Origin of the sequence: Paraburkholderia diazotrophica, from assembly GCF_900108945.1 — a bacterium.
Taxonomy (GTDB): Bacteria; Pseudomonadota; Gammaproteobacteria; order Burkholderiales; family Burkholderiaceae; genus Paraburkholderia; species Paraburkholderia diazotrophica.
Genome location: NZ_FNYE01000002.1, coordinates 1 through 115,343, shown reverse-complemented (window position 1 = coordinate 115,343; position 115,343 = coordinate 1). Strand labels below are relative to the sequence as shown.

At 62.8% G+C, this 115,343-nt stretch carries 105 protein-coding genes, 2 tRNA genes and 1 pseudogene (1 of these 108 running past the window's edge); 56 read left to right on the top strand and 52 right to left on the bottom strand.

Annotated elements, in window-relative coordinates:
* From BMW76_RS03250 to BMW76_RS03185, 14 genes are all read left to right on the top strand, one after another.
* Window positions 1-483, top strand: partial view of a LysE family translocator gene (locus tag BMW76_RS03250; RefSeq protein WP_090863577.1) — the 3' portion only. 159 nt of this gene lie to the left of the window's left edge; only the last 483 of its 642 coding nucleotides appear in the window; its start codon lies off the left edge, out of view; the stop codon is at window positions 481-483.
* A gap of 515 nt (window positions 484-998) precedes the next feature.
* Window positions 999-1,769: a ferredoxin--NADP reductase gene (locus BMW76_RS03245; protein WP_090862826.1), complete on the top strand. Its 771-nt coding sequence runs from the start codon at window positions 999-1,001 to the stop codon at window positions 1,767-1,769.
* A 519-nt stretch (window positions 1,770-2,288) separates the two neighbouring features.
* The gene (locus BMW76_RS03240; RefSeq protein ID WP_090862823.1) at window positions 2,289-3,182 is read left to right on the top strand and encodes a sensor histidine kinase; all 894 of its coding nucleotides are present in this window, start codon (window positions 2,289-2,291) and stop codon (window positions 3,180-3,182) included.
* Window positions 3,183-3,198: 16 nt separating this feature from the next.
* Window positions 3,199-3,855 (top strand): response regulator transcription factor RqpR, encoded by a 657-nt coding sequence (rqpR, locus tag BMW76_RS03235; RefSeq protein ID WP_090862820.1) that lies wholly within the window; start codon window positions 3,199-3,201, stop codon window positions 3,853-3,855.
* A 171-nt stretch (window positions 3,856-4,026) separates the two neighbouring features.
* The gene (locus tag BMW76_RS03230; protein ID WP_090862817.1) at window positions 4,027-5,424 is read left to right on the top strand and encodes an amino acid permease; all 1,398 of its coding nucleotides are present in this window, start codon (window positions 4,027-4,029) and stop codon (window positions 5,422-5,424) included.
* A 390-nt stretch (window positions 5,425-5,814) separates the two neighbouring features.
* A complete protein-coding gene (locus tag BMW76_RS03225) occupies window positions 5,815-6,297 on the top strand; it encodes a (2Fe-2S)-binding protein (protein WP_090862814.1) in 483 nt (160 codons plus the stop codon).
* Between the two features lie 10 nt (window positions 6,298-6,307).
* Window positions 6,308-8,701, top strand: a complete 2,394-nt coding sequence (locus tag BMW76_RS03220; protein ID WP_090862811.1) for a xanthine dehydrogenase family protein molybdopterin-binding subunit — start codon at window positions 6,308-6,310, stop codon at window positions 8,699-8,701.
* Between the two features lie 21 nt (window positions 8,702-8,722).
* Window positions 8,723-9,526, top strand: a complete 804-nt coding sequence (locus BMW76_RS03215; RefSeq protein WP_090862809.1) for an FAD binding domain-containing protein — start codon at window positions 8,723-8,725, stop codon at window positions 9,524-9,526.
* A 115-nt stretch (window positions 9,527-9,641) separates the two neighbouring features.
* Window positions 9,642-10,529: an AAA family ATPase gene (locus BMW76_RS03210; protein WP_090862807.1), complete on the top strand. Its 888-nt coding sequence runs from the start codon at window positions 9,642-9,644 to the stop codon at window positions 10,527-10,529.
* Window positions 10,530-10,534: 5 nt separating this feature from the next.
* Complete coding sequence (locus BMW76_RS03205; RefSeq protein WP_090862804.1) at window positions 10,535-11,776, top strand: vWA domain-containing protein; 1,242 nt, start codon at window positions 10,535-10,537, stop codon at window positions 11,774-11,776.
* Complete coding sequence (locus tag BMW76_RS03200; protein ID WP_090862801.1) at window positions 11,767-12,354, top strand: CoxG family protein; 588 nt, start codon at window positions 11,767-11,769, stop codon at window positions 12,352-12,354. The genes BMW76_RS03205 and BMW76_RS03200 overlap by 10 nt, the downstream gene beginning before the upstream one ends.
* A complete protein-coding gene (locus BMW76_RS03195; RefSeq protein ID WP_090862797.1) occupies window positions 12,327-13,355 on the top strand; it encodes an XdhC family protein in 1,029 nt (342 codons plus the stop codon). The genes BMW76_RS03200 and BMW76_RS03195 overlap by 28 nt, the downstream gene beginning before the upstream one ends.
* Window positions 13,356-13,565: 210 nt before the next feature.
* Window positions 13,566-13,940: a type II toxin-antitoxin system RelE/ParE family toxin gene (locus tag BMW76_RS03190; RefSeq protein ID WP_090862794.1), complete on the top strand. Its 375-nt coding sequence runs from the start codon at window positions 13,566-13,568 to the stop codon at window positions 13,938-13,940.
* Window positions 13,924-14,265 carry an XRE family transcriptional regulator gene (locus BMW76_RS03185; RefSeq protein WP_090862791.1) on the top strand — a complete coding sequence of 114 codons (342 nt, stop codon included), beginning with the start codon at window positions 13,924-13,926 and terminating at the stop codon, window positions 14,263-14,265. Before BMW76_RS03190 ends, BMW76_RS03185 begins: the two co-directional genes overlap by 17 nt.
* A gap of 28 nt (window positions 14,266-14,293) precedes the next feature.
* On the opposite strand, the gene BMW76_RS03180 is transcribed toward BMW76_RS03185, so the two are convergent.
* The 3 genes from BMW76_RS03180 to BMW76_RS03170 all read right to left on the bottom strand — a co-directional run bounded on the left by BMW76_RS03180 (window position 14,294) and on the right by BMW76_RS03170 (window position 16,673).
* Window positions 14,294-15,016: a PepSY-associated TM helix domain-containing protein gene (locus BMW76_RS03180; RefSeq protein ID WP_090862788.1), complete on the bottom strand. Its 723-nt coding sequence runs from the start codon at window positions 15,014-15,016 to the stop codon at window positions 14,294-14,296.
* Between the two features lie 291 nt (window positions 15,017-15,307).
* Window positions 15,308-16,330 (bottom strand): serine/threonine protein kinase, encoded by a 1,023-nt coding sequence (locus BMW76_RS03175; RefSeq protein ID WP_090863574.1) that lies wholly within the window; start codon window positions 16,328-16,330, stop codon window positions 15,308-15,310.
* A gap of 130 nt (window positions 16,331-16,460) precedes the next feature.
* Window positions 16,461-16,673, bottom strand: coding sequence for a hypothetical protein (locus BMW76_RS03170; RefSeq protein WP_087732196.1), 213 nt, complete (start codon window positions 16,671-16,673; stop codon window positions 16,461-16,463).
* Between the two features lie 427 nt (window positions 16,674-17,100).
* Here BMW76_RS03170 and BMW76_RS03165 point away from each other — a divergent pair, with 427 nt between their 5' ends.
* The 5 genes from BMW76_RS03165 to BMW76_RS03145 all read left to right on the top strand — a co-directional run bounded on the left by BMW76_RS03165 (window position 17,101) and on the right by BMW76_RS03145 (window position 25,042).
* The gene (locus tag BMW76_RS03165; protein ID WP_090862785.1) at window positions 17,101-20,283 is read left to right on the top strand and encodes an efflux RND transporter permease subunit; all 3,183 of its coding nucleotides are present in this window, start codon (window positions 17,101-17,103) and stop codon (window positions 20,281-20,283) included.
* 50 nt (window positions 20,284-20,333) lie between these two features.
* Complete coding sequence (locus BMW76_RS03160; protein WP_090862782.1) at window positions 20,334-21,611, top strand: efflux RND transporter periplasmic adaptor subunit; 1,278 nt, start codon at window positions 20,334-20,336, stop codon at window positions 21,609-21,611.
* A 2-nt stretch (window positions 21,612-21,613) separates the two neighbouring features.
* The gene (locus BMW76_RS03155) at window positions 21,614-23,122 is read left to right on the top strand and encodes an efflux transporter outer membrane subunit (protein WP_090862779.1); all 1,509 of its coding nucleotides are present in this window, start codon (window positions 21,614-21,616) and stop codon (window positions 23,120-23,122) included.
* 142 nt (window positions 23,123-23,264) lie between these two features.
* Window positions 23,265-24,536, top strand: coding sequence for an MFS transporter (locus tag BMW76_RS03150; protein WP_090863573.1), 1,272 nt, complete (start codon window positions 23,265-23,267; stop codon window positions 24,534-24,536).
* A 323-nt stretch (window positions 24,537-24,859) separates the two neighbouring features.
* Window positions 24,860-25,042: a hypothetical protein gene (locus BMW76_RS03145; protein WP_007582094.1), complete on the top strand. Its 183-nt coding sequence runs from the start codon at window positions 24,860-24,862 to the stop codon at window positions 25,040-25,042.
* Between the two features lie 137 nt (window positions 25,043-25,179).
* Here BMW76_RS03145 and mgrA read toward each other — a convergent pair whose 3' ends face one another.
* Window positions 25,180-26,223, bottom strand: coding sequence for an L-glyceraldehyde 3-phosphate reductase (gene mgrA, locus BMW76_RS03140; RefSeq protein WP_090862777.1), 1,044 nt, complete (start codon window positions 26,221-26,223; stop codon window positions 25,180-25,182).
* 301 nt (window positions 26,224-26,524) lie between these two features.
* On the opposite strand from mgrA, the gene BMW76_RS03135 reads away from it, so the two are divergent.
* Window positions 26,525-26,725: a DUF3185 family protein gene (locus tag BMW76_RS03135; RefSeq protein ID WP_090862775.1), complete on the top strand. Its 201-nt coding sequence runs from the start codon at window positions 26,525-26,527 to the stop codon at window positions 26,723-26,725.
* 41 nt (window positions 26,726-26,766) lie between these two features.
* Here BMW76_RS03135 and BMW76_RS03130 read toward each other — a convergent pair whose 3' ends face one another.
* Entirely contained in the window at window positions 26,767-27,528 is a 762-nt protein-coding gene (locus BMW76_RS03130; protein ID WP_090862772.1) for a phytanoyl-CoA dioxygenase family protein, read from the bottom strand.
* 402 nt (window positions 27,529-27,930) lie between these two features.
* Here BMW76_RS03130 and BMW76_RS03125 point away from each other — a divergent pair, with 402 nt between their 5' ends.
* Window positions 27,931-28,320, top strand: coding sequence for a hypothetical protein (locus BMW76_RS03125; protein WP_090862769.1), 390 nt, complete (start codon window positions 27,931-27,933; stop codon window positions 28,318-28,320).
* A gap of 266 nt (window positions 28,321-28,586) precedes the next feature.
* Here BMW76_RS03125 and metK read toward each other — a convergent pair whose 3' ends face one another.
* On the bottom strand, window positions 28,587-29,774 hold the full coding sequence (gene metK / locus BMW76_RS03120) for a methionine adenosyltransferase (protein ID WP_090862766.1): 1,188 nt from the start codon (window positions 29,772-29,774) through the stop codon (window positions 28,587-28,589).
* A 273-nt stretch (window positions 29,775-30,047) separates the two neighbouring features.
* Here metK and BMW76_RS03115 point away from each other — a divergent pair, with 273 nt between their 5' ends.
* The 9 genes from BMW76_RS03115 to hslU all read left to right on the top strand — a co-directional run bounded on the left by BMW76_RS03115 (window position 30,048) and on the right by hslU (window position 39,530).
* On the top strand, window positions 30,048-30,932 hold the full coding sequence (locus BMW76_RS03115; RefSeq protein ID WP_090862762.1) for a lipid A biosynthesis lauroyl acyltransferase: 885 nt from the start codon (window positions 30,048-30,050) through the stop codon (window positions 30,930-30,932).
* A gap of 54 nt (window positions 30,933-30,986) precedes the next feature.
* Window positions 30,987-31,847, top strand: a complete 861-nt coding sequence (gene dapF, locus BMW76_RS03110; RefSeq protein ID WP_090862759.1) for a diaminopimelate epimerase — start codon at window positions 30,987-30,989, stop codon at window positions 31,845-31,847.
* A gap of 99 nt (window positions 31,848-31,946) precedes the next feature.
* Window positions 31,947-32,669, top strand: coding sequence for a DUF484 family protein (locus tag BMW76_RS03105; RefSeq protein WP_090862756.1), 723 nt, complete (start codon window positions 31,947-31,949; stop codon window positions 32,667-32,669).
* An 11-nt stretch (window positions 32,670-32,680) separates the two neighbouring features.
* A complete protein-coding gene (gene xerC / locus BMW76_RS03100) occupies window positions 32,681-33,604 on the top strand; it encodes a tyrosine recombinase XerC (RefSeq protein WP_090862753.1) in 924 nt (307 codons plus the stop codon).
* An 85-nt stretch (window positions 33,605-33,689) separates the two neighbouring features.
* On the top strand, window positions 33,690-34,919 hold the full coding sequence (locus tag BMW76_RS03095) for a class I SAM-dependent rRNA methyltransferase (RefSeq protein ID WP_090862750.1): 1,230 nt from the start codon (window positions 33,690-33,692) through the stop codon (window positions 34,917-34,919).
* A 169-nt stretch (window positions 34,920-35,088) separates the two neighbouring features.
* A complete protein-coding gene (locus BMW76_RS03090; protein ID WP_177200297.1) occupies window positions 35,089-36,162 on the top strand; it encodes a CobW family GTP-binding protein in 1,074 nt (357 codons plus the stop codon).
* Between the two features lie 612 nt (window positions 36,163-36,774).
* Complete coding sequence (dksA, locus tag BMW76_RS03085) at window positions 36,775-37,194, top strand: RNA polymerase-binding protein DksA (protein ID WP_085228454.1); 420 nt, start codon at window positions 36,775-36,777, stop codon at window positions 37,192-37,194.
* A gap of 449 nt (window positions 37,195-37,643) precedes the next feature.
* Entirely contained in the window at window positions 37,644-38,180 is a 537-nt protein-coding gene (gene hslV / locus BMW76_RS03080) for an ATP-dependent protease subunit HslV (protein WP_090862744.1), read from the top strand.
* A 9-nt stretch (window positions 38,181-38,189) separates the two neighbouring features.
* Window positions 38,190-39,530 carry an ATP-dependent protease ATPase subunit HslU gene (gene hslU, locus BMW76_RS03075; protein ID WP_090862741.1) on the top strand — a complete coding sequence of 447 codons (1,341 nt, stop codon included), beginning with the start codon at window positions 38,190-38,192 and terminating at the stop codon, window positions 39,528-39,530.
* 133 nt (window positions 39,531-39,663) lie between these two features.
* Here hslU and BMW76_RS03070 read toward each other — a convergent pair whose 3' ends face one another.
* The 3 genes from BMW76_RS03070 to BMW76_RS42745 all read right to left on the bottom strand — a co-directional run bounded on the left by BMW76_RS03070 (window position 39,664) and on the right by BMW76_RS42745 (window position 41,909).
* Entirely contained in the window at window positions 39,664-40,206 is a 543-nt protein-coding gene (locus tag BMW76_RS03070; RefSeq protein WP_090862738.1) for a response regulator transcription factor, read from the bottom strand.
* The gene (locus BMW76_RS03065; protein ID WP_090862735.1) at window positions 40,203-41,507 is read right to left on the bottom strand and encodes an ATP-binding protein; all 1,305 of its coding nucleotides are present in this window, start codon (window positions 41,505-41,507) and stop codon (window positions 40,203-40,205) included. Before BMW76_RS03065 ends, BMW76_RS03070 begins: the two co-directional genes overlap by 4 nt.
* A 93-nt stretch (window positions 41,508-41,600) precedes the next feature.
* Window positions 41,601-41,909 carry a hypothetical protein gene (locus BMW76_RS42745; RefSeq protein ID WP_407668882.1) on the bottom strand — a complete coding sequence of 103 codons (309 nt, stop codon included), beginning with the start codon at window positions 41,907-41,909 and terminating at the stop codon, window positions 41,601-41,603.
* Here BMW76_RS42745 and BMW76_RS03060 point away from each other — a divergent pair.
* Window positions 41,898-43,244, top strand: coding sequence for a tetratricopeptide repeat protein (locus BMW76_RS03060; RefSeq protein ID WP_407668881.1), 1,347 nt, complete (start codon window positions 41,898-41,900; stop codon window positions 43,242-43,244). The genes BMW76_RS42745 and BMW76_RS03060 overlap by 12 nt on opposite strands.
* A 5-nt stretch (window positions 43,245-43,249) precedes the next feature.
* Here the strand turns inward: BMW76_RS03060 and BMW76_RS03055 are convergent, their stop codons facing one another.
* Entirely contained in the window at window positions 43,250-43,495 is a 246-nt protein-coding gene (locus BMW76_RS03055; RefSeq protein WP_090862729.1) for a cysteine-rich CWC family protein, read from the bottom strand.
* Between the two features lie 342 nt (window positions 43,496-43,837).
* Here BMW76_RS03055 and argB point away from each other — a divergent pair, with 342 nt between their 5' ends.
* The 7 genes from argB (at window position 43,838) to BMW76_RS03020 (ending at window position 51,070) form a co-directional block, all read left to right on the top strand.
* Window positions 43,838-44,737 (top strand): acetylglutamate kinase, encoded by a 900-nt coding sequence (gene argB / locus BMW76_RS03050; RefSeq protein WP_090862726.1) that lies wholly within the window; start codon window positions 43,838-43,840, stop codon window positions 44,735-44,737.
* A gap of 222 nt (window positions 44,738-44,959) precedes the next feature.
* Window positions 44,960-45,763: a pyrimidine 5'-nucleotidase gene (locus BMW76_RS03045; protein ID WP_090862723.1), complete on the top strand. Its 804-nt coding sequence runs from the start codon at window positions 44,960-44,962 to the stop codon at window positions 45,761-45,763.
* Window positions 45,730-46,401 carry a nucleoid occlusion factor SlmA gene (gene slmA / locus BMW76_RS03040; protein WP_090862720.1) on the top strand — a complete coding sequence of 224 codons (672 nt, stop codon included), beginning with the start codon at window positions 45,730-45,732 and terminating at the stop codon, window positions 46,399-46,401. Before BMW76_RS03045 ends, slmA begins: the two co-directional genes overlap by 34 nt.
* Window positions 46,402-46,688: 287 nt before the next feature.
* A complete protein-coding gene (gene metX / locus BMW76_RS03035; protein ID WP_090862717.1) occupies window positions 46,689-47,834 on the top strand; it encodes a homoserine O-succinyltransferase MetX in 1,146 nt (381 codons plus the stop codon).
* A complete protein-coding gene (metW, locus tag BMW76_RS03030) occupies window positions 47,831-48,439 on the top strand; it encodes a methionine biosynthesis protein MetW (RefSeq protein ID WP_090862714.1) in 609 nt (202 codons plus the stop codon). The genes metX and metW overlap by 4 nt, the downstream gene beginning before the upstream one ends.
* A 13-nt stretch (window positions 48,440-48,452) precedes the next feature.
* A complete protein-coding gene (locus tag BMW76_RS03025; protein WP_090862711.1) occupies window positions 48,453-49,847 on the top strand; it encodes an AmpG family muropeptide MFS transporter in 1,395 nt (464 codons plus the stop codon).
* Window positions 49,847-51,070 (top strand): M48 family metallopeptidase, encoded by a 1,224-nt coding sequence (locus BMW76_RS03020; protein ID WP_090862708.1) that lies wholly within the window; start codon window positions 49,847-49,849, stop codon window positions 51,068-51,070. The genes BMW76_RS03025 and BMW76_RS03020 overlap by 1 nt, the downstream gene beginning before the upstream one ends.
* An 11-nt stretch (window positions 51,071-51,081) precedes the next feature.
* Here BMW76_RS03020 and BMW76_RS03015 read toward each other — a convergent pair whose 3' ends face one another.
* The 5 genes from BMW76_RS03015 to gatC all read right to left on the bottom strand — a co-directional run bounded on the left by BMW76_RS03015 (window position 51,082) and on the right by gatC (window position 56,344).
* Window positions 51,082-51,861 carry an exodeoxyribonuclease III gene (locus BMW76_RS03015; RefSeq protein WP_090862705.1) on the bottom strand — a complete coding sequence of 260 codons (780 nt, stop codon included), beginning with the start codon at window positions 51,859-51,861 and terminating at the stop codon, window positions 51,082-51,084.
* A 43-nt stretch (window positions 51,862-51,904) separates the two neighbouring features.
* Window positions 51,905-52,741 (bottom strand): polyphosphate kinase 2 family protein, encoded by an 837-nt coding sequence (locus BMW76_RS03010; protein ID WP_090862702.1) that lies wholly within the window; start codon window positions 52,739-52,741, stop codon window positions 51,905-51,907.
* Window positions 52,742-52,894: 153 nt separating this feature from the next.
* Window positions 52,895-54,382 (bottom strand): Asp-tRNA(Asn)/Glu-tRNA(Gln) amidotransferase subunit GatB, encoded by a 1,488-nt coding sequence (gene gatB / locus BMW76_RS03005; protein WP_090862699.1) that lies wholly within the window; start codon window positions 54,380-54,382, stop codon window positions 52,895-52,897.
* Between the two features lie 3 nt (window positions 54,383-54,385).
* Window positions 54,386-55,888, bottom strand: coding sequence for an Asp-tRNA(Asn)/Glu-tRNA(Gln) amidotransferase subunit GatA (gatA, locus tag BMW76_RS03000; protein WP_090862696.1), 1,503 nt, complete (start codon window positions 55,886-55,888; stop codon window positions 54,386-54,388).
* Window positions 55,889-56,044: 156 nt separating this feature from the next.
* Window positions 56,045-56,344 (bottom strand): Asp-tRNA(Asn)/Glu-tRNA(Gln) amidotransferase subunit GatC, encoded by a 300-nt coding sequence (gene gatC / locus BMW76_RS02995; RefSeq protein WP_090862694.1) that lies wholly within the window; start codon window positions 56,342-56,344, stop codon window positions 56,045-56,047.
* Window positions 56,345-56,722: 378 nt separating this feature from the next.
* On the opposite strand from gatC, the gene BMW76_RS02990 reads away from it, so the two are divergent.
* From BMW76_RS02990 to rodA, 5 genes are all read left to right on the top strand, one after another.
* On the top strand, window positions 56,723-57,766 hold the full coding sequence (locus BMW76_RS02990; RefSeq protein WP_004189550.1) for a rod shape-determining protein: 1,044 nt from the start codon (window positions 56,723-56,725) through the stop codon (window positions 57,764-57,766).
* Window positions 57,767-57,885: 119 nt separating this feature from the next.
* Window positions 57,886-58,983 (top strand): rod shape-determining protein MreC, encoded by a 1,098-nt coding sequence (gene mreC, locus BMW76_RS02985; RefSeq protein WP_090862691.1) that lies wholly within the window; start codon window positions 57,886-57,888, stop codon window positions 58,981-58,983.
* The gene (mreD, locus tag BMW76_RS02980) at window positions 58,980-59,492 is read left to right on the top strand and encodes a rod shape-determining protein MreD (RefSeq protein ID WP_090862689.1); all 513 of its coding nucleotides are present in this window, start codon (window positions 58,980-58,982) and stop codon (window positions 59,490-59,492) included. Before mreC ends, mreD begins: the two co-directional genes overlap by 4 nt.
* Window positions 59,493-59,702: 210 nt before the next feature.
* The gene (gene mrdA, locus BMW76_RS02975) at window positions 59,703-62,138 is read left to right on the top strand and encodes a penicillin-binding protein 2 (RefSeq protein WP_090862685.1); all 2,436 of its coding nucleotides are present in this window, start codon (window positions 59,703-59,705) and stop codon (window positions 62,136-62,138) included.
* 10 nt (window positions 62,139-62,148) lie between these two features.
* The gene (gene rodA, locus BMW76_RS02970; RefSeq protein WP_090862682.1) at window positions 62,149-63,297 is read left to right on the top strand and encodes a rod shape-determining protein RodA; all 1,149 of its coding nucleotides are present in this window, start codon (window positions 62,149-62,151) and stop codon (window positions 63,295-63,297) included.
* A gap of 63 nt (window positions 63,298-63,360) precedes the next feature.
* Here the strand turns inward: rodA and BMW76_RS02965 are convergent, their stop codons facing one another.
* The 14 genes from BMW76_RS02965 to def form a co-directional block, all read right to left on the bottom strand.
* Window positions 63,361-64,080 (bottom strand): tetratricopeptide repeat protein, encoded by a 720-nt coding sequence (locus BMW76_RS02965; RefSeq protein WP_090862679.1) that lies wholly within the window; start codon window positions 64,078-64,080, stop codon window positions 63,361-63,363.
* Entirely contained in the window at window positions 64,077-64,859 is a 783-nt protein-coding gene (locus tag BMW76_RS02960) for an HpcH/HpaI aldolase family protein (protein ID WP_090862676.1), read from the bottom strand. Before BMW76_RS02960 ends, BMW76_RS02965 begins: the two co-directional genes overlap by 4 nt.
* Before the next feature lie 184 nt (window positions 64,860-65,043).
* The gene (queD, locus tag BMW76_RS02955; protein WP_090863571.1) at window positions 65,044-65,487 is read right to left on the bottom strand and encodes a 6-carboxytetrahydropterin synthase QueD; all 444 of its coding nucleotides are present in this window, start codon (window positions 65,485-65,487) and stop codon (window positions 65,044-65,046) included.
* 8 nt (window positions 65,488-65,495) lie between these two features.
* A complete protein-coding gene (queE, locus tag BMW76_RS02950; protein ID WP_090862673.1) occupies window positions 65,496-66,128 on the bottom strand; it encodes a 7-carboxy-7-deazaguanine synthase in 633 nt (210 codons plus the stop codon).
* Window positions 66,129-66,176: 48 nt separating this feature from the next.
* On the bottom strand, window positions 66,177-66,908 hold the full coding sequence (queC, locus tag BMW76_RS02945) for a 7-cyano-7-deazaguanine synthase QueC (RefSeq protein ID WP_090863568.1): 732 nt from the start codon (window positions 66,906-66,908) through the stop codon (window positions 66,177-66,179).
* A 354-nt stretch (window positions 66,909-67,262) separates the two neighbouring features.
* Window positions 67,263-67,338: transfer RNA gene (locus BMW76_RS02940), tRNA-Phe, on the bottom strand.
* 83 nt (window positions 67,339-67,421) lie between these two features.
* Window positions 67,422-68,111 carry a response regulator transcription factor EsaR gene (esaR, locus tag BMW76_RS02935; protein ID WP_090862670.1) on the bottom strand — a complete coding sequence of 230 codons (690 nt, stop codon included), beginning with the start codon at window positions 68,109-68,111 and terminating at the stop codon, window positions 67,422-67,424.
* Window positions 68,112-70,526: a sensor histidine kinase gene (locus tag BMW76_RS02930; RefSeq protein WP_090862667.1), complete on the bottom strand. Its 2,415-nt coding sequence runs from the start codon at window positions 70,524-70,526 to the stop codon at window positions 68,112-68,114. It abuts the gene before it with no gap.
* Window positions 70,516-71,106 (bottom strand): DUF4390 domain-containing protein, encoded by a 591-nt coding sequence (locus BMW76_RS02925; RefSeq protein WP_087732236.1) that lies wholly within the window; start codon window positions 71,104-71,106, stop codon window positions 70,516-70,518. The genes BMW76_RS02930 and BMW76_RS02925 overlap by 11 nt, the downstream gene beginning before the upstream one ends.
* A complete protein-coding gene (rsmB, locus tag BMW76_RS02920; protein ID WP_090862664.1) occupies window positions 71,103-72,530 on the bottom strand; it encodes a 16S rRNA (cytosine(967)-C(5))-methyltransferase RsmB in 1,428 nt (475 codons plus the stop codon). Before rsmB ends, BMW76_RS02925 begins: the two co-directional genes overlap by 4 nt.
* 243 nt (window positions 72,531-72,773) lie before the next feature.
* Window positions 72,774-73,631 (bottom strand): zinc metalloprotease HtpX, encoded by an 858-nt coding sequence (htpX, locus tag BMW76_RS02915; RefSeq protein WP_090862662.1) that lies wholly within the window; start codon window positions 73,629-73,631, stop codon window positions 72,774-72,776.
* A 104-nt stretch (window positions 73,632-73,735) separates the two neighbouring features.
* Window positions 73,736-74,377: a LysE family translocator gene (locus BMW76_RS02910; protein WP_090862659.1), complete on the bottom strand. Its 642-nt coding sequence runs from the start codon at window positions 74,375-74,377 to the stop codon at window positions 73,736-73,738.
* Between the two features lie 101 nt (window positions 74,378-74,478).
* Window positions 74,479-75,462, bottom strand: a complete 984-nt coding sequence (gene fmt, locus BMW76_RS02905) for a methionyl-tRNA formyltransferase (protein WP_090862656.1) — start codon at window positions 75,460-75,462, stop codon at window positions 74,479-74,481.
* Between the two features lie 5 nt (window positions 75,463-75,467).
* The gene (def, locus tag BMW76_RS02900; RefSeq protein ID WP_090862653.1) at window positions 75,468-75,971 is read right to left on the bottom strand and encodes a peptide deformylase; all 504 of its coding nucleotides are present in this window, start codon (window positions 75,969-75,971) and stop codon (window positions 75,468-75,470) included.
* A gap of 243 nt (window positions 75,972-76,214) precedes the next feature.
* Between def and dprA the strand changes: the two genes are divergently transcribed.
* From dprA to BMW76_RS02885, 3 genes are all read left to right on the top strand, one after another.
* On the top strand, window positions 76,215-77,396 hold the full coding sequence (gene dprA, locus BMW76_RS02895) for a DNA-processing protein DprA (protein WP_090863565.1): 1,182 nt from the start codon (window positions 76,215-76,217) through the stop codon (window positions 77,394-77,396).
* A gap of 52 nt (window positions 77,397-77,448) precedes the next feature.
* A complete protein-coding gene (locus BMW76_RS02890; protein WP_090862650.1) occupies window positions 77,449-77,826 on the top strand; it encodes a thioredoxin family protein in 378 nt (125 codons plus the stop codon).
* Window positions 77,827-78,139: 313 nt separating this feature from the next.
* Window positions 78,140-80,800 (top strand): DNA topoisomerase III, encoded by a 2,661-nt coding sequence (locus BMW76_RS02885; protein WP_090862648.1) that lies wholly within the window; start codon window positions 78,140-78,142, stop codon window positions 80,798-80,800.
* A 154-nt stretch (window positions 80,801-80,954) separates the two neighbouring features.
* Here the strand turns inward: BMW76_RS02885 and BMW76_RS02880 are convergent, their stop codons facing one another.
* A complete protein-coding gene (locus tag BMW76_RS02880; RefSeq protein WP_090862645.1) occupies window positions 80,955-82,046 on the bottom strand; it encodes a LysR family transcriptional regulator in 1,092 nt (363 codons plus the stop codon).
* A 47-nt stretch (window positions 82,047-82,093) separates the two neighbouring features.
* Here BMW76_RS02880 and BMW76_RS40150 point away from each other — a divergent pair, with 47 nt between their 5' ends.
* The gene (locus BMW76_RS40150) at window positions 82,094-82,330 is read left to right on the top strand and encodes a hypothetical protein (RefSeq protein ID WP_143062199.1); all 237 of its coding nucleotides are present in this window, start codon (window positions 82,094-82,096) and stop codon (window positions 82,328-82,330) included.
* Window positions 82,331-82,381: 51 nt separating this feature from the next.
* Here the strand turns inward: BMW76_RS40150 and BMW76_RS02875 are convergent, their stop codons facing one another.
* Window positions 82,382-84,238: a phosphoenolpyruvate carboxykinase (GTP) gene (locus BMW76_RS02875; protein ID WP_090862642.1), complete on the bottom strand. Its 1,857-nt coding sequence runs from the start codon at window positions 84,236-84,238 to the stop codon at window positions 82,382-82,384.
* A 348-nt stretch (window positions 84,239-84,586) separates the two neighbouring features.
* On the opposite strand from BMW76_RS02875, the gene BMW76_RS02870 reads away from it, so the two are divergent.
* Window positions 84,587-85,600, top strand: coding sequence for a D-2-hydroxyacid dehydrogenase family protein (locus tag BMW76_RS02870; RefSeq protein ID WP_090862639.1), 1,014 nt, complete (start codon window positions 84,587-84,589; stop codon window positions 85,598-85,600).
* A 45-nt stretch (window positions 85,601-85,645) separates the two neighbouring features.
* On the opposite strand, the pseudogene BMW76_RS02865 reads toward BMW76_RS02870, so the two are convergent.
* Window positions 85,646-86,512, bottom strand: a pseudogene (locus tag BMW76_RS02865) (patatin-like phospholipase family protein).
* A gap of 70 nt (window positions 86,513-86,582) precedes the next feature.
* A complete protein-coding gene (locus BMW76_RS02860) occupies window positions 86,583-86,987 on the bottom strand; it encodes a PaaI family thioesterase (protein WP_087732290.1) in 405 nt (134 codons plus the stop codon).
* A gap of 203 nt (window positions 86,988-87,190) precedes the next feature.
* Here BMW76_RS02860 and BMW76_RS02855 point away from each other — a divergent pair.
* Window positions 87,191-87,266: transfer RNA gene (locus tag BMW76_RS02855), tRNA-Lys, on the top strand.
* A 159-nt stretch (window positions 87,267-87,425) separates the two neighbouring features.
* Here BMW76_RS02855 and BMW76_RS40145 read toward each other — a convergent pair.
* The 12 genes from BMW76_RS40145 to BMW76_RS02795 all read right to left on the bottom strand — a co-directional run bounded on the left by BMW76_RS40145 (window position 87,426) and on the right by BMW76_RS02795 (window position 99,827).
* On the bottom strand, window positions 87,426-87,797 hold the full coding sequence (locus BMW76_RS40145) for a hypothetical protein (RefSeq protein ID WP_143062198.1): 372 nt from the start codon (window positions 87,795-87,797) through the stop codon (window positions 87,426-87,428).
* 29 nt (window positions 87,798-87,826) lie between these two features.
* Window positions 87,827-88,312 (bottom strand): hypothetical protein, encoded by a 486-nt coding sequence (locus BMW76_RS40140; RefSeq protein ID WP_143062197.1) that lies wholly within the window; start codon window positions 88,310-88,312, stop codon window positions 87,827-87,829.
* Between the two features lie 3 nt (window positions 88,313-88,315).
* Entirely contained in the window at window positions 88,316-91,159 is a 2,844-nt protein-coding gene (locus BMW76_RS02840; RefSeq protein WP_218162524.1) for a glycoside hydrolase family 19 protein, read from the bottom strand.
* A 273-nt stretch (window positions 91,160-91,432) separates the two neighbouring features.
* The gene (locus BMW76_RS02835; RefSeq protein ID WP_090862633.1) at window positions 91,433-92,278 is read right to left on the bottom strand and encodes an anti-sigma factor family protein; all 846 of its coding nucleotides are present in this window, start codon (window positions 92,276-92,278) and stop codon (window positions 91,433-91,435) included.
* Window positions 92,275-92,793, bottom strand: coding sequence for an RNA polymerase sigma factor (locus BMW76_RS02830; RefSeq protein WP_090862630.1), 519 nt, complete (start codon window positions 92,791-92,793; stop codon window positions 92,275-92,277). Before BMW76_RS02830 ends, BMW76_RS02835 begins: the two co-directional genes overlap by 4 nt.
* 146 nt (window positions 92,794-92,939) lie before the next feature.
* Entirely contained in the window at window positions 92,940-93,677 is a 738-nt protein-coding gene (locus BMW76_RS02825; protein ID WP_090862627.1) for an anti-sigma factor family protein, read from the bottom strand.
* A 177-nt stretch (window positions 93,678-93,854) separates the two neighbouring features.
* Complete coding sequence (locus tag BMW76_RS02820; protein WP_090862623.1) at window positions 93,855-94,646, bottom strand: ABC transporter substrate-binding protein; 792 nt, start codon at window positions 94,644-94,646, stop codon at window positions 93,855-93,857.
* A 23-nt stretch (window positions 94,647-94,669) separates the two neighbouring features.
* Complete coding sequence (locus BMW76_RS02815; RefSeq protein ID WP_090862620.1) at window positions 94,670-95,512, bottom strand: carbon-nitrogen hydrolase family protein; 843 nt, start codon at window positions 95,510-95,512, stop codon at window positions 94,670-94,672.
* 20 nt (window positions 95,513-95,532) lie between these two features.
* Window positions 95,533-96,687: a pyridoxal phosphate-dependent aminotransferase gene (locus BMW76_RS02810; protein ID WP_090862617.1), complete on the bottom strand. Its 1,155-nt coding sequence runs from the start codon at window positions 96,685-96,687 to the stop codon at window positions 95,533-95,535.
* 314 nt (window positions 96,688-97,001) lie between these two features.
* Window positions 97,002-98,393, bottom strand: coding sequence for an ATP-dependent RNA helicase DbpA (gene dbpA / locus BMW76_RS02805; RefSeq protein WP_090862614.1), 1,392 nt, complete (start codon window positions 98,391-98,393; stop codon window positions 97,002-97,004).
* Between the two features lie 15 nt (window positions 98,394-98,408).
* Window positions 98,409-98,594, bottom strand: coding sequence for a hypothetical protein (locus tag BMW76_RS02800; RefSeq protein WP_087732256.1), 186 nt, complete (start codon window positions 98,592-98,594; stop codon window positions 98,409-98,411).
* Window positions 98,595-98,822: 228 nt separating this feature from the next.
* Window positions 98,823-99,827, bottom strand: a complete 1,005-nt coding sequence (locus BMW76_RS02795) for a helix-turn-helix domain-containing protein (protein ID WP_090863559.1) — start codon at window positions 99,825-99,827, stop codon at window positions 98,823-98,825.
* A 356-nt stretch (window positions 99,828-100,183) separates the two neighbouring features.
* Between BMW76_RS02795 and adh the strand changes: the two genes are divergently transcribed.
* Window positions 100,184-101,704: an aldehyde dehydrogenase gene (gene adh, locus BMW76_RS02790; protein ID WP_090862611.1), complete on the top strand. Its 1,521-nt coding sequence runs from the start codon at window positions 100,184-100,186 to the stop codon at window positions 101,702-101,704.
* A gap of 78 nt (window positions 101,705-101,782) precedes the next feature.
* Window positions 101,783-102,178: a DUF779 domain-containing protein gene (locus tag BMW76_RS02785; RefSeq protein WP_090862608.1), complete on the top strand. Its 396-nt coding sequence runs from the start codon at window positions 101,783-101,785 to the stop codon at window positions 102,176-102,178.
* Window positions 102,179-102,240: 62 nt separating this feature from the next.
* Here the strand turns inward: BMW76_RS02785 and eutC are convergent, their stop codons facing one another.
* From eutC to eat, 3 genes are all read right to left on the bottom strand, one after another.
* The gene (gene eutC, locus BMW76_RS02780) at window positions 102,241-103,032 is read right to left on the bottom strand and encodes an ethanolamine ammonia-lyase subunit EutC (protein WP_090863556.1); all 792 of its coding nucleotides are present in this window, start codon (window positions 103,030-103,032) and stop codon (window positions 102,241-102,243) included.
* Complete coding sequence (locus BMW76_RS02775) at window positions 103,029-104,423, bottom strand: ethanolamine ammonia-lyase subunit EutB (protein ID WP_090862605.1); 1,395 nt, start codon at window positions 104,421-104,423, stop codon at window positions 103,029-103,031. The genes eutC and BMW76_RS02775 overlap by 4 nt, the downstream gene beginning before the upstream one ends.
* Window positions 104,424-104,506: 83 nt before the next feature.
* The gene (gene eat, locus BMW76_RS02770; RefSeq protein ID WP_090862602.1) at window positions 104,507-105,910 is read right to left on the bottom strand and encodes an ethanolamine permease; all 1,404 of its coding nucleotides are present in this window, start codon (window positions 105,908-105,910) and stop codon (window positions 104,507-104,509) included.
* A 444-nt stretch (window positions 105,911-106,354) separates the two neighbouring features.
* Between eat and BMW76_RS02765 the strand changes: the two genes are divergently transcribed.
* A complete protein-coding gene (locus tag BMW76_RS02765; RefSeq protein ID WP_090862599.1) occupies window positions 106,355-106,831 on the top strand; it encodes an AraC family transcriptional regulator in 477 nt (158 codons plus the stop codon).
* 361 nt (window positions 106,832-107,192) lie between these two features.
* On the opposite strand, the gene BMW76_RS02755 is transcribed toward BMW76_RS02765, so the two are convergent.
* The 3 genes from BMW76_RS02755 to BMW76_RS02745 all read right to left on the bottom strand — a co-directional run bounded on the left by BMW76_RS02755 (window position 107,193) and on the right by BMW76_RS02745 (window position 110,174).
* The gene (locus tag BMW76_RS02755) at window positions 107,193-108,095 is read right to left on the bottom strand and encodes an SDR family oxidoreductase (RefSeq protein ID WP_090862594.1); all 903 of its coding nucleotides are present in this window, start codon (window positions 108,093-108,095) and stop codon (window positions 107,193-107,195) included.
* A 125-nt stretch (window positions 108,096-108,220) separates the two neighbouring features.
* Window positions 108,221-108,991: a glucose 1-dehydrogenase gene (locus BMW76_RS02750; protein ID WP_090862591.1), complete on the bottom strand. Its 771-nt coding sequence runs from the start codon at window positions 108,989-108,991 to the stop codon at window positions 108,221-108,223.
* 232 nt (window positions 108,992-109,223) lie between these two features.
* Window positions 109,224-110,174 carry an AraC family transcriptional regulator gene (locus BMW76_RS02745; RefSeq protein WP_218162523.1) on the bottom strand — a complete coding sequence of 317 codons (951 nt, stop codon included), beginning with the start codon at window positions 110,172-110,174 and terminating at the stop codon, window positions 109,224-109,226.
* Window positions 110,175-110,671: 497 nt separating this feature from the next.
* Between BMW76_RS02745 and BMW76_RS02735 the strand changes: the two genes are divergently transcribed.
* The 4 genes from BMW76_RS02735 (at window position 110,672) to BMW76_RS02725 (ending at window position 114,909) form a co-directional block, all read left to right on the top strand.
* Window positions 110,672-112,285: a flavin-containing monooxygenase gene (locus tag BMW76_RS02735; protein WP_090862582.1), complete on the top strand. Its 1,614-nt coding sequence runs from the start codon at window positions 110,672-110,674 to the stop codon at window positions 112,283-112,285.
* Between the two features lie 2 nt (window positions 112,286-112,287).
* Window positions 112,288-113,220, top strand: a complete 933-nt coding sequence (locus BMW76_RS02730) for an alpha/beta hydrolase fold domain-containing protein (RefSeq protein WP_090862579.1) — start codon at window positions 112,288-112,290, stop codon at window positions 113,218-113,220.
* Between the two features lie 116 nt (window positions 113,221-113,336).
* Complete coding sequence (locus tag BMW76_RS41760; protein ID WP_245763108.1) at window positions 113,337-113,663, top strand: hypothetical protein; 327 nt, start codon at window positions 113,337-113,339, stop codon at window positions 113,661-113,663.
* A 43-nt stretch (window positions 113,664-113,706) separates the two neighbouring features.
* The gene (locus BMW76_RS02725) at window positions 113,707-114,909 is read left to right on the top strand and encodes a DUF1254 domain-containing protein (RefSeq protein WP_245763107.1); all 1,203 of its coding nucleotides are present in this window, start codon (window positions 113,707-113,709) and stop codon (window positions 114,907-114,909) included.
* 238 nt (window positions 114,910-115,147) lie between these two features.
* Here the strand turns inward: BMW76_RS02725 and BMW76_RS02720 are convergent.
* A partial coding sequence (locus tag BMW76_RS02720; RefSeq protein ID WP_143062196.1) for a transposase occupies window positions 115,148-115,343 on the bottom strand: 196 nt, incomplete at its 5' end.

Sequence of the window (115,343 nt, the reverse complement as noted above, 5' to 3'; positions counted from 1 at the left end):
ATCTGGGCTTCGCTTGCGATGCTCGGCTTCGCGACCGTGCTGCAGCGGATCGACTGGCTGTACAACGGCATCCGCATCGCGGGCGCGGTGTATCTCGTGTGGTTCGGCTTCAAGCTGCTGCGTTCGAGCGCGAAGCGCGGCGAGGCCGCCGCCGTCGCGGTCGAGACGCCGCCCGCAAGCGATCGCGACGCCTATTTCCGCGCGTGGCGCTCGGGCCTTCTCACGTGCCTGACGAACCCGAAGTCGTGCGCGTTCTGGACCAGCGTGTTCGCGACGATGTTTCCCGCGCATCCGCCGATATGGTTCTACGGCGTCGCGCTCGCGATGATCGCGACGATGTCGGCGAGCTGGTACAGCAGCGTCGCGCTGATGTTCGCGACGGAGCGCACGCAGCGCGGCTATCGACGCCTGCGCAGGCCGATCGACGGCCTGTGCGGCGCGGTGCTCGTCGGGCTCGGCGCAAAGCTCGCAGCGGAAAGCTGACGCACACGCGGCACACGCGGCGCACCTCGGTTCCAGCTTCGCCAGAAGGGTCAATGCTGCGGTGCGTGATCCGTTTCCGGTATTATCCCGAAATAGCGCTTACCCGCGCCCTGTGGAGCGGCAGCCGTCATCCGACGACTACAGGCAAGCGCCCGTCACTCGGGCGTGGTCCGATGCCCGACGCGGTGGGCGAGACCAGAAGGGCAACACCCGCGACGGTCGGCAGCCGGGCACAGGACCCAGTTCCGTACCACCCCAGCAGTGCGCTCCAGCCGCGCCGCAGTCGTCCGTTCCGGCGAATCGAATGACAGCCCGAACGAAGGCCGCGTCGGCGCTGGACAGACCTCCGGTTCACCGCCCAACCCGCCGCGGCAATGCCCGGTGTGCTGACGCGGTAAAATAGCAAATTACGCATCATTCCGACGTCGCTGCCGACACGGGACGATGCATCGCCTTTGCCGTGCCGGCCTCGCTTTTTGTGTGGCCGACCTTGTTTCCGCACCATCGAAGAAGCCATGAGCAACCTGAATCCACAAACCGTCCTGAGCGTCCATCACTGGACCGATACGCTTTTCAGCTTCACCTGCACGCGCGATGCGTCGTTCCGCTTCGAGAATGGCCAGTTCACGATGGTCGGCCTCGAAGTCGACGGCAAGCCGCTGATCCGCGCCTACAGCATGGCGAGCGCGAACTACGAAGAGAACCTCGAATTCCTGAGCATCAAGGTGCAGGACGGCCCGCTGACGTCGCGTCTGCAGCACCTGAAGGTCGGTGACCAGGTGCTGATCGGCAAGAAGCCGACCGGCACGCTGATGGCCGACAACCTGCTGCCCGGCAAGACGCTGTGGCTGCTGTCGACGGGCACGGGGCTCGCGCCGTTCATGTCGATCATCAAGGACCCGGACGTCTACGATCGCTACGAAAAGGTCGTGCTGACGCATACCTGCCGTTTCGTCGATGAACTGGCGTACAAGGAATACATCACGGAGCATCTGCCGGCGCACGAGCACATCGGCGAACTGATCCGCGACAAACTGGTGTACTACCCGACCGTCACGCGCGAGCCGTTTGCGAACCGTGGCCGCATCACGGATCTGATCGAAACGAAGAAGCTGTTCGGCGACCTCGACCTGCCGCACTTCTCGCTGGAAAACGACCGCGTAATGCTCTGCGGCAGCCCGCACATGCTGCGCGACACGCGTGAACTGCTCGACAGCATGGGCTTCCAGGAAGGCAGCAACAACAATCCTGGCCATTACGTCGTCGAAAAGGCGTTCGTCGGTTGAACAATTAGCCGTACGAGCCGCAGCGCGACCCTTGGTCGCGGATGCACGAGCCGCATCACCGAAACCGGAGCCTTCGCGCTCCGGTTTTTCTTTTGGCGCGTCCCTTTGCTCTCGCGAAACAGTGGGTGGATCGCGCGTCACCGTCCGGCAATACAACCAGACGCACGGTTACAAATTCCATGGCTGTCGATCCGTCTTTCGTGTAGGTATTTTTCTGACACAGAAAGGCCGCCGGCTGGATGCGCCGCGTGAAAAATACGCGACAAGCGCCTCTGGACGGCCATTTTTTCTTTTTTTAAGATATGATCGCAACACAGCGCCATTTGACAGACTATTAACAAAACTGTCGTCTGTTTGTTACAGAATGTAAATTTCGTTACGCCACGGCGTAGCGTTTTTCCGTCGCGGAATCGCGCTGCGGCGGACATATCTGGGGATAAGGGTTCGCATGCGTTCTTTCGTCTATGTGCTGTCGGTGTCTGGCTGCCGATTCGGCCCATCCGTTTCGTGAGCGGGACCATGGATACGTCGACCGTCGTCCGGATGCACGCGCACAGCGCGGCCGCGCTCGCGAGCGACGCGCAGCAGCCGGAACAGCGTGCGTCCGAGCGTCTCGCGAGCCGTTCCCGCGCCGCCCGCAAACCGGCTGCTGCCGCCACGCCGGCGGCATCGCGCGATGACGTCGCGCGTCTGCAGGCGCGCGTGCGAGAACTGGCCGCCGAACTGACGCGCACGCAGGAAGCCACGCGCCGCCAGGTCGCGCACGAACTGCACGACAGCGTGGGTGCCGAGCTGACGGCCGCGCGCTTCGCGCTGGCCGGCATCGAGACGTGGCTGCCCGCCGATGCGCCGGCGCAATGCGCGGCCGCGCTCGCAACGGCGCAGCGCTCACTCGATGCCGTCACGGAAGCCGCCCAGCACGCCGTCGCCGATCTGCACGCGCCGACCCTCGACAAAGGCATCGTCAACGCGCTGTCGCACTGGACCCACAGCTTCGCCGCGCGCACGGGCCTGCGCATGAGCTTCGTGTGCGCCGCCGATGCGCGCCTCACGCGCCTTTCCGCCGATGCGTCGCTGGCCGTGTTCCGCGTCGCGCAGGAAGCGCTCAACAACGTCGCGAAACACGCGCGCGCGGTGGGCGCCGACATGCGCATCGAAACCACTGCGACCCATCTGAGCATCGTCGTCAGCGACGACGGCATCGGCATTCCGCCGCACGCAGGCCAGGATGAGCGCCAGTTCGGCCTCGCGGGCATGCGCGCGCGCTGCAATGCGTTCGACGGCGAGCTGCGCATTACCGCCGCACCGGCCGGTCAGCCGCTCGGCACCACCGTGCAGGCCCGTTTCGCGTGGAAAGCGCTGCTCGGCAACGCGTCGCGCCCGCGCGCGCGGCGCACTGCAATCCGTCTGTGAATACCGGTATTTCCTCATGAGCTTGCGCGTTCTGATTGCCGAAGATCACGCCGTCGTTCGCGAGGGCGTGCGGCAGTTGCTGATCGACCGGGGCGTCGCCGATGACGTCGACGAGGCGCAGACGGGCGCCGAAACGCTCGCGCAGGCCTCGAAGCACGTGTACGACGTGATCCTGCTCGACATCTCGCTGCCGGACATGAACGGCGTCGAGGTGTTGAAGCGGCTGAAGCGCAAGGTGCCGCGCATTCCCGTGCTGATGTTTTCGATGTACCGCGAGGACCAGTACGCGGTGCGCGCGCTGAAGGCGGGCGCGGCCGGCTATCTGTCGAAGACGGTCGACACTTTGCAGATGATCGCCGCGATCCAGCAGGTCGCGGCGGGCCGCAAGTACGTGAGCCCCGCGATGGCGGAAGCGCTCGCCGACTACGTGTCATTCGACGGCGAGCAGATGCCGCACGAAAAGCTCTCGGACCGCGAATACCAGACGCTGTGCATGCTCGCGTCGGGCAAGCGGTTGACGGACATTGCGGTTGCGCTGTCGCTGTCGGTGAAGACGGTGAGCGTCTACCGCACGCGGCTGCTCGAAAAGATGAAGCTGCGCAACAACGCCGAACTCACCTTCTATGTGATGAGCAACCGCCTCGTCGACCTGAATCCGGCGATGACGGCCTGATCGCTCGCACGCAGACACGGGCACCCCGCAGCGCGACGCCACGCGCGACCGCAAGTCGCGCGCGTCCGCTGCGGACCAGAAAGGGTTCGCCGGCCCACTTCCGCTAAAATTGCGGGTTTTCCCCGACATTGGCCGCGCCCCACACGCGCGCTACCCAGGAGACCCCGCCAGATGTCCCTTTTTCGTAAGAAGAACGTCGAGCACATGATCGCCGGCGCGCAGGCCGCCGGCCTCAAGAAAGCGCTCGGCGCGCTCGATCTCACCTTTCTCGGTGTCGGCGCCATCATCGGCACCGGCATCTTCGTGCTCACGGGCACGGGCGCCGTGCAGGCCGGCCCAGCGCTGATGCTGTCGTTCATCATCGCGGCCATCGCGTGCGGCTTCGCGGCGCTCGCCTACGCCGAATTCGCGTCGACGATTCCCGTCGCCGGCTCGATCTACACGTATTCATACGCGACGCTCGGCGAACTGGCCGCGTGGATCATCGGCTGGGATCTGATGCTCGAATACGGTCTCGCGACGTCGGCCGTGTCGGTCGGCTGGTCCGGCTATCTGCAATCGCTGCTGTCGGGCTTCGGCATTTCGCTGCCCGTCGCGCTGACGGCGGCGCCCGGCGCGCTGCCCGGCCATGAGACGCTCTTCAACCTGCCCGCCTTCCTCGTGATGATCGCGATCACCACGCTGCTGTCCGTCGGCGTGCGCGAATCGACGCGCGTGAACAACCTGATGGTCGCGATCAAGGTGACCGTCGTGCTGCTGGTGATCGCCGTCGGCGCGTTCCATGTGACGCCCGCAAAATGGCACCCGTTCATGCCGAACGGCTGGAGCGGCGTGTTCGGCGCGGCAGCCGTGATGTTCTTCGCGTTCATCGGCTTCGACTCGGTGTCGTCGGCGGCGGAAGAAGTGAAGAACCCGAAGCGCGATCTGCCCATTGGCATCATCGCGTCGCTCGGCGTGTGCGCGGTGCTGTACGTCGCCGTGGCCGCCGTCGTGACGGGCATCGTGCCGTCCGCGCAATTCGCGAACGTCTCGCATCCGGTCTCGTACGCGTTGCAGGTCGCGGGACAGAACTGGGTCGCCGGCTTCATCGATCTCGGCGCCGTGCTCGGCATGCTGACTGTGATTCTGGTGATGGCATATGGCCAGACGCGCGTGATCTTCGCAATGTCGCGCGACGGCCTGCTGCCCGCTGCGCTGTCTAAGGTCCATCCGCGCTTCGCAACGCCGTTCGCGACGACGTGGCTCGTCGGCATCGTGTTCGGTCTGATCGGCGCGCTCGTGCCGCTCAACGTGCTGGCCGAACTGATCAACATCGGCACGCTCGCGGCGTTCTCGATGGTGTCGATTGCCGTGCTCGTCCTGCGCCGCACGCATCCCGACCTGCCGCGCGCATTCCGCTGCCCGGGCGTGCCCGTCCTGCCCGTGCTCGCCGTCGCGTCGTGCCTGTTCCTGATGGTCAATCTGAGCGCCGTCACGTGGATCGCGTTCGTGATCTGGCTTGTGATCGGCATGCTCGTGTACTTCGGCTATTCGCGCCGTCATTCGAAGCTCGCGCACGGTCAGCATTGATCGCATATGCTCGCGCCGTCACGGCAATAACAAAAGCGCATTGAACGAAACGGCACGCGCGGCGTGCCGTTTTTCATTTCAGGCGTCGAGGCTCCAGGGCGTCAATCGGGGACGCGTGCCGCGCAAGTTCCACACCCCAAGCGCAACGACGCACGCGCAATCCAGGCACGTGCAGCGCAGCATCTTCTCAAACTCAACGATCTGTCATTCCCTGTGCGGTTCGCCCCATAGCCTGCTACCCTTTTTTGTGTTTTACTTTTTGGCACAAAGATAAAAGCACCAACCGAACCGGACCCTCACAGCAGGCAGGCGGTAGGTAGTGAACGCGGGCCCGAGCCGGTTTCGCCCCATCCGGGGCTCATTCCAAGGGCGTCCCCAAGGAGACAGTTCATGGCGATCAGCATCAGTCTGACGGTGAACGGTTCACCCGTTACCGCGAACGTCGAACCACACACCCTGCTTGTCCAGTTTCTACGCGAACAGTTGCGGTTGACGGGTACGCACGTCGGCTGCGACACAGCACAATGCGGCGCGTGCACGGTTCATCTGAACGGCCGCGCGATCAAGTCCTGCAACATGCTCGCCGTGCAGGCCGAAGGCCAGGAAATCACGACGATCGAAGGACTGTCGAAGAACGGCGAACTGCATCCGATGCAAGCCGCTTTCCGCGAATGCCACGGCCTGCAGTGCGGCTTCTGCACGCCGGGCATGGTAATGAGCGCGACCGCGCTCGCCGAAACGAATCCGGACCTCACTGAAGACGACGTGCGTCGTCAGCTCGTCGGCAACCTGTGCCGCTGCACGGGCTATCACAACATCGTCAAGGCTGTCATTCAGGGCGCAGCCGGCATGAAAGCCGGCGCGACCGCCTGAGGAGCCCGCCATGAACGCACCCGATACGCAACGCATGGTGGGCACGCCCGTCAAGCGCAAGGAAGACTATCGCTTTCTGACGGGCAACGGCCAGTACACCGACGACATCGTTCTGCCCGGCCAGACCTACGCCGTGTTCCTGCGCTCGCCGCATGCGCACGCGCGCATCAAGAGCATCGACACCGAAGCGGCGAAGCAGTCGCCCGGCGTCGTCGCGATCTTCACAGGCGCCGATCTCGCCGCTGAAAATGTCGGCGGGCTGCCGTGCGGCTGGCTGATTCACAGCGTCGACGGCAAGCCGATGAACGAGCCGCCGCACCCGGTGATTGCGCATACGAAAGTGCGCCACGTCGGCGATCAGGTCGCGCTCGTGATCGCCGATTCGGTGAAGGCCGCGAAAGACGCCGCCGAACTGATCGACGTGATCTACGACGAGCTGCCCGCCGTCGTCGACACCGCGCACGCCGCCGATCCGGGCCAGCCCGCCGTCCACGACGAAGTGTCCGACAACACCTGCTACACATGGGGCCACGGCGACAAGGCGGCCACGGATGCCGCGTTCGCAAAAGCCCATCACGTGACGACGCTCGATATCGTCAACAACCGCCTCGTGCCGAACGCAATCGAGCCGCGCGCAGTCAACGCCAGTTACTCGCAGCAGGACGACAGCTACACCGTCTACGTGGCGAATCAGAATCCGCACGTCGAACGGCTGCTGATGGCGGCGTTCGTGCTGTCGTTGCCGGAATCGAAAGTGCGCGTGGTCGCGCCCGATGTCGGCGGCGGCTTCGGCTCGAAGATTTTTCTATACGCCGAAGACGTCGCGCTGACGTGGGCCTCGAAGAAAATCCGCCGTCCGGTGAAGTGGACTGCCGAGCGTTCCGAAGCGTTTCTGTCGGACGCGCACGGCCGCGATCACGTGACGAAAGCCGAACTCGCGATGGACGCCGACGGCAAGTTCCTCGCGATGCGCGTGCATACGATCGCGAACATGGGCGCGTATCTGTCGACGTTCGCCTCCAGCATACCGACCATCCTCTACGCGACGCTGCTCGCGGGCCAATACGCGACGCCCGCGATCTACGCCGAAGTGAAAGCGGTGTTCACGAACACGGTGCCCGTCGATGCGTATCGCGGCGCAGGCCGCCCGGAGGCGACGTATGTCGTCGAGCGGCTCGTCGAAACGGCCGCGCGCGAAATGAACATCGAGCCCGCCGAAATCCGCCGGCGCAATTTCATCCGCTCGTTCCCGTATGCGACGCCCGTCGGCCTCACCTACGACACGGGCGACTACGAAGCGTGCCTGAGCCGCGCGCTGGAACTCGCGGACGTGAAAGGCTTCGACGCGCGCCGGCAGGCATCGGAAAATAACGGCAAGCGTCGCGGCCTCGGCTACTCGTGCTACATCGAAGCATGCGGCCTCGCGCCGTCGAACATCGCGGGCGCGCTCGGCGCGCGCGCGGGCCTTTTCGAAGCGGGCGAAGTACGCGTGCATCCGACAGGCTCCGTCACCGTGTTCACCGGCTCGCACAGTCATGGCCAGGGCCACGAAACAACCTTTGCGCAAGTCGTGGCCGACCGGCTCGGCGTGCCGCTCGACAACATCGAGATCGTGCACGGCGACACCGGGCGCATTCCGTTCGGCATGGGTACGTATGGCTCCCGTTCGATTGCCGTCGGCGGCTCGGCGATCATGAAGGCGCTCGACAAGATCGAATCGAAGGCGAAGAAGATCGCCGCGCATCTGCTCGAAGCATCGGCCGACGACATCGAGTTCAAGAACGGCACATTCCGCGTCGCGGGCACGGACCGCACGAAGACATTCGCCGACGTCTCGCTCGCGGCTTATGTGCCGCACAACTACCCCCTCGACAAGCTCGAACCGGGTCTCGACGAAAGCGCGTTCTACGATCCGTCGAACTTCACGTATCCGTCGGGTGCGTATATCTGCGAAGTCGAAGTGGACGTCGATACGGGTGAGACGCGCATCGAGCGCTTCACGGCCGTCGACGACTTCGGCAACGTGATCAATCCGATGATCGTCGAAGGACAGGTGCACGGCGGGCTTGGCCAGGGCATTGGCCAGGCGATGCTGGAGCGCTGCGTGTACGACAACGAAAGCGGCCAGTTGCTGTCGGGCTCTTACATGGACTATGCGATGCCAAAAGCGTCCGATCTGCCGTCGTTCACCGTCGAGACCGCGAAAGGCACGCCGTGCACGCACAATCCGCTCGGCGTGAAGGGCTGCGGCGAAGCGGGCGCGATCGGCTCGCCGCCCGCCGTGATCAACGCGATCATCGATGCGCTCGCGCCGCTTGGCGTCAAGGACCTGCAGATGCCCGCCACGCCGCATCGCGTGTGGTCCGCGATCCACGCTGCGCAAAACGCGCAGGCACGTCCCTAAGCGCTCACAGCGGAGGCCAACATGTATTCGTATTCATTCGACTATCAACGTGCAGCCGATCCGAAGAGCGCCGTGTCCGCACTCACCGCCGACAGCGAGGCGAAGTTTCTGGCGGGCGGGCAAAGCCTGTTGCCGACGATGCGTCTGCGTCTTGCGCAGCCGTCGAAGCTGATCGACGTCACGCGCATTCCGCAACTGAAGCAGATTCGCGTCGAGCCGCAGAAGGTGACGATCGGCGCGGCCGTCTGTCATGCGGATGTGGCGAACAATACGGACGTGCAGCGCGTGCTGCCCGCGCTCGCGCTTCTCGCCGGCGATATCGGCGACCAGCAGGTGCGCGCGCTCGGCACGATCGGCGGATCGATCGCGAACAACGATCCCGCAGCGGACTATCCCGCTGCCGTGCTCGGACTCGATGGAACCGTCGTGACGGACCGGCGCAGCATCCCGGCCGCCGACTTTTTCGTCGGCATGTACGAGACCGCGTTGCACGCCGATGAACTGATCGTCGCCGTCGAGTTTTCCGTGCCGGAAAAAGCGGCGTATGAGAAGTTCAAGAATCCCGCATCGCACTTCGCGCTGACGGGCGTGTTCGTCGCGAAGACGGCGGGCGGCGTGCGCGTCGCGATCACGGGCGCGGGGCCATCGGTGTTCCGCTCGGCGGAGTTGGAGAATGCGCTGAACGCGAACTTCACCGAAGCGGCAGCGCGCGGCGTGACGATCGCACCGGACGACCTCAACACCGATCTGCATGCGAGCGCCGAATATCGCGCGCATCTGATACCAGTGCTGACGGCGCGCGCGGTGCGAACGGCATTGGGCTAGCGGGCAGGTGATGCCGCAAAGCGTTTGAGCATGCAGAGGCCCGGCGCGTCCGGGCCATTTCGTTTATCGGCGCCGTTTGTTTTGAGCCACGCGAGCCGACGCGCCCGGGAGAACCATGCAGCCAGCTTCAATCGACGGAACACTCGCGCTGCTCACGCGCCAAGGCTACTACGCGAGCCGCGACCTCGCGACCGCGCTTTATCTCGCGCTGCGCATGGAACGGCCGCTCTTCGTCGAAGGCGAGCCGGGCGTCGGCAAGACGGAGCTGGCGAAGGCGGCAGCGGGCATGCTCGGCACGTCGATGCTGCGGCTGCAATGCTACGAAGGACTCGATACGGCGAGCGCGTTGTACGAGTGGGACTATCCGCGACAGATCATGGCGTTGCGCCTCGCTGAAGCTGCTGGCGAAAAGCCCGACAACAGCACGCTCTATCGCGGCGAATTCTTGTTGAAGCGCCCTCTGCTGCAGGCGCTGTTGCCCGACGAAAACCATCCGGGCGCGCGGCGCGTGCTGCTGATCGACGAGATCGACCGCGCCGACGAACCGTTCGAGGCGTTCCTGCTCGAACTGCTGTCGGACTTTCAGGTATCGATTCCAGAATACGGCACGGTGCGCGCCGAGCATCCGCCCCTCGTCGTGATGACGTCGAACCGCACGCGCGAAGTACACGATGCGTTGAAACGCCGCTGCCTGTATCAATGGATCGGTTATCCCGAGCGCGAACGCGAACTTGCGATCGTCGCGGCGCGCGCGCCGGAGACGGGCGAAGCGCTGCAACGCCGTGCCGTCGATTTCGTGCATCGTCTGCGCGGGATGGATCTGTTCAAGGCGCCCGGCATTGCCGAAACGATCGACTGGTGCCGCGCGCTCGCGGCGCTCAGTGTCACAGAACTCGATCCGCAATCGGTGCAGAACACGCTGGGTGTGCTGCTCAAGTATCAGGACGATCTCGCGCGTTTCGACGCCGCACAGATCCAGCAGTGTCTCGAGGCGACGGAGTAGCGTCGATGATGCCCGACCGCGATTCCGGCTCACCGACACTCGCGCGCAACGTCGTGCACTTCGTGCGGCTGTTGCGCGGCGCGGGCCTGCCGATGTCGCCGGCGCAGGCCGTCGATGCGCTCGAAGCGCTGCACTTCATCGAACTCGATCGCCGCGACGATGTGCGCGCCGCGCTCGCTGCGCTGCTCGTGCGCGCGCCCGATGAGCGCGAGCTCTTCAATGCCGCGTTCGATCTCTTCTGGCGCGATCCCGATTGGGAAGGCAAGCTGCGGGCACTGCTGTTGCCCAAAGTGACGAGCGGCGTGCCGCCGCCGAAGCGCAACAACCGGCTCGCCGATGCACTCGCCGTCCATCACGCGAACCAGCGCAAGCAAGCCGCGCAATCCGACGACAAGGACAAGCTCGAACTGCACGCGCATGTGACGTTCAGCGCCGAAGAGCGCTTGCGTCATCGCGATTTCGACACGCTCACAGCGGATGAATGGCGCACGCTGCGCCATCTGATTCGCGCGCAGCGTTTGCCGCTCGCGATGGAACCGACACGTCGATTGAAAGCGGCGTCGCACGGAACGCATGCCGATCTGCGCGCAAGCGCGCGGCATGCGGTGCGCGCGGGCGGCGACTGGACCGTGTGGAAGTATCGCGCCGTCGTCGCGCGCAAGCCGCCGCTCGTGCTGCTGCTCGACATTTCGGGCTCGATGAGCAGCTATTCGCGCGCCGTGCTTTACTTCTGTCATGCGCTGTTGCAATCGCGGGAGCGCTTGCAGGTGTTTCTGTTCGGCACACGCCTCACGAACGCGACGCGTGCGCTGAAGGAACGCGACCCCGATGTGGCGATTGCGGCGCTCGCGGATCAGGTCGTCGACTGGTCGGGCGGCACGCGGATCGGTGCCGCGCTCGCCGAATTCAACCGGCGCTGGGCACGCAGAGTGCTGACGGGCAGAGCGACCGTGCTGCTCGTCACCGATGGCCTCGATCACGAAGCGATCGACGTGCTGGAAGCAGAAATGGCCCGCTTGCGCCGCTTCGCGCATCGGATCGTGTGGCTCAATCCGCTGCTGCGGTACAGCGAGTTTGCGCCTAAGGCGCGCGGCGTCCAGGCGATGTTGCCGTTCGTCGATGCCCACAAGCCTGTTCACAATCTCGACAGCCTGGCTGCGTTCGGCCGCGATCTCGCACAATTGACGCGCGTGCCCCGCGATGCCGCACGCGCCGCCCTACCTGGAGGAGCAACGTCATGGAGCTGACCGAAACCTACACGCTGCCGGTGTCGCAGCAGCGGGCATGGGACGCGCTGAACGACACGGAGATCCTGCGCGCGTCGATCCCCGGCTGCGACAGCATCGAACCCGATGGCGACAATGCGTACGCGGTCACGCTGAGCGCGGCCGTCGGTCCCGTGAAAGCGCGCTTCAAGGGCCGCATGGAACTCACCGATATCGACGCGCCTCACACCTATACGATCGTGTTCGAAGGCCAGGGCGGCGCCGCAGGCTTCGGCAAAGGCAAGACTCACGTGACGCTCGAACCCGACGGCGACGACGCGACGAAGCTCACTTACACGGCCCACGCGCAGGTTGGCGGCAAGCTTGCACAGATCGGCTCGCGGCTCGTCGACGGTGCGGCGCGCAAGCTCGCCGGCGAGTTCTTCAGACGCTTCGGCGAGCAGGTGACGGGCGGCAGTGGCGCCGCGCAAGCAGAAACCGGCGACTCGGGCGACACTGTAAGTGAAGCCGCTGCTGGCGAAGCGGCCGGTAGTGGCGGTGCCGAAGGCGAAGAACCGAAGAGGAAGAAATCATGGACAGCGTGGATCTCGAAGTCCTGAAGAGCAGCGCGCGCTGGCTCGAGCAGGGACATCGCGCGCTTCTCGTGACGGTGGTGAAGACGTGGGGCTCGTCGCCGCGTCCCGAAGGCGCGATGCTCGTGGTGCGCGACGATGGCGCGGTGGTCGGCTCGGTGTCGGGCGGCTGTATCGAAGACGATCTGATCGATCGCGTACGCCAGCGCGGCATCGAGCAGACGAAACCCGAAGCGGTGAAATACGGCATCACGGCAGAAGAGGCGCATCGTTTCGGTTTGCCGTGCGGCGGCACGATTCAACTCGTGCTGGAGCCGCTGACGAAAGCGAGCGGCATCGCCGAACTATGTGAAGCCGTCGAAGCGGGGCGTCTCGTTGCGCGCACGCTCGATATGGAAACGGGCGTCGCGAGCCTGGGACCCGCGCAGGCCACGGATGGCGTCGACTTCGACGACAAACGTCTGCTGACGATACACGGCCCGCGTTACCGGATGCTCGTGATCGGCGCGGGGCAGTTGTCGCGTTATCTGTGCAATATCGCGGTGGGGCTCGACTATCAGGTAACGGTGTGCGACCCGCGCGAAGAGTACACGGACGAATGGGACGTGCCCGGCACGAAAGTGGTCCGCACGATGCCCGACGATACCGTGCTCGACATGAAGCTCGACGAACGCTGCGCAGTGATCGCGCTCACACATGATCCGAAGCTCGACGATCTTGCGTTGATGGAGGCACTGAAGACGCCCGCGTTTTACGTTGGCGCGTTAGGCTCGCGGCGCAATAACGCGGCGCGGCGCGAACGGCTGAAAGAGTTCGATCTCACGGATACCGAACTCGCGCGGCTGCATGGGCCCGTCGGGATTTATATCGGCAGCAGGACGCCGCCTGAAATCGCCGTGTCGATTCTTGCTGAAGTGACGGCGGCGAAGAACGGCGTATCGCTGCCGACCTTGCTGCAAGTCGAAGGCGCCAAGGCCGCGCGTGAGATCGCGGCAAGCGGCGGAGCGGCTTGTAGTATTCCCGATTAGTTTTTCTGTGCCCGGTCGCGAGATGAGTTGTCGCTCGCGGTCGATTTCTCTTGCCCGGCATCGGCCATTCGGCTGACTGTCGCCGGGCCTCCCTGATCCCTAGCATCGAATTTTTGCGGACGGCTGACGCGAACTTTGCGCTCGCGCCGAAACAGGTCCGCAGCCGTCACTATTCCCTTGACGGAATATTCCCTCGGAGGTATATTTTCGATGCCATGGGTCGTTGAGTACACCGATGCATTTCAGGCCTGGTGGGAAGGGCTGCGAGAGGCGGAACAAGAATCCGTCGACGCGACGGTCCGCTTGCTGGAAGAATGCGGTCCGGCTTTGTCCTTCCCGCATTCGAGCCGGATCGTTCGCTCGCAGTTCGGCAACCTGCGCGAGTTGAGAATTCAACATCGCGGCAGACCCTATCGCGTGCTGTATGCGTTCGACCCAAGGCGCGTCGCCATTCTGCTCGCAGGCGGTGACAAGACAGGGCATGACCGTTGGTATGAACAGAACGTACCGCGAGCGGAAATTCTTTATCGGCTGCATCTGATGCAGCTAGCGCACGGAGAAACCAGAGATGGCGAGAAAATTTGAAGAACTGCGGGCAGGCATGTCGGCTGAATCGCGGGCGCGCGCAAAGGCACTGGCGAACAAGCTCCGCGCCGAAATGCCTCTGCACGAACTACGTCATGCGCGCGGTTTATCACAGGAAGCGCTTGCGAAGCGGCTCAATATCAAGCAACCGAGCATCGCAAAACTCGAACAGCGCACGGACATGTACATTTCGACGCTGCGCGATCATATTCGCGCGCTCGGCGGCGAACTTGAAATCGTCGCGCGCTTTCCCGAAGGCGAGGTGCGGATCACGAACTTCGCGCAACTCGACGAGCCTGTGCGCGAACCCGCTCAAGACGACTAAACGGGCGCGACAAACAAGCGTCCACTCGTCACATCAACCCGCACACCACAGCCGCCACGATCGATCCGAGCACGAGCACAGCACCTATCGTCCGACGCCGGTTCAACCCCGTCCACAGCAGCACGCCCGTCAATGACAGCAGAATGAGACTGCCCGCAATGGTATCGATGAGCAACACCCAGCCGACGCTCATTCCGACGCCCTTGTGCAGGTTGTTCATCGTGCCCAGAAACGAGTTCTGCGTGCGCTTCACCGACACGAAGCCGTTGCCCACCCAGTACTCGACCTGCACATTCTGATGCGGACCCGCGATACCCACCTGCCAGAACTCCGGCTGCACTGCGCTATGGTCGCCCCAGGCGACAGGATGCGCGGGCTCGCGGCGCGGCTTGCCCGGCTTGCCGTCGATATGCAGTTCGTCCTTCAGCCAGCGCGCCATGTCGGCGGGCGACTTGAAGCCGCGCTGCGGCAGCGCGATCTGCAACTGCTCGACCTGCGGCTCACCCGACGACACGCTCAGCGGCCCTCCGCGATGATTCAGCAGAAACCCCGTCGTGCCAAACAGCAAACCCAGCACGGCACCCCATAGCCCGACCCAGCCATGCACCTTGCGCAGCCACTTGATGAAAGTCGCGCGCCGCGAGCGCTGGCGCCGCGCGGCGAGTTCGTCGGCATCCATCGCGTGCACGCTTGCAGGCATCACGCCGGCACGCTCGGCAGGCTTCAGTTCGATCGATTCGGGCGCGTTCAAGTCGGCTCCTGGGAAAACGGGTCGTGCGTCGCCGGCATGGGGCAACGCGGTCTAGTGAAAACGGGAAGTGTCGTTCCGGACGGACGGGAAAGACGGATGCCCGGCGCGCATGCGCTCACCGTCCGTCAGACGGCGGCAGCCAATGCGCGGGACGAAGCAGGGCGACCATCGAAAGGCTGGCTGGCGACCACCGAGGAGAAAGATGACAAAAAGCTGGCGACGCCTTTCCGATGAGAATGACTATCATTACATAGAAAGGCGTTTTTCTCAATCGCGTGGATTACGCGCGAGTCACACGGGCCAGAGCGGCCCTTCCTGCATCGCGCCGATCTGCTCGCGCAATTCGAGAATGCGGTCCTCCCAATAGCGCTGCGTGTTGAACCACGGAAACGCGACAGGAAACGCGGGATCGTCCCAACGGCGCGCAAGCCACGCCGAGTAGTGAATCAGCCTCAACGTCCGCAACGCTTCGATCAGATGGAGCTCTCGCTGATCGAATTCGCAGAAGTCTTCGTAGCCCGCGAGCAGATCGGTGAGCGCGCGCGACGCTTCTTTTCGTTCGCCCGGCAGCAGCAGCCATATATCCTGAATGGCGGGGCCCATCCGGCTATCGTCGAAATCGACGAAATGCGGGCCGGCGTCCGTCCACAACACGTTGCTCGGATGGCAATCGCCGTGCATGCGGATGCGCCGCACGTCGCCCGCCGCTTCAAATGCGCGCTCGACGCCCTCCAGCGCCAGGTTCGCAGCCGCTTCCCACGCGACGCGCACATCGGCGGGAACGAAGCCTTGCGCGAGCAGATACTCGCGCGGCTCGTAACCAAAGGTGTGAATGTCGAGCACAGGACGCGCCTCATAGTCCACCGTTTGACCGACGGCGTGAATGCGCCCGATAAAGCGGCCCAGCCATTCGAGCGTGTCTTTGCGATCGAGCTCGGGCGCACGGCCGCCGCGTCGTTCGAAGACGGAGAAGCGAAAACCGTCGAACGCGTGCAGCGTGCGGCCATCGAATGTGCGCGCGGGCACGGCGGGAATTTCACGCGCAGCCAGTTCGGCGACGAACGCGTGTTCTTCGAGAATCGCTTCGTCGGTCCAGCGCTCGGGACGGTAGAACTTCGCGACGACAGGCGGCCCGTCTTCGACGCCCACCTGATAGACGCGATTCTCGTAACTGTTGAGCGGCAGCATGCGCCCGTCGGTGCGCACGCCGACGGTATCGAGCACGCTGTCGAGCGCGTCGAGCACGACTTCCGGCGTGAGCCGGGCGAAGGGGACGGCCTGGCCGTCCTGCGGAAATGGAGTGTCTTCGATCATGCCCGCATTGTGCGCCGTGCCGCGCGCAAAAACGAGCGCCAGGACAGGCACGAGCGCGACTGGCGCCGTGCCATACGCCCGGCGCGGGCGCACATCGCTAAACGAAAAGTCGTGGGTCAGTCGTCCGCGATCAATGTATCTGCGCGCCTGCAGGGCGGACGAATTCGCCCGTATCGATCAGATCCTCGAGGAAAAAGGGTTCCGTGTTCAGTTGCTTCGACGTTCCGGGCTCGCCGGCGTACCACGCCACCATCGCCATGTCGCCCAGGATGCGCATCACGATTCCGCGCGCGCCTTGTGGCACGGCGATATGCACGGATCGAACAATAGAACCGACTTGCATGATATTTCCCCGTCCTCCCAATTGCCGGCTTGTTCGAGACTGCGCCGGTCAATGTGCTGATAAAAACGCCGCAACATGCGAAAGGTTGCACGCGCACCTGATTCGAAAAACGAAGCGCTCCTACGGTCCTCGCATCGGACACCCTGATGCGGACCGGAGGCCATTGTTGCCTGTTTGGGCACTTTGGCAAAGTAAAAACTAACGCCTCGCGAGGCCGCCGTTCGGTCAATTCGACTTACGAAACCCTGACTGTAACCTCTCGTAACAGGGTCATCATAAACCGCGCCGCACACGCGTCTCAAAAATGTCGATGTAAGCTACGATACGCGTTATATTCCGGTCGCGCACGCCCGGCCGGACTGCCGTTCGCGCAACGCTCGCTGCCACCAGAAGCAGCCGCTCCCCGCCCTCACCGGACCGCACCTTCATGTGGATCGTTCGTCTCGCGCTGCGGCGCCCCTACACGTTCGTCGTCCTCGCGCTGTTGCTGCTGATCATCGGCCCGTTGACGATCCTGCGCACGCCTACCGATATCTTCCCGAACATCGACATCCCGGTGCTGTCCGTCATCTGGACATACAACGGCCTGCCCGCCGACGAGATGGAACGGCGCATCGTGTTGAACTACGAGCGCGGGCTCTCCGTCGCGGTGAACGATATCGAGCACGTCGAATCGACTTCGCTTAACGGCATTGCCGTCGTCAAGATCTTCTTCCAGCCGCACGCGAACATCAGCGAAGCGCTTGCTCAGGTCACCGCACTGTCGCAATCGCAATTGCGTTCCCTGCCGCCCGGCATCACGCCGCCATTCATCTTGCGCTACAACGCATCGACGGTACCGATTCTGCGGCTCTCGCTGTCGTCGCCATCGCTCACCGAGCAAGAGCTGTTCGACTACGGTAACAACTTCCTGAAGACGCAGCTCGCAACGGTGCCGGGCGCGTCGGCGCCGTTGCCTTATGGCGGCAAGCAGCGGCAGATCATGGTCGACATCGATTCGCGCAAGCTTCAGGAGCGCAACCTGTCGCCGATGGACGTCGTGAACTCGATCACCGCGCAGAACCTGATCGTGCCGACGGGCACCGCGAAAATCGGCTCGACCGAATACTCGGTGCAGATGAATTCGAGCCCGGATTCGCTCGCCGGCCTGAACAACATCCCGATCAAGTCGGGGCCCAACGGCACCATCTATATCCGCGATGTCGCGCATGTGCGCGACGGTTATCAGCCGCAGACGAACATCGTGCGCGTGAACGGCCAGCGCGCGTCGCTGCTGACGATCAACAAGAGCGGCAACACGTCGACGCTCGAAATCGTCGATCGCATCAAGAACATGATGCCGGCGCTGCGCAATCTCGTGCCCGAGTCGCTGAACATCGACCCCGTCGCGGATCAGTCGCTGTTCGTGCGCGCATCGGTACAGGGCGTGCTGCGCGAAGCGCTGATCGCCGCGTGCCTGACGGGTCTGATGATCCTGCTGTTCCTTGGCAACTGGCGCGCAACGCTGATCATCGCCGTGTCGATTCCGCTGTCGATGATCACGTCGATCATCGCGCTCTCCGCGCTCGGCGAGACGATCAACATCATGACGCTCGGCGGGCTCGCGCTGGCCGTCGGTATTCTCGTCGACGACGCGACCGTTGCAATCGAGAACATCAGTCATCAGCTCGAACAGGGCAAGAACCTCGAGCAGGCGATTCTCGACGGCGCGCATCAGATTGCGATTCCGACGCTCGTGTCCACGCTGTCGATCTGCATCGTGTTCGTGCCGATGTTTCTGCTGACGGGCGTCGCGCACTACCTGTTCATCCCGCTCGCGGAAGCCGTTGTGTTCGCGATGCTCGCGTCGTACTTCTTCTCGCGCACGCTCGTGCCGACGCTCGCGAAATATCTGCTGCGCTATCACCACCGGCCCGCCGACTTCCATCATTCAGGCCGGACGCGCAATCCGTTCATGCACATTCACCTCGCGTTCGAGCGCGGCTTTGCGAACGTGCGCGAGCGCTATCGCGACTTTCTCGTTGCGCGCGTCGCGCGGCCCGGCCTCTTCGTGACGGTCTTTCTGTTGTGCTGCGGCCTGTCTCTTTTGCTGATGCCGTTCCTTGGCCGCGACTTCTTCCCCTCCGTCGATGCCGGCGCGATCGCGCTGCATCTGCGGGCGAAAACGGGCATGCGCGTCGAGGAAACGGCCGTGGTCACGGATCGCGTCGACACGCGCATCCGCCAGCTCATTCCGCCCGGCGAACTGCATTCGATCATCGACAACATCGGCCTGCCCGTATCGGGTATCAACCTGTCGTACAGCAACACGGGCACGATCGGCACATCGGATGCCGACGTGCTGATCAGCCTGAACCCGGATCATCATCCGACGGCCGGCTACGTGCGCAAACTGCGCCGCACGCTCACCGACGAATTCCCCGGCGTGCAGTTCGCGTTTCTGCCCGCCGATATCGTCAGTCAGACATTGAACTTCGGCATGCCGTCGCCGATCGACATTCAGATCATCGGGCGCGACGTCCAGGGCAATCGCGCGTTCGCCGCGATGCTGCTCGACAAGCTGCGCGCCATCCCCGGACTCGCCGACGCGCGCATTCAACAGCCCTCGGACCTGCCGCGCATCTTCGTCGACATCGACCGCACGCGCGCGCAACAGGCGGGCTTCTCGCAACGCGACATCGCGAGCAATCTGCTGATCACGCTGTCCGGCAGCCAGCAGACGACGCCGACGTTCTGGCTCAATCCGCGCAACGGCGTGAGCTACAACGTGATCACGGAAGCGCCGCAATACACGATGGATTCGCTGCAATCGCTCGCCAACATTCCGCTGAACGCGAACGGCCACACGAACATTCTCGGCGCGCTGTCGACGATGCAGCGCACGTCGGGCAACGCCGTGCTCACGCACCACAACGCGCAGACCACGATCGACATCTACGGCACCGCCGATGGCCGCGATCTCGGCGCGGTTTCCGACGACATCAAGAAAGCGATCGCCGAAACCAAGGCGCAATTGCCGAAGGGCTCGACGATCGAACTGCGCGGCCAGGTGCAGACGATGAACGATTCGTTCTCCGGCCTGTTTGCGGGCCTGATCTTCGCGATCGTGCTCGTGTATCTGCTGATCGTCGTGAATTTCCAGTCGTGGCTCGATCCGTTCATCATCGTCACGGGCTTGCCGGGCGCACTGGCGGGCATCGTATGGATGCTGTTCCTCACGCACACCACGCTGTCGATTCCCTCGTTGACGGGCGCGATCATGTGTATCGGCATCGCGACGGCTAACTCGATTCTCGTCGTCAGCTTTGCGCGCGAGCGTCTGCTCGAACACGGTGACGCGACGCGCGCCGCAATCGAAGCGGGCTTCACCCGCTTTCGCCCCGTGCTGATGACGGCGCTCGCGATGGTGATCGGCATGGTGCCGATGGCGATCGGCCTCGGCGAAGGCGGCGAGCAGAATGCGCCGCTCGGGCGCGCGGTGATCGGCGGCCTCGCCATCGGCACGGTCGCGACGCTCGTGTTCGTGCCCGTGGTGTTTTCGATGATCTATCGACGGCTGTCGGACCGGCGCGCTCGCGCGGCCGCGCACGTCATCCACCGACCGCAGTGATGCGGACGCAGTCATAACAACGATGCACAAGCACAGGATCTGGAGTGCCGATGGAAGGGAAACGTCCTGATGAGTCCGCGCCGCACGGGGAACGCACGCGCGGCTCATCGAAACGCTCACGCTGGATCGCGGCAGGCGCGGCCATCGTCGTGCTTGCGCTCGCGGCGCAGGGCATCTGGTCGCGACACGACGCGCAGGCCGCGCTCGAACGCGACGCACAGCATGCCGCGCAACTGAGCGTCGAAGTCGTGCAGCCGCAGAAGTCGACGGCGGCGCTCGATCTCGTGCTGCCCGGCAACGTGCAGGCGTTTCTCGACACGCCGATCTACGCGCGCACCAACGGCTATCTGAAGAAGTGGTACGCCGATATCGGCGCGCGCGTGAAAGCGGGTCAACTGCTCGCGGAAATCGACACGCCCGAAGTCGACGATCAGCTGAAGGCCGCGCGCGCCGATCTCGCTAACGCAGAAGCGAATTACGCACTCGCGAAAAGCACCGCCGAGCGCTGGACGGAGATGCTGAAAAGCAATTCCGTCTCGAAGCAGGAAACCGACGAAAAGGTCGGCGATATGCTCGCGAAGAAAGGCACGCTCGATGCCGCCCGCTTCAACGTCGCGCGGCTCGAAAAAACGCAGTCGTTCCAGAAGGTCTTCGCGCCTTTCGACGGCATCGTGACGGCGCGCAACGTCGACGTCGGCGCGCTGATCGACGCGGGCAGCGCGGGCGGTCCGGCGAAGGAGCTGTTCCATGTCGCGCAGGCGGACAGGCTGCGCGTCTACGTTAACGTGCCGCAGGGCTACGCGCAGGAAGTGAAGGCGCGGCAGACCGCGTATCTGACGCTGACGGAAGCGCCGTCGAAGCACTATCCCGGCACGGTCGCGCGCGCGTCGGGCGCCGTCGATCCGCAGCAGCGCACGATGCTCGTCGAAGTGGACGTCGAAAACAGCAGCGGCGATCTGCTGCCGGGCGCATATGCGCAGGTCCATTTCGCGCTGAGCGTACAGGCCGCGCCGTTCACGCTGCCAGGCAACGCGTTTCTGTTTCGCCCCGACGGCGTGAAAGTCGCGACCGTCGACGCGCAACAGCACGTGAAGCTCGTCAGGGTCGCGCTCGGCACCGACTACGGCACGCGCGTCGCCGTCGCATCGGGTCTAAAGGGCGACGAACTGGTGATCCTGAATCCGCAGGATTCGATCGTCGATGGCGCATCGGTGCGCGTCGTGCATCCGAAGGCGAGTGGCGCTGCGGCTACGTCAGGTGCATCAGGTGCTTCCGGTGCAGCCGACAGTTCAGGCGCAGGCGAGCAGACGACGAAGGCGCAGGAATAAACATGCGGCGCATCCGTCTTCGTTCAACAGTTTTCTTGCTTGCAGGCGCGAGCCTCGTCGCCGCGTGCACGGTCGGCCCCGACTACAAGCGGCCCGCCGCCGCGACGGCCGCCACGTACAAGGAACTCGAAGGCAGCGGCTGGAAGAACGCACAGCCCGCCGATACGCAGATACGCAGCGCCTGGTGGGAGGTCTACGACGATTCCGCGCTGAACGCGCTCGAACAGCAGGTCGCGAGCGCGAACCAGAACGTGCAGGCCGCACAGGCGCGCTTTCGCGCGGCGCGCGCGCAGGTTGCGCAGTTCCGCTCGCAGTTCTTCCCCGTCGTCACCGCGAGCGGCGGCTATTCACGCGCGCGCTCGTCGGAGAACGTGAAGTTCAAGTCGTCGGCGGGCAAGACGCTCGACGACTGGGTCGTCGGCGCGGACGCAACGTGGGAGCCCGATCTATGGGGCCGCGTGTCGCGCAGCGTCGAAGGCGCGAAGGCGAGCGCGCAGGCCAGCGCCGCCGATGCGCAAAGCGCGCTGCTGTCGATGCAGGCCGAACTCGCCACCGATTACTTCGAACTGCGCGGCATCGACCGCGAGCGGCAACTGCTCGACGACACGATCTCCGCGTACAAGGAAGCCGTCGAACTCACGCAGAACCGCTACAAAGGCGGCATCGCTACCGATGCCGACGTCGCCCAGGCGCAAACGCAATTGCGCACGACGCAGGCGCAGTCGATCGATCTCGGCGTGCAGCGCGCGCAGCTCGAACACGCGATCGCGATTCTGATCGGACAGACGCCATCGACGTTCTCGCTGCCCGTCGCGCCGCTCGTCGCCGTGCCCGTGATCGCGCCCGTCGGCGTGCCGTCGGCGCTGCTCGAGCGGCGGCCCGACATCGCCGCCGCCGAGCGGCATGTCGTCGATCTGAATGCGCAGATCGGCGTGGCGACGGCGGCGTATTTTCCGAACCTGATCCTGTCGGTGACGGGCGGACTGGAGGCGACCAATTTCAGCCAGTGGCTGCTTGCGCCGAGCCGCTTCTGGTCGCTCGGGCCGACACTCGCGGGCACGCTGCTCGACTTCGGCGCGCGCGCCGCGCAAAAGGCTCAAGCGCAGGCGGACTACGACGAAGGCGTCGCACAGTATCGGCAAACGGTGCTCACGGCATTCGGCCAGGTCGAGGACAACATCGCCGCGCTGCGGGTGCTCGAACAGGAAGCGCAGGCACAGGACGATGCCGTCGCGGCGGCGCAGCGCTCGCTCGCGATCGTCACGAACCGCTACAAGAACGGCGCGATCACGTATCTCGACGTCGTCGTCGCGCAGACGACAGCGCTCACCAACGAACGCAATGCCGTCTCGATCGCGCGCCGCCGGATGGCCGCAAGCGTCGCGCTGGTGAAGGCGCTCGGCGGCGGCTGGGACGCGTCGGCGCTGCCCACCGACGAGCAGCTCACGCATCCCGATGCCGCCCGCCAGCCCGCGAGCGCGCCGGATGCACACGACGCGGCGCCCAGCTGACGCGCGTTCAAGACCTGAATCAGACGGCCCGACTCGAAGACGCCGACTGCTCAATCAGCGTATCGTTGAGCCTTTGCACGCGCTTCAGCGCGTGCTCTGCGTGTTCTCCGCGTCGTTTGCCATCGTTTCCGGGAGCTTTGTTGTGACCGCATCGTCGGACCCCAGTCGGCCCGCTGCTTCATCCTCTTCTGCTTCGTCCTCTTCCTCTGCCAACGGTGTGCCGTATCTCGAACGCGGCACGCGCGCGTACTGGCGCGCGAGCCTCGCGCTGCTGTTCGCTGGCTACGCGACGTTCTCGCTGCTCTACTGCGTGCAGCCGCTCTTGCCCGCGTTCTCCACGTCGTTCGATGTCAGCCCCGCGCAGAGCAGTCTTTCGCTGTCGCTGACGACGGCGGCGCTCGCGCTCGCGGTCTTCGTCGCCGGCTTCGTGTCGGAAGGATGGAGCCGTCACCGGCTGATGACGGCTTCGCTCACCGCGTCGTCGCTGCTGACGCTCGCCGTCGCCTTCACGCCTCAATGGCATGCGCTGCTGCTGTTGCGCACGCTCGAAGGGCTGGCGCTCGGCGGTGTGCCCGCCGTCGCGATGGCCTATCTCGCAGAGGAAGTGCACCCCGACGGCCTCGGTCTCGCGATGGGCCTTTATGTCGGCGGCACGGCGATCGGCGGGATGGCGGGGCGCGTGATCACGGGCGTCGTCGCCGATCTGTTCTCATGGCGCGTCGCGATCGGCACGATCGGCGTGCTCGGCATTCTGTCGATGCTCGCGTTCCGCTCGCTGCTGCCGCCGTCGCGCCATTTTGTGCCGCGCCGCGGCCTCGGCTTCTCGCACCGTCGCGCGGCGCTGCTGAAGCATTTGCGGCGTCCCGGCCTGCCGCTGCTGTTCCTGATGGCGTTCGCGCTGATGGGCAGCTTCGTCACGCTTTACAACTACATCGGCTACCGGCTGCTCGCCGCGCCGTTCCATCTGAGCCAGACTGCCATCGGCGGCATCTTCGTCGTGTATCTGACGGGCGTCGTCGCGTCGCCATGGTCGGGCCGCATGGCCGACAGCTTCGGACGCGGACGCGTGCTGACGGGCAGCATCGTCGTCATGCTGTGCGGCCTGCTGCTGACCACGACGCAATCGCTCACGCTGATTGCGTGCGGCATCGCCTGCGTGACGTTCGGCTTCTTCGCCGGACATGCCGTCGCAAGCGGCTGGGTCGGCCGGATCGCGAAGGAGGCGAAGGGCCAGGCGGCCGCGCTCTATCTGCTCGCGTACTACCTCGGGTCGAGCATCGTCGGATCGTATGGCGGGCGCGTGTGGACCGCGTACGCGTGGCCGGGTGTCGCTGCCCTCGTCGGCGGACTGCTGCTGATCGGCATCCTCGCGTCGGCTCGCCTGCGCGCACGCGAACGCATCGGCACGGCGTGACGGGCGCGCGTCAGCCGATCCGTGCGCGTGACTGGCCCAATGGACCACAAAAATAGTAGCCCGCGCCGCCCGTTCGACGGGCAAAACGCATATTCAGAAAGGCCCGTGTAAGAGAAAGTCCCGCTACGCAAAGGAATGCACCGACCGCATGCGCGGCGCGCCGAGCCTTGCGCCGCTTTGGTTTGCCGCACCGGGGACAGAAGCGCGCATGCGCCGCATCCCACACATTGCCTCGACACCGTCGCCTATACTCGTTGCAGGCGCGCCGCATGCAGTCGCGTCCGACGAGTAGAACCATCTTGCATGGGACACAGGAGACGAGCATGCACTATTTCACGATCGGTGATTTCATTCTGGTCATCCCGATGGCACTGGCCGGGGCTCTCTTTCTCGGCGCTCTGCCCTGCAAAACCGAGTTCAGGCACAACACGTTGCGCGTGTTAGGCGCGCTGCTCGGAGTCGTGTTTGCGGTCGTGCTGGTCGAAGGTCTTCCCGCGCTCGTCTAAGCGAACCACCCGCTCTTCACCCATGATGAGCGTCGAGTCGCGCTCTTGCGATGCTCGACAAAAAAGCCGCCTTCACAGGCGGCTTTTTCATTTTTGCGTCGGGCCAATTTGCTCAGCGATCCTTCGCAGGGCGTGGATCAAATGTGCTGGTCCGTCGACGGCTTTTCCCACAGATTCACGCCGCCTTCCGTTGCATGGCTATCGATTTCCGCAAGTTCTTCTTTCGTGAACGACAGGTTCTTCAATGCCGCGACGTTCTCGCGCACCTGCTCGGCCTTGCTCGCGCCGATGAGCGCCGACGTCACGCGCGGATCGCGCAGCGTCCATGCGAGCGCCATCTGCGCAAGGCTCTGTCCGCGGCGCTGCGCGATATCGTTGAGCTTGCGCACGCGCTCGATGTTCTGCGCGCTCAAATGCTCCTGCTTCAACGAGCCGCCGCCCGCCTTGTTGACGCGCGCATCGTCGGGCACGCCGTTCAGGTACTTGTTCGTCAGCAGGCCTTGCGCGAGCGGCGTAAACGCGATCGCGCCCGAGCCGGTTTCTTCGAGCGCACCGAGCAGGTCCTTTTCGATCCAGCGGTTCAGCATGTTGTACGACGGCTGATGGATCAGCAGCGGCACCTTGTATTCGGCGAGCAGCTTCGCCATTTCGCGCGTCTTTTGCGCCGAGTACGACGAGATGCCGATATACAGCGCCTTGCCCTGTTGCACCGCGCTCGCCAGCGCGCCTGCCGTTTCTTCGAGCGGCGTGTCGATGTCGAAACGGTGCGAATAGAAGATGTCGACGTAGTCGAGGCCCATGCGCTGCAGGCTCTGGTCGAGACTCGCGAGAATGTACTTGCGCGAGCCGCCGCCCTGACCGTACGGACCGGGCCACATGTCCCAACCCGCCTTCGACGAGATCAGCAGTTCATCGCGGTACGGCTTGAAGTCGTCCTTGAAGATGCGGCCGAAGTTCGTCTCCGCGCTGCCGTACGGGGGGCCGTAGTTGTTCGCGAGGTCGAAGTGCGTGATGCCGAGATCGAACGACGTGCGCAGGATTTCGCGTTGCGTCGAGATCGGCGTGGTGTCGCCGAAGTTGTGCCACAGGCCGAGCGACAGCGCCGGCAGTTTGAGACCTGACTTGCCGCAAATGCGGTACTGCATGTCCGAATAGCGTGCTGAAGCTGCTTCGTAAGCCATTGATGGAGTCCTTGTCGAGAACAGGAGTGAAGTTCGCGATGCGCGGTTACGCATCGCGTGATGAAGGGTGCTGTTAACGGTGATGTGCCGATACTACGTCTTTGATACCGGTATCAAACGACGGTTCAAGAAATCCGACGCGCGCGGTACACAGCGTGCAATCACGCAGCAACGGACCAACACGTTATGTTAGCCAATCGCCGCACATGCTGCAGTTGCTCGGATTGCGGGACGGAGCATAGACTCGGCGGTGTCGGTCGACCAGACTTCGGCCACTTTCATCCATCGAAGAGGATTGTTCATGACCAAAGCGATTTCGCTCGCATTGATCGTCGGCGGCGTCGTGCTGCTGTACTTCGGCGGCCAGTCGTTTCATTCGTTCAGCAACGACGTATCGCGCGTGTTCACCGGCGCGCCGACCAACAAGACCATCTTTCTGATTGCAGGCGGCATCATCGCGACGCTCGCCGGATTGATCGGGCTCGCGTCGTCGAAGCGCTGATCAGGCGCCGATCACGCGCAAACCTCTTTCGACGGCCCGCCTCAGAACGCCACTTCGGGCTTCGACGCAGAGCGCGAGCCCGGCAGCGGCACGTTGCTCGCGCCGTGATAGGTGAAGACCAGCGAGAACTTCACCTGATCGCTGAGATTCTTGCCCGCCGAGTGCAGCGTGTTGCAATGGAAGAACACGACATCGCCCGCCTTCAGCACGGGCGACACCGCCTTCTGGATCAACAGCTGATTCTCCGGCAGATCGGAGCGGAAGAACTTCGCTTCGTCGAAGCGCTCCGACGTGAAGGCCGCCGCGTGCGAGCCCGGCACGAGCCATAGCGCGCCGTTGTCGACGGTCTCGTCGCCGAGCGCGAGCCACACCGACACCAGATCGTCCCGTTCGAACGACCAGTACCGCACATCCCGATGCCAGCCCGTGAGGCTGCCATACGCGGGATGCTTGGTCATCATGCAGTTGTGATGCGCGCGCGACAGGCGCGGCTCTTCGCCGAAATACAGCTCCATCCAGCCGCGGATTTCGGGCGCTGTCGCCCACTCGGCGAAGCGCGGATGGCGTGCGTATGCATCGAGAAGCCGCCGCACCGTGTGGCCGCCCGGCGCGTGCTTCGACTCGGGCGCGCCCGGATAGCGCAGATCTGCTTCGAATTCGATAGGCGCCGCAGCTTCGTGCAACTGCTCGCGCGCGATCCGTTTCATCTCTTCACAGCGCTCGGGCGCGATGAGATCGGGCACCACGACAAAACCCTGTTCCCGCAGCACCTGTATCTGCTCTTTCTTCGAATGGACTGACATGGACGTTCCGCTCAACTAGTGTTCTTCGACAACCCGGTAGCCATTGTAAAACGGGCACGATCGTACTGTGCGCCGCCGCGTGTCCGGCATGCGATGCAAACGGGCGGATACTGCACGCGCCGTGGGCAGCCATGCACGTTCGTCGAGCGCAAAGGGCGCAATCAGGCGGCCTTTGTCCTCGTAAAAACCCTGAGCGCGCCGGACTTTCGACGGTCATCAATCACGTGTAGCCTTGCACGCATGTCGATTGCATTACACGCCTCATTGCCGTCGGCACGGCCATTCGCTGCCGCTGCCGCCTCATACCGCTTTTCCTCAGGCTATTGCGTCCCGACCGTTGGCATAAATGGTGCTGGTTTCGCAGCACTCTTCGTCGCGTGTCACGCTGCCTGATCTAATGCCATGCACAGTCCATTGAGCACTCGACTCACCCGCGCGTTCAACGCCGCGCGTCCCGCACGCCGCCGTGTGGTGCGTGCACTCCGCCATCATTCCGCACGCACGCGCGCGCTCGCCGCGCAGTTTCGCGACGCGAAGCCCGTCGATAGCGTGCGCGTGTGGTTCCGCACTTTCTTCAGCGCGCTGCGCATGCAGGGCGCCTCACGCCGCCTGTCGCTGCGCACGCTGCTGCGCAACCCGTCGTCCGTGCGCATGCTCGCCGTTTCGCCGCGCGCGGCCAAGCAAGTCGCGCTGACGGGCGCCGCCAGGCCCGCGAGTCCGCCGCACAGCACGAGCCGCCGTCCGCGCCGCGTGTCGGCGACAAGCGAAGGCTGGTTCGCGTTCGCGCACTGAGGTTGAATCGCGGGTTTGCGTCGCGGGTTTGGGTCGTTTGATGATCGCGTTTGCGCGCGATCGCACCTGATGTCCGCCGCCCACGCGAGCATCGCCCGGTTTTCCCTGCGCCAGGCGTGTTACGCGTAAAGCGCGCGCCAAAGACGCAAAAGACAACGCCCTGCATGTGCTTCACAGCGCATGCAGGGCGTTTTTGCTCCGGTTCTGGGACCAAGCCGAACCGCGCGGCATTCAGCCGCGCGAGTCCTTCGCTGAACCGAACCGGCTCAGGCGATAGCCGCAACCGGCTCCGTGCCAGCGGCTTCGGCCAGCACGAGCGCCTTATCGGCGGCTTCCCACGTGAATTCCGGCTCTTCACGGCCGAAGTGGCCATACGCAGCCGTCTTTTCGTAGATCGGGCGCAGCAGGTCGAGCATCTGGATGATGCCCTTCGGACGCAGGTCGAAGTGTTCCTGGACGAGACGCGTGATCGTCGCATCCGACACGCGGCCCGTGCCGAACGTGTTGACCATCACCGATGTCGGCTGAGCCACGCCGATCGCGTACGACACCTGGATCAGCGCGCGCGATGCGAGGCCCGCCGCGACGATGTTCTTCGCGACATAGCGGCCAGCGTAGGCAGCCGAGCGGTCCACCTTCGACGGGTCCTTGCCCGAGAACGCGCCGCCGCCGTGCGGAGCCGCGCCGCCGTACGTATCGACGATGATCTTGCGGCCCGTCAGGCCACAGTCGCCCTGCGGGCCGCCGATCACGAACCGGCCGGTCGGGTTCACGAGGAACTTGATGTCGCCCTTGATCAGTTCCGCCGGCAGCGTCGGCTTGATGATCTCTTCGATCACGGCTTCGCGCAGCGTCGACAGCTCGATTTCCGGCGCGTGTTGCGTCGACAGAACGACGGTGTCGATCGAATGCGGCTTGCCGTCGACATAGCGGACGGTCACTTGCGACTTCGCGTCCGGACGCAGCCACGGCAGACGGCCGTCGCGGCGCAGATTGGCCTGGCGCTCGACGAGACGGTGCGACAGGTGGATCGGCAGCGGCATCAGCTCCGGCGTTTCGTCGCATGCGTAGCCGAACATCAGGCCCTGGTCGCCCGCGCCCTGATCGAGGTTGTTGTCGTGCGCGCGGTCGACGCCTTGCGCGATGTCCGGCGATTGCTTGTCGTACGCGACGAGCACCGCGCAGCCGCGATAGTCGATGCCGTAGTCGGTGTTGTCGTAGCCGATGCGCTTGATGGTTTCGCGCGCGACCTGGATGTAGTCGACGTTGGCGGTCGTGGTGATTTCGCCGGCGAGGACGACGAGACCGGTGTTGCACAGCGTTTCCGCTGCGACACGCGAGTATTTGTCCTGGGCGAGGATCGCGTCGAGAATGGCGTCCGAGATCTGGTCCGCGACCTTGTCCGGATGACCTTCGGAAACGGATTCGGAGGTAAAGAGGTAATCGTTTGCCACGTTGCAGGCTCCTTTTTTGGTTACGGTTGAGTTTCACGTAGCCTGCTTCGAGCCTGAAGCGGCGACGCTTTAGCGGATTTCTGCACGACCGGGCGACAATCTGAAAGATCACCGTCCGCCCGCTTCGCCCCGCAAGTTGTCTATTAACTCGGCGAAGCCCTTATTATAGCGACTTCTCTCATTTGTCACAGAGTGTCTGCGCGTGCGGTATATCGACCCTTTCGCCGTTTCTCTTTACCCAGCAAGTCCCTGGGCGCTCATCGGAGCAACCGCATGCTGAGCCGCCTGGGCGTCACGTTCGCAATTGGTCTTCTCAAGCTGTTCGCCCTGCTGCCCTATGGCTTCGTCGCGCGCCTCGGCGACGGTATCGGCTGGCTGCTCTACCAGATTCCGAGCCGGCGCCGGCGCATCGTCCACATCAACCTGAAGCTGTGCTTTCCCGAGTGGAGCGACGAGCGCCGCGAGGAAGTCGCGCAGAAGCACTTCCGGCACGCGATCCGCAGCTATCTGGAGCGCAGCGTGCAATGGTTCGGTTCGGCCAGGAAGCTCGAGAAGCTGATCCAGCTCGACAGCGAAATCGATCTCACCGATCCCAACCTGCCGCCAACGCTGTTTCTCGGCTTCCATTTCGTCGGCATCGAGGCCGGCTCGATTTTTCTCAACTATTCGCTGAAGCGCACATGCGGTTCGCTGTATCAGCCGATGTCGAACCCGCAGCTGGAGGAAGTCGCGAAAGCGCAGCGCGGCCGTTTCGACGCCGAAATGGCGAGCCGCGCGGACAGCGCGCGGGTCGTGCTGCGCTGGCTGCGCGAGCGCAAGCCGGTGATGCTCGGCGCGGACATGGACTACGGGATGCGCAATTCGACGTTCGTGCCGTTCTTCGGCGTGCCGACGTGCACGCTGACGGCCGTCGGCCGGCTGGCGAAAGTCGGGCGCGCGCAACTGGTGCCGTTCATCGGCGAGGTGCTGCCGAACTACAAGGGCTATCGGCTGAAGGTGTTCAAGCCGTGGGACAACTACCCGACGGGCGATGACGACACCGACGCACGCCGCATGAACGCATTCCTCGAAGAGCACATTCCCGACATGCCCGAGCAGTATTACTGGGTGCACAAGCGCTTCAAGACGCGTCCGCCGGGCGACCCGGGCTTTTACTGAAACGCGCCTGCACACAGTGGGCGAGACGGACAGTCAGTCACTTACAATAGCGGCATGAAACTGAAATTCACCAAGATGCATGGCACGGGCAACGACTTCGTCGTGCTCGACGGCTACACGCAGCCGCTCTCACTGACGGAAGCGCAAGTGCGCGCGCTCGCGAACCGGCACTTCGGCGTCGGCGCTGACCAGTTGCTCGTCGTCGAGAAGCCGACCGTCGAAGGCGTCGATTTCAGATATCGCATCTTCAATTGCGACGGGGGCGAGGTCGAACACTGCGGCAACGGCGCGCGCTGCTTCGTGAAGTTCGTGCGCGACACGCGCCTCACCGACAAGCGCAGCGTCCGCGTGCAGGTCCAGAAGGGTGTCATCACGCTGACCATGCAGGACAACGGCGAAGTCGTCGTCGACATGGGCGCGCCTGTGTTCGAGCCGGCTCAAGTGCCGTTCGATGCAAGCGGTCTGGACGCGCGCCGCGAAGGCAACGATTCGCTCTATCCGCTCGACGTCAACGGCGCGACGCGCTGGGTGTCGGTCGTGTCGATGGGCAATCCGCACGCGCTGCAGGTGGTCGACGACATCGAGGCGTTTCCCGTGCTCGTCGACGGTCCCGTGATCGAACGTCACCCGCGCTTTCCGCAGCGGGTCAACGCGGGCTTCATGCAGATCGTGTGCCGCAACGAGATCAGGCTGCGCGTCTACGAACGCGGCGCGGGCGAAACGCTTGCGTGCGGCACGGGCGCATGCGCGGCCGTTGCGGCGGGCATCCGCCGCGGGCTGCTGGACGCTACCGTGAAAGTGCACACGCACGGCGGAATGCTCACGATCACATGGAACGGCGAGCCCACGTCGCCGCTGAAGATGGCGGGCCCCGCGGCCACGGTGTTCGAAGGCGAAATCGAAATCGCCGATTGAATCCGATTGAATCCGATTGAATCTCTTACCGCTGCGCGGTCCATAGACGGCAGCAGCCCAGCAAGACAGCACGCAAGCGCGCAACCCAAAGCCGAAATCATGAACGATCGCGAAGTCGCCGACTATCTGCTAGCCAACCCCGAATTCTTCGCCGAACACGCGGAACTGCTCGCGACCGTGCGGCTCGCGAATCCGCATGGCAAGGCCGCCGTGTCGCTGCAAGAGCGTCAGATGGACATGCTGCGCGAGAAAAACAAGCATCTCGAACGGCGTCTCGCCGAGTTGCTGCGCTATGGGCATGAGAACGACAGCATCGCGTCGAAGTTCGGCCGCTGGACGACGCGCGTGATGGCCGAGCGCGATCCGGGGGCGCTGCCGCGCACGATCGCCAACGGACTGCGCGACGTATTCGATGTGCCGCAGGCCGCGCTGCGCGTGTGGGACGTGTCCGAGCCGTATTCGCAGGCGGACTTCACGCGTCACGTCGGCGAGGAAGTGCGCATCTTCGCGAATAGCCTCGCCACGCCGTATTGCGGCGCGAACACGGGCTTCGAGGCCGCGCAATGGCTGACGCCGGCAGTGTCCGCTGTTTCCGGCGATGCCGCGACTACGGCCGACGGCGCGCCGCCCGCCAACGGCACCGAATCGATCGCGCTGATCGCGCTGCGCGATCCGGAGGCCAAAGACGAAGCCGCTGCGTTCGGCCTGCTGGTGATGGGCTCGACCGATCCGCGCCGCTTCCACGACGGCATGGCCACCGACTTCCTCACGCAGATCGGCGCGCTCGCCAGCGCGGCGCTGAGCCGTCTGTTGCCGCGCTAAGCGCTCGTCACGTGACATCCGCCGATCCGATCGCCGTCTACCTGTCGAGCCTCGAGCACGAGCGGCGGTTATCGGCGCATACGCTGCGCGCCTACACGCACGAACTCGACGAACTGAAGAAGCTCGCGAACGGACGGCCGCTCGAAAGCCTCACGGCCACCGATATCCGTGGTGCCGTCGCGCGCGCGCATTCGGGCGGCCTGTCGGCGCGCTCGATCGGGCATCGGCTCTCGGCGTGGCGAGCGTTCTATCGCTGGCTCGCGGGGCGCATCGATTTGCCCGCGAACCCCGTCGCCACCGTGCGCGCGCCAAAACGCGCGAAGACACTGCCGAAAGCCTTGTCCGTCGACGACGCGCACACCTTGATGGAATCCCGCGCGACAGCCACCGCCGAAGGGCTGCGCGATCACGCGATGCTCGAGCTGTTCTACTCGTCGGGCTTGCGGCTCTCGGAACTGGTCGGCCTCGACGTGCATTTCACCGACGCCGACGGCTACCGCTCCGCAGGCTGGCTCAAGCTCGACGATGCGGAAGTCGAAGTGCTCGGCAAGGGCAACCGGCGGCGTTCGGTGCCCGTCGGCCGCAAGGCGCTCGATGCGTTGCGCGCCTGGCTTGCCGTGCGCGGCGAACTGGTGAAGCACGATCCGCATCCGCTGTTTCTGTCGGCGCGCGGCAACCGGATGTCGCCGAACGTCGTGCGCGAACGCGTGAAGCGCGCGGCGCTCACGGCGGGCATTCCGGCGAACGTGCATCCGCACGTGCTGCGCCACTCGTTCGCGACGCACGTGCTGCAATCGAGCGGCGATCTGCGCGCCGTGCAGGAACTGCTCGGTCACGCGAGCATCGCCGCGACCCAGGTCTACACCGGGCTCGATTTCCAGCACCTCGCGCGAATCTACGACCAGGCGCATCCGCGCGCAAAAAAACGCGACTGACGCGGCCGGCGCTTGGCCGGCAACCAGTCATATCCGCTTTGCCGCTTCGCGCGGCACATTGTTCCGCTGAAATCCTCACGAAGTCATGAATACCGTTACGCTGAAACCGTCGAAAGAGAAATCGCTGCTGCGCCGCCATCCGTGGGTCTACGCGAATGCGATCGATCGCGTCGACGGCAAGCCCGCCGCCGGCGCGACCGTGCTGGTGCGCGCGCACGACGGCCGCTTCCTTGCGCGCGCCGCGTGGAGCCCGCATTCGCAGATCCGCGCGCGCGTCTGGAGCTTCGACGAAAACGAACCCGTCGATCACGCGTTCTTCAAGCGCCGCGTACAGCGCGCGCTGGCGCATCGTCAGGCGATGGTGCGCGGCACGGGTGCGGTGCGGCTGATCTTCGGCGAGGCGGACGGCCTGCCGGGGCTGATCGTCGATTACTACATCGCTGACGATGCAACGAACGCGGTCGCCCTGGCGGATGCGGGCCAGCGCGGCCAGATCGTCTGTCAGTTTATGGCGGCGGGCGTCGAAGCATGGAAGGACGCGATCGTGCAGGCGCTGATCGGCGCGACGGGATGCCCGAATGTCTACGAGCGCTCGGACGTGTCGATCCGCGAAAAGGAAGGGCTCGAGCAGACGACGGGCGTGCTCGCCGGCGACGCGCCGCCCGAAACGCTGATCGTCAGCGAGAACGGCGTGCGCTATCACGTCGACGTGCGCAACGGCCACAAGACGGGCTTCTACGTCGATCAACGTGACAACCGTGCACTGGTGCAGGAACTGTCGAACGATCGTGACGTGCTGAACTGCTTCTGCTACACGGGCGGCTTTTCGCTCGCGGCACTCAAGGGCGGCGCGAAGCGGGTCGTGTCGATCGACTCGTCGGGCGAAGCGCTGGCGATCGCGCAGCAGAACGTCGCGGCCAACGGCTTCGACGCGCAGCGCGCCACGTGGCTCGACGCGGACGCGTTCAAGACCCTGCGCCGCCTGTACGACGACGGTGAGCGTTTCGACCTCGTCGTGCTCGATCCGCCGAAGTTCGCACCTTCGCGCGAGCACGTGGACCGCGCCGCGCGTGCGTACAAGGACATCAACCTGACAGGGCTCAAGCTGCTGCGGCCGGGTGGGCTGCTGTTCACGTATTCGTGCTCGGGCGCGATCGATGCTGAGTTGTTCCAGAAGATCGTCGCGGGTGCGGCCGCCGATGCGCGCGTCGATGCACGCATCCTCAAGCGGCTGGGCGCGGGTGTCGATCATCCGCTGCTGACGGCGTTCCCCGAAGGCGAATATCTGAAAGGCCTATTGTTGCAAACCGCCTGATCGCCCATAGTTAGGCGTTTATTTCCCTGGCAGCGACGGGGCTTTAACCGCCCGGCAGCGGCGCCCCGGCAGTTATGCTTCAATATTCCGCTGAATTCCTGCGGTTCGGGCCCTGCGCGGTCCGCACCCAAGATTGACGAACACAAGGCGACTTCACATGGCGAACAACATGATCCCAGTCACTATCCTGACCGGCTTCCTCGGCAGCGGCAAGACCACGCTGCTCAAGCGCATCCTGAACGAGAAGCACGGCATGAAGATCGCCGTGATCGAGAACGAGTTCGGCGAAGAGAACATCGACAACGACATCCTCGTTCAGGACACGGGCGAGCAGATCATCCAGATGAGCAACGGCTGTATCTGCTGCACGATTCGCGGCGACCTGGCGCGCGTGCTCGGCGACCTTGCCGCGCAGAAGCAGGAAGGCAAGCTCGATTTCGACCGCGTCGTGATCGAGACGACGGGCCTCGCGAATCCCGGCCCCGTCGCGCAAACGTTCTTCATGGATAACCAGATCGCCGACGAATTTCTGCTCGACGCGATCATCACGCTGGTCGATGCGAAGCACGGCGATCAGCAGCTCGACGAGCACGAAGTCGTGCAGCGCCAGGTCGGCTTCGCGGACCGCCTGTTCTTGACGAAGGCCGATCTCGTCGACGATGCGACGCTCGGCGATCTGCGTCATCGCCTGCTGCATATGAACCCGAAGGCGCAGATTCGCGTCGTGAACTTCGGCGAAGCGGACATCAAGGAAGTCTTCGATCTGCGCGGCTTCAATCTGAACGCGAAGCTGGAAATCGACCCGGACTTCCTCGCCGAAGACGAGCACGATCACGCGCATGACCATGACCACGATCATGACCACGCGAACTGCGATCACGATCATGGCCACTGCGATCACGAAGGCCACGATCACGGCCATCACCACCATCACGCGCATCACGACGACAAGATCAAGTCGTTCGTTTTCCGCAGCGATCGCCCGTTCGATCCGAACAAGCTCGAAGACTTCCTCGGCGGCATTCTGCAGATTTATGGCGAGCGTCTGCTGCGCTACAAGGGTGTGCTTTACATGAAGGGCGTCGATCGCAAGGTCGTCTTCCAGGGCGTGCATCAGATGATGGGCAGCGATCTCGCGGCGAAGTGGCAGCCCATTGAGAAGAAGACGAACAAGATGGTGTTTATCGGCATCGAGTTGCCGCAGGATCTGATCACCGATGGGCTCGAAGCCTGCCTCGTCTAAAAACCGGTCTTGTCTTTCTCTTGCGCGGGGCAGGTGCTTCATGTCTGCCCCAACCGCCATTTTCTCGCCGCTGGCGTACGAAAATCGATTCAAACGCGCGGGCATGGCAATTAAACAGCCGGTTCCCGGTCAAAGCACGTGAAAACCCTGTTGCGAGAATACGTGTACGACCATCGCTTTTTAGTGAACAGCGCGTTATATTTTCACGATAAGCATGGTTTGCGGCAGGGATTTCCCCCGCTTGCGGTTTCGTATTGTGATTCAGTTACAATACGGCCCCACTGGAGAAAGAGAACGATTTTGCCCGGTCTAAAACGCGTAGCCGCGTTGCAGCCGTGCCGGGCCTGAAAACGGCGCCGGAAAATCTCATCCGGGGATATCGCCGATAGCCGGCCGGCACACTCCGGCTCATAACGCGCTGCCGGGAAGCATTGCCTCAGGAGCATTGGAAGAATCGGTTTCCAGAGGAGTTCGGCCCCGCAACGGCGCTTCGGCGTCACGACAGCCCACCGTCCGTGTTCGCCGGCGCTCAATCGAGCGTCATCGAGGCGCCTTTGCGGGCAACACGAAAGTGCGGGCAATGATTTGCCTCACATTGAAGAAGCAAGCCAGATGACGACGAAACGACTCTTGACCGAAGCCGAAATCCTGAAGATGAGCGACAAGGATTACATGAATGAGGATCAGCTCGCTTTCTTCAAGAACCGGCTCGAACAGCTGCAGGCGGAAATCCTCCGCAACGCCGGCCAGACCACCGAAAATCTGCGCGAAACCGTGATCGTGCCGGACCCGGCCGACCGCGCGACGATCGAGGAAGAGCATGCGCTGGAACTGCGCACGCGCGACCGCGAGCGCAAGTTGCTGAAGAAGGTTCAGCAGTCGCTTGCGCGCATCGAATCGGGCGAGTACGGCTGGTGCGAGGAAACGGGCGAGCCGATCGGGATTCCGCGTCTGCTTGCGCGGCCGACGGCGACCCTGTCGCTCGAAGCGCAGGAACGCCGCGAATTGCGCCAGAAGCTGTTCGGCGACTGATCGCCCGACGGCGCGGTTTTCGGGGTCCGCGCCCCATAGACGCTTCGTGAGAGGTGCACGGTGAATCGTGCGCCTCTTTTCTTTTGTAAAGCTGGTCTTTAACGATGCCTGCGCCCATATCGGCTCATTCTTCATGCGGCAATCGGTAAATGCGCATCGCATTGACGTTGATGCCGACCGACGCCAGCACCTTTTACCGCTGAATCCGCCTCACGCTTTTTCTGCTTTTCTCGTGCTGTCGAGACTTTCGCTCTTGATATGGCAACGCCCGCCCTAAAATAAACCGGACATGCGTTGCACGCGCGCGGCACCTGGCGTCGCGCGGCGTCCGCTCCGGATTTCGTGGTGGCGCATCGGCGCTTCCGCGTACTCACTGTCGGCCGAAGTCGGTGTTTTGGCGCTTACTTTGGCCTCACGCAATTGATTGCGGTTTTGCAAAAGGAACGCACATGGAGCAATTTCACGGCACGACGATCGTTTCCGTGCGTCGCGGCGACAAGGTCGCGCTCGGCGGCGACGGCCAGGTTACGCTGGGCAACATCGTCATGAAGGGCGGCGCGAAGAAAGTCCGGCGCATCTACAGCGGCAAGGTGCTGGTCGGCTTCGCGGGCGGCACGGCTGACGCCTTCTCGCTACTCGACCGCTTCGAGGCCAAGCTCGAAAAGCATCAGGGCAATCTCACGCGCGCCGCCGTCGAACTCGCGAAAGACTGGCGCACCGACCGCATGCTGCGCCGTCTCGAAGCGATGCTGATCACGGCCGACGCGACCACCACGCTCGTCATTACCGGCAACGGCGATGTGCTCGATCCTGAAGGCGGCATCTGCGCGATCGGCTCGGGCGGCGCGTATGCGCAAGCCGCAGCGAGGGCGCTCGCGGACAACACGGATCTTTCGCCGCATGACATCGTCGAAAAGGCGCTGGTGATTGCCGGCGACATGTGTATCTACACGAACCACAACCGCGTCATCGAGACGATCGAGTAAGGACACACGATGAGCACCATGACTCCCGCCGAGATCGTCTCGGAACTCGACAAGCACATCATCGGCCAGCATCGCGCGAAGAAAGCCGTCGCGGTGGCGCTGCGCAACCGGTGGCGCCGCCAGCAGGTCGCCGAGCCGCTGCGCCAGGAAATCACGCCGAAGAACATCCTGATGATCGGGCCGACGGGCGTCGGCAAGACGGAAATCGCGCGGCGTCTCGCGAAGCTCGCGGACGCGCCGTTCATCAAGATCGAAGCGACCAAGTTCACGGAAGTCGGCTATGTCGGCCGCGACGTCGACAGCATCGTGCGCGACCTGATGGAAATCTCCGTCAAGCAGACGCGCGAGACGGAAATGCGCAAGGTCCGCACGAAGGCCGAAGATCTCGCCGAAGACCGCATCCTCGACATCCTGCTGCCGGGCGCACGCACGGTCGGCTTCGGCTCGGGCCAGGAAGCGAGCGGCGACGAATCGAACACGACGCGTCAGACATTCCGCAAGCGCTTGCGCGAAGGGCAGCTCGACGACAAGGAGATCGAGCTCGACATCGAGATGCCGCAGCCGGCGATGGACATCATGGGGCCGCCGGGCATGGAAGACATGACCGAGCAGATCCGCTCGATGTTCGCCAATCTCGGCGGCGGCAAGAAGACGCGCCGCAAGGTGAAGGTGAAAGAAGCGCTGAAGCTCCTCACCGACGAAGAGGCCGCGAAGATGCTGAACGACGAAGAGGTCAAGACGCGGGCCGTGCAGAACGTCGAGCAGAACGGCATCGTCTTTCTCGATGAAATCGACAAGATCGCGTCGCGCAACGAAGCAGGCACCGGCGAAGTCTCGCGTCAAGGCGTGCAGCGCGATCTGCTGCCGCTCGTCGAAGGCACGACGATCAGCACGAAGTACGGGATGGTGAAGACCGATCACATCCTGTTCATCGCGAGCGGCGCGTTCCATCTCGCAAAGCCGAGCGATCTGATTCCCGAACTGCAAGGCCGCTTTCCGATTCGCGTCGAACTCGATTCGCTGTCGGTGAAGGACTTCGAATCGATCCTCGTCGCCACCGATGCGAGCCTCGTCAAGCAATACCAGGCGTTGCTCGAGACGGAAGACGTGCACCTCGAATTCGCCGACGAAGGTATCCGCCGACTCGCGGAAATCGCCTACTCGGTGAACGAGAAGACGGAAAACATCGGCGCGCGCCGTCTCTATACGGTGATCGAGAAGCTGCTCGAAGAAGTGTCGTTCTCGGCGGGCAACCACGCGGGCAAGAGCGTGGTGATCGACGCGGCATATGTCGATGGTGCGCTGAACGACGTCGCGCAAGACGAGGACCTGTCGCGTTACGTGCTCTGATTCGCGCGCGGCTCGTCAGCCAGCACGCGAACGAAGAAGCAGGTGAAACGGGCGGCGCTCCGCGAGGAGCGTCGCCCGTTTTTATATGCGTGCGCAGCGGCTATCTATCGCGCTCCAAGCAACGGCGAGGGCATCACTGCTTGACGGGCCGCTTCGCCAGCTTGCGCTGCAACGTGCGCCGGTGCATGTTCAAGGCGCGCGCCGTCGCCGAAATGTTGCCGCCGTTTTCCGCTAACACGCGCTGGATGTGCTCCCATTCGAGTCGCGCCACCGACAGCGGCACCGGCTTCTCGATGGCCTCTTCGGCTTGCAGCACGCTCGCTTCCGTTTGCAGCGCGGAAAGAATCGTCTCGACGTTCGCGGGCTTCGCCAGATAGTTGTCCGCGCCATCCTTCACCGCCTGCACCGCCGTCGCGATGCTCGCGTAGCCCGTCAGCACCAGCATCCGCGCGTCAGGCTGCAGGTCGCGCAACGGCGCGACGAGATTCAGACCCGAGTCGTTGCCCAGATGCAGGTCGACCGTGATCTGCCCGAACTTCTGCTGATTCGCGAGGCGGATCGCTTCGTCGGCGTTGTGCGCTTCGGACACCGTGAAGCCCCGGCGCGTCAGTCCGCGTGCGAGGATGCCGGAGAACACTTCGTCGTCGTCGATCACCAGAAAAGTCTTGTCGCTCATGCTTGTTTCTCCGTATTGGACGGCGCGGCGCCATGGCGGCCCGCGCCCGTTTGCTCGCGGGCCAAAGGCAACCGCAACACTGCGCGCGTTCCGCGCGGCTTGATTTCACTGACATCGGTAAGCTCGATCGATCCGCCGAGCCGCGCTGCCGCCGAAAACGCCAGATACAGCCCGACGCCATGCCCGCCTTGCGTGCTGTCGACGGGTGCCGCGCCGAGCACGCCGCGCAGCGACGCCGGCACGCCCGGCCCCGCGTCGCAGACTTCGAACTCGATCGAATCATGCAGCGCGAGCTTTGCAGCCAGCGTCACGTGATCGCGGCTCGCGCGCGCGGCGTTGTCGAGCAGGATCGTGAGAATCTGGCTGACGGCAACCGTGTCGTCGATAGAGACGTCGGCGGGCGGCTCGCCCAGGCGCTCGAACTTGACGTGCGGATGGCGCAGCCGCCACTGATCGGCGAACGAGCCGAGCCATTCGTCGACACGCTGACGGCTGCCTTGCGTCGATGCACGGCTGCGCAGACGCGCGAGCGCCGATTTGCACAAGGTCATTTGCTGATCGAGGATGTCGAGATCGGCGACGTAGGGCTCGAGGCCTGAGTCGGTGCGCGCGGCATCGCGCAGTTCCTCGGTGAGCATCGCGATCGTCGAAAGCGGCGTGCCGATCTCGTGCGCGACCGTGGCGGCCTGCACGCCGAGCGCAACGGCGCGCTCGTCGCGCAGCAGACGCTGTTGCGCATCGCCGAGCGCGGTATCGCGCTGACGCAGCGCGCGCGACATACGCGCCACGAACCACGCGATCAGGCCGACGCTCACCATGAAGTTCACCCACATGCCCGCGCGGTAGTAGTCGAACAGGTTCGCGGGGTTGTCGAGATTGAGCGGCACCGATTCGAAGCCGAGCACCGCATAACAGGCGACCGCGAACGCCGCGAGCCACGCCATCAGGTGCCACGGCAACACGGCGGCCGCAATAGCCAGCGACGGCAGATACAGCGAGACGAACGGATTGGTCGTGCCGCCCGAGAGAAACAGCAGCGCGGACAGCGCGCCGAGATCGACCCACAGTTGCCCGAACAGTTCGAGGCTCGACTCGGGCTTCTGACGCGACACCCGCAGCCACGTGAGCCCGTTGAAGACCACTTCGAGACCGATGACGAGGAGCATCGCCGGCAACGGCAGCTTCACGCCGACAAAGATCTGGACGAACGCGATCGTCACGAGCTGACCAATGATGGCGAGACTGCGTAGCCAGAAGAGATGTCCGAGGTTGACCCGGCCGGTGAGGGTTATGCGCTGCATCCTGCAAGTTTACCTGTTGGGATCGGTCCGATTCATCGATCGGAGTTCCGGAACTATAGTTTCGATTGTTGTTTAACGTGCGCTCGCCACTCTTTACTGATAATGCTTAAAACGTCCCTTGATCCAGATCAAGTTCTTTTGGAATCCTTCCAGACATTCGTGCGTCATGCGGTCGCCGCGCAACAGCAAGGCGATCAAACGGCCCATGACATCTGGCTTCAGGCTGCCTCCCATCTGTTTCCGACCGATCCCGATTCGCTGGACGCGATGTGCCAGCAGCTGACAGCAACCCAACGCGCCGCGCAGGCCGAGGCCATTGCCCGCGCCTTCGTTGCACTTGTCCCTGGCGATGCGCGAGCGCTCTTCCGCCTGGGCTTCACACTGCAATGGATGAACCGCCACGCCGACGCGATTGCGCCTTACCGCGCGGCGCTCGCCATCTCCCCCGATATGCTCAGCCTGCGCAACAATCTGGCGGGCGCGCTGATGTCGGCCGATCCGGGATCAACGGAGGCCATCACGTTGCTCAAAAACGCGCTCGAAAAGAATCCGGCGGATGCGAATGCGTGGATCAACCTCGGCAAAACGCATCTCGCCCGTTTCGAACTCGACAGCGCTCTCGAAGCAGAACGGCGCGCGCTCGAACTTCAGCCCAACAATCCCGTTGCGCTGTGCAATCACGGGCAGACCTTGCGCGAAGCTCAGCAGTGGGACGACGCGGAACGCTTCACATCGGCCGCGCATCGCATCGCTCCGGACAACCCGGCGTACCTGTCCAATCTCAGCATGATCCACCTTCTGCGCGGCAACTACGCCGATGGCTGGCGAGAGCACGAAGCACGCTGGGACGGATCGAAGGAACTGGCCGGCAGGCGGCCCGTCCTGCCCGGCCCCGCATGGCGCGGCGAGCCGCTCGCAGGCAAGACGCTGCTTCTCTGGGGCGAACAGGGCATGGGCGATCTGCTGCAATTTTGCCGCTACGTTCCGCTGCTCGCCGAGCGCGTGCATCGAGAAGGCGGGCGGCTCGCCTGGAACTCGTTTCCGCAAATGGGCGAGCTGCTCGGCCGCACGCTCGCGCAGCATGCCGATGAGTTCACGCTGGGCGGCGGCGTCGAGATGCTGCCGAAGTTCGACTATGAAATCTCGCTGCTGTCGTTGCCCTTGCTGTTCGACACGCGAGAGGACACGATTCCGTCGGCTGTTCCGTATCTGCAAGCCGATCCAGCAGCCGTCGACGCATGGCGCAACCGGCTCGCAGGCGAAAGGCGACTGAAGGTGGGTCTCGTCTGGACGGGCAGTCACGGGCATCAACGCAATCCGTACCGCCGGGTCGGTCTCGAACGCTACGTCGATTATTTCCGCGAACTCGACGACGTCGCCTTCTATTCGCTGCAACCGGGCGCGGCTGCCGACGTGGCCGCCGCGCGCACGGCCGGGCTCGATATCGCCGACCATACTGCGGAGTTCAAGACGTTCGACGACACCGCCGCATACATCGGCGCGCTCGATCTTGTGATTACCGTGTGTACGTCGATCGCGCATCTGAGCGGCGCAATCGGACAGCGCACGTGGGTGCTGCTCGACGTCAATCCGCATTGGGTGTGGCTGCTCGATCGCACCGACAGTCCGTGGTATCCGACCGCGATCTTGTACCGGCAGCCGCAGTTCGCGCAGTGGGAACCCGTGTTCGACAAGCTGACGAGCGATCTCGCGGCGCTAGCCGGCGCGCGCCGGTAGCCGGCCTATTCCGGCGTGGCGGCCACGCCTTGCGCCGACGCGCGTTCGCGGGCAATTGCATCGGCGAGACATTCGGGGCACAGACACCCGGTGCCCGCCTTCAACGCATCGGCGGGTAGCGCAGGCATCGAGACGCACCAGCACGTCGACCTGTCGCCGCGCGCGCCGCAGTCGAACACGCGGCGGCAGCGCGGGCAGCGCGCGCTGGATGCTTCGGAGAATTCAGGCGATTCGAATCGGGACGGGTTCATGACAGCATGATGAAACCGGTCGGTGACACAAACATGATGCCACTTCCATGCGAATGAGCAAAACGCCCGCCTGTCACGACCGAAATGAGGCCGCGCGCCGCAGTCCCGACGAGCGTTCGAATGGGCTCCATCCGCGTGAGAACTTCCCGCCTGGATTGCGGCCCAAAACGCTGTTCGGCGCCCGTCAGAAAGCGGTCGCCACCCGGCCCCAAGGAGCCCGTTTGCGCACTGCGGAAAAGCGGCCATTATCGCCGTGGCAGCACGCGTCGAAATCCCTGTTGCACCGCGCCAGTTGTGTACAATTCGGCCTTGTTTTAACCGTTTCCTGTCCGAGCCGCCGCCATGTCCGAGATTCCCGACCTGTCCCAGATCGCACCCACGCTGAAGGCTGAAATTCTCGCCGAGGCTCTGCCCTATATTCGCCAGTACCACGGCAAGACCGTCGTCATCAAATACGGCGGCAACGCGATGACGGAAGAGCGCCTGAAGCAGGGCTTCGCGCGCGACGTGATCCTGTTGAAACTGGTCGGCATCAATCCGGTGATCGTGCACGGCGGCGGTCCGCAAATCGATCAGGCGTTGAAGAAGATCGGCAAGCAGGGCACGTTCATCCAGGGCATGCGCGTCACCGACGAAGAGACGATGGAAGTCGTCGAATGGGTGCTGGGCGGCGAAGTGCAGCAGGACATCGTCACGCTGATCAATCACTTCGGCGGCCATGCGGTCGGTCTGACGGGCAAGGACGGCGGCCTGATCCACGCGCGCAAGCTGATGATGCCGGACCGCGACAACCCGGGCCAGTACATCGACATCGGACAGGTCGGCGAAGTCGAGCAGATCAACCCGGCTGTGGTGAAAGCGCTGCAGGACGACGCGTTCATCCCCGTCATTTCGCCCATCGGCTTCGGTGAAGACGGCCTGTCGTACAACATCAACGCGGACCTCGTCGCGGGCAAGCTCGCCGTCGTGCTGAATGCCGAGAAGCTCGTGATGATGACGAACATCCCCGGCGTGATGGACAAGGAAGGCACGCTGTTGACCGATCTGTCGGCGCGCGAAATCGACGCGCTGTTCGCGGACGGCACGATCTCGGGCGGCATGCTGCCGAAGATCTCGTCGGCACTCGACGCCGCGAAGAGCGGCGTGCGTTCGGTGCACATCATCGACGGCCGCATCGAGCACTCGGTGCTGCTCGAAATCCTGACGGAACAGCCGTTCGGCACGATGATCCGCTCGCACTGAACGGTCGGGCCGCCGCGCGTTTTTATACGGCATCTCTGGTACACAAAAACATCACGCGAAGCACGGCACGCTGGCCGCCGTGCTTCGCAGAAGGCATACTGGCCTTCCGTCTTTTCGCGCAGCACGCTGCGCTGTCTCACGCTTCCTCCCCGCACGCATCGCGCGCCGCCTGCTTCGCATCGCAGCGTCGTCACCTGCGCGCGACACATCACGCGTCACATCATGCGCACTTCCCGTCCGAAGCGTCGTCGGCCGCAGATTCACGCCGGCAATCCCGTCTGGCTGTTCGATCTCGACAACACGCTGCATCACGCGTCGCACGCGATCTTTCCGGCGATCAACACCGCGATGACGCAGTACATCATCGACGCGCTGCAAGTCGAGCGTGACGAAGCGAACCGTCTGCGCACCGGCTACACGCAGCGCTACGGCGCGGCGCTGCTCGGGCTTACGCGTCATCATCCCGTCGATCCGCATGATTTCCTGAAAGTCGTCCATACGTTCCCCGATCTGCGCTCGATGCTGCGCAGCGAGCGCGGCCTGAAACGTCTCGTCGATGCGCTGCCCGGCCGCAAGATCGTGTTGACCAACGCGCCCGAAACGTACGCGCTCGACGTGCTGAAAGAGCTGGGCATCGAGCGGCTGTTCGAGCGCGTGATCGCGATCGAGCACATGCGCGACCAGCGCATGTGGCGCGCGAAGCCCGATCACGCGATGCTGCGCCGTGCGATGCGCGACGCGCACGTGCGTCTCGCCGATGCGATTCTCGTCGAGGACACGCGCAGCCATTTGAAGAGCTATCGGCGGCTCGGCATCCGCACGGTATGGATCGTCGGCCATCTGCCGCGTCCGAGGCGCGCGGACGGCAGCCTCGCGCGCCTGCCGGGAACGGGCCGCCCGCACTATGTCGACCGCCGGATTCGTTCGCTAAAATCATTGAGACTGGGCACCCGCGCGGGGCGAGAGGCGGGGCTACAACAGGGACGACATACATGCAGCCTATTCGCAAGCATGACGAGGACGTAACCGAAGAGCAGTCGACCACCACGCGCGCCACGCGCATGAAGCCCGGCGAGCGGCGCGTGCACATCCTCCAGACGCTCGCCGCGATGCTGGAGGCCCCGAAGACCGAAAAGATCACGACAGCGGCACTCGCGGCGCGCATCGGCGTATCGGAAGCCGCGCTGTATCGTCATTTCGCGAGCAAGGCGCAGATGTTCGAAGGGCTGATCGAGTTCATCGAGCAGACGCTTTTCGGGCTCATCAACCAGATCGTCGCGAAGGAGTCGAACGGCGTGTTGCAGGCACGCGCGATTGCGCTCACGCTGCTCAATTTTTCCGCGAAGAATCCGGGCATGACGCGCGTGCTGACGTGCGAGGCACTCGTCGGCGAGCATCAGAGACTCACCGAACGGGTCAACCAGCTGCTCGAACGCGTCGAGGCGTCTCTCAAGCAATGTCTGCGGCTCGGGCTGATGGATGCGTCGAACCGGAACGAGCCGAACCTGAACCCGATCCCGCTGCCCGCCGACTACGATCCCGTTGTGCGCGCGAGCCTGCTGCTCAGCTACATCGTGGGGCGTTGGCATCGCTATGTACGCAGCGGCTTCACGCGCGCGCCCATCGAACACGCCGACGCGCAGTTGCGGTTAATCCTTCAGTGAGTAGCTCAGTTCAATGAGGCCCGGCCGTCGAACCCGCCGTGGCTCGCGCGCCCCGTTGTCCGCGCATTTTCCGCTATACTCTGCGCTTGACCGTTTCTGACGGTCCAATAAAGCAGTACAGCGCGCCGATTTGCTGACTCGATTGCGGGCGCGCGAACCAGCGGATGCGATCTATCGTTCTTCGCGGTTCACTATAAATGCGGCTAAAGAGGTCGTCAGCCGCGCACATTCTTCCTTCGCGCAATTGCCGACACCGTTTAGCCGCCCCATGTCAGAAGGCGGAATGAATGGAATCGATCGGGATCGTCGCTCCACAAACAATGCATTTCTCCGAGCCGCTGCGCCTGCAAAGCGGCAGCTCACTTGCGAACTACGACCTCGTGGTCGAAACGTATGGCACGCTCAACGCGGCGCGCAGCAATGCCGTGCTCGTGTGCCACGCGCTCAACGCTTCGCATCACGTCGCGGGCGTCTACGCGGATGATCCGAAGAACGTCGGCTGGTGGGACAACATGGTCGGTCCCGGCAAGCCGCTCGATACGAACCGCTTCTTCGTGATCGGCGTGAACAATCTCGGCTCGTGTTTCGGCTCGACGGGCCCGATGAGCATCGATCCGTCGACGGGCCGTCCGTATGGCGCGAGCTTTCCCGTCGTGACCGTCGAAGACTGGGTGAACGCGCAGGCGCTCGTGGCCGACGCGTTCGGCATCGAGAAATTCGCCGCGGTGATGGGCGGCAGCCTCGGCGGCATGCAGGCGCTCGCGTGGAGCATGATGTATCCGGACAGGCTCGCGCATTGCATCGTGATCGCGTCGACGCCGAAGCTCTCCGCGCAGAACATCGCGTTCAACGAGGTGGCGCGCTCGTCGATCCTGTCCGACCCGGACTTTCACGGCGGCGACTATTACGCGCACGGCGTGAAGCCGAAGCGCGGGCTGCGCGTCGCGCGGATGATCGGCCACATCACGTATCTGTCTGACGACGACATGGCGGCTAAGTTCGGCCGCGCCCTACGCCGCGCTGAAGGCGCGGAGGACGCGTACAACTTCAACTTCGACGTCGAGTTCGAAGTGGAATCGTATCTGCGCTATCAGGGCGAAAAGTTCGCCGATTACTTCGACGCGAATACGTACTTGCTGATCACGCGCGCGCTCGACTACTTCGACCCCGCCAAAGCCTACGACGGCGATCTCACGGCTGCGCTCGCGCACACGAAGGCGAAGTATCTGATCGCGAGCTTCGCGACCGACTGGCGTTTCGCGCCCGCGCGCTCGCGCGAACTGGTGAAGGCGCTGCTCGATCACAAGCGTCAGGTGACGTACGGCGAGATCGACGCGCCGCACGGCCACGATGCCTTCCTTCTCGACGACGCGCGCTATCACAACCTGATGCGCGCCTACTACGAACGCATTGCAGCAGAGGTGAACGCATGAACGAGCGCGCTTTCGATTATCTCGCGACGCGCCCCGATTTCCGCGCGATCGCCCGCTGGGTCGAACCCCGCGCGACGGTGCTCGATCTGGGTTGCGGCGACGGCTCGCTGCTGTCGCTGCTCACCGAAGAACTCGAAGTCAGCGGCTACGGCATCGAGATCAACGATGCCGGCGTGCTCGCGTCGACGAAGAACGGCATCAACGTGATCCAGCAAAATCTGGAGGACGGCTTGCGCCTCTTCGAAGACGGCAGCTTCGATTTCGCGATCCTTTCGCAAACGCTGCAGACCATTCATCAGACGGCCGCGATCCTGCGCGAGACCGTGCGCGTCGGCAAGGAATGCATCGTGTCGTTCCCGAATTTCGGGTATTGGGCGCACCGTCTGTCGGTTTTGAAGGGACGCATGCCCGTGTCGAAGTCGCTGCCTTATCAGTGGCACAACACGCCGAACGTGCGCGTGCTGACGATCAGGGACTTCGAAGCGCTCGCGCCGGAAGTCGGTATCGAGATTCTCGATCGCGTGGTGCTGCACGGCGGCCAGCAGGTGCGTTGGGGCGTGAACTGGCGTGGTAGTCTTGCGGTCTATCGCGTCAAGAAAAGCTAACGCCACTCAACTCATGTCGAACCCGCCACACGAGGCGCCCGCACTTACCGCTCACGAAGAACATCCCGGCTGGCGCGCGTTTCTCAATGCGCGCATGCTGATCTGCGTCTTCCTCGGCTTCACGTCGGGGTTGCCGCTCTTCACGCTCGTCTATCTCGTCCAGGCCTGGCTGCGTTCCGAAGGCGTCAACCTGAAGGAAATCGGTCTGTTCGCGCTGATCCAGTTTCCCTATACGTGGAAATTCATCTGGGCGCCGCTAATGGACCGCTACGTGCCGCGTCTGCCAGGCTGGCAACCGGGGCGTCGGCGAGGCTGGATGCTCGTCACGCAGATTCTCGTCGCCGCTGCGATCGCGTCGCTCGGCATCGTGTCGCCGCGCGATTCGATCTGGACGGTCGCGGCGCTGACGGCACTCGTCGCGTTCTTCGGCGCGAGCCAGGACATTTCAATCGACGCCTATCGGCGCGAACTGTTGCACGATACCGAGCAGGGCCTCGGCAACGCGGTGCACGTGAACGCGTACAAGGTCGCGGCGCTCGTGCCCGGTTCGCTCGCGCTGATTCTCTCCGATCATCTGCCGTGGGCGACTGTGTTCATCGTGACGGCTGCGTTCATGCTGCCCGGCATGGTCATGACACTCGTCGTGCGCGAACCCGAAGTGCACGGCGCGCCGCCGAAGAATCTGCGCGACGCGATCATCGAACCGTTCCACGAATTCATTCTGCGCGACGGCTGGCGCGGCGCGCTGTTCGTGCTCGGCTTCATCTTCCTGTACAAGCTCGGCGATACGATGGCGACCACGCTGTCCACATCGTTCTTTCTCGACATCGGCTTCTCGCGCACGCAGATCGGCGTGATCGCGAAGACGACGGCGTTCGGCGCGAGCCTCGCGGGCGGCATCATCGGCGGCATTGCGCTGATGCGCATCGGCATCGGCCGCGGGCTGTGGATCTTCGGCATCCTGCAGATGGTATCGACGCTCGGCTTCGCGTGGCTCGCACACGTCGGGCCGACGTCGCCCGGGCTGACAGTCGTGTACGACATCGCCGTCGCGCTGAGCGTGGCCACGACAAAGCTGTTGTCGCTGCTCGGCATCGGCTGGACGGTGCAGCTCGATCCGATGTCGGTTGCGCTCGCCCTCGTGTACGGCTTCGAAACGTTCGCGACGGGCCTGACACTTGCTGCGTTCACCGCATACATCGCGAGTACCACCGACCCACGCTATACGGCGACCCAATTCGCGCTCTTCACGTCGCTGGCTTCCGTGCCGCGCACGCTGGCATCGGCGGCGAGCGGCTTTCTCGTCGCGCGAATCGGCTGGTTCGAATACTTCATCGTCTGCACGGCGCTCGCTTTGCCCGGCATGCTACTGTTGTTCCGGATCGCCCCTTGGAGAAAGCAGTCGTGATGTTGTTCGCGTCACGGCGCGCAGCCAATCGATCGGCCCTGCGCGCCCGTTCCGCTCAGGCTTCTGCATATCGCGTGCTCGTGCGCGCGCATGCGTTGCATCTGGCCGTCAGCGCTGCGTGCATGGCGCTGGGCGCTACGTCGTGGCAGGCACGCGCCGCCGACACGGCGTCGAATGTCAGCGCGCCGCCCGCCGCGAATGCACCCGCAGCACCCTCTGCACCCGCCGCGCCCGCTGCTCCTTCGGCGCCGTCTGCACCGTCAGCGCCGTCCGCGACCAAGGCCGAATCAGCGGCATCCGCCGCGTCGGGCGCATCGGCGCCATCGAATGCGGCCTCCGCGCCGCCGCCCGCGCCCGTCACGGCACGCAATCCCGCGCCCGCTTCCGCTACGTCGGCACCGACCGCGTTCCAGCCGAATCAGCAGTTGCGCTACGGAAACTACGCGGTGTTTCGCAATCTGATTCCATCGCCGATGCTGGAAGCCCAATCCGCTGAGGAATTCGATCAGATCGCGCGCGGCGCCGAGCACATGAACCGGCTTTATCCGCCATCGGATGCGCGCGTGACGCGCGTGCAGTCGATCGTCGACAGGCTGATCCCGTATTCGCTGAAGTGGAGCGATCGCGCGAAGAACTGGAAGTGGGGCATCGCGGTGCTGCGCTCGTCGGACATTCGCGCGTATTGCCTGCCGGGCGGCAAGATCGTCATCTATGGGGGCATGCTCGACAAGGTGCGCCTGAACGACAACGAGCTCGGCATGCTGCTCGGTCACGAGATCGCCCATGCGCTGCGTGAACATGCGCGCGAGCGTCTCGGCGAACAGCAGGCAGCACAACTGGGTTCGGGGACGATGCCGCCGCTCTTCGGTCTCGCCGATCTCGGTGAGGCGCCGCTCGGCATCGGCACGCAGCTGCTCGAAATGAAGTACGAACGCGCCGACGAAACGGAAGCGGATGTGATCGGCAGCGAGATTGCGTCGCGAGCCGGCTTCGATCCGCGCGCGGCGATCACGCTATGGGACAAGCTCGCCGTCGCGACGCGCAATAACCGCGATCAGGGCTTCATCTACGTGCATCCGTACAACCCGGTGCGCCGCGCGGACATCATGAAGCGCCTGCCCGACATGCTGCCGCTGTACGCGAAGGCGATCGGCAAGACGGTCGATGCGCTGCCCGACTACGCCGGCATCGGCCGCCCGCGCCGAACGACCGCGAGCGACTGACGCGCGAGCGGTTATTTCGCGAGCTTGTGGTTGTAGTCGATAGTCAGCGGCGCGTGGTCGCTGAACTTGATGTCGCGGAAAATCGAGGTCTTTTTCGCGGTGGCCGCAATACCCGGCGTCGCGATCTGATAGTCGATACGCCACCCGACGTTCTTCGCATACGCCTGGCCGCGATTGCTCCACCACGTGTACTGCTCGGGCCGCGGGTCGAGCGTGCGGAACACGTCGACGTAACCGACGTCGTCGAAGAGCTTCGTGAGCCACGCACGCTCTTCCGGCAGACAGCCCGAGTTCTTCTGGTTGCCTTTCCAGTTCTTGATGTCGATTTCCTTGTGCACGATGTTCACGTCGCCGCACAGGATCACTTCGCGCTCCTGCGACAGCTCGGCGAGATGCGGCATGAACACATCCATGAAACGGTACTTGGCCTGCTGGCGCTCGTCGCCGCTCGACCCCGACGGCACATACACCGAGATCACCGACAGATTGCCGAACCGCGCCTCCACATAGCGCCCTTCGGGATCGAATTCTTCGCTGCCGAAGCCGATCACGACGTCATCCGGCTCGTGACGCGTATAGACGCCCGCGCCGCTATAGCCCTTCTTCACCGCATGCTGGAAATAGCCGGTAAAGCCGTGCGGCGCGAGGAATTCCGGCGTCATGTCGTCCTGCGAGCATTTGATTTCCTGCACGCACACGACATCGGCCTTCTGCTCGCCGAACCATTCGAAAAAACCTTTCTTGGCCGCGGAACGGATGCCGTTCAGATTGGCGGTAATCACACGCAACATGTTTTTCCTTCGTTATGTTTTCGTTTATTCGGCGACGTGACGTTCATTCGACGATCACGCCTTTCAGCGATTCTTTGGCAGGCGGGAATTCGAGCTTCAGCGACTCGAACGTGCGCAGCAACAGCTCACCGACCATCAAGTTGCGATGCGTCTTCGAGTCGGCGGGTATCACGTACCACGGCGCGTATTCCGTCGATGTCGCCGCCAGCGCGTCCTCGTACGCGACCTGATACTTGTCCCACAGCTTGCGTGCGTCGAGATCGGAGACGTCGAATTTCCAGTGCTTCGTCGGATCGTCGATGCGCGCCTGCAAACGCTCGCGCTGCTCGTCCTTCGATATGTGCAGCATGCACTTGACGATCGTCGTGCCATTTTCCGCAAGCATCCGCTCGAAATCGCGGATGTGCCGGTAGCGGCGAATGCGTTCGTCCTTGTCCAGCGAACCGAGAACATACGGCACGAGCACGTCTTCGTAGTGACTGCGATTGAAGATCGTCAGTTCGCCGGCTGCAGGAGCCTGCGCATGCACGCGCCACAGAAAGTCGTGCGCGAGCTCGATCGGCGTCGGCGCCTTGAACGGCACGATGCGCAAGCCGAGCGGATCGACTTCATGAAACACAGCGCGTATCGTGCCATCCTTGCCGCTCGTGTCCATCCCTTGCAGCACGAGCAACACGCGCTGAACGCGCTGCGCATGCAGACGCTCCTGCTGCGCGTCGAGCAGCGTGCCGATTTCGGCGAGACGCTCGCGGTCGGTCTCCTTCGATCCCGTTGAAAACGGCTTCGACGACGGATCGATGCTGGCGAGAGAAAATTTCGACTTGTTGCTGTCGTCGAAAAAGGGCACGCGATATCCGTCGAGACCGTTCTTCTTTGCCATTGCCATCTTCTCCTGTTTCTCCTTCGCGGCGACACGTCACGCCGAATGAAAAAGCAAACGGGCCGTTGCGCCACTTTCGATGCGACAACAGCCCGTCATGGCCCCGAGCGCGACACGCTGCGCGCAGAGCCGATCCCGCTACCGATCCCCTACTCAGCTCAGTTTCTTCCTCAGCAACTCGTTGACCTGCTGCGGATTCGCCTTGCCCTTGGTCGCTTTCATCGCCTGACCGATCAGCGCGTTGAATGCTTTCTCCTTGCCCGCGCGGAATTCTTCAACCGACTTCTGGTTCGCGGCGAGCACCTCGTCGATGATCGCTTCGAGTGCGCCCGTATCCGAAATCTGCTTGAGCCCCTTCGCTTCGATGATGCGGTCGGCGGCGGCTTCGTCGGTGGCCTTCTCTTCCCAGATTGAGAGGAAGATTTCTTTTGCGATCTTGTTCGAGATCGTGCCATCGGCGATACGTTGCAGCACCAGCGCGAGTTGCGCGGCCGAAACGGGGCTCTCGGCGATGTCGAGGTCTTCGCGGTTCAGCTGCGACGACACTTCGCCCATCAGCCAGTTCGCCGCGACCTTCGCCTGGGCTTTGTCTTTGTCCGCGCCGGCTTTCGCCACCACGGCTTCGTAGTACGCGGCCATCGCCTTGCTCGACGTGACAACCGCGGCATCGTACGAGGTGAGGCCGTACTGCTCGACAAAGCGCTTCTGCATCGCCGCGGGCAGTTCCGGCAATTCGCCCTTCATGCGCTCGACCCACGATGCGTCGATCACGAGCGGCATCAAATCGGGATCGGGGAAATAGCGGTAGTCGTGCGCATCTTCCTTGCTGCGCATCGAACGCGTTTCGCGCTTGTCCGGATCGTACAGGCGCGTTTCCTGCACCACCTTGCCGCCGTCTTCGATCAGCTCGATCTGACGGCGCACTTCGTACTGGATCGCTTCTTCGAGGAAGCGGAACGAGTTCAGATTCTTGATCTCGGCGCGCGTGCCGAATTCCTTCTGGCCGAACGGACGCACCGACACGTTCGCATCGCAGCGGAACGAGCCTTCCTGCATGTTGCCGTCGCAGATGCCGAGCCACACGACGAGACCATGCAACGCCTTCGCATATGCAACGGCTTCAGCGGCGCTGCGCATTTCCGGCTCGGTGACGATTTCGAGCAGCGGCGTGCCGGCGCGATTCAGGTCGATGCCCGTCATGCCCGCGAAGTCTTCGTGCAGCGACTTGCCCGCGTCCTCTTCGAGGTGAGCGCGCGTCAGGCTGATGGTCTTTTCGTAAGCCGGGACGCCCGCCTTTTCGTTCGCGGGCACCTGGATCGTGATCTGGCCGCCCTGCACGACGGGAATCTCGTACTGGCTGATCTGATAGCCCTTCGGCAGATCAGGGTAGAAGTAGTTCTTGCGCGCGAAGATGCTGCGCGGCGCGATCGTCGCGTCGATCGCGAGACCGAACTGGATCGCGCGCTCGACGGCGCCCTTGTTCATCACGGGCAGCACGCCCGGCAATGCCAGATCGACGGCGCAGGCCTGCGTGTTGGGCTCGGCGCCGAACTGCGTGGCTGCGCCCGAGAAAATCTTCGAGACCGTCGACAGTTGCGTGTGCGTCTCGAGACCGATAACGACTTCCCATTGCGTTGTCATAACTCAAACTCCCGCCGGCGCCTTGCGATGCCAGTCGGTGACGCGCTGGAACGCGTCCGCCACCTGGAGCATGCGTGCTTCGTTGAAATAGTTGCCGATGATCTGCAAGCCGACGGGACGCTGCGCATTCGCGCCCGCGCCGAAGCCGCACGGCACGCTCATGCCGGGCAGGCCAGCGAGGCTCACCGACAGCGTGTAGATATCCGCGAGATACATCTGCACGGGATCGTCGCCCTTCGCGCCGATATCCCATGCGACCGACGGCGCGACGGGCCCCATGATCACGTCGCACGTCTTGAACGCTTCCTGGAAGTCTTGCGCGATGATGCGGCGGATTTTCTGAGCCTGCAGGTAGTACGCGTCGTAATAGCCGTGCGACAGCACATACGTGCCGACCAGAATGCGGCGCTTCACTTCGGGACCGAAGCCTTCGGCACGCGACTTCTTGTACATGTCGAGCAGATCGCGATACTCGGCCGCGCGATGGCCGTAACGCACGCCATCGAAACGCGACAGGTTCGACGACGCTTCCGCCGGCGCAATCACGTAATAGACGGGAATCGACAGCTCCGTCTTCGGCAGCGACACTTCGACGAGCGTCGCGCCGAGCGCTTCGTATTGCTTCAATGCCGCGTCGATGGACGCGCGCACATCATCGGCGAGGCCTGCGCCGAAGTACTCCTTCGGCAAGCCGATGCGCAAGCCCGCGAGCGGCTTGCCGGCCGCATCGCCCGAATTGGCCGCGCCCGACCACGTCTGGCCGAGGTAGCGCGTGTAGTCTTCGTGATCGTGCGTGAGGCTCGTCGAATCGCGCTCGTCGAAGCCCGCCATTGCGTTGAGCAACAGCGCGCAGTCGGTGGCCGTCTGCGCCATCGGACCGCCCTGATCGAGCGACGAAGCAAACGCGATCATCCCGTAACGCGACACGCGTCCATAAGTGGGCTTGATGCCCGTGATGCCGGAAAACGAAGCGGGCTGACGGATCGAGCCGCCCGTATCCGTGCCCGTCGCGGCAGGCGCGAGGCGCGCGGCGACGGCCGCCGCCGAGCCACCCGACGAGCCGCCCGGCACGGCCTTGCGGTCCCACGGGTTCTGCACCGGGCCGAAGTGCGAGTTCTCGTTCGACGAGCCCATCGCGAACTCGTCCATATTGGTTTTGCCGACGCACACCATGCCCGCGCGCGCGAGTCGCTCGACGACGGTTGCATCGAACGGGCTCACGTAATTTTCGAGCATCTTCGAGCCGGCCGTCGAACGCCAGTTGCGCGTGACGAACACGTCCTTGTGCGCGATGGGCAGGCCCGTCAGCAGGCCGGCGTTGCCCGCGGCGAGCTGGGCGTCGGCGGCTTGCGCCTGCGCGAGCGTCTGCCGCTCGTCGACGTGTACGAATGCGTTCAGCGCGCCATGGTCCGCGATCCGCTTCAGATATGTCTGCGCCAGTTCGACTGCGGAGCATTGCTTCGCGTCGAGCGCGGCACGCAGTTCGGTCAAGCTTTTCTCATGCATTGCGTTTTTCCTGGAAAGCGCGACGGCGCGATACGCCGCCGTGTTGGCATCCGGCCGCCCGCCGGCAGGCCGGGCCGAAAAATGCGGGACGTGTTGCGCGCGCAACGTCGCACGCGTGACACAGAACCCTGTGCTTAATCACGCCTGTCCGGGCGCTTACTCGATGACCTTCGGCACCAGATACAGGCCGTCCTGCACAGCGGGAGCCGGACGCTGGTATTCATCGCGATTCACGCTTTCGGTGACGGCGTCGTCGCGCAGACGCAGCGCCACGTCTTCGATCTGCTCGATGGGATGAGCGAGCGGCGCGATGCCCGTCGTGTCGACCGCCTGCATCTGCTCGACAAGACCAAAGAAATCGTTGAGCTGCGTGAGCGTGTGCTGGGCGTCGGCATCGGGCAATTCGAGCCGTGCGAGATGGGCGATGCGTTTCACATCGGTCAGGGTCAAGGCCATGCGGATCACCGGAAAAGTGGCGGTCTGCCGCAACGATGAAAAACGATGCTGCGACAGCAGGTTAGGTCATTGGAGCAGGCCCTCGAAATTGGGGCCGGCGACGGCAAAAAGTGCCGTTCGTTTCCTTTAAATCAAGCAAAATTATAAGGTATCATTACGCGTTCGACCCAAACCCGGACCGACTTACCAAGGCCTTTCTGGCATTTTCAGAGATCGCTGAACGACAGAGCTGCCGCCTTGCTATAGCCTCCGGTGCGTTTTCCTCGCAGTTTCATGCTTCCATAGCCGCAACGGCTGAACGTGAGGCTGCTAACTTTATTCCGCTGCCGCCCTATGCATACGATGCGAGGCCCGGCCCCCAGCGAGACAGGATTTTGAATGTTTGGTTTTTTGCGCAGCTATTTCTCCAACGATCTGGCCATTGACCTCGGCACGGCCAACACGCTCATCTACATGCGTGGCAAGGGTATCGTTCTCGACGAGCCGTCCGTCGTTTCGATTCGCCAGGAAGGCGGCCCGAATGGCAAGAAGACCATTCAGGCAGTCGGCAAGGAAGCAAAGCAGATGCTCGGCAAGGTGCCGGGCAACATCGAGGCGATCCGCCCGATGAAGGACGGCGTGATCGCCGACTTCACCGTGACGGAACAGATGATCAAGCAGTTCATCAAGACCGCGCACGAATCGCGCATGTTCTCGCCGTCGCCGCGCATCATCATCTGCGTGCCCTGCGGCTCGACGCAGGTCGAACGCCGCGCGATCAAGGAAGCGGCACATGGCGCGGGCGCATCGCAGGTCTACCTGATCGAAGAGCCGATGGCGGCTGCAATCGGTGCGGGTCTGCCCGTGTCGGAAGCGACGGGCTCGATGGTCGTCGATATCGGCGGCGGCACGACGGAAGTCGGCGTGATCTCGCTGGGCGGCATCGTATACAAGGGCTCGGTGCGCGTCGGCGGCGACAAGTTCGACGAGGCGATCGTCAACTACATCCGCCGCAACTACGGCATGCTGATCGGCGAACAGACGGCCGAAGCCATCAAGAAGGAAATCGGCTCTGCGTTCCCGGGTTCGGAAGTCAAGGAAATGGAAGTGAAGGGCCGCAACCTGTCGGAAGGCATTCCGCGCAGCTTCACCATTTCGAGCAACGAGATTCTCGAAGCATTGACCGATCCGCTGAACCAGATCGTGTCGTCGGTGAAGATCGCACTCGAACAGACGCCGCCGGAACTGGGCGCCGACATCGCCGAACGCGGCATGATGCTGACGGGCGGCGGCGCGCTGCTGCGCGACCTCGACCGCTTGCTGGCAGAAGAAACCGGCCTGCCCGTGCTGGTCGCCGAAGATCCGCTGACGTGCGTCGTGCGCGGCTCGGGCATGGCGCTCGAACGCATGGACAAGCTCGGCAGCATCTTCTCGTACGAGTAAGCTTGTCAGTCCCCATGTCAGTAACACGCACTGAAAGGCTGGCTCCGCCAGCCTTTGTGCGTTGTGCGCGCAACCTGGCGCGCTGAAGTCTCACCCACTCGCTCACGCTCCCGGCGACCATGGAATACAGTCCGCCGCCCCTGTTCAAACAAGGCCCCTCGGCGCTCGCACGACTGATTTTCTTCGTGCTGGTAGCGCTCGCCCTGCTCATTTCCGACGCGCGCTTCAATACGCTCGAGATCGTCCGCGGCGTGCTCGGCGCGGGCTTGTATCCGTTGCAGCGCGCGGCGCTCGTGCCACGCGACATCTTCATGGGCGCCGCCGATCTCGCCGTGACGAGCGCGACGCTGCGCAGTGAAAACGCGAAGCTGCGCACGCGCAATCTGCAGTTGTCGCAACAGGCCAACGAGGCCGCGCAGCTCGGCGCTGAAAATACGCATCTGCGCAATCTGTTGCAGCTGTCGCAGAAGATGACGACGCAATCGATTCCCGCCGAAATCCAGTACGACACGCGCGATCCATTCACGCAGAAGGTCGTGATCGGCCGTGGCTCGCAGCAGGGCATCAAGGGCGGCTCGCCCGTCGTCAACGAAGACGGCGTGATCGGCCAGGTGACGCGCGTGTTCCCGATGCAATCGGAAGTCACGCTGCTCACCGACAAGGATCAGGCCGTGCCCGTGCAGATCGTCCGCACCGGCTTGCGCAGCGTGATCTATGGCACACCCAAGGGCGACGCGCTCGATCTGCGTTTCGTACCGATCAGCGCCGACGTGCTCGCGGGCGATGAACTCGTGACGAGCGGTCTGGACGGCGTGTATCCGCCGGGGCTGCCCGTCGCGAAGATCGTGCGCGTCGACAAGCAGGCGGATACGGCTTTCGCGCGCGTGGTTTGCCAGCCGATCGCCCCCGTGCGCGGTGCTCGCGATCTGCTTGTCCTGCACTACGAAAGCAACGTGCCGCCGCGTCCCGCCGACGAACCCGATCCGGCCGCCGTCGCGAAGGAAGCGAAAAAGAAGAACGCGAAAGCGCCGGAGAAAGGCAAGCCGGGCGAGAAAGACGCGAAGCCGGCGCAGGCTGCATCGACGCCCGCAGCGGCGGCAGCGGCGGCTGTAAAGCCCGCGTCATCGGTCAAGCCCGCCGGCAAGGCCGCGACCGAGAAGAAGCCGGCCGCTGAAAAGAGCGCGAAACCACAAGCCGCGCAAGGGGCCCAGCAATGAATCGCCCGCAGTACATCCTGCAGCCCGTCAATCCCTACTTCATCGCGTTCAGTCTGGCCGCCGCGTTCCTGCTGAACATGATGCCGTGGGGACGCCTGATCGGCATTCCCGATTTCGTCGCGCTCGTGCTGCTGTTCTGGAACGTGCATCAGCCGCGCAAGGTCGGCATGGGCATCGCGTTCATGCTCGGCCTGTTGATGGATGTCCACAACGCAAGCCTGCTCGGCGAACACGCACTCGCGTACACGCTGCTGTCGTATGGCGCGATCACGATCCATCGCCGCGTGCTGTGGATGCCGATCGGCGTACAGGTTTTCGCCGTGATGCCGTTGCTCGTCGTCGCTCAACTGGTGCCCTTCGTGATCCGCCTGCTGACGGGCGCATCGTTTCCGGGCTGGGGTTATCTGATCGACGGTTTCGTCGAGGCCGCGCTCTGGCCCATCGCGAGCATTCTCCTGTTGATGCCGCAGCGCCGTCCCGCCGATCCGGACGACACGCGGCCCATCTGACCGCCCGCGCCGCCCGCTCGCACATGAACGCGCATCCATGTTGCCGCCTTCACGATCGTCGGGCAGCCCAACGCGCGTCGCGGCGAGATGAAGCGGCGCCAAAGCCGGCTGCGTATGGGCACATGACCCGGCACATGACCCGGCACATGACCCGGCGCGTGACCGTCGAACTGAATCAAACCGCATAACCGGCAGTCCCTGCCCAACCGCATGACCGAATTCAAGGACACCCAGCAGCAGCTCACGAAATTCCGCCTGCGCGTCGCGGCGGCGGGGCTGTTCGTGTTCGTCTGCTTCGGGCTGATCGCATTCCGCTTCCTGTTCCTGCAGGTCTGGCACTACAGCAAGTACTCGCTGCAAGCCGACGAGAACCGCATCTCGGTCGCGCCGATCGTGCCGAACCGCGGCATCATCACGGACCGCAACGGCGTCGTTCTCGCGAGGAACTACTCGGCGTACACGCTCGAAATCACGCCGTCGAAGCTGAACGACTCGCTCGACAACGTGATCGACAATCTGTCGACCGTGGTCAACATCGATGCGCGCGACCGCCGGCGCTTCCGCAAGCTGCAGGAGGACTCGAAGAACTTCGAGAGCCTGCCGATCCGCACGCGCCTCACCGACGACGAAGTCGCACGCTTCACCGCACAGCGCTTCCGTTTTCCAGGCGTCGAAGTGCGCGCGCGGCTGTTCCGTCAATATCCGCTCGGACCGACGGCGGCGCACGTGATCGGCTACATCGGCCGCATTTCGCAGCGCGACCAGGACCACATCGACGATGCCAGCGATCAGAACGACAGCGATCCCGATCACTACGACCCGCGCCTCGATGCGAACAACTACAAGGGCACCGACTACATCGGCAAGATCGGCGTCGAGCAGAGCTACGAAACGGAACTGCACGGCCTGACGGGTTTTGAGGAAGTCGAAGTGACGGCGGGCGGACGGCCTGTGCGCACGCTCTCGCGCACGCAGGCGACGCCGGGCAACAACCTCGTGCTGTCGCTCGATATCGGCTTGCAGCAGGTCGCCGAGCAGGCATTCGCAGGACGCCGCGGCGCGCTGGTGGCGATCGAACCGTCGACGGGCGACGTGCTCGCGTTCGTGTCGGCGCCGAGCTTCGATCCGAATGCATTCGTCGACGGCATCGACCAGCAGACCTGGGATGAATTGAACAACTCGCCCGATCACCCGCTGCTCAACCGTCCGCTGCACGGCACCTATCCGCCCGGCTCGACATACAAGCCGTTCATGGCGCTGGCCGCGCTGACGCTGCACAAGCGCACGCCGCAATGGGGCTTCCAGGACCCGGGCTCGTACACGTTCGGCGGCCACACGTTCCGCAACGACGTGCCGCAGGGCCAAGGCTGGATCGACATGAACCGCGCGATCATGGTGTCGAACGACACGTACTTTTACATGCTCGCGCACGATCTCGGCGTCAATGCGATCGCGAACTTCATGAAGCCGTGGGGCTTCGGCCAGATAACGGGCATTGACATTGCCGGCGAAGCGCGCGGCATCCTGCCTTCGACGGACTGGAAGCGCAAGGCGTACCACAAGCCCGAGCAGCAGAAATGGTACGAAGGCGAGACGATCAGCCTCGGCATCGGCCAGGGCTACAACTCGTACACGATCCTGCAGCTCGCACACGCGACAGCCACGCTCGCGAACAACGCGACCGTCATGAAGCCGCACCTCGTGAAGGAAATCGAGAATCCGATCACCCGCGCGCTGCGCGCCACCGTGCCGAAGGACGACGGACGCATCGACGTGAAGCAGTCGGACATCGACGTCATCAAGCGCGGTATGGAAAACGTGACGATGAACCCGTCGGGCACCGCGTATCAGGTGTTCCGCAATGCGGCGTATCTGTCGGCGGGCAAGACGGGGACGGCGCAGGTGTTCTCGCTGCAAGGTCAGAAGTACCACGGTCACGCACTCGCTGAAAATCTGCGCGACCACGCGCTCTTCATCGCGTTCGCGCCCGCCGACAATCCGAAAATCGCGCTCGCGCTGATCGTCGAAAACGGCGGCTGGGGTGCGCAAGCGGCGGGGCCGATCGCGCGTCGCGTGCTCGACTATTACCTCGTCGACCGCGCGAAGCCGGGCGTCGAGGCCGCGGCCGTCACGGCGGCTGCATCGGCGACGGAAGAAACTTCGGCGCCTGTCATCGGCAGCGCGCCACCTGCACCCAACGGCGAGATTCAGCCGGTGTCGGTCGCGGCGGGCTTCACCGCGCTGCCGCTGCCCGTGGGCGCATCGACGCCGCATGCAGCGCCTGCATCGGATGCGTCCGGCGCGAATGCGGCGGGCGTTGCGGCCTCAGGCGCTGTGACGGCTTCGGCACTGGCTGCGTCTGCTCCTGGTTCGGCCGCTGCACCCGTGCCCGCTTCCGTTGCGAAATCCGCGCAATCCACCAAGGCGCCGCGCGGCGCGTCGGCAACTGCCGCGCCATCGACGGCGGCGTCATCCGTCACGTCAGCGACCACGGCTGCGGCCACCGTGAAGGCCCCCGACGCGCGCAAGTCATCACACAAACCCCGCCCGGCCAGCGAATCGCGGCCAGCCGCCGCTGCGCCATCGCGCAACGACGAATCGCAGGCCGCCCCGCGCGGTCCTGTGTCCGGCGGCATCGACGAGTAAGGAGAAAGGCATGCAAATCGACAAGCGCGCCTGGCTCGATCGCATCAAGAACATGTTCGCGGGCTTCGATCGTCCGCTCGCACTGATCGTATTTCTGCTGCTGTGCGTCGGCATCGTGACGCTCTATAGCGCGAGCATCGACATGCCCGGACGTGTCGAAGACCAGTTGCGCAATATCATCCTGACGTTCGGGCTGATGTGGGTGCTGGCCAACATCCCGCCGACGACGCTGATGCGCTTCGCCGTTCCCATCTACACATTCGGGGTCGCGTTGCTCGTCGCGGTCGCGATGTTCGGCCTGACGCGCAAGGGCGCGAAGCGCTGGATCAACGTCGGCGTGGTGATCCAGCCGTCGGAGATCCTGAAGATCGCGACGCCGCTGATGCTCGCCTGGTACTACCAGCGGCGCGAGAGCAATATCCGCTGGTGGGACTACATCGTCGGTCTGATCATTCTCGCCGTGCCCGTCGGCCTGATCGCCAAGCAGCCCGACCTCGGCACAGCCGTGCTCGTGTTCGCGTCGGGGCTTTTCGTCATCTACTTCGCCGGACTGAGCTTCAAGCTGATCGTGCCCGTGCTGGTCGCGGGCGTGATTGCCGTCGGCGCGATTGCGACTTTCCAGGACAAGATCTGTCAGCCCGAAGTGCAGTGGCCGCTGATGCACGATTATCAGAAGCACCGCATCTGCACGCTGCTCGATCCGACATCCGATCCGCTGGGCAAAGGCTTCCACACGATTCAGGCCGTGATCGCGATCGGCTCGGGCGGCCCGCTCGGCAAGGGCTGGCTGAAGGGCACGCAGGCTCACCTCGAGTTCATTCCGGAGAAGCACACCGACTTCATTTTCGCGGTATTCGCCGAGGAATTCGGCCTGGCGGGCGGCCTGGTGCTGCTGACGCTCTACATGGCGTTGATCGCGCGCGGTCTGTTCATCGCGGCGAATGGCGCGACGCTGTTCGGCCGATTGCTGGCCGGCTCTCTCACGATGGCGTTCTTCACCTACGCGTTCGTGAACATCGGCATGGTCAGTGGGATTCTTCCCGTGGTGGGTGTGCCTTTGCCGTTCATGAGTTACGGCGGAACCGCGCTGACGACACTCGGTTTTGCGATTGGTCTCATCATGAGCGTCGGGCGGCAGAAGCGTCTGATGCAAAGTTAATCCACGAGCCCTACGTCCTACCCACATAGTCAAACGGCGCCTGAAATTCTCAGGCGCCGTTTTTTATTGAGGCTTCGCTTCGTGCGACTCACGCAGTTGCGCGCTCAGTTGCTGATACTTGAGCCGCGCCGCCGGATCGCCTTGCGCGGCGGCCGCCGCGTAATAGGCGCGCGCCACGTTCAGATTCTGCGGAACACCATCGCCGCCGCGCTCGTAGAACGAGCCCGTCACGTACTGCGCGGTCATGTCGCCGCCCTCGGCTGCCTTCTTGTACCAGACGAACGCCTGCTGGTTATCGCGCACGGTGCCGCGTCCGTCGAGAAACTGGTTCGCGAGCGCTAGCTCAGCCTGAATATGTCCTTGCTGCGCGGCCTTCAGAAACCATTGATGCGCCTCGACGGGATCGCGCGCGACGAACTCACCGTCGTCGTACATCTTCCCGTACACGTATTGCGCATGTGACATGTTGGCGTCAGCGGCCTTGCGCAGCCACTTCTTGCCTTCTTCGACATTGACCGGACCGCCTTCGCCGTTGAGCAGCATCATCGCGTAGTTGAATTCGGCGAGACGGCTGCCGCGCTGCGCAGCCTTGCGAAACTCGGCGAGCGCCGACGTAAAGTTGCCGGCGTTGTAATCGGCGACGGCCGTTTGCGTTTCGAGATCCGACGCGGGCGGCATCTTGCTCTGCGCATGTGCCGCCGCGCCCGCCGCCAATGCGGTCAATACGACAGCGCGAGCCGCGCAACCTGCTATGCGCGCCGCGCCCAACGACAACAGCTTCATGACCGAACCTCCTGCAATGCCTGTCGCGTGGTGCGCAACAGCCACATTACGTCGGCGGCGAGCGCGATGAAACGAAAGCCTTCCGACCGGTATTGCCGCGCACTCGCGACATCCATGGCAAAAATGCCCGTCGCGACGCGCGCTCGATGCGCAACATCCAGAATGTGCTTCATCGCGCCCTGGACTTCAGGGTGTTTCGAATCGCCGAGATGACCGAGGCTCGCCGCGAGGTCCGCCGGCCCGACGAACAGGCAGTCGATGCCCGGCGTCGCCGCGATCTGCTCCACAAGCTCGAGCGCGCGCCTCGACTCGATCTGCACGATCGTGGCGATTTGCGCGTTCGCATTCTGCAAATAGTCGCGTCGCATTCCGTATGCTGCTGCACGAACCGCGCCTGCTACGCCACGCAGGCCGTCCGGTCCTTCCAGCGTCGCATATTGGGTCAGCCGGACGGCCTGGGCCGCTTCGTCAGCCGTCTCGATGTTTGGAAACATCAGCGTGCGCGCGCCCGCGTCGAGGACGCGCTTGACGAGCCACGGCTCGATGGCGGGCAGGCGAACGACGGGCTCCGTGGGCAGATGCGCGGCCGCAATGGCGCGCAATTGTCCCGTCACGTCGATGCTATCGTTCGGCGCGTGCTCCATATCGATCAGCAGCCAGTCGAAACCGGCGTGCGCGAGCGCTTCGGCGGCGCTGTCGCTGCCGAGCGACAGCCACAGTCCGAACAGCGGGTCCGGCTCTTTCAGGCGCAGCTTGAGTGGATTCGTGAAGGTGCTCATTGCGCGCCTCCGTCGCCGTCGAGCACGGCCGTGGGCAGACTTGAGCGAAAGACTACGCGGCCCGAACGGCCGACGTGAAAGGTGTCGTCATTGTGGCAGGCGTGGCGCCCGCTGCAAATCGCGGTGACCGGCATGTCTCGCTCCGAGTGATTATCGAAACGATCATACCTTGACAATAACCCGATTAGTCGCGGACCACGTCGGCCCAGCAATTCGGCGTCTCGTACAGACGCACCTTGTGCAGACGCAGATTGACGCCATAGTGCGCGTCGTAGACGTTCGCGAGAATCTCGAATGCGACGGCCGCGAGATTTTCGACGGTCGGAATGCGGTCGAGCACGACCGTCTTGTGACCGGCCATCGAGTCGAGAAAACCGCGCACCTGCGTATCGCCTTCATAGACGAGAAACGCGTGGTCCCACTTGTCGACGAGATGCTCGTTCGCGAGCGCTTTGACGTCGGCGAAATCCATCACCATGCCGCGATCGGGCGCGCCTTCCGTTTCGACGAGATCGCCTTGCAGCGTAATTTCCAGCACGTAGCGATGCCCGTGCAGATTACGGCACTGGCTGCGGTGATCGGGAATGCGGTGGCCCGCGTCGAATTCGAGTTTTCGGGTAATCGTCAGCACGGCAATCAGGGAATGTTCAGGTACTTGTGAGTCTGCATCGACAGGCGCCACTGCGGATGGCGCTTGCACCAGTCGATCGCGAGCTTCGTGTTGATGTCGCGCGAAGGGCCGTCCATCGGCTGCACGAGGAAATAATCGAAGTCGAGCTTCGCGTAGTCGGCGAGACGCTGGTTCTCCTGCGGCACGACCACTTTCAGTTCGTTGCCTTTGGTCTGCACGAGCGGCGCATCCGCTTTCGGGCTCACACAGATCCAGTCGATCGTGTCGAGCACGGGCAGCGAACCGTTCGTCTCGATGGCGATTTCGAAGCCGGCCGCGTGCAGCGCGTCGACGAACGGCTGGTCAATCTGCAGCATCGGCTCGCCTCCCGTGCACACGACGAAGCGCTGATCTTCGCCTTCCGGCCACAACGAAGCGATCTTCGCGGCCAGCTCTTCGGGCGTGCGGAATTTGCCGCCGTTCTCGCCGTCGGTGCCGACGAAGTCGGTGTCGCAGAACTTGCACACTGCGTCGGCGCGATCTTCTTCACGGCCCGACCACAGGTTGCATCCGGCGAACCGGCAAAACACGGCCGGGCGCCCTGCGTTCGCGCCTTCGCCCTGCAACGTGTAGAAAATTTCCTTGACCGCGTACGTCATGCTGCTTTCTGCCTGATGCTCCGTGAAGCCTGTTGATGTCGCTTTCGTTTAGGCCGGTTCCGTGACCTGCTCGCCGTTCAGAAACGCTTCGTACCCGCGCTTGCGCAAACGGCACGCAGGGCACTCGCCGCAGCCGAAACCCCATGCATGCAACTCCGAACGCTCGCCGAGGTAGCACGTGTGCGTTTCGATGCGGATCAGCTCGACCAGTGCGTCGCCGCCCAGCGTATGTGCGAGCCGCCACGTGTCGGCCTTGTCGATCCACATCAGCGGCGTCTCCAGCACGAAGCGGCTGTCCATGCCGAGATTCAGCGCGACTTGCAACGCCTTCATCGTGTCGTCGCGGCAATCCGGGTAGCCGGAAAAATCCGTCTCGCACATTCCGCCGACCAGCACGCGCAACCCGCGACGATACGCGATCGCCGCCGCAATCGTCATGAACATCAGATTGCGGCCGGGCACGAATGTGTTCGGCAGACCATTCGACGCCGCGTGAATCTCGATGTCGCGCGTCATCGCCGTGTCGCTGATCGAGCCGAGCACCGACAGATCGATCATGTGATCGTCGCCGAGCCGCTCGCCCCAATCGGGGAACGTGCGCGCCACCGCGCTGCGGAAACCCTCACGGCATTCGAGCTCGACACGGTGCCGCTGCCCATAGTCGAAACCCAGTGTTTCGACTGTTTCGTACCGATCCAGCGCCCAGGCGAGACACGTGGCCGAATCCTGGCCACCGGAAAACAGCACCAGGGCGCTACTCTTGGCGTCTTTGCGGGTCACTGCGAAACTCCGTGTTTGTTGAATGCCGCGCACAAGCGGTGCCTGGCGGCCTTGCGGCGCGCGGGCCGGCACCCATGCCGGCTCAAGCAGTATAGGCTGCGGCTTTCACGCGCCAAGCTGCCTGCGTTTATACCGTCAATTGTCCGCCAAGGAGTTTCACGCCGCACGATGCCTCGGACCTGAAACGAAAAAGGACTTGCGAAGAACACATGGCAAGTCCTTGATAAAGCGCGATTTTATCACGCGGAGCCGAGCCCCGCTCGCGGCCGCCGCGCGATGTCTCGCGACGAATCGGCATATCGTCCGCACATAGGAAAAGCCCCAGGAATCTTGCGATTTCCTGGGGCCGAATCCTGGTGGCCTGGGGCGGAATCGAACCACCGACACGCGGATTTTCAATCCGCTGCTCTACCAACTGAGCTACCGGGCCAACGAAGAAGCGAGAGTATAGCAAGCGATTTTCTGATTCTCAAGCCCTTCCCGAAAAAAACTCCTGTTGAAAGAGCTTTCCGCTTACTCGCCCTTGTTCTTGCCGAGATCGACGCCAAGCTGCTTGAGCTTGCGATACAGGTGCGTGCGTTCGAGCCCGGTCTTTTCCGCGACGCGCGTCATGCTGCCGTTCTCGCGCGCGAGGTGGTACTCGAAGTACGCGCGCTCGAATGCATCGCGCGCATCACGCAGCGGAATATCGAACGAAATCGACGCCGTCTGGGCCGACAGCATGCCGCCGCCCAGGTTGTCCGCGGACATCATCGGCAGCGCCGCCGCCGATGCCACAGCCGACGCATTCGCCGCCATCGCCGGCTTGGCCGCCATGCCGCCCGCAGCGGGCGCCGCGCTGCCGCGCGCCAGCCCCTGCTCGACGGCCTTCAGCAGCTTTTGCAGCGCGATCGGCTTTTCGAGGAAATTGAGCGCGCCGATCTTCGTCGCTTCGACAGCGGTGTCGATGGTCGCGTGGCCCGACATCATGATGACGGGCATCGACAGAAGCGCTTGCGCGGCCCACTCCTTGAGCAGCGTTACGCCATCGGTATCGGGCATCCAGATGTCGAGCAGCACCAGATCGGGTGCCTGACGAAGCCGGTAGTCACGCGCTTCCTGCGCGTTTTCCGCGACGTCCACGACATGTCCCTCGTCGCTCAGGATCTCCGAGAGCAGTTCCCGGATGCCCATTTCATCATCTACCACCAGGATGGTTGCCATTTACGCTGCCCTTGTCTGCACTGTTGCTTTTGTCTTTCCCTGCGACGCGCTGCCGTGCGCCGCCTGCGGCCCGCTTCCGGGCGCCGCAGCATTGTTATCTGCGAGTTGAAGGAAGAGGATTGAAATTTGCGCGCCCTCGATTACATCGCCGGCTTTCAGACGATTGCGTATATCGATTCGTGCGCCGTGTTCATCGACGATCTTCTTGACCATGGCAAGTCCGAGACCTGTACCTTTGGCCTTGGTCGTTACATAAGGTTCGAACGCGCGCGTGAGGATGCGCGCGGGAAACCCCGGACCGTTGTCCGACACGGTCAATCGCACCGCGACGCTCACTTTGCCGTCTGCATCGGGATCGCCATATTCTACTGTCCTCGTCTCGAGCAACACACGGGGGTGCCCGACATCGGCGACAGCATCCTGCGCGTTCTGCAGCAGGTTATGGATCACCTGACGCAATTGCGTCGCGTCTCCGCGTATAACGGGCAAGTCCGCCATTTCGACGACAATCGCGCTCTTGCCCTCTTCGATTCCGTACAGCGTGAGCACTTCGCTCACGAGTTCGTTCAGTTGCAGATTTGCGAGCACGGCAGGCGGCGTGCGCGCATAGTCGCGGAAATCGTCGACCATCTGCTTCATCGCCGCGACCTGATTCACGATTGTAGTGGCGCCACGTTTCAATACTTCGGCATCCGACGGCGCAAGCTTGTCGGAGAGCTTCATCTGCAAGCGTTCAGCCGAAAGCTGGATCGGCGTCAGCGGATTCTTGATCTCGTGCGCGAGACGCCGCGCGACTTCGCCCCATGCGATCGAACGCTGCGCGGAGATCACGTCGGAAATATCGTCGAACACGACGACATAGCCGGACGTCACTTCATCGTCGCTGTCGTTGCCCGCCGCCGATACGAGCCGCGCGCCGCGCGCAAGCAGCGTCAGCGGATCGGTTTCGCCCGGTATTTGCAGCGCCATCTGCTGCTGCCAATGGCCCGTGTCGTCCTGATCGCCGCCCGCTGCTTCGAGATCGGCAAACGCCTTGCGCACCATCGCGCCGAATTCGCTCAACACGGCAATGCGATCGAGCGACGAGCCGAGCATCGACGCGAACGGCTGCCGGAAGATGCGTTCCGCGCCGCGATTGACGGTCATCAAGCGGAACTGCCGGTCGAACACGAACACGCCCGCCGTCAGATTCGCGAGAATGCTTTCGAGGTACGCCTTCGAATGTTCGAGCGCGACGCGGTTGGCCTCGACGGCTGCGCGCGCTTCCGACAACTGGCGCGTCATCGCGTTGAACGACTGCGTAAGGAAGCCGAGTTCGTCGCGCGACTTGATTTCGCGCTTCGGCGTGTAGTCGCCTTCCGTCACTTCTTTCGTGCCCTGCGCGAGCAGGAACAGCGGCCGCGCAAGCTGATTGCCGAGCGCGAGCGCGAGCATCATCGCGATGAAGGTCGCGAGAAAGAGCGCGAGCGTCAGCGTGCCGATGTACATCTTGCGCAGGCCCGTGCGCCCGATCGCCTTCTCCTGGTACTCGCGATACGCGCGCTGCACGGCATCCGCATTGCGCGCCAATGTCTGCGAGACCGGCTGCGTGAGTTGCAGGAAGCGCTCGGTCGGCTGCAGCAGCGACGCGTTGGTGTCGGGAATGCGCTGCACGATGCGCAGACGCAATGCGCCCTTTGCGCCGCGCGCTTTCGGATCGCCGTCGACTTCGCCTTCGATCGACGCGAAGCCGCGTCCACGCGCCTGATCGATCATCATCGCCGTGGGCAGGTCGCTCGGCACGAGCGACGCATAGTTGCTCGTCGCCTGCGCCACGACGTGCATGTCCGGCGCCGCGCCCGACATGCTGCGCGTCGGCTCTACGATCGTCGCGTCCTGCACGCCGAACTGATCGCGCAAACGCAGCAGCGTGAGCGTCGTTCCCGCGGAATCGGCGCTCGCGAGCTGCTCGGCCATCAGACGGCCCTTGGTCTGCAAGTCGGACAGCGATGCGTCGAGCATCCCGCGTCCGAGATTCAGCCCCGACGTGAGCGCGGTTTCGACATTGACGTCGAACCACGACTCGATACTTCGCGACACGAACTGATACGACACGATGTAGATGATGCCGCCCGGCACCACGCCGACGAGCGCGAAGAAGAACGCGAGCTTCGCGAGCAGCCTCGTGCCGAATTTGCCCTTGCGTAATCGCGTGACAATGATCACCACGAGCACCGCGACGATCAGCATGAAGATCAGCGCAACCGCGACGTTGGCCGCGTAGAGCCAGCCGTAATAGCGGTCGAAGAATTCGGTGTTCGCGCTCGCCGCCGCGAGCAGCACGAGCAGCAGGACGGCCGTGACGGCCACCGTCGACACGAGCAACCGCACGACGACGCTGCTGACACTGGTGGCGCGGCGCACTTTATTTAGCACGTTCGGTCACCGTGAAAGTAAAACGCTTCCAGTCGGAAGCAAGGTTCCAGTCGCGGTTGTTGACCGCGTCGATCTGGAACGGCTTGGGCATCAATGCGATGTCGAGCTGCATGCGCACCGATGCGTTGTACGTTTCTCCCGCATGGACCTGGTTGCGATCGATTACATGCCACGACGTGACATGCTTGATCACGGCGAGCGCCTCGTTGAGCGAGGCGAAGCCGAGTTGCAGGCCGCCCGTCGATACGCGGTACTCGCGCGTGAGCGGCTGAAACGATAGTCGAATGCTTTGCGATACGCTCACCGGCTGTTCATCGAACCAGTACCAGCGCGGCCGGCTCAGTTCGAAGTCCGTTGTGAAGTAAAGCGGTATGCCCTTGTTGACAGCATCTTCGAGATTGCTGTTCAGCTCGAAATCGAAGCGCGCGTCGAGGCTCCAGCCGCTGCCGTCGGATTGCAGGGACGCGCGCTGCACGGCGATCGATTCGGCACGCGCCGGTCCGGCTGCCGTCAGGCAAAGTGCCAGCGCAATCCAGAGCGCGGCCGCGAGCCGTAGCGGAAGAAAGCGTTTGATGATCACCGTTTCTGAAAGCGCGCGTAGAAGAATCCGTCGTGGTCTAAGCTCGAACCAGTGCTTTGTCCGGCGCGGGAACCAGCCGAAACATCGGCGGGCGCGCGGGCGACTGCTGGGAGCAGTTGCCCCGGCGCGTCCAATCGTACCGCATCCGCGTGTCGGTTTCCAAACCACTGGGCCTGCAACTCGCCTTCTTCGGGAAAGATCGAGCACGTAACGTACAGCAATTCGCCGCCCGGTTTGACGAGCGGCCACAGCGCTTCGAGAATGCGGCGCTGTTCTTCGACGAGCGCCGGAATATCCGACGCGCGGCGCAGCCAGCGAATATCCGGATGACGACGCACGATGCCCGACGCGGAGCACGGCACGTCGGCGAGAATGCGATCGAATGGCTGATCGGCGGCGTCATGCCATTGCGTGGGATTGCCTGCGTCGCCGATGCGCACATGAGCATTCAGCTTCAGACGCTGCAGGTTTTCGCCGATACGCCGCGCGCGCGTCGCATCGCTTTCGAGCGCGATCAGATCGATGTTCGCAAGTTCGAGCAGATGTCCCGTCTTGCCGCCGGGCGCCGCGCACGCATCAAGCACGCGCATGCCGTCGCGCACGCCGAGCCATTGCGCCGCGAGTTGCGCGCCCGCGTCCTGCACGGAGACGACGCCTTCGTTGAAGCCCGGAATACGCTCGACGGGCATCGGCGCGTCGAGACGCACGGCGTGATCGCCGATCTGCGTTGCCGGAATCTGATGCTCGCGCAACGTTTGCAGATACGCATCGACCGTCGCGTGACGCGCGTTTACGCGCAGCGTCAGCGGACCCTGGCTGTTGCCCGCGGTGAGGATGTCTTGCCACGCATCGGGCCACGCTTTGCGAACGGCGTCGATCCACCAGACGGGGTAGTTCCAGCGAGCGACTTCATCGTTCCGCGTGTCGGCGAGCAGCGTTTCGCGTTCACGCAAGAAGTTACGCAGCACCGCGTTGACCAGCCCCTTTGCGAACGCGAACTCGCGCCGCGCGCCGATCGCATTCACAGCCTGATCGACGACCGTGAATGGCGCATAGGCAGCGTTGCTCTCTTCATCGACGAGCAACGCGAGCGCGCAGACCAGCACGTGTCCGACATGCGGCGGCGGGGGTTTGCGCACGACGTTCGCGACCAGCCCCTCGACCGTGCCGAGCCGGCGCATCGTCCGGTACGCAATGTCTTGCACAGCGCCACGCGACGCCGCCGCGACACCTTCCGGAAGCGACATAAAAATCGAATGCAGGGCTGCGGGCAGCGCGGCGCCTTGACGAACGGCGCCGACGGCTTGGGCTGCGCAATCGAGCGCGAAGCCGAGCGATTCGGGCGCGAGATGCAACGTCGACAGGCGAGTATCGCGTGAGCGCGATGGCGGCGAAATGGGACGCTGAGAAGGCTTTCGGGTCATGAACAGGCGGAAAACGGGCGCTGACGGAGAGTGTCGCGCAAACGCCACATTGTAGCGTGACGCCGACCATGGACCGGCGCGCAGCCGTCACGGTGTTTTTGAAAGCGCGTCTATTCTCGGTCGAGGTCGAGCCTCTCCAGCGACGGCGCGGATCTCTAGCCAGAAAGAAACAGGGGCGAGTCGATCTCGCCCCTGTTTGCGTCGCCGTCGCGGGACGCCGGATCGAGCGTTGCCGGCGTGCGCTCAGTCGAAGCGCCCCGTACGGGCCATCTCCATCAGGCGCGCAATGCGCTCCTCGGTGGATGGGTGCGTCGAGAACATGTTTTGGATGCCGCCGCCCGACAGCGGATTCATGATCATCATCTGCGCGGTAGCCGGGTGCGCCTCGGCCGTCGGGAACGGGATGCCATTCGCGTAGCGGTGGATCTTGTCCAGCGCCGACGCGAGCGCCTGCGGATCGCCCGAAATCTGCGCGCCGCCACGATCCGCTTCGAACTCACGCGCGCGCGAAATTGCCATCTGGATCAGCGCGCCCGCGATCGGCGCGAGAAGCGCGACGGCGATGCTCGCGATCGGATTCGCCGGGCGGCCATTTTCGTCGCGGCCGCCGAAGAACATCGCAAAGTTCGCCAGCGCCGAAATCGCGCCAGCCATCGTCGCCGAAATGGTCGAGATCAGGATGTCGCGATGCTTCACGTGCGCGAGTTCGTGCGCCATCACGCCGCGCATTTCACGCTCTGACAGCGCGCGCAGAATACCCGTCGTCGCCGCCACGGCTGCGTGTTCGGGATTACGGCCCGTCGCGAACGCGTTGGGCTGGTCTTCGTCGATCAGGTAGACGCGCGGCATCGGCAGATTGGCGCGCGTCGCCAGCTCGCGAACCATCCGGTAGAACTGCGGTGCGCTCGTTTCGTCGACTTCCTGCGCGTTGTACATGCGCAGGACCATCTTGTCCGAAAACCAGTACGAAAAGAAATTCATCCCGAGCGCGATCAGCAACGCGAGCATCATGCCCCGTTGGCCGCCGATCATGCCGCCAATCACGATGAAGAGCGCCGTAATTGCGGCCATCAGCATCGCGGTTTTCACCCAGTTGAACATATCCAGAACTCCTTGCCCGTCACGCGGTTCTCTATTGCTGCCGCCAATTCGCGGCGAATGATTGTAAGCGAACTGTTAGATATGGACGAGCGGGAAAAATTCAATCACCGCGTTGCTGTGGCGAGCTTGATGCCGAGCCCCACGAATGCACCGCCGACGCCGCGGTCCAGCCACCTCTTGACACCCGGCTTACCGGAGAACTTGCGCGTAACGCTGCCCGCAATCCACGCGACGAAGCTGTTCCACACCATGCTCATCACGACGAAAACGACACCTAGCGTCAGAAACGCAAACGTCTTGTGATCGCTGCTAGCGGACACGAACTGCGGAAAGAACGACACGAAGAACAGCACGACTTTCGGGTTCAGCACGTTGGTCCAGAAGCCTTGCAGGAAAAGCTGGCGCAGCGACTTCGGCGCGCCGGTCGCGCGCGCGGCGCCCGCTGCTTCCGCGGCTTCCGGTTTCGTCAGGATGAGACGCACGCCAAGGTAAATCAGGTAGATCGCGCCGACGAACTTGATCACGGTAAACGCGGTGGCGGACGCGGCCAGCAGCGCCGTCAGGCCAAATGCGCAGGCGAGCGAGTGCACGCAGCACCCCGCCGAGATGCCCAACGCCGACATCAGTCCCGCGCCGCGCCCTTGCGCGACGCTTCGGCCGACGATGTAAGCGGTGTCGGGACCGGGCGTGACGTTGAGCAGAAAAACCGCGGCGATGAAGAACTCGAAATGGGTGATGCCGAACATGGAAACCTCTTCAGGCAGGGTTGCATCGAAGATTCTAACGCGCCGCACGAAGCCGGCGTGACCTGGCCGAACGGCAGATTGCGCCCCTGATAATCCGTCGCTTATTCTGGCTGCGCGAGGTCGAAATGCTGGCCCGCGGCGAGCGTCGACCCGGCCAGGAAATCGCGCACGGCAAGGCGCTTGCCGCCCGGCTTTTGCAGTTGCGCGATGCGCAGCGCGCCTTCGCCGCACGCCACGACGATACCTTCCGGCGACACATCGACGATCGTGCCAGGCGCGGCGTTGCGCGGCGCTTCGACTGCGCACGCCGACCAGATTTTCAGCACCGTCCCGTCGAGCGTCGCCGCGCCACCGGGAAACGGATCGAACGCGCGCACCTGCCGCGCGAGTTCCGCAGCAGGACGGCGCCAGTCGAGCGCCGCCTCCTGTTTGCCGATCTTCTCGGCGTAGGTGGCGCCGTCGGCAGGCTGAGGCGTCGAATCCAGCTTGCCGTTGCGCTCCAGTTCGATCAGCGCATCGACGATCAGCTTTGCGCCCCCTTCGGCCAGACGGTCGTGGAGGGTCGCAGTCGTGTCGGTGTCGTGGATCGGCATGCGCGCTTCGGAGATCATCGCGCCCGTATCGAGGCCCGCGTCCATCTGCATCAGCGTGATGCCCGTTTGCGCGTCGCCAGCCTCGATCGCGCGGTGAATCGGCGCGGCGCCGCGCCAGCGCGGTAGCAACGAAGCATGAATGTTGATGCAGCCGCGCGTCGGAATATCGAGGACTTCCTGCGGCAATAGCAGGCCGTAAGCGGCCACCACCATCACGTCGTGCGGCGTGGCGCGCAACTCGTCGATCGCGGCCGTGGCTTCGGCCGGGAATTTGCCGTTACGGCGCAACGAGGGCGGCTGCGCCACCTCGATGCCTTGCTCCTGCGCGTAGCGCTTGACCGGACTCGCCTGCAATTTCATGCCGCGGCCCGCCGGACGGTCGGGCTGCGTGAGGACGAGCGGCACCGGAAAGCCGGCCTCGTGAATCGCGGCGAGCGCCGCGGCGGCGAATTCCGGCGTACCGGCAAAGATGACGCGCAACGAATGGCTCATGGGCGTCACATCGCGTGCGCGAGCTTTTTCATCTTGCTCTTGATGCGCGTCTGCTTGAGCGGCGACAGATATTCGACGAACACGCGGCCCATCAGGTGATCCATTTCGTGCTGGATGCACACGGCGAGCAGCCCTTCGCAGTCGATCTCGAACGTTTCGCCCTTCTCGTTCAGCGCGCGCACGCGCACTTTCTCGGCGCGCTCGACGTTGTCATAGATGCCCGGCACCGACAGGCAGCCTTCCTCGTTGATCTTCTTTTCGTCGCTCGACCAGATGATTTCCGGATTGATGAACGCGCGCAGTTCATCGTGCGTGTCCGATACGTCGATCACGATCACGCGCTCGTGCACGTCGACCTGAGTTGCCGCGAGACCCACGCCTGGCGCGGCGTACATGGTCTCGGCCATGTCGGCAACGAGCTTGCGGATACGGTCATTGACGCTTTCGACCGGCTTCGCGATCTTGTGCAGACGCTTGTCCGGGTAGTTGAGGATGTTGAGTAAAGCCATGGTCCTGAAATTGATTGGGCGCCGACGCAGTTGAACACAGTCGCGCGATAGCCATTCGGCCAGGTTGTTCGCCGATCGCGACACGCACAGGATAGATGGTGACCGAACCGGATCGATTCAATGCCCAAACACATGTCGGCCGGCGCGCGAACGCGGCGCAGCAGTGGTTTCGGTTTATTTCGGATGATGAAAATTTTAGCATGGCGACCGCAAAGCCGGTTGCCGCGCGCGAGGACGCAAGCGATGCAGACCCTTCCCCTCACTGACGACGAACTGTCCGCCTGGCTGCGGCTCTCGATGGCGCCTGGACTGAAGCCGGCGGCGCTGCGTCAGATGCTGACCGCCTTCGGCCTTCCGGACGCGGTGCTCGCGCAACCGTTCGCCGCGCTCGCTCAGGCAAGCGACGAAGGCTCCGCCCGCGCCGCCCTTACGCCACCCGCACCGGACTTCGCCGCGCAGTTCGATGCGGTGCGAGCATGGCGCGAACTGCCCGGCAACGCGCTCGTCACGCTCGACGATCCCGCTTACCCGTCCGCGCTCCTCACCATGCCCGATCCGCCGCCGCTGCTATATGTAAAGGGACGCATCGAGTTGCTGCAGACGCGCGGCGTTGCGGTCGTCGGCAGCCGAAGCGCGACGCCGCAGGGCCTCGAAGACGCCTCCCGCTTTGCGCGCGCGCTGTCCGACGCAGGATTGACGGTGGTATCGGGGCTGGCGTTGGGCATCGACGGCGCGGCACATCGCGGCGCGCTTCAGGGGCGCGGCAGCACGATCGCCGTTATCGGGACGGGCGCCGATATCGTCTACCCGCCTTCGCATCAAGCGCTCGCACAACAGATCGCCGAGCGCGGCGCGATCATGTCGGAATGGCCGCTCGGCACGCCAGCGCGCTCTGCGCACTTTCCGCAACGTAACCGGCTGATTGCCGGGCTCGTGAGCGGCGTGCTGATCGTCGAGGCAGCCATGCGCTCGGGCTCGCTGATCACGGCTCGGCTTGCCAACGAAATGGGCCGTGACGTGTTCGCGATTCCCGGTTCGATCCATGCTCCGCTGGCGCGCGGCTGTCACCGGATGATCAAGCAGGGAGCGAAGCTCGTCGAAACGCCCGAAGATGTACTCGAAGAGTTGGGCTTTGACATACCCCCGCCTGCGCCGGCGCCCGTACCGACGCGTAGGCTGCGGGCCCTGCAGCAAAGGAGTTCCGCCGACGAATCCGCGCGCGGCGAAGCCGGTGGCGGATTGCCCGCCGAGGCCAGGCGCCTGCTCGACGCGCTCGGCCATTCGCCCGCGACGCTTGAAATTCTGGCCGAGCGCACCGAAATGGACGACACGCTGCTGCAAAGCACGCTGCTGCGTCTCGAACTGGCCGGCGAGCTGTGTGCGTTGCCCGGCGGCCGATACGTTCGCGCTGCGCACGGTGCATAACGCGTCGTGCTACATTCGCGCGAAATAACCATGTCATGCCGAAGGAACCGCCATGCCCGCGTTTAACCTGGACACAGACTCGAAGCGAATCGCCGAGCGCGTCAATGACCGCGAGACGCTTTTCGTTGCGTGCCTGTGCGCGGAATGGTGCGGCACCTGCCGTGAGTACCGTGCCGCGTTCGACGTGCTGGCGGACAAGCATCCCGACGTTTGCTTTGCATGGGTCGATATCGAAACGCACGCGGACCGTTTTGACGATCTTGATGTTGAGAATTTCCCAACGATTCTTATCGAAGACGGTACGACCACCCGCTTCTTCGGAACGGTCTTGCCGCAAGCGTCGATCGTCGAACGGATGCTCGTTGATCTGACGGCGCTGCCCGGCGTCAAAGGCGCGCCGAAAATGCGCCCGGCGTTGCTTGAAGCCTGATTCGCACCCGAAACGCAACAAATCACGCGTGTTTTGTGCCGCACGCGACCGCGGCGCCCCCGGATCGGCACGGCGATTGCGGAAATCGCTGCTGGACGCGGCAAAAATCGCATGGCGTGCCCCGAAAGGCGCGCCTGACAACGGTCGTCACACGCTTGCCCAATCGATCTGCGCGCAATTATGATGACCCGCTTTTTTGGGCCAACCGATTGCCGCTGCTGTGGCGTGTGCTATAAAGCGGTCGTTAATGGGTGCCAAACCCGGGCGGGAAAACCCGAGGTACCAACCCGAATCCACCAATTTATTTTCAGTCATGTCCAAAGCACTGATCATCGCCGAAAAGCCATCCGTCGCGAACGACATCGCGCGGGCTTTGGGCGGTTTTACCAAGCATGACGAGTACTTCGAGAGCGACGATTTCGTCCTCTCGTCGGCGGTCGGCCATCTGCTCGAGATCGCCGCGCCGGAAGAATATGAAGTCAAGCGGGGAAAATGGAGTTTCGCCAATCTCCCCGTTATTCCGCCCCATTTCGACCTGAATCCGATTGCAAAAAGCGAATCCAGGCTGAAGGTGCTGAATAAGCTGATCAGGCGAAAAGACGTCGACCGACTGATTAACGCATGCGACGCGGGGCGCGAGGGCGAGCTGATTTTCCGCCTGATCGCGCAGCACGCGAAAGCGAAACAGCCGGTGCAGCGTCTGTGGCTGCAGTCGATGACGCCCGCCGCGATCCGCGAAGGCTTCGCGCAGTTGCGCAGCGATGTCGAGATGCAGCCGCTCGCGGACGCCGCGCGGTGCCGCTCGGAAGCGGACTGGCTCGTCGGCATCAATGGCACGCGTGCGATGACCGCGTTCAACAGCAAGGGCGGCGGCTTCTTCCTGACCACGGTCGGGCGCGTGCAGACGCCGACGCTGTCGATCGTCGTCGAGCGCGAAGAGAAGATTCGCCGCTTCGTGCCGCGCGATTACTGGGAAGTGAAGGCGGAATTCGTCTGCGGCGCGGGCTTCTACGAAGGCCGCTGGTTCGACCCGAAGTTCAAGAAAGACGAATTCGATCCGGAGAAGCGCGATTCGCGTCTGTGGAGCCTGCCGGCTGCGGAAACGATTGTCGCCGCGTGTCGCGGGCAGATCGGCAATGTGACGGAAGAATCGAAGCCGTCGACGCAGCTGTCGCCGGCGCTCTTCGACCTCACCAGCCTCCAGCGCGAGGCCAACGGCCGTTTCGGCTTCTCGGCGAAGAACACGCTCGCGCTCGCCCAGGCGCTGTACGAAAAGCACAAGGTGCTGACCTATCCGCGTACCGACGCGCGCGCGCTGCCGGAAGACTATCTGGAGACGGTCAAGCACACGATGGAGATGCTCAAGGAGAGCAACAACTATCTGCCGCACGCGAAACAGGTGCTCGACAAGGGCTGGGTGAAGCCGAACAAGCGCATCTTCGACAACTCGAAGATCAGCGATCACTTCGCCATCATCCCGACGCTGCAGGCGCCGAAAGCGCTGTCCGAACCGGAGCAGAAGCTGTACGACCTCGTCGTCAAGCGCTTCCTCGCCGTGTTCTTCCCGGCCGCCGAGTACCGCGTGACTACGCGTATCACGGAAGTCGTCGGCCATCATTTCAAGACCGAAGGCAAGGTGCTCGTCGAAGCGGGCTGGCTTCAGGTCTACGGCCGCGAAACGGGCGGCGAGGACGCGAACCTCGTCCCGGTGAAGAAGGACGAGAAGGTCAAGACCGACAAGATCGCCGCGCAGCAACTCGTCACGAAGCCGCCCGCACGCTACAACGAAGCGACGCTGCTCTCGGCGATGGAAGGCGCGGGCAAGCTCGTCGAAGACGACGAACTGCGCGAAGCGATGGCCGCGAAGGGGCTTGGCACGCCGGCCACGCGCGCGGCGATCATCGAAGGGCTGCTCGGCGAAAAATATCTGGTCCGCGAGGGCCGCGAGCTGATTCCGACCGCAAAGGCTTTCCAGCTAATGACGCTTCTGCGCGGCCTTAGCGTGAAGGAGCTGACCGCGCCCGAACTGACGGGCGAATGGGAGTACAAGCTGTCGCAGATGGAGCGCGGCAAGCTGCCGCGCGACGCGTTCATGCAGGAGATCGCCCGCATGACGCAGACCATCGTCAAGCGCGCGAAGGAATACGATTCGGACACGATTCCGGGCGACTACGCGACGCTGCAAACGCCCTGCCCGAATTGCGGCGGACAGGTGAAGGAAAACTATCGCCGTTTCGCCTGCACGAAATGCGAGTTCTCGATCTCGAAGATTCCGGGCGGCCGGCAATTCGAAATCGAAGAAGTCGAAGAGTTGTTGCAGAAGAAGGAAATCGGCCCGCTGTCGGGTTTCCGCAGCAAGATGGGACGGCCGTTTTCCGCGATTCTCAAGCTCTCGCTCGACGACGAAACGAAGAACTACAAGCTCGAATTCGACTTCGGCCAGGATCAAGGCGGCGAAGACGGCGAAGCGCCGGACTTTTCCGAGCAGGAATCCGTCGGCGCGTGTCCGAAATGTAGCGGCAAGGTCTTCGAGCACGGCATGAGCTACGTCTGCGAGAACTCGGTCGCGAATCCGAAGACGTGCGATTTCCGCTCGGGCAAGGTCATCCTGCAACAGGAGATCGCGCGTGAGCAGATGGCCAAGCTGCTGCAGGACGGGCGCACCGATTTGCTGACGAATTTCAAATCGTCGCGCACGGGCCGCAACTTCAAGGCTTATCTCGTCAAGCAGAACGACGGCAAGATCGGCTTCGAGTTCGAAAAGAAGGAGCCGAAGGAAGGCGCGGCCAAAACGGCAGCCGCGAAGTCCGCGGGCAAGGCAGCGCCTGTCGCCGCCGACGCCGATGCAGAGGCCGCGAACGAGGCACCCGTGAAAAAGGCCGCAGCAAAAACGGCCGCCGCCAAGAAAGCGCCTGCAAAGAAGGCCGCCACCAAGACGGCAACGAAGACCACGGCGCGTAAGACAGGCTCATAAGGCCCGTGCGGTTCGCGCCGCAACCGTCCGCGCAATAAAAAACGCAGTCAGCCTTGACAGGCGACTGCGTTTTTTTATCTTCCGCGACAAGGTGTCGCGCCTCTGCGCGGCACGCACGCTTGCTCACTTCAGCAAGCACGCATCAGTCCCTCGGTCAGTGCGTAGACGACGCGACGCTGCGCGAACGGTTCAACGTGCGCGTCGACGGCTTTGCGGGAATATCGGCGTCCAGCAGGCTCGACAGCGGCTCGGCGCCATCGAACGCTTCGGGCGGCATCGACATCGCCGCGGACTCCAGCATCGCCGGCGTCCGGTCGACGCCATCCTTGACCCATTGCTCGCCAAGCTGGCTGTTCGGCGTCTGGTTGAAATGCTCGACGAGGTGATCGATGAACGTGCGGACCTTGGCGGGCAGGTGACGACGGCTCGGATACGCGATATTGATCTCGACCTGCGGCAGACGGTAGTCGCTCAACAGACGCACCAGCTTGCCGCGCGTCGTATCGCGGCCGATCAGGTAGCTCGGCAGGATCGCGATGCCCATGCCGAGCAGCGCGAACTGACGCAGCATTTCCGTGTTGTTCGCAACGATCACGTTCGTCGGACGCACGCGCACTTCGCCGTCCGGGCCCGTGAACACACGCTCGTCGCCCCAGTATTCGGACGGCAGCGACAGGCACGGATGCTCCAGCAACTGCTCCGGCCGCGTCGGCGTGCCGTGCTTCTCGAGATATGCTGGCGTCGCGCACACGGTCATGCAGCCGGTCGTCAGACGGCGCGTCACGATGCTCGCGCTGCGCATGTGGCGCGCGATCACGACGCCCACATCGAAACCTTCTTCGACGAGATCGACCTGACGGTCGACCAGCGTCACATCGGGAATCACCTTGGGATAGCGCTCGGCATACGTCTGGAGCACGGGCGCAAGATTGTGCAGCCCGAACACGACGGGCGCGACGATGCGCAGTGTGCCGACGGGCTCGTGATTACGTGCAACGACCATCTGTTCGACGTCCTCTAGCTCGTCGAGGATCTGGCGTGCGCGTTCGAGATAAACCTGACCGGATTCGGTCAGCGAAAGACTACGGGTGGTGCGGTTGAGCAGTCGGGTGCCAAGACGGCCTTCGAGATCGGCAACGTGACGGGTCGCGACTGCGTTTGAAATATCCATCGCGCTAGCCGCGCGGGCGAAACTTCCGAGATCCGCCACCTTGACGAATACTCGCATCGACTGCAAATGATCCATGGACAACTCCTGCCGTATTACAGCTCCCCTCGGAACAGGAAGCACACTTGGAATTTTCCTACGACCAGGGAAATCCTGCAGAAGTTGCCCAAGATTCCGGAAATTTTATAAAAATCCGAGTCAATATCTCCGGGGACGGAATAGCGAACTGCCGATTGTTCCTGCCAGAGAAACAATTTGCTGCATTGCGTCGAAAACGTCCAGAAGGCGTAAATAACAAAAGCGCGGCGTCTGCGGCACCAATGAGGTCGAAAGCATCGCTGTGCGGCCGCGCGACGGCATGAAAAAGCCGCCCGAAAGCGGCTTTGGTCGGATGTCAGTGAGCACTCACATGACTAGGCGACGAACTTTTTCTCCAGTGCGCTTCGCGTATCTTGCAGTGCCGCAGGCAGACCCTGCTTCAGCTTGTCGAATAGTTCGGCGTGCAGTTCCAGTTCCTTGCGCCACGCCGCGTCATCGACGGAGATCACCTTCTCGAACTGCTGGCGGGTGAAGTCGAGCCCGCTCCAGTCGATGTCGTCGTAGCGCGGCGAAATGCCGAACGCGTGCTCCTCGCCCTGCGCCCGGCCTTCGATCCGGTCTACCATCCAGCGTAATACGCGCATGTTCTCGCCGAAGCCGGGCCACACGAATTTGCCGTCGTCGCCTTTACGGAACCAGTTGACGCAGAAAATCTTCGGCGCGCGAACGCTCATCTGCTCGAGTTTTGCGCCCGTTTTGAGCCAGTGGCCGAAGTAATCGCTCATGTTGTAGCCGCAGAAAGGCAACATCGCGAACGGATCGCGCCGCACGACGCCCTGCTGGCCAGCCGCCGCCGCCGTCGTTTCGGAGCCCATCGTCGCGGCCATATAGACGCCTTCCACCCAGTCGCGCGCTTCCGTGACGAGCGGCACCGTCGTCGAGCGGCGTCCGCCGAAGACGAACGCGTCGATCGGCACGCCCTCCGGGTTCTCCCAATCGGCGTCGATCGAAGGACATTGCGAAGCGGACGCCGTGAAGCGCGCATTCGGATGCGCGGCCTTGCGGCCCGTTTCCTTCGCGATCGCCGGCGTCCAGTCCTTGCCCTGCCAGTCGATGAGGTGCGCCGGCGGTTCGTCCGTCATGCCTTCCCACCAGACGTCGCCGTCATCGGTCAGTGCGACGTTCGTGAAGATCACGTTTTCCTTCAGCGTCGCCATCGCGTTGAAGTTCGTCTTTTCGCTCGTACCGGGCGCGACGCCGAAATAGCCGGCTTCCGGATTGATCGCGTAGAGACGCCCGTCCTTGCCCGGCTTGATCCACGCGATATCGTCGCCGATCGTCGTAATCTTCCAGCCGTTCATCCCTTCCGGCGGAATCAGCATCGCGAAATTGGTCTTGCCGCACGCCGATGGGAACGCCGCCGCGACGTGATGCTTCTTGCCTTCCGGCGACGTCACGCCGAGCACCAGCATGTGTTCGGCGAGCCAGCCCTGGTCACGGCCCATCGTCGACGCGATGCGCAGCGCAAAGCACTTCTTGCCGAGCAGCGCGTTACCGCCGTAGCCCGAGCCGTAGCTCCAGATTTCGCGCGCTTCCGGGAAATGGACGATGTATTTCGTGTCGTTGCACGGCCAGCGCACGTCTTTCTGGCCGGCCGCGAGCGGCGCGCCGACGGAATGCACGCACGGCACGAACTCACCATTTTCGCCGAGCACGTCGTACACCTTGCGGCCCATGCGCGTCATGATCCGCATGTTCGTGACGACGTACGGACTGTCCGTCAGTTCGACGCCGATATGGGCGATCGGCGAACCGAGCGGCCCCATCGAGAAAGGCACGACATACATCGTGCGGCCGCGCATCGCGCCGTCGAACAGGCCGTCGAGCGTCGCGCGCATTTCGGCGGGCTCGATCCAGTTGTTGGTCGGGCCGGCGTCCTCGCGACGCTGCGAGCAGATGAACGTACGGTCCTCGACGCGCGCGACGTCGGATGGATCGGAGCACGCGAGGTAGGAGTTCGGCCGTTTGGCCGGGTTGAGCTTGATGAGGGTGCCGGCTGCGACCATCTGCGCTGACAGACGGTCGTATTCCTCCTGCGAACCGTCGCACCAGACAATCCGCTCCGGCTTCGCCAGCGCCGCGATGCGCTGTACCCACTCGATCAGTTTTTGGTGTTTGACCCAGGCAGGCGCTTCGACGGTTGATTGGCCTGCAAATGCGGGATGATTCATCGAGCTGTCTCCGTTTTGGTAGAAGAAGAAAAACGGTGCTAGCCCAGCGACGCTGCATGCGAGAGGCGGCAATCCGCGCACGAGATTTTCTGCGCGCGATGGTGCAGGTCGTAAGGGCCTTTACAGCCTGTCGCAGGCACGTGAAACCGTGTGTAAAGCGGCTTGCGTGGACATGCAACAAACTGTTAAAAACTGGGGAACTTGCCCTACCGTCGTGGCGTCGTCATAGCGGGTCCTTGTACGGTACGGCATTCAATACAAGCATCATGTGGTCCAGGTCACATGATGGGACACCCAAACAGACACTCCGTTCCGCACCTGCATGGTGCGCCGCAAAACACATACGCCATGAAGATTGCCATCCTTGACGATTATCAAGACGCCGTCCGCAAGCTCGACTGCTTTCAACTGCTCGCCGACCACGAGGTCAAGGTTTTCAACAATACCGTGCGCGGCCTGGGTCAGCTCGCCAGTCGTCTGTCAGAAGTCGACGCGTTGGTCCTGATTCGCGAACGTACCCGCATCAGCTCGCAGCTGCTCGACAAGCTTCCGCATCTGCGCATGATCAGCCAGACGGGGAAAGCAGGAAGCCATATCGACATGGCAGCCTGTACGGAGCGCGGGATTGCCGTGCTCGAAGGCGTCGGGTCGCCCATCGCTCCCGCCGAACTGACGTGGGCTCTCATCATGGCCGCGCAAAGACGGATTCCGCAATACGTGGCAAACCTTAAGCAGGGCGCGTGGCAGCAATCGGGCCTGAAAACGTCGGCGCTGCCGCCGAACTTCGGTCTGGGGCAAGTGTTGCGCGGACAGACGCTCGGCATCTGGGGTTACGGCAAGATTGGTCGGCTCGTCGCTGGATACGGCAAAGCGTTCGGCATGAACGTGCTGATCTGGGGCCGCGAGCATACGCGCGAAGCGGCAGTCGCCGATGGCTACGCGGTCGCGGAAAGCCGCGAAGCGCTGTTCGAACAGAGCGACGTGCTGTCGCTGCATTTGCGTCTGCACGACGACACGCGCGGCATCGTCAAACAGGACGATCTGTTGCGCATGAAACCGACCGCGCTTTTCGTGAACACGAGCCGCGCGGAGCTACTGGAAGAAAATGCGCTGATCGGCGCGCTGTCGCACAACCGGCCGGGCATGGTCGCCATCGACGTCTACGAAAGCGAGCCGATCCTGCAAGGTTACAGCCTGCTGCGGATGGAAAACGTGATCTGCTCGCCGCACATCGGTTACGTCGAAAAGGAAAGCTATGAGCTTTACTTCGGCGCGGCGTTCAGGAACATCCTCGCGTTCGATCAGGGCGACCCGTCGAGCGTCGCGAACCCGGAAGCGCTGCAGGGCGGCCGCCGGAAGTGAGTTGCGCGCGGCCCGTTCGCGGGCCGCGGCACTGACGCGAACGCTTCAGTCGTGCGCGGCGGCGTCGAGCAGTTCCGGAATCCGTTGTAGAAAATGCTCACCGTCGATGCGTCCTAGATTGTAGGCGTGCTGCATCTGTGACGAACTCGTGTAATCCCAGCTCGAAATCGGTACCTTGCACGACGGCTGGACATACAGCCGCTGCTGCGCGCCGCGCGGCACGACGAACATCTGCGGACGCGGATAAATGCGCGTCACCATCACCAGCACGTTGCCGGGCGTCGGATCGAGCGCGCTGACGGGCACGTTGTCGACCATTCCGCCATCCAGCACGGGCCGCCCGTTGCGACGCAGGACGGGCGTGAACGGCGGCGTGCAAGACGACTGAAGAATCAGGTCCGCGAGTTCGTCGACGCTCGCGCAATCCTGCGCGCGCACGAATTCGGGATGAAAGCCGAGCGACTGACCGAGTGTCGGATGCAAGGTCTTTCGGATGTATTTCTCGATGTTGTACGCGATCAGCCCGGCGGCGACGGCGCTACGCGCGCCCAGCTAACGCGGCACATGCGACACGCCGATGCGTATTTCAGGCGCCTTCGCCAGTTGCGAAAACTTCTCGCCGTAGATATCGAGCAACGCCTGACGGTAGATCCGGTAGTGCGGAAACACCGACTCGCCGCGCAGCAGATTGCCCCAGTACGCGTTCTTCGTGTTGTCGCGCAGCGCGTTTTCGTAATAGCGCATCACCCAATCGGCGTCGCGCGTGTAGAGCATGCACGCGGTGGCTGCGCCCGCCGAGATGCCCGTGATCACGCGCGGCCTGATGTTCAGTTCCGGCTGGACGATGTCCCAGAAGCCTGCTTGCCACCAGCAGCGATTGCCGCCGCCGGCGAATACGACCTGATCGAACATCCGTTGATTTCCTTCCGTTGCCGACACGCATTGGCGCCGCCGGCGGGCGCGCTGTCGCAATCGAGCGGTTTCAGTCGAGCAGCGCGTAAGTCGTGGTGGCATGCACGGCCATCTTGCCGGCCTCGTCGAACAGCTCGACTTCGCCGAACACGAGATTGCGGCCCATCCGAAGCACGCGCGCCGTGATGACGACATCGCCCTTGCGGACCGCGCGCATGAAGCTGATGTTCAGCGAGACGGTCGTCATCGGCTTGAATCCGCCGAGCGCGGCGGAGATGGCGACGACCATCGCCGTATCGGCGGCCGCCATGAAAACCTGTCCGCAGATCACGCCGCCGCTGTGCCGGAGCTCGCCCGAAAACGGCAGTGTCAGCGTGGCGCTTTCGTCGTCCACTTTCACTGGGGTCATCGACAACGCCCGCACCCACGGCGCGAGCACTCGATCGAGCAACGCCCGGACTTCGTTTTCGTCCATCATGATTTCCCGTTTGGGCCACGCGGAACGCCGCGTGGCATGGTGTCGCGACATGATACCGGGACGAACGCCCGTGCGCTTCGATGGTGCTTTCGCGCGGATCGCTCACGCCCGGCCATCCGGAGGCCCGCGCGATCTTTTTAAGAAATTTGCGAGATACGCTTGCCAAACGAGAAAATCTCCTGCATACTCTCGCTTCTGTTGGGGCGTTAGCTCAGTTGGTAGAGCAGCGGACTCTTAATCCGTAGGTCGAGTGTTCGAGTCACTCACGCCCCACCAAAGATATCAAGCACTTAGCCCAGCCTTAACCGGCTGGGCTTTTTGCTTTCCGGGTCCGTGTAGGTGCTGTGTAGGCAAATTCGAGGAACGCTTGCGGCGCAACGTCACCTGGTTCATTGGGCGCCGAATGCAACAGCACGACGCGCAGCCTGCACCGCCTCAAGCGGCTTTGCCCGCATAGCGCGGCATCTTCGCGTTGCACATCGCCACGGCCACCGCGCCACGCTTGTTGTTGCTGAGTGTAACGACCGGGCGAAGTGCTGCTTCAGGATGGCCGTAGAACGCCGATTCGACGTCCCGAACCGCCCACGGGTCTGCATAGTGCAATACGGTCTGCATGGTGCGGCGCCAGTCAAAAGACTTCTCATGTGACATGTGTGGTCCGCAGCCTGGGCGCAGGCGGCCGCGTCCATCAGGTGTCGCCTTGACGAAGCAGAAAGGATAGAGCGATTGCGGAAAGGCTGCACCACCACCCTGCGGCAACAGCGCCGCCCGATAATGGAAGCGTGGGCGGCGCTTTATGACTAACAAGAGAGTTCGGTGAATTTTGCTATCAGTTTCTACTGAGCGCCAATTGAGTGATAAGCTTCCTTTGTAATTTTTTGATATGCACGTTCACGTATAGATGCGTCATTGCCACAAGCGACGTTAGTAATCCTTTTACCATCTTTATAAATTACGACACCAGCGGAGAATGCTGGACCACTATTGGTTTTCATCGTTTTATCATAGAGATAATACGTGTAACTTGATCTTGAAAATCTAATGTGAGCCTCCCCTCCACCGGCATAGGGTACATTGGAGAAATAAAAAATCTTCCCTATTCTCTCGCCTGCATCCGATATTTTTAGATTGATTTTTCCATTACCCCCGTTGCGATATGTCAGGACGCCGTCACCGTCAGACTGACACAATGATGAAACAGACCTTGGCAATTCACAATTAAAAATTACTGCCTCATCTGCCTCACACAATCCCTCGGCATGAGCGCCCGTCATCAAGACTAGCCCAAGTATCGATGTTATGCTTATCCGGCCAATATTCATTAATTACTCCGTTGCCAAACCCAGTAAAGGGGCAATCGCATTGTATCGGGCGAGCCGATCTCCATAGCCAGTTTGCCCACCATTTACGATTTGCGTCACATCAGCGACAGTCCCAGCGTCCGAAACTGAATTTAGACTGACTTTCGACCAAAATACAAAAGCGGATTCAACAGCATACTCCGCGTGAGTCGCTATGAGATCTGGATTTTCAATGAAATCCTGTTGATCATCGGGGGACCTTCGATTGTGTTCATCTTGAAATGATTGATAACCGGCCTTACCAGTCACTTGTATGAATCCGCGTCCACGATATTTATAGCCGTCGCCGCTGCGTTCGTCTCCATTCCCCATCCGGTTTGCATAGACATAGTTTGCAAGATGCTCAGGGTTGTGCGCGTAGTAATTCTCTTCACTCCAGAGTTTGTCTCGCAGTCGGCCATGCGCGCAATCGTCACAGCTTGACTCGTAATTCTTAGGACCACCTTTACACCCAAAGGTCTTCCTCATATTTTTGGGGTTGTAGTTCAACCCTTCTTCGGACGACCTGAGTTTGCTTTCATGGGCCGCTTGCGAAAGAAAATGAGCAATCCGTTTTGGCTTGTTGACCTGATAGGCCAAGGCGTACTTGTTCAGATAGGGCAGAATAGTTTGGTAATACTCGTCTGAATTTGACGGCTCCACAGCCTTTAACATTGCGAGTGTTATCAGTGAATTGTCATGCAGGAAATTCCCCACCAGCGCAATCGGATGGATGTGCCACACATTGGGATCTGCCGGAAAGCCCTTGACGGCATTCACCTTCTCCCACCACTGCAGCTTCTCGATGCGTTCCATCTCGGCCTGCCAGATCGGCTTGCCGTCTTCGCCCATGATTGACGATAGCGCTCCCCACTTGCCCATATCGCCGCCCCATTCGCTCTCGTAGCAAAAAATCAGGTGCGAGACCGCCTCCGCCAACCAAGGCATGGTCAATGCCCTCTTCAGGTCAGCCGGAACCACGTCGCCCTTGTCGCTACCTTTTCGCTTTGCCGCCTTCTCCAGCTTCGCGATAAACGGACTGGCGTTTACCTTCGCAGCAACGACGCTGAATTCCTGTTCCTCGCCGTTGAGTAACTGTTTCGTTTCAAACAGGTTGCGCCGGTACATGTCGAACAGCGGAACGGCGGTATCCACCGTATCGAACCCCGGCCACGCCCAAGGACTTTCCCAGCGCGTACACGGGTGGCTCTTCTCGCACACCCATCGCGTAATCGCCTTGCCGTCATCGTCCGCCGCCGTAATTGACCACCATTGTGTACCTTGATCGTCGGTCGCCCTGTCGATCTCGCGCCCCTGGTCAAGCTGGGCGCGCGAAAACACCTGCTGGTATCCAACAGTCGGACCCTGGGCATTGGCAAGCTGCAACGGGAAAGTTGCCCACGTCGGGACCGTTGCACCGGCAACCTTGCCCGCATACTTCGTCCGCTCAACCCATAGCGGGTCGCCTACGGGCGTACCGCGGGTGGGATGGTTGTCGCCATGGCCGTGTTTAGACGGCTGCGCGGCAAGCTTCGTTGGCTGAACCTTTGCCCATATCCCCTTGCCCGGATCGCCCTGTTTGCCCGTTGCGGGAGCAAGCGTCAGCCCCGCCAGCCTGCTATTACCCTGCGGATCGGCGGGTTTGACAAGTTTTGCTCCCTGCTGGATCACTAGCAGTGGCTTTCCAGCGGGCACCTTATCGCCCAGCTTGTTTGCGCGCTCCTGGCTCTTTCTAATGAAGTCATTGATCTGCGCCCCGGTAATGACCTCGACGTGAAGCAGAGGGCGGATGCGTTGGGGCGGCAACACGCTCGCCTCGGTGGAGTTTCGATACTGGCCCAAATAGCCCACCACGTCACCTGCCTTGACCGGAAACGGCTTGTCGAGCACAACCACCGTATCAAGCGGCTTCGGATCAATCACCGCGTCGAGTTCGTCAAGATTTACCCAGCCCTTCGCGGCGCGTGGATCGGGTGTCCCGCCTGCGATAGCGGCCACGGGCGTACCCTTCGTGATGGTCGCGATCTGCGCCCAGCCTTTTATGGTATTGCCGACAATGCTGAGTTCGCCACCGCGCGGCAATAGGCCGATTATCGTGCCTGACGCACGGTCGCATATGCGAGTACCAGCCCGCGGCGTATCGGGATTCTGGGAAGCGTCAGCTGGATCGTATGGCGGGACGGGCACCTTGTCTTTCGCTTTCGCGCCCACCCGGAAAAGCCGGTCGCCTTCCCAGAAGGGCGAGCGGTGAATCGCAGATGCAGACTGCGCGCCGCCGCTGTCTGCCTGTTCGGCTGCCTTGTAACCCGCCCAGTCGAGCTGATGCATGTAAAGGCTATAGAGTTCCAGCACTTCGTCGGCGGGCGGCTGGTCATTCCTCGGAGCCTGCGCGCCGCCCGCGCCAGCCGGTGACCCGGCGGGCTTCGGTTCGGGGGGTAGCACAAGCTTGTGGCGCACCAGCACGAACCCCGTCGAGTACAGTACGTAGCGCGGCGGCGTGGTCGGATAGGTCAGTTCCGGATAAGTGGAATCCAAGCGGTACGCCACCACCTCGCCATCGGCAATGGCCTTGACGCCATCGCCCTGCTTGAGCCTGCCACCCGTACCGGCGTCGAAGTGGATGCCACCGTGATACATGCCATTCAGGCCGAGCGGATAGAACCCGCCATCCGCATTCGACAGGGCACTGAGCCAGGTTTGCGGATCGGCTTCATTTCCGCTGATTGGAGCGAAAGGAAAGCTCCAGTTAAGGGGTTGCCATTGCGACGGCGGACTTGCGGGCGTTGCCGGTGTGGTGGGGTGATGCGGATAACCGTGATGTGTCGCCATGAACAGGCGCGCCTCCTTGCTGGATTTCGTGGGAGACACGGCCCGAAGGGCGAAGACTGCCAAGCCGACGCGGGCCGCGATGTGGACCCGTTACAGGCCATCTCGCCTTATAACCTCGCCGCGTGGCGTGGATCAACGATTTCCGGCCCTATAATTGTCATTTATTGTCAAAGCGCATTCGCTCTAGTAATTATGGATTTCTAACTATAAAACCTAAACAAAAACGGCCGCATCCAGAGATGCAGCCGTCAACGAAAAGCAGCAGCTAAACGATCAACCCGGTGTCGCGCCCGTCAATTGCGCATAGACGTCGTGCGCGATCTGCAGCATCACCTTGCGATCAATGCCGCCGGACACCGCGTATCCGAAATCGCCATCGACCCAATAGAACACATTCACCGGCCCTTCCTGATACAGCTTGAACGCAGTCGTATTCGCGCTCGCCTTGCGATGGGAAATGCAAAGCGTCACGCGCTCGCCTTTGGCGTTGTGATACATGAACTGCGCAACGGGCCCGTCGTCGCCCGGCAACACGCGGCCGCCGGCGAGCTGGAATCCGCTCCTGGTGAGCATCGGCGGATGCACATCGGTACCCAGCTTGTTCGCGAGGTACTGAACGAAATCCTCTTCGTGACCCTCGCCGATATCCGTGGGACGATCGACGGCAGGCATATACACGACATGCGCCAACGCTGCCTTTTGCGCGAAGACTTCGGAAACATCGGCGCTCACTGGCCGCGTATTCGACGAACCCTGCGACGACCCTTGTGACGAACCCGCCCACGGCACAGGCATGTTCTTGCCCACGTTCGTGCCGACGCCAATGCCGATGCCCAACACCAGCGCCGCCGCCATCCCCGCGAATTGCGGCCAGTTCGCCGCATTGAGCCAGCGACGCTTCTCGTGCACGCGCAGACGCGCAGGCACCGGCTCGTTGAGCACGCGGTCATAGCGCTCATGGAACATGTTGTTTAGCGAGAAGTAATCGCTGACGCGCGCGGCCAGTGCGGGGTTCGTTTCGAGCGCGCGCTCCACTTCTTCACGACGCTCGTCGGACAGCGTGCCGTCCACGTACGCGTGAATATCTTCTTCGCTGATTGGAGTCTGTTGATCGCTCATCGCACCACCTTCAGTTTTGCGCCGGGCTGAGCGCCCGCCATCAACGCACGCAAACGCTCGCGCCCGCGCGAAAGCCTCGACATCACCGTGCCGACGGGAATATCGAGCGCAATCGCCACTTCGGCGTAACTCATCTCCTCGAGCCCGACGAGCAATACGACTTCGCGCTGATCCGCAGGCAGCCGTTGCAACGCGTAATCGAGGTCACGCACTTCGAGCGAGCGCGTCTGTTCACCCGACACCGCGAATTCGCTTTCGACAATGCTCTCGTCATCGACGGAAACGTGAACTGCGCGCGTCGACGACTTGCGCACCTGATTGATGAACACGTTGTGCATGATCGTGAAAAGCCATGCACGCAAGTCCGTTCCGACCTGGAACATTTTCGTGCGCGTCAGCGCGCGTTCGAGCGTGTCCTGCACGAGATCGTCCGCGAGATCGCGATTGCTGATCAGCGCCCTCGCGTAGCGGCGCAATCGCGGCACGTGCTCCATCAACTCGTTACGGATGTCCATTTCGTCTATCCATCAGGTATCGCTCGGCACGCATTCCGCCGCGCGCGTCGCCTCTTGATGCAGAGAACACAACCTGCTGCATTTTATTCCGCGCTGTTTTCAATAGCCTTCACGTGCGCATGCAAATCCACAAGCCGTGTGTTTGCCTAACGCGTTGTCAGCGCATCGGCGGCACGCATCAGTCCGTGCGTCGTCGCGCGTCCTGCCAGCACATAGCGTTTGCCGTCGGCGGTCCACATCAGAAGCCGCGCATCGCCAACGCGTTGTGCAGACCAATGCGGCTTGTCGGCTGCGAACGGCGCGGGCGACGAAACCAGCACGACGGCGTCACCGTCCGCGTTCCGGTAATCGAGTATGTCGATACGAGCGAACGCGTTCGGACGACGCGTCCTCGCGTCGACGAGCCTCAGCCCCAACGGCGCAAGATCGGCGGCATGCGGATCGTTCGGCACAGTCGCCGCCGCACCAGCGTCTCGCTGACCCGAAGCGCGCATCAGCGCCATCACGGCCGTCGCATCGAGCATTTCCGTCGATACGCGCGACGCAAAAAACCACCCGCTCACCGACGACACGAGCAGCGCGATGCTGAGCAACGCCACGCCAATACGCCGCAGAAAGAACTTGCGCACCTTCGAACGGAAATCGATAGCCCGTGCCCGGTCGACGTGCGGTGCCCGAATGCGCTGCGCAAACGCGCCCTCGAAGACGTCTCGCATCTGCATGTTCAGATGCCTGTAGAACGCAATCCGCTCGGCCTCGCGCGGCCGAGCGCCCAGGTATTTACGCACGCGCGCCGCCCGCTCCGGCGGCAGATTGCCGTCGGCGAACGCCTGCATGTCCGCTTCGGTAAGCGGCGGATCGGTCGGCGAATGAGTGCGGGACATAGCGGTTCAGTCGTACAAAAATGAAGCTCCTGTTGCGCCAACAGGACCATTGCGGACTTTATTCCAACCGCTTTCAACGATTCATTCGTCAGACATTAGGCAAAAACAAACGCGCCGCATGACCGAAGCCATGCGGCGCGTAATGTAGAAAAAACGAAAGCAGAAAGACGAAGCCGTTTACTTCGCCGAAACGTCGATATTGCCGAAGTACTTCTGCGCGAGCGTCTTGACCGTGCCGTCCGCCTGCACTTTCGCGATTGCCGCGTTCAACTGGTCGCGCAACGCAGTGTCGCCTTTGCGGACGCCGAACGCGATGCCGCTGCCGAGAATCTTGTCGTCACGCACCGCCTGGCCGACGAACGCGAAGTCCTTGCCATCGGGACGCGACAGAAAGCCTGTTTGCCCAGCAGGCGCAAGCACGAGCGTTGCATCGAGACGGCCGGCGACGAGATCCGTGTACACCTGGTTCTGGTCCTGATACGGCACGACCGTCACGCCGGCGCCTTCCCAGTGCGCCTTCGCATACGTTTCCTGAATCGACGCCTGCAACACGCCGACGCGCTTGCCCTTTAGCGATTCGGGCGTCGGCAGCAGGCCGCTGTCCTTGCGCGCGATCAGTTGTGTCGGCACGCGGTAGATCACGTTGGTGAAGTCGATGGCCTGGCGGCGCTTTTCCGTCGCGTTCATCGCCGAGTTGATCGCGTCGAACTTGCGGCCTTGCAGCGCCGGAATCAAACCGTCGAACGACGTTTCGACCCAGCTGCATTTCAGGTTGGCCGTCTTGCACACAGCGTTGCCGATGTCAATATCGAAGCCCTGCAATTCGCCATTCGAGCCCTTCGATTCGAACGGCGGATATTGCGCTTCGAGCCCATAGCGCAGCGTCGTCGCATCGGCGGCCATCGCCGACGCCGTCGCAACCGATGCAAACGCACAGGCCAGCATCAGCAGATTCTTAACAAGCTTCATCGTTGATCTCCTTCCCTTTATGTTCAATGCACGTCAGACGGCGTAGCGATGCGCCGATGCTTGAGCACCGGCAGACGGTTGCGCGCTTCGTCGAGCGCGGCCTGGGTCAGCGTCGCGAGAGCGATGCCGGGTTCGTCGTCGTGACGCGCGAGCACTTCGCCCCACGGCCCGACGATCATACTGTGGCCAAAAGTCCGCCACCCATTCGAGTGCGTGCCGCACTGACCGGACGCGAGCACGAAGGCCTGATTCTCCACAGCCCGCGCGCGCAGCAGCAACTCCCAGTGCGCGAGCCCCGTCGTGTGCGTGAAGGCGGCGGGCACGGCGATCACGTCGGCATCGGGCGCCGCGCGATACAGCTCGGGAAAGCGCAAGTCGTAGCACACCGACAGACGCAGCGTGCCGAACGGCCCTTGAGCAGTGCCGATGCTGTCGCCGCCGACCATCGTATCGCCTTCCGCGTGCTGCTCGGCGCCCTGATTGAAGCTGAACAAATGAATCTTGTCGTAGCGTGCCGCGCACTGCCCCGACGGATCGAACACGAGCGACGTGTTGTACGCATGCGTGCCGACCTGTGGGCCCTGCGACGGCCGGATCGGCACCGTGCCGCCGATCAGCCACGTATTCGTCTCGCGCGCCAGTTCCGCCAACGCGTGTTGGATCGGGCCATCGCCGAACGCTTCGGCGAGCGCGACGCGCTGCATTTCGTCATTGCCGATCCAGCAGAAGTATTCGGGCAAGCAGATCAGCGTTGCGCCTTCGCGCGCCGCCTCGTGCACCCAACGGCGCGCTTCGCCGAGATTCTGCCGGACGTCAGAGCTACTGCTCATCTGCACGACGGCTGCGTTGATTGATTCCTGCATCATCGCTTGTTGCTCCCTCGTCCTCAAATCGAGCGCAGACGGCGCGCGCCTTCGATCAGCGTGTCGTCGTCCTTCGAAAAACTCAGGCGTATGAGGCCGCCATCCGTGCCGTCCGTATAGAACGCCGACAGCGGAATGGTGGCGACCTTCGCATCGCGGATCAGGCGCAGCACGAAGTCGCTGTCCTTTTCGTCCGAGAAGCCGCGAAAACGCGCGAGCATGAAGAAGCTGCCTTCGCTCGGCAACAGCTCGAAGCGTGAGTCGTGCAATTCGCGCGTCAACAGATCGCGCTTGTGCTGATAGAACTCGGAGAGGCCCAGATAGCTCTGCGGATCCGCGAGCGCTTCGACGAACGCGTATTGCATCGGCGTATCGGCGGAAAACACCATGAACTGATGAACCTTGCGAATCTCGTCCATCAGCGCGGCAGGCGCGAGGCAATAGCCGACGCGCCAGCCCGTCACGTGATACGACTTGCCGAACGACGACACGATCACGCTGCGCTCCGCGAGCTCGCGATGACGCGCCATGCTGTGATGCTTCGCGCCATCGAACACGACGTGCTCATACACTTCGTCGGAGAGAATCACGATGTCCGTGTTGCGCGTGACGGCCTTCAGGCGCTCGATGTCGGCGTCGCTGAAAGTCGTCGCGGTTGGATTGTGCGGCGTGTTGACGATGATCATCCGCGTCTTCGGCGTGATCGCGGCAGACACTTCGTCCCAGTTCACGCGGAAATCGTTCGACGAGAGCTTGATCGCGATCGGCTGCGCGCCTTGAAGGCGAACGATAGGCGCATAGCTGTCGAACGACGGCTCGAAGTAGATCACTTCGTCGCCGGGATGCACGAGCGCGCTGATCGTCGAGTACAGTCCTTCGCTCGCGCTTGCGATCACGGTCACTTCCGTCGACGGATCGTAGTGGACGCCGTACAGCGTCTCCACTTTCGCCGAGAGCGCCGCGCGCAATGCGCCGATGCCCGCCATCGGCGCATATTGGTTGTGACCCGCGCGCATCGCCTTGGTCACGCCATCGACCAGCGCTTCGTCGGGGGCGAAATTCGGCGCGCCTTGCGACAGGTTCAACGCATTGTGTTCGGCGGCCAGTTGACCGATGACCGTGAAAATCGTCGTGCCGACGTCCGGCAACTTCGAGCGTGCTTGCAAAGCGCTCTGCATGAGATTCCTCCTCCTCGCTGCAAATCGGCGGACCATGCGTGATGCGTCGGTCCCGTCCAGTTTGAACGATTAGGCAACAACGCGCGCGCGAGAACAATCGAAAGTTTGTCATGCGCGGCATGCGTTTCGCTCATGCGGTGAATGCTGCGGCGCGATGCGCGAATGCACGCGAAGGCGCTTGCGCGAATGGAGTAAAGCGGAATACGGACGACGGCAGGGTAATCCCGCAGGTATGAAGAGGCGTGATGCTAACGAGGATCGGCAGCAGCTTTGCAGAAGAGAGAGGCAGCGCGCGCCACGCGCTGCCGTCACGTTCATTCGTCCATCAGACGCACTTTCACTTTCTTGCCCTTGACCTTGCCTGCGCTCAGTTTGCGCAGCGCGTCACGGGCAATGCCGCGATCGACGGCGACGTAAGTCGAAAACTCCGTCACGTTAATCTTGCCGATCTGCGAACCGTTGAAGCCCGCCTCGCCCGTCAGCGCGCCGAGCACGTCGCCGGGGCGGATCTTTTCCTTGCGGCCGCCGAGTATCTGGAGCGTCTCCATCGGCGGCAGCAGCGGCCCGTCGCTAGCGGGCTTCAGTTCGGAAAGCGGACGCCACTCGACATCGCGCCCTTGCGCCTCTTCGATGCCGCCCACGCGCCCCATTTCGTTCATGCTCGCGAGGCTCAGCGCCCAGCCTTCCTGATCCGCGCGTCCCGTGCGGCCGATGCGATGCACGTGCACTTCCGGATCAGGCGTCACGTCGACGTTGATCACCGCTTCGAGCTGCGCGATGTCGAGGCCGCGCGCGGCGACGTCGGTCGCGACGAGCACCGAGCAGCTGCGATTCGCGAACTGGATCAGCACCTGATCGCGCTCGCGCTGCTCGAGCTCGCCATGCAGCGCGAGCGCGTGAAAGCCCTGCGCACGCAGCACATCGAGCAGATCGCGGCACTGGTTCTTCGTGTTGCAGAACGCGATCGTGCTCACAGGGCGGTAGTGGTTCAGCAGCAGACCGACGGCATGCAGACGCTCGTCCTCCGTCACTTCATAGAAGCGCTGGCGAATCTTGCTGTCGTCGTGACGCTCTTCGAGCTTCACTTCCTTCGGGTTGCGCAGAAACTGCTGGCTCAGTTTCGCGATGCCCTCGGGGTACGTCGCGGAGAACAGCAGCGTCTGCCGCTCCTTTGGACATTGACGCGCGACCTTCGCAATGTCGTCGAAGAAGCCCATGTCGAGCATGCGATCCGCTTCGTCGAGCACGAGCGTGTTGAGCGCGTCGAGCGCGAGGCTGCCGCGCTCCAGATGGTCCATGATGCGCCCCGGCGTACCGACGATGATGTGCGCGCCGTGTTCGAGGCTCGCGGTCTGCGGACGCATCGGCGTGCCGCCGCAGAGCGTCAGCACCTTGATGTTTTCTTCGGCGCGCGCGAGCCGGCGAATTTCCTGCGTGACCTGATCGGCGAGTTCGCGCGTCGGGCACAGCACCAGCGCCTGCACCGCGTAACGGCGCGCGTCGAGCCGCGCGAGCAACGCGAGCGAGAACGCCGCCGTCTTGCCGCTGCCCGTCTTCGCCTGCGCGATCAGGTCGTGGCCGGCGAGCGCGATCGGCAGGCTCGCAGCCTGGATCGGCGTCATCTCGACATAGCCGAGTTGCGTGAGATTCGTGAGCGCCGCCGGCGAGAGCGGCAGTTCGCTGAAGGGACGTGCCTTGTCTGTCATGTCGTTGTGCGGGCTTCAGTTATACGGGCGGCCTTCGATCTGCTCGTAGACAATCGTGCCGTCGTCGGCGTCGAAACGCTCGACGTAGTTGCGGGCGCCGCACATCGGGCAGCGAAACAGCAAACCCTGCCCTTCGTTCTTGATGACGACGTCGGACTGTTCCCACTGCGCGCCACAGCTCTGGTTGATGCAAGTAAACACGTTGATTCTCCAGCTTGATCGGTTGAGCGCGTTCCGCCGCAGGGGAAGAACGCGAATGCACGCAAGGCGCTGATCGATCGGTCCACGCAATGCAGCACGGAACAGATACAGCGCGGCCTGCTATGTCGTCGATGAGGATGGGTTGATCGGGCGGCGAAGGAAATTCGCGCATTCCGCAATTTTAACGGATGTGCGATGGCGAGCCCGGCAAGAACGTGCGAGATACGTTTAGTGAGTCAGCAGCGCGTTGGCGGGCGCATGGACCGTTTTGAGCGTCTCAGAAGGAAGCAGGCCGAACAGCTTGCGATAGTCGGTCGCGAACTGGCTGAGATGCCAGAAGCCCCACGCAGCCGCGACGTCCTGCACCGTGCGCTCGCCAGGCGCGGCATCGCACAGATCGCGGCGCGCGCCATTCAGGCGGATCGCGCGCAGATAGCTCGCGGGCGCGAGACCGAGCACGTCCTGAAAGCAGTACTGCAACGTGCGGCGGCTGACGTGCAAATGCTCGCACAGCTCGGGCACGCTGATGGGACGCTCGCGATTCGCGAGCACATAGTCGCGCGCGGCGGAGACGATCCATTGCCTGCGCGGACGCGCAGGAATAGCGGCGGGTTCGACGGACGGGGTCCCGCACAGATCGAACAACGACGACAGCACCGATGCTTGCAGGTTGCAGCGGGCGCGTGTGGAAAGCGCGGCGCTTGCCGTGTCGTCGAGTGCGCTGCGCAATAGCTCGCAGAATTGCGCCTTGTTTTTCGCATCGATCGGAACGACGCCTGTATGCGTAGCCTGATCCATGTCCGCGTGTTCGACGGCGGCTGCATGCCGGTGCAGCACGTCACGGCATACGACCACGCCGAAGATCGCATAGCCGCCCGGCGTCAGCAGTTCGAATTCGACGCCGCCGCGTTGAAACGCAAGCGCATCGTTGCCGATTGCGTGCGAGTCGATGCGGCCTGTGTTTGCGTCGTCAGTGGGAATGCCGAACCAGTAGGCGTCCGCGGGCACTTCGCAGGTCTGGCGCAGCGTCTGGTTCGTCGTCTCGCAGAACACGTGCATCGCGTCGAGATGCAGGCCCGTCAGCTTGCCGACGAAGCGCCCTGCCGTGAGCTGATCGTAAGTTTGCGTCCAGCCGCGAAGATTGCGCGCCTGTTCATCGGCGTCGTGCGCGACGCTCGTTTCGACGCGACACACGGGCACGCGCGAAAGCGGAGAGGAAAGATCGGTTGTCATATGGGCGTCGATGATGAACATGCACCTGCATGTGACATTGAACAAACAAGCGCACATCGACGCAAGTCCCATGCCGAAAGAACCTTCGGCAACCTCCCATTCCAATGCACGCGCGCTGTTCATTCGATGAACACTCGCTGGTCGAATTGCTCACGGATGCAACGCCTGCTGTGAGCAATCTCGCGCTCATCGCGTGACGTGCATCGCGACAGTGCCGCGTGCACCGGCATCGGCTGTATGCGCGCCCTCGTTGGCACACTTCTGGCGATATGGACCCGCGGCAGCAGAAGACCGCTCAGCCGGGTGACATGCCCAAACGAATACATCGACTATCCGATCATGTGAGGAGCACGCAGATGAATCACGCAGAAATGAAGTTTCTGACCACCGAGTTTCCGTATAAGAAGCAGTACGAGAATTTCATCGGCGGAGAGTGGGTGAAGCCGGCGGGCGGTGAGTACTTCGACAACGTTTCGCCGATTACGGGCGAGCCGTTCACGTCGATTCCGCGCTCGCGCGAAGCCGACATCGAACTCGCGCTGGACGCCGCGCATCGCGCGAAAACGGCTTGGGGCAAGACCTCGACCACTGAGCGCGCGAACATCCTCAACAAGATCGCCGATCGTCTGGAAGCGAATCTGCAACGTCTCGCCGTCGCCGAGACGATCGACAACGGCAAGCCGCTGCGCGAAACGATGGCCGCCGACATCCCCCTCGCGATCGATCACTTCCGCTATTTCGCCGGCGCGATCCGCGCGCAGGAAGGCGGCATTTCGGAGATCGATCACGATACGGTCGCCTATCACTTTCACGAGCCGTTGGGCGTGGTCGGCCAGATCATTCCGTGGAATTTCCCAATCCTGATGGCGACGTGGAAACTCGCGCCCGCGCTCGCGGCAGGCAATTGCGTCGTGCTGAAACCGGCCGAGCAAACGCCAGCGTCGATACTGGTGCTGGTCGAACTGATTCAGGATCTGCTGCCTGCTGGCGTGCTGAACGTGGTCAACGGTTTCGGTCTCGAAGCGGGCAAGCCGCTCGCATCGAACAAGCGCATCGCAAAGATCGCGTTCACGGGCGAAACGACGACGGGCCGTCTGATCATGCAGTACGCGAGCCAGAACATCATCCCTGTGACGCTCGAACTGGGCGGCAAGAGCCCGAACATTTTCTTCGCAGATGTGCTCGACAAGGACGACAGCTTCTTCGACAAGGCACTCGAAGGCTTTGCGATGTTCGCGCTGAACCAGGGCGAAGTGTGCACGTGCCCGTCGCGCGTGCTGATCGAAGAATCGGTTTACGACCGCTTCATGGAGCGCGCGTTGAAGCGCGTCGCCGCCATTCAGCAAGGCCACCCGCTCGACGCAAAGACGATGATCGGCGCGCAGGCCTCGAAGGAACAGCTCGAAAAGATCCTGTCGTATATCGATCTCGGCAAGCAGGAAGGCGCGCAATGCCTGATCGGCGGCGAGCAGAACAAGCTCGACGGCGAACTCGCGAAAGGCTACTACGTGAAGCCGACGGTATTCCGCGGTCACAACAAGATGCGCATCTTCCAGGAAGAGATCTTCGGGCCTGTCGTCTCCGTGACGACGTTCAAGAACGAAGAAGAAGCGCTCGAGATCGCCAACGATACGCTCTACGGCCTCGGCGCAGGCGTCTGGACACGCGATGGCTCACGCGCGTATCGCTTCGGCCGCGAGATTCAGGCGGGCCGCGTGTGGACCAACTGCTATCACGCGTATCCGGCGCACGCGGCGTTTGGCGGCTACAAGCAGTCGGGCATCGGGCGCGAGAATCACAAGATGATGCTCGACCATTATCAGCAAACGAAGAACCTGCTCGTCAGCTATAGCGACAAACCGTTGGGTTTCTTCTGAGCGTCGTGCACCTGTCGGGCGAATCGCGCGATGCGGTTCGCCCGCTTTTTCAGCGGATCAAAAGAAAGAGGAAGCGCAATGAATGACGAAGGCGTTGCGCGTGTCGTGGCAACCGACGCGGCCATCAAACTGATCCAGCAGTTGAGCGCCGAACACGGGCCGGTCATTTTTCATCAATCGGGCGGATGTTGCGACGGCAGCGCGCCGATGTGTTTTCCGTCGAACGAGTTTATGGTCGGCGCGTCGGATGTATGGCTCGGCACGATTGGAGGCGTGCCGTTCTATATGAGCGAATCGCAATTCGAGTACTGGCAGCACACACAGTTGATCATCGATGTCGTGCCGGGCAACGGCGGCATGTTTTCCCTCGAGCGGCCGACAGGGCTGCGATTCCTCACACGCTCGCGCCTTTTCGATGACAAAGAAAACGCTTGGCTCGGCAAGCATCCCGTGAGCCGTGCCGATGCGCTCTGACGTTGGGTTGGCGAAGTTGACGCAGTAAGCGTCCAGCCGTGATATGACGGCTGGACGCTTTGTTATTTTCTCGAAGCGTCAGCGATTATCGATGCGGCTTCGGCAGTTTGAAGCAGCGCATCGCTATCGTCCTTCAGACCGACACCCGTCAGCCCCAAACGGCGCGCATGCGTCAGCAGATAGTGCAGCTTGTGTGCGGCTGCTTCGTAGTCGAGTCCTTCCGGTCGCACGTTCGAAATGCAGTTGCGTTGCGCGTCGCTGCATCCGACTTTCGGCGCATACGTGAGATAGATGCCCAGGCTATCGGGCGAACTGAGCCCAGGCCGCTCGCCGATCAGCATCACGACGAGCTTCGTTCTAAGCAACTCACCGATCTCATCGCCCAACGCAACGCGTGCTTGACGCGCAACCACGACAGGGCCGATCTTCCAGTCCGCGAGGCGCTTCGTGATGGCCTGCAACAGAGGCATCGACTGCTTTGAAGCCGCAAACGCGGACAGCCCATCGGCGATGACGAAAACCACTTCGGGCGGATCGTCGCTCGCGGCATTATTCAACAGATCGCGGCTCTCGTCCGAAAGACGCCGCCCCATATCCGGACGCCGCAAATAGTGCTCGCGATCCGGCGCGGCGCTATGCACGTCGAGCGACGCGAAGCCCTGCGCGCGCAACTGTTCATGCAAGACGTCGGCATCCAAGGGATGATGCACGGCGTCGCGCGCCTGCGCGTGCGAAAGATTGAACGCCAGCAGCGGCGCAGTCGGCAGAGAGTTGCCCGCGCGGCCCAACGCAATGCGCGCGTTCGTAAAGGCACGCAGCGTCTGCCACGCATTCTTTTCGATCGAATCGCTCATGCGATGCCCATCCATTCGCTCGCGCCTTCGAGCAGCGGTTGACGCGCGGGCGCATTGAGCAACGCGCCACGCGCATCGGTGATCTGCATCGACTCCAGCCACTCTTCGAACTCGGGCGCGCGGCGCAAACCCAGCACCTCTCGCACATACAGCGCGTCGTGAAACGACGTGCTCTGGTAATTGAGCATTACATCGTCCGCGCCGGGAACGCCCATGATGAAGTTGATGCCCGCAACACCGAGCAGTGTCAGCAGATTGTCCATGTCGTCCTGATCGGCTTCCGCGTGATTCGTGTAGCAGATATCGCAGCCCATCGGCACGCCGAGCAGCTTGCCGCAGAAGTGATCTTCGAGACCGGCGCGCGTGATCTGCTTGCCGTCGTACAGATACTCGGGGCCGATAAAGCCCACCACCGTATTCGTCAGAAACGGATGGAACCGCCGTGCGACGGCATACGCGCGCACTTCGCATGTCTGCTGATCGACGCGATGATGCGCATTCGCCGACAGCGCGCTGCCCTGCCCCGTTTCGAAGTACATCACGTTGTCGCCGACAGTGCCGCGCTTGAGCGACAGTGCCGCTTCATACGCTTCCTGCAACAGCGCCAGCGAAATGCCGAAGCTCTCGTTCGCTTTCTCGGTGCCGGCGATCGACTGGAACACGAGATCGACGGGCGCGCCTTTTTCAATCGCGGCAATCGTATTGGTCACGTGCGTGAGCACGCACGATTGCGTCGGCACCTGATAGCGCGTGCGGAAATCGTCGATCATCACGAGCAGATTCGTGATCGCTGAAAGACTGTCCGACGCGGGATTGATGCCGATTACCGCGTCGCCGCAACCGTACATCAGACCGTCGATCATCGATGCGGCGATGCCCTTCACGTCATCGGTCGGATGATTCGGTTGCAGGCGCACCGACATGTGACCCGGCAAGCCAACCGTGTTGCGAAAGCGCGTGACGACAGGCCGTTTGCGCGCCGCCAGGATCAGATCCTGATTGCGCATCAGCTTCGACACGGCCGCGACCATTTCGGGTGTGAGGCCATTCGTGATACGCGTAAGCGCGGCCGTATCCGTCGAAGTGGACAACAGCCAGTTGCGGAATTCGCCCACGGTCAGGTGCGCAATCTCCGCGAATGCTTCGGGCGAATGCGTATCGATGACGAGGCGCGTGACTTCGTCGCTCTCGTATGGAATCAACGCTTCATTGAGGAATGTGCGCAATGGGACGTCGGCGAGCGCCATCTTTGCAGCGACGCGCTCCTCCTCGCTCGCCGCCGCGATGCCGGCGAGCTGGTCGCCGGAACGCAACGGGCTCGCCTTCGCCATCAGCGTCTTCAGATCGGCAAACCGATACGTCCGGCTGCCGATTGTCTCCGTGTAGCTCATATCGTGTACTCCGTCGCCGCGGCTACTGCGCGGCCTGTTGCGTGTACGTCAGCGCATCCGCTGCATTTAATGCTCGCACGCGTTCATTCTTCGAGCAGTACATCAGCCGGCGCGACTTCGCGTTGCTGGCGCGTCATCAGGAAGTAGCCGTAACCGAGCGCGACGAACGCAGCAAACACCAGTGCGACGAGCAGATTGAAGTAGATCATCGTCGCGAGCGAAATCACGGCTGCCACCAGCGCGAACGCCGGGAAATACGGAAACAGCGGCGCGCGGAACGGACGCTCCATGTCAGGCTCGGTACGGCGCAGCTTGAACAGCGCGAGCATGCTGATGATGTACATCACGATAGCGCCAAACACCGACATCGTCACGATATTCGCAGTGAGCGTCTGTCCGCCGAACTGGATCAGCTCGTCGCTGTAGATCGCCGCGATGCCGACCACGCCGCCCGCGAGAATCGCGCGATGCGGGGTCTTGAAGCGCGGATGCACTTTCGACAGCCACTCCGGCAGATAGCCCGCGCGCGCCAGCGCGAAGATCTGCCGCGAATAGCCGAGGATGATGCCGTGAAACGACGCGACGAGGCCGAACAGTCCGAGCCACACGAGCATGTGCATCCAGCCGCTGTTCTCGCCGACGATGTATTTCATCGCTTGCGGCAGCGGGTCGTTGATGTTCGAGAGCTTCGTCCAGTCGCCCGCCGCGCCGGCGAACACCATCACGCCGATCGCGAGCACGACGAGCGTCAGAATGCCCGTGACATAGGCGATGGGAATCGAGCGCTTCGGGTTCTTCGCTTCCTCGGCGGCCATCGCGACGCCTTCGATCGCGAGGAAGAACCAGATCGCGAATGGAATCGCAGCGAACATGCCGTGAAACGCGCCCATGCTGAACGTGCCGGAGCCTGCCCAGCCGCCCTTCGTGAAGTTCGCCCACTGGAAGCCCGGCGACACGACGCCCATGAATACCAGCAGCTCGAAGATCGCGAGCAGCGTCACGCACAGCTCGAACGCCGCCGCGATCTGCACGCCGACGATGTTCAACGCCATGAACACGAGGTACGCGCCCATTGCCGCGTGCTTCGGTTCGAGGCCGGGAAACTGGACGTGCAAATACGCGCCGATCGCGAGCGCGATTGCGGGTGGCGCGAACACGAATTCGACGAGCGTCGCCGCGCCCGCGATATAGCCTCCCGTGGGCCCGAACGCGTGGCGCGCGTAGGCGAATGGGCCGCCCGCATGCGGAATCGACGTCGTGAGTTCGGTGAAGCTGAATATGAACGTCGTGTACATCGCAGCGATAAAAAGCGCGGTGATCACGAAGCCGAGCGTGCCCGCGCTCGCCCAGCCGTAGCTCCAGCCGAAATATTCGCCGGAGATCACGAGGCCGACGGCGATGCCCCAAAGCTGCCAGGTGCCGAGCGTCTGCTTCAACTCGTGATGCGTGACGACGCCTTTGTGCTGGGTTGTCGACTCTGCTTTCATCGGAGGCTCCATTTTCGAAGTTGCCAATTGATGGACCCGCGTCGTTGCCCTTCGCAGCGGGCCTGTTACGGGCGGCATCTGGCGATGGTAGGAAGCCATAAATCGAGGTGTTATCGAAAATCGGCAAAGATGAATGCCGTTGAGCGCGCACGCGAACGGCTCGGGTTAAGTCGTCGCTGAATTGTGTGGTCGGGACGCGGCCTGTGCGGAGGATGTGGAAAATCGCTGCGAGCTGTCGTGAACTTTGCCGCGCCTTCTTCTACGATTGATTGCCATGAGCGACCTCGGTCATCGCGCGCGACATGCCGCGCGGCGGGGTATGGAAGTTTGCAGTCGTTCACGCGGGCGTTCTGCGCCGTCTTATGCATGTCGCCCGCGCAGTATCGGAATGCCGGGACGCGTCGCCTGTTCCGGCCGTCTATTACGGACCCAGGAGGTAATCAAATGACGATGAGAGATGTGGTGATTCGGGATATCGCGGGCTTCGACGTGCTGACCGTCGATCACGTCGGGCCGTATCTGCAGATCGGCAAGGCGTTCGAAACGCTGATGGACTGGTTGGCATCGCGTGGACTGCTGTCCGGCGAAATGCGGATGATCGGAATCTTCTACGACGATCCGACTGCAGTCGCCGAAAACGAATTGAGGTCGAAGGCCGGCGTGTGGCTGCCTCGGGCCGTCGATGTGTCGGGCGGCGGGCCTGTCAGCGTCACGCCGATTACCGGCGGCAAGTACGCCGTATTGCGGCACAAAGGGCCTTACGAGGATATGGCGGCGGCTTATCAGTGGCTCTATGGCGAGTGGCTGGTGAACTCGGAACACGAGGCCGCTGACGCGCCTGTGTTCGAAGAGTATTTGAACAATCCCAAAGAGACCGCGCCGGCGAATTTGCTGACGGATATCTGTTTGCCGCTGGTTTAGGAATAGTTCGTGCCCTGTTGCATTGCGTCTGAAGATAGACGCGTCGAGCGGGAGGCGAAATGCCACGATATCGGGATCGGAGTGGCCGATCAGGCGTGGTCGCCTACGAAACCTGTCCGGACGCTATCGTTGTGGGATTCAGGAACGGCCAGGTCTATCTGTATAACTACGCGACCCCGGGCCAGCAAGACGTGGAGAAAATGAAGCGCCTTGCTGTCCGTGGTCGCGGGCTGTCGACGTATATCTCGCAAGTGGTTCGCGATCGGTATGCCAAAAGGCTGCGGTGAGCCCGGCATCCAGGCGGTTGGTCCATCGAGGCCGCAATGCCTCTCATGCGCCTCGCCACAAACCGCAACCGCATTTATCCCTGCAACGTAGCGACTACCTTCGCTCGCATTTCCTGATTTTTGTCGAAAGGATCGTGAGGATTGCGCAAAGCGACGATGTCATCAAACCGCTGACGCGCGGCGGAGAGCTTATCCGGATGCGGACAGATGTAAAAGCGCTTGTCGTGAATGCCGTCGAAGGTCAACTGTGCCACCTGTTCTGCGCTGACCGTGCCCGCCCCTGTTCCCATATCGAGAATAGCCTGGGCCGCCAGTTGCGAACGATGAAGCGTCCCCTCGACGCCGAGCGCTGCCGGGCGATTGCGCTGCGACCGGTTGATACCCGTGGCGACGAAAGAAGGACACAACACCGAGCATTTCACCCTGTCGGTTACAAGGCTTAGATCGTGGTAAAGCGATTCGGTCAGTGCAACCACGGCATGCTTGGAGACGGTGTACGGGCCAAGCATCGGCGCCGTGACCAGTCCGCCGATCGACGCGGTATTCACGATATGCCCTACGTAGTCGCGATTCTTTTCAGCGGCCGCGAGCATCAAAGGCGTGAAAATACGGACGCCGTTGATAACGCCACGCAGATTGACACCCAACACCCAGTCCCAATCCTTTTCCGAACTCTCCCAGACCAGTCCGCCAGATGCCACGCCCGCATTGTTGAAAAGTAGGTTGACCTCCCCGAATGCGGCGACGGCGGCGTCGGCCAAGGCTTGCACTTCGTCGGATCTTGAAACATCGGTGCGCTTGCCGATAACATCGGCACCCGCTGCTTTCAGCTCGCTCACGGTTGCGTCCAGCGCGTCTGCCTGCACGTCGGCCAGCACGAGCTTCATGCCGAAAGAGGCGCCCAGGCGCGCAAATTCTCGACCAAATCCCGACGCGCCGCCTGTGATGACAGCGACTTTCCCTCTGAACTGAAGCATCCTGATCGTCTCCTCGTGTGTATGCGATAGGGTGGCAAGCGCAGCAAAATTCGTACGCTCGTCGCAGACCCGCATCGTGATCGGCGCGGCTGCAAGAACCGCCCGGTCACCTGTGCTGCCATGTATCAGTGGCAGGCGTAGCCGCCGTCGACCACCAGTTCGGTACCGGTGACATACGCGGAATCATCGCTGGCAAGATACAGCACCGCCCCCGCCACCTCGTCAGGCGTGCCGCGACGCTTGAATGGAATCTCGCCACCGATGCGCGCACGCACGGTCAGTGCTTCTGCTTCGGACAAGCGGCTCGGTGCGCCGGAAAGCAAAGGCGTGTCGATGTAGCCGGGATGCAGGCTGTTGACGCGAATGGCGTAGCCTTTCTCCGCGCAATGCAGCGCGACGGATTTCGACAGGAACCGTACGCCGGCCTTGGATGCACTGTAGGCCAGTGCCGCCGGTTCACCGCAAATAGCGGTAATCGACGACATATTGATGATCGATCCGCCGTTCTCCTTCATGAGAGCCAGGCTGTGCTTGCAGCCGAGGAAAACGCTTTTCAGATTGACGTTAAGTACCTTGTCGAAATCCTCTGCAGTGCAATTCTCGATGTTGTGCGACATCACGATGCCGGCGTTATTGACCAGCACATCGAGGCGGCCTTCGCTGACCCGGATGTGCTCAAGCACGCGGAGCCAGTCGGCTTCCAGCGTGACATCGTGAGAAAGAAAAGTGACCGACAGACCGGAGCGTCGCAGTTCATCCTCGGCCTTTTTGCCGCCGGATTCGTTGACGTCCGTAAAGTAGATTTTCGCGCCTTCCTGCGCGAGGCGCCGCGCGAAGGCGAGTCCCATACCGGAGGCTCCGCCCGTGACGAGCCCGATCTTGCCCTGCATTCTCATGGCTGTTGTTTCCCTTGAGTTGTCTAGCTGAAGGTGGCGACAGCGAGCAAAATCTTTCTTCGCGCCTCAGGCTAACCAGATGGCGATCGGATCGCGGTGTTCTTGCTTAACGAGGCGGAGGATTGTTCTCGCAGACGAGGGCCAATGTTAAGTCGGCGTTTTTGCCGGCGTTATGGCATATCCGGACAGGTTGTTGTCCTATTCGGAGACTCAGCACCTTCTTGCCGCGAACTCACTCGGACTCGCGCACGCGGTTTCTGAACTCTTTCGGGGTAGTGCCTTTCCATCGTCTGTAGGCGCGAATGAAATTCGACGCCTCGCCGTAACCGAGCGATTCGGCTACCTGTTCCACCGATAGCGGGCCGGCAAGCAGCTCATCGGCCAATGCTTCGCGAACTTCTTCCTGCAACTGCCGGAAGTTCGTGCCCTCTTCGGCGAGCCGTCGACGCATCGTGCGCGACGTCATGTGGAACTCTTCCGCCAGCGCTTCCATATCGGGCTGCTGCGCCGGGACGGCCACGAGCCGATCGCGCAACTGGCCCGCCAGACCCGTGCGCGCCTGGCGCCTTGTCAGCATGGCCTGGCACTGCGCTTCGCAGTCACGCGCGACTTCTTCGCTGGCGCATGGCAATGGGCGGTCGAGGTACGCCGAGGCGTCCTTGAGTATGCGGTTCGAGGGCGCACCGAACTCCGGCGTCATGCCAAAGAGCGCCTCATACGGTGTGACATCGGATGGCGCCGGCCTGCGCAACGTGACACTGAAAACCGGCAGCGTGGTATTGAGCAGATCTCGCTGGATGTTTGCAATCGTCGCGCAATCCCGATCGACGATAAACGCGCGCACGTCCTCAGGAACCCTGCTGTCATCGATGATGGTTTCCACCGTGCCGCCGATCACCTTCGAGCAGATATCCGGAAACGGGTACGACAGCTCCAGGTAGCGTGAACCCATGGCCACCGCACTGCGCAGCGTTGCACAGCTCAGCACGGCAAAACCATAGACCCCATAGGTGGCCAACCGGTAGCGCAGCCCAACGTGGATACCGAGACCAGAAATATGTCCCAGTGTGCTGACCAGATTGCGGATCAATTGCAGTTCCTGCTCTGCCTGAACTTCCGCACCGGTGTCGGCCAGTTGCGCCCAGGTCAATCCCGTTCCCTTCAGGCATCGATCCGCGGACATTCCATGATCCATGCCGAACTGAAGCAGCAATCGAACGCTTGGGCCGTTATGGCGGGGAACGTGACTGAGGTGACGCATAGGCGGGTGGGAGAAGCAACGTCCGAATCTGATAACTAATTGTCCCAATATGCCATAACGCCCTCGGAAAAGCCTACTTAGCATTGTTACCGAGTCAACAGCCCTCACCCATCAGCCGTATCCCCGCCCCGACGTGCCAGAGCTTGCGAGCAGCGACACGGCCGCCGGATGCGTGCCGGGTACGCGGTTGCGCCCGTCGTTTCTCGCGTCGAAAAACCGACCAGGCGAATGCGAGACGGCACCGATGTGCCGGACAGCAATGTTGCCGCCTGGTTCGGAATCTGTCCGGTCCGGCAGCAGCGAGGCGAATGCAATGGCGCTGTCGACGATAAGGCTGAACAAGGGTATTCAAAACAGTCCGCTGCGGACGGCCGGACGCAACCGCGTGTCCCGCCAACCGCTTCCGAAGGAGACAAAACATGAAACATTTCGATGCAGTTGTCGTAGGCGCCGGTTTCTCCGGCCTGTACATGCTTCACCGGCTGCGCGAGCAGGGTCTGACGGTGCGCGTCTACGAGGCCGGCACCGACGTCGGCGGCGTCTGGTACTGGAACCGCTATCCCGGCGCGCGTTGTGATGTGGAGAGCGTCTACTACAACTACACGTTCTCGGACGAGCTGATACAGGAATGGACGTGGACAAGCCGCTATCCGGATCAGCCGTCGATCCTGCGCTACCTGAACCATGTCGCCGACCGATTCCAGTTGCGCAGCGACATCCAGTTCAACACGCGCGTGAAATCGGCACACTATGACGAGCAGACGGGCCGCTGGCTCGTGGGCACGGACGATGGCCAGACCGTATCGGCGACCTACTTCATTTCCGGTGTCGGTTGCCTGTCGTCGTCCAACACGCCGGATTTCAAGGGACTGTCGAGCTTTACCGGTGAGCACTATCACACGGGCACCTGGCCTCACCAGCCCGTCGATTTCAGCGGCAAGCGCGTGGGCGTCATCGGCACTGGCTCCAGCGGCATCCAGGCCATTCCAGTCATCGCTGAGCAAGCGCAACACGTGTATGTGTTTCAACGCACGCCTCAGTACACCACACCCGCGCAAAACCATCCTTACGACGACGCCTATATCCGGGAAACCAAGGCCAACTTTCCGGCGATCAAGGCCAAGCTGCTCCAGTCGTGGGCCGGTACGAATATCAGGCCCGCGCCCGATCGGGTAACGCTTAACGACGCGCCCGAAGAGCGCCAACGCCGGTATGAAGCAGCATGGGAAGAAGGCGGCTGGATGAACACCGGGTACAAGGACCTGATGACCAGCGTAGAGGCCAATGAAAAGCTCTGCGACTTCGTGCGCGGGAAGATCCGCAGCCTGGTGAAAGACCCGCAGACTGCCGATCAACTGTTGCCGACCTACGTGTTCGGCTCCAAGCGGCCGGTGCTCGACACGAACTATTACGCGACGTACAACCGCGACAACGTCACGCTTGTCGACGTGAAGGCGGCGCCCATCGCAGAGATCACGCCCGGTGGCCTTCGCACTGCTCAGGCCGAGTACCAGCTGGACACGATTGTCTTTGCAACCGGATACGACGCGATTACCGGCCCGCTGTTTCGCATCGACATCCGCGGCAGACATGGTGTCGCGCTGAAGGACAAATGGGAGGATGGCCGCCAGATCCGTACCTATCTGGGTATCGCCAACGCCGGCTTTCCGAACTTCTTCATGATCACCGGCCCTCAAAGTCCATCCGTGCTGACCAATATGGTGTTGTCGATCGAACAGCACGTCGAATGGATTTCTGACTGCATCCAGCACCTTCGCGAGAACGCCATCAGTTCGATCGAAGCCACGCCGGAATCGGAAACGGACTGGAGCCAGCACGTGCGCACCGTTGCCGATAGCACGCTGTTTCCGCGCGGCGAATCCTGGTACAACGGCGCGAACATCAAGGGCAAGACGATGCCGTTCCCGATCTATGTCGGCGGCGTTCCGGCCTACCGCGAGATATGCACGAAGGTGGCCGCGAACGGCTATCAAGGGTTCGTGTTGACGCCGGTGCCTGCGGAGACCGTGTGATCATGGCGCTCGATCCACAAGCGCAAGCTATCCTCGATCTCATGGCGGCGGCCGGAAGCCCGCCGCTCGAAACGCGCACGCCTGAAGAAGCACGCGTCGCGGCATCGCGGCTGCAGGCACTGTCCGGCCCTCCCGAAGACGTTGCCAAGGTGGAAAATCGCACGATCGCAGGGGCGGCAGGAGAAATCCCCGTGCGCATCTATACGCCGCAGGGCGGCGGGCCTTTTCCGGCCTTGGTCTTCTTCCATGGAGGCGGCTGGGTCATCGGCGACCTCGATATCGTGGACGTCCCGTGTCGCCGCATCGCAAACCGCGCGGGATGCGTGGTGGTGTCCGTGGATTACCGGCTCGCGCCTGAACATAAATTCCCGACCGCCGTCGAAGATGCCTATGCCGTCACCGAATGGCTGGCTGCCAACGGCAGTACGGTTGCCGTCGATGCTAGCCGACTGGCGGTCGGCGGAGACAGTGCGGGCGGCAACCTGGCGGCAGTCGTCGCGCTAATTGCCAAAGACAAGGCCACGTTCGCTCTGCGTCATCAGGTGCTGCTCTATCCCGTTACGAATCACGATTTCGGCACCGGCTCGTACCGTGAAAACGGCGACGGATATTACCTGACGCGTGCAGCGATGCAGTGGTTCTGGCAGCACTACCTGAGCGATACGCGGGACGGCAGGCATCCGTATGCGTCGCCGATTCTGGCTGACGATCACCGCGGCCTTCCTCCAGCTCTGGTCATCACCGCGGAGTATGACCCGCTGCGCGATGAAGGCGAAGCTTACGCGCAACGCCTGGCCTCGGCGGGCGTGCCTGTCAGGGCCGAGCGCTACTCAGGCATGATCCACGGATTCTGCTGGATGCCGGGTGCAATCGAGCAGGGCGGGCACGCACTCGACATGGCCGCGGCTACGCTGAAAGAAGCGTTCGCCAACTGATTAGCACGCCTTTGAGCGTATTCTTCTCTTCACCTTGATTGGGCGAGCGGCAACGTCGGCCTTTTGCGATTGATGCACGCCCAACTCCAACCGTCGTCAAGTATTGCGCAAGAGATATGCACGCCACCATCCATCGCCTTTCGATGCGTCTTTCCGCAGGTTTGTCGTCCATTTGCATCGCCGCTAACTGTCTCTTGTGCAGCAGTGCATTCGCTGCGCACAACGCCGGGCCGAAGGATTCGCCATCCGATTCGATCGCGCGGTATGAAGCACTTGCGAAATTGCCGTTTCCGGGCGGCCAGCCCACCCGCGCAACCGCAGCGACGCTGCGCGACGAGCTTTTGTTCCAGCGTGCAACCCAGGTGTATTTGTGGGCGTTGCCAGCGATCAACCTGTACTCGATGAAAGAAGGGTTCGGAGAAGGCGTTCGGCGCTGGTTATAACGTCTTCCCGGTCTGGAAAGAGCGTCTCGATGCCAAGACCGTCGTGCTTACACCCAACTCCGATGTCATCTACGGCATGGGTTATGTGGACGTTGGCCGCGACGGCCCCATGGTGATCGAGGTGCCGCCCAAACAGCAAGGCATACTCGACGATTTCTGGCAACGGCCTATCGTCGGACCGACGGTAGACGGCAAGACGTACGCAGGCGACATCGGTTTTGCCGGCCCAGATCAGGGCAACGGGGGAAAATTCCTTGTGCTGCCGCCCGACTATGCCGGCAACATTCCCGACGGCTATTTCGTCTATCGATCGCGGACGAACAACGTTTTTGTTTTCTGGCGCGCCTTTTTTAGCGACCGCACCGATCTCGCGCCACCCGTCAAGCTGATGGAGCAGACGCGCATCTATCCGCTCGGCAAAGAGCCGAAGTCCATGCAATTCCCGGACGCCTCCAGTGTGCCCGTGAACATGACGTTCCCGCCGGACGGACGGTTCTTCGATGTGCTGGCGCGATTCGTCGACAGCGAGCCAATCGATACCGCCGACACGGACTGGCGCGGCATGATGGCATCGATCGGCATCGTCAAGGGACAACCATTCAAGCCGGATGCGCACACGCGCGCAATCCTCGATGCTGCGGCAAAGACCGCTTTCAAAATGAGCCGGTCGATGATCTACGACGAACTGGCACAGCGGCCGGGAGGATTGATCTACAGCGACCGGCGCTACGTGACACCGGCGCGTCATTTCGCGTACGACTGGGAATGGATGGATAAGGCGGGCAAGTTCCGCGATCTCGATGCGCGCAGCGGCGTCTACAGCATCGCTTACGCCACTAGCCCCGCGATGGCATCCGTAACGCCGGGCAAAGGCGCGCGATATCTGACGACATTCAAGGACGCCGACGGTCAATCGCTGGACGGTAGCAAAGACTACAGGCTGCATCTTCCGCCGAACGTGCCGGCGGCCATATTCTGGTCGGCAACGCTGTATGACACGCAGACCGCTTCAGGTCTCGACAACGGACAACCCCTTCCCTCCATCGGCTTGCGCGACAAGCCTGCAATCAATGCGGACGGTTCGATCGATCTTTACTTCGGTCCGCATGCGCCAGCAGGAAAGGAAAGCAACTGGCGCCGCACCGTGCCAGGCAAAGGCTTCTTCGTGATGCTGCGCCTGTACGGACCGACTCAACCGTACTTCGATCAGACGTGGAAGCCCGGTGATGTAGAGAGAGCGAAGTGATCGGCTAGAACTGGCGCGCTGCGATGCGTCGGCTGGATAGCGCATCGCCTGCCAGGCGTAACAGGTACGCAGAATGGAAAAAATGGCTACATCGAAAGTTAAGGCAACGCTGAACAAGCCGTTGTTTTCATCCATTCGGGCGCAAACAGAGGCAGATTGATCGTGAGAGAAGCTTTCCGCTTGTTTTTTCCTGCCCACCAGGGCGTTGCGTACGGGCCTTCGGCCCGCATTTCGCCCATTACGGGCGGACCTGTGCCATCAATCGTCTGCGCGAGAGATAGACGTTGGTCAACGCCAGCGCGACGAAGGCGCGATTGGCGTTCTTCGCCAGACCGCGATAGCGCACCTTCGTGAAGCCCCACAGGCGCTTGACCACAGCAAACACGTGCTCAACCCGAGCACGGATCTTCGATTTGTTGCGATTCTTGCCGCGC

Coding starts and splice junctions, on each gene's coding strand:
- rsmB (WP_090862664.1), bottom strand. CDS start 72,530: ATGACCCGAAAGCCTTCTCAGCGTCCCATTTCGCCGCCATCGCGCTCA.
- gatB (WP_090862699.1), bottom strand. CDS start 54,382: ATGACAACGCAATGGGAAGTCGTTATCGGTCTCGAGACGCACACGCAA.
- BMW76_RS03160 (WP_090862782.1), top strand. CDS start 20,334: ATGGAAGGGAAACGTCCTGATGAGTCCGCGCCGCACGGGGAACGCACG.
- mreC (WP_090862691.1), top strand. CDS start 57,886: ATGGAATACAGTCCGCCGCCCCTGTTCAAACAAGGCCCCTCGGCGCTC.
- BMW76_RS03190 (WP_090862794.1), top strand. CDS start 13,566: ATGCCATGGGTCGTTGAGTACACCGATGCATTTCAGGCCTGGTGGGAA.
- BMW76_RS03020 (WP_090862708.1), top strand. CDS start 49,847: ATGTTGTTCGCGTCACGGCGCGCAGCCAATCGATCGGCCCTGCGCGCC.
- BMW76_RS02775 (WP_090862605.1), bottom strand. CDS start 104,423: ATGAGCTACACGGAGACAATCGGCAGCCGGACGTATCGGTTTGCCGAT.
- BMW76_RS03125 (WP_090862769.1), top strand. CDS start 27,931: ATGCACAGTCCATTGAGCACTCGACTCACCCGCGCGTTCAACGCCGCG.
- BMW76_RS03070 (WP_090862738.1), bottom strand. CDS start 40,206: ATGAGCGACAAGACTTTTCTGGTGATCGACGACGACGAAGTGTTCTCC.
- htpX (WP_090862662.1), bottom strand. CDS start 73,631: ATGTTCAACTGGGTGAAAACCGCGATGCTGATGGCCGCAATTACGGCG.
- BMW76_RS03135 (WP_090862775.1), top strand. CDS start 26,525: ATGACCAAAGCGATTTCGCTCGCATTGATCGTCGGCGGCGTCGTGCTG.
- BMW76_RS03115 (WP_090862762.1), top strand. CDS start 30,048: ATGCTGAGCCGCCTGGGCGTCACGTTCGCAATTGGTCTTCTCAAGCTG.
- dprA (WP_090863565.1), top strand. CDS start 76,215: ATGCAGACCCTTCCCCTCACTGACGACGAACTGTCCGCCTGGCTGCGG.
- BMW76_RS03195 (WP_090862797.1), top strand. CDS start 12,327: ATGGACAGCGTGGATCTCGAAGTCCTGAAGAGCAGCGCGCGCTGGCTC.
- BMW76_RS03055 (WP_090862729.1), bottom strand. CDS start 43,495: ATGAACCCGTCCCGATTCGAATCGCCTGAATTCTCCGAAGCATCCAGC.
- slmA (WP_090862720.1), top strand. CDS start 45,730: ATGCAGCCTATTCGCAAGCATGACGAGGACGTAACCGAAGAGCAGTCG.
- BMW76_RS02755 (WP_090862594.1), bottom strand. CDS start 108,095: ATGCTTCAGTTCAGAGGGAAAGTCGCTGTCATCACAGGCGGCGCGTCG.
- BMW76_RS03215 (WP_090862809.1), top strand. CDS start 8,723: ATGTATTCGTATTCATTCGACTATCAACGTGCAGCCGATCCGAAGAGC.
- BMW76_RS03145 (WP_007582094.1), top strand. CDS start 24,860: ATGCACTATTTCACGATCGGTGATTTCATTCTGGTCATCCCGATGGCA.
- rodA (WP_090862682.1), top strand. CDS start 62,149: ATGCAAATCGACAAGCGCGCCTGGCTCGATCGCATCAAGAACATGTTC.
- BMW76_RS02825 (WP_090862627.1), bottom strand. CDS start 93,677: ATGTCCCGCACTCATTCGCCGACCGATCCGCCGCTTACCGAAGCGGAC.
- BMW76_RS02795 (WP_090863559.1), bottom strand. CDS start 99,827: ATGACAACCGATCTTTCCTCTCCGCTTTCGCGCGTGCCCGTGTGTCGC.
- BMW76_RS03095 (WP_090862750.1), top strand. CDS start 33,690: ATGAATACCGTTACGCTGAAACCGTCGAAAGAGAAATCGCTGCTGCGC.
- BMW76_RS03200 (WP_090862801.1), top strand. CDS start 11,767: ATGGAGCTGACCGAAACCTACACGCTGCCGGTGTCGCAGCAGCGGGCA.
- BMW76_RS02785 (WP_090862608.1), top strand. CDS start 101,783: ATGAATGACGAAGGCGTTGCGCGTGTCGTGGCAACCGACGCGGCCATC.
- BMW76_RS03090 (WP_177200297.1), top strand. CDS start 35,089: ATGATCCCAGTCACTATCCTGACCGGCTTCCTCGGCAGCGGCAAGACC.
- BMW76_RS02965 (WP_090862679.1), bottom strand. CDS start 64,080: ATGAAGCTGTTGTCGTTGGGCGCGGCGCGCATAGCAGGTTGCGCGGCT.
- BMW76_RS03105 (WP_090862756.1), top strand. CDS start 31,947: ATGAACGATCGCGAAGTCGCCGACTATCTGCTAGCCAACCCCGAATTC.
- BMW76_RS03205 (WP_090862804.1), top strand. CDS start 10,535: ATGATGCCCGACCGCGATTCCGGCTCACCGACACTCGCGCGCAACGTC.
- BMW76_RS03170 (WP_087732196.1), bottom strand. CDS start 16,673: ATGCAAGTCGGTTCTATTGTTCGATCCGTGCATATCGCCGTGCCACAA.
- metX (WP_090862717.1), top strand. CDS start 46,689: ATGGAATCGATCGGGATCGTCGCTCCACAAACAATGCATTTCTCCGAG.
- esaR (WP_090862670.1), bottom strand. CDS start 68,111: ATGGCAACCATCCTGGTGGTAGATGATGAAATGGGCATCCGGGAACTG.
- dksA (WP_085228454.1), top strand. CDS start 36,775: ATGACGACGAAACGACTCTTGACCGAAGCCGAAATCCTGAAGATGAGC.
- hslV (WP_090862744.1), top strand. CDS start 37,644: ATGGAGCAATTTCACGGCACGACGATCGTTTCCGTGCGTCGCGGCGAC.
- BMW76_RS02765 (WP_090862599.1), top strand. CDS start 106,355: ATGACGATGAGAGATGTGGTGATTCGGGATATCGCGGGCTTCGACGTG.
- mgrA (WP_090862777.1), bottom strand. CDS start 26,223: ATGGCTTACGAAGCAGCTTCAGCACGCTATTCGGACATGCAGTACCGC.
- BMW76_RS02820 (WP_090862623.1), bottom strand. CDS start 94,646: ATGAAGCTTGTTAAGAATCTGCTGATGCTGGCCTGTGCGTTTGCATCG.
- BMW76_RS02735 (WP_090862582.1), top strand. CDS start 110,672: ATGAAACATTTCGATGCAGTTGTCGTAGGCGCCGGTTTCTCCGGCCTG.
- BMW76_RS02810 (WP_090862617.1), bottom strand. CDS start 96,687: ATGCAGAGCGCTTTGCAAGCACGCTCGAAGTTGCCGGACGTCGGCACG.
- rqpR (WP_090862820.1), top strand. CDS start 3,199: ATGAGCTTGCGCGTTCTGATTGCCGAAGATCACGCCGTCGTTCGCGAG.
- adh (WP_090862611.1), top strand. CDS start 100,184: ATGAATCACGCAGAAATGAAGTTTCTGACCACCGAGTTTCCGTATAAG.
- eutC (WP_090863556.1), bottom strand. CDS start 103,032: ATGAGCGATTCGATCGAAAAGAATGCGTGGCAGACGCTGCGTGCCTTT.
- BMW76_RS02960 (WP_090862676.1), bottom strand. CDS start 64,859: ATGAGCACCTTCACGAATCCACTCAAGCTGCGCCTGAAAGAGCCGGAC.
- mreD (WP_090862689.1), top strand. CDS start 58,980: ATGAATCGCCCGCAGTACATCCTGCAGCCCGTCAATCCCTACTTCATC.
- BMW76_RS02750 (WP_090862591.1), bottom strand. CDS start 108,991: ATGAGAATGCAGGGCAAGATCGGGCTCGTCACGGGCGGAGCCTCCGGT.
- BMW76_RS41760 (WP_245763108.1), top strand. CDS start 113,337: ATGCACGCCACCATCCATCGCCTTTCGATGCGTCTTTCCGCAGGTTTG.
- BMW76_RS03060 (WP_407668881.1), top strand. CDS start 41,898: ATGAACCGCCACGCCGACGCGATTGCGCCTTACCGCGCGGCGCTCGCC.
- BMW76_RS02890 (WP_090862650.1), top strand. CDS start 77,449: ATGCCCGCGTTTAACCTGGACACAGACTCGAAGCGAATCGCCGAGCGC.
- eat (WP_090862602.1), bottom strand. CDS start 105,910: ATGAAAGCAGAGTCGACAACCCAGCACAAAGGCGTCGTCACGCATCAC.
- BMW76_RS03065 (WP_090862735.1), bottom strand. CDS start 41,507: ATGCAGCGCATAACCCTCACCGGCCGGGTCAACCTCGGACATCTCTTC.
- def (WP_090862653.1), bottom strand. CDS start 75,971: ATGGCTTTACTCAACATCCTCAACTACCCGGACAAGCGTCTGCACAAG.
- BMW76_RS02880 (WP_090862645.1), bottom strand. CDS start 82,046: ATGGATCATTTGCAGTCGATGCGAGTATTCGTCAAGGTGGCGGATCTC.
- gatC (WP_090862694.1), bottom strand. CDS start 56,344: ATGGCCTTGACCCTGACCGATGTGAAACGCATCGCCCATCTCGCACGG.
- BMW76_RS03010 (WP_090862702.1), bottom strand. CDS start 52,741: ATGGCAAAGAAGAACGGTCTCGACGGATATCGCGTGCCCTTTTTCGAC.
- BMW76_RS02990 (WP_004189550.1), top strand. CDS start 56,723: ATGTTTGGTTTTTTGCGCAGCTATTTCTCCAACGATCTGGCCATTGAC.
- BMW76_RS03015 (WP_090862705.1), bottom strand. CDS start 51,861: ATGTTGCGTGTGATTACCGCCAATCTGAACGGCATCCGTTCCGCGGCC.
- BMW76_RS03045 (WP_090862723.1), top strand. CDS start 44,960: ATGCGCACTTCCCGTCCGAAGCGTCGTCGGCCGCAGATTCACGCCGGC.
- BMW76_RS02910 (WP_090862659.1), bottom strand. CDS start 74,377: ATGTTCGGCATCACCCATTTCGAGTTCTTCATCGCCGCGGTTTTTCTG.
- argB (WP_090862726.1), top strand. CDS start 43,838: ATGTCCGAGATTCCCGACCTGTCCCAGATCGCACCCACGCTGAAGGCT.
- BMW76_RS03185 (WP_090862791.1), top strand. CDS start 13,924: ATGGCGAGAAAATTTGAAGAACTGCGGGCAGGCATGTCGGCTGAATCG.
- BMW76_RS03175 (WP_090863574.1), bottom strand. CDS start 16,330: ATGATCGAAGACACTCCATTTCCGCAGGACGGCCAGGCCGTCCCCTTC.
- BMW76_RS02860 (WP_087732290.1), bottom strand. CDS start 86,987: ATGGACGAAAACGAAGTCCGGGCGTTGCTCGATCGAGTGCTCGCGCCG.
- BMW76_RS02835 (WP_090862633.1), bottom strand. CDS start 92,278: ATGAGCGATCAACAGACTCCAATCAGCGAAGAAGATATTCACGCGTAC.
- BMW76_RS40140 (WP_143062197.1), bottom strand. CDS start 88,312: ATGAATATTGGCCGGATAAGCATAACATCGATACTTGGGCTAGTCTTG.
- BMW76_RS02745 (WP_218162523.1), bottom strand. CDS start 110,174: ATGTCCGCGGATCGATGCCTGAAGGGAACGGGATTGACCTGGGCGCAA.
- hslU (WP_090862741.1), top strand. CDS start 38,190: ATGAGCACCATGACTCCCGCCGAGATCGTCTCGGAACTCGACAAGCAC.
- BMW76_RS02875 (WP_090862642.1), bottom strand. CDS start 84,238: ATGAATCATCCCGCATTTGCAGGCCAATCAACCGTCGAAGCGCCTGCC.
- BMW76_RS03025 (WP_090862711.1), top strand. CDS start 48,453: ATGTCGAACCCGCCACACGAGGCGCCCGCACTTACCGCTCACGAAGAA.
- BMW76_RS03210 (WP_090862807.1), top strand. CDS start 9,642: ATGCAGCCAGCTTCAATCGACGGAACACTCGCGCTGCTCACGCGCCAA.
- BMW76_RS02730 (WP_090862579.1), top strand. CDS start 112,288: ATGGCGCTCGATCCACAAGCGCAAGCTATCCTCGATCTCATGGCGGCG.
- BMW76_RS02840 (WP_218162524.1), bottom strand. CDS start 91,159: ATGGCGACACATCACGGTTATCCGCATCACCCCACCACACCGGCAACG.
- dapF (WP_090862759.1), top strand. CDS start 30,987: ATGAAACTGAAATTCACCAAGATGCATGGCACGGGCAACGACTTCGTC.
- gatA (WP_090862696.1), bottom strand. CDS start 55,888: ATGCATGAGAAAAGCTTGACCGAACTGCGTGCCGCGCTCGACGCGAAG.
- BMW76_RS03230 (WP_090862817.1), top strand. CDS start 4,027: ATGTCCCTTTTTCGTAAGAAGAACGTCGAGCACATGATCGCCGGCGCG.
- fmt (WP_090862656.1), bottom strand. CDS start 75,462: ATGAGCCATTCGTTGCGCGTCATCTTTGCCGGTACGCCGGAATTCGCC.
- BMW76_RS03130 (WP_090862772.1), bottom strand. CDS start 27,528: ATGTCAGTCCATTCGAAGAAAGAGCAGATACAGGTGCTGCGGGAACAG.
- BMW76_RS03240 (WP_090862823.1), top strand. CDS start 2,289: ATGGATACGTCGACCGTCGTCCGGATGCACGCGCACAGCGCGGCCGCG.
- BMW76_RS03245 (WP_090862826.1), top strand. CDS start 999: ATGAGCAACCTGAATCCACAAACCGTCCTGAGCGTCCATCACTGGACC.
- BMW76_RS03155 (WP_090862779.1), top strand. CDS start 21,614: ATGCGGCGCATCCGTCTTCGTTCAACAGTTTTCTTGCTTGCAGGCGCG.
- BMW76_RS02815 (WP_090862620.1), bottom strand. CDS start 95,512: ATGATGCAGGAATCAATCAACGCAGCCGTCGTGCAGATGAGCAGTAGC.
- queE (WP_090862673.1), bottom strand. CDS start 66,128: ATGACGTACGCGGTCAAGGAAATTTTCTACACGTTGCAGGGCGAAGGC.
- metW (WP_090862714.1), top strand. CDS start 47,831: ATGAACGAGCGCGCTTTCGATTATCTCGCGACGCGCCCCGATTTCCGC.
- BMW76_RS02885 (WP_090862648.1), top strand. CDS start 78,140: ATGTCCAAAGCACTGATCATCGCCGAAAAGCCATCCGTCGCGAACGAC.
- BMW76_RS03220 (WP_090862811.1), top strand. CDS start 6,308: ATGAACGCACCCGATACGCAACGCATGGTGGGCACGCCCGTCAAGCGC.
- dbpA (WP_090862614.1), bottom strand. CDS start 98,393: ATGACAGACAAGGCACGTCCCTTCAGCGAACTGCCGCTCTCGCCGGCG.
- BMW76_RS03165 (WP_090862785.1), top strand. CDS start 17,101: ATGTGGATCGTTCGTCTCGCGCTGCGGCGCCCCTACACGTTCGTCGTC.
- BMW76_RS02870 (WP_090862639.1), top strand. CDS start 84,587: ATGAAGATTGCCATCCTTGACGATTATCAAGACGCCGTCCGCAAGCTC.
- BMW76_RS03225 (WP_090862814.1), top strand. CDS start 5,815: ATGGCGATCAGCATCAGTCTGACGGTGAACGGTTCACCCGTTACCGCG.
- BMW76_RS02830 (WP_090862630.1), bottom strand. CDS start 92,793: ATGGACATCCGTAACGAGTTGATGGAGCACGTGCCGCGATTGCGCCGC.
- mrdA (WP_090862685.1), top strand. CDS start 59,703: ATGACCGAATTCAAGGACACCCAGCAGCAGCTCACGAAATTCCGCCTG.